We start from the raw sequence: 115343 nt of genomic DNA on the forward strand, positions 1-115343 counted from the left end.
CACCGCATTTTAACTTTCTAAGCAAAAAGGGAGCTGCTGCGCAGCTAACTATTTAGTTAGTTGTGCAACAGCCCCTTAATTTATATTTGCTTTCCATTTAGTGAAAAGGACAAGGCTTCTGTTATTTGAACATTTACTAGCTTTCCTATACTATTAAAATCTCCTGTAAAGTTAACTAATTTACTAGTTCTAGTTCTACCCATAAGTTTTGTGCTGTCATTTTTACTAGTTCCTTCAACTAATACCTCTACCACTTTACCAAGGTATTCCTTATTCTTCTTAGCACTGATTTCATTAACTACACTTACTAGCCTATTAAATCTATCATGCTTAATATCATCAGGAATTTGTTCCTCCATTTCATCTGCAGGAGTTCCCTTTCTCTTAGAATAAATAAAGGTAAAGGCTGAATCATATTCAACTTTTTTAACTAGATCTAATGTCTCCAGAAAATCCTCCTCTGTTTCACCTGGGAAACCAATAATTATATCAGTAGATAAAGCAACATTTGGTATTGCCTCTTTAATTCTTTTTACTAAGTTTAAGTATTGTGTTTTATCATACCGTCTATTCATTTTTTTAAGTATATTAGAGGAGCCAGATTGTACAGGAAGATGTATATGTTCGCAAATCTTTTTAGAGTTTGCAATTGCATCTATAACCTCCTCAGATAGATCCTTTGGATGTGAGGTCATAAATCTTATTCTCTCTAAACCTTCAATCTTATCCAGTCTCTCAAGAAGCTTTGCAAAGCTAATATCTTCTCCCTGACCCTTGCCATAAGAATTTACATTTTGACCAAGTAGGGTGATTTCCTTGAAACCTTTAGAAACCATGTCTTTAATTTCATTTTCAATGTCTGCTGCTTCTCTGCTTCTTTCTCTGCCCCTTACATAAGGTACAATACAATAGGTACAAAAATTGTTGCAGCCATACATTATTGTTACAAATCCTTTTATATTGCTTTCTCTATCTACAGGTATTCCTTCTACTATTTTTTCTTCCTTATTAACTATTTCTATTATGGATTTTCCTTCCTGCTTTACTCTATTTAAGTACTCTGGAAACTTATATGCATTATGAGTTCCAAAAATAATATCTACAAATGGATATTTTCTAATAACATTATCTGCAATTCCGTCTTGCTGCATCATGCATCCACATACTGCTATTATTAGACCAGGTTTTTGCTTTTTTAAATTTTTAAGCGCACCTAGATTCCCATATACCTTTAGCTCAGCATTTTCTCTAACACAGCAGGTATTAAATATTATAACGGAAGCTTCTTCCTTAATATCTGTTCTTACATAGCCTTGAGACTTCAGCATACCTGATAGCTTTTCTGAATCCTCTTCATTCATCTGACAGCCCCAAGTTTCGATAAAATATTTTAATTCATTAATTTCTTTCATCCTCTATCTCCTCAAAAATTTATGCCATTTACAATATATTTTGACAAATTTACTTATATCTATATTGATTATATCATTAATATTATATATAATCTGAATAACTTTTTAAAGTGTTTTTTATCCTTAAGGTTGTACTACAAATAATATATACCTGGTAAATATTGTGAAGGATTTGTTTCAAGAATTGTTGGAAAAATAATTAATTTTTTAACAATTGAAATTTTAAAAACATTCCAAATTATTATTGAAACTATAACTTCATATTTGATATAATGATTGTAAGGGGATTAACTAAATAAAATTTTATACATAATATATTTTGGGGGGTACCAATATGAATATATGCTATGCAGAAAGAACTTCAAGTATTAAAGCTTCTGAAATTAGAGAACTATTAAAATTAACTGAAATGCCTGATATCATTTCATTTGCTGGTGGACTTCCAGCACCAGAATTGTTCCCTATAGAAAAACTAGAAAGCATTACAACTAGAGTTCTTAGAGAAGACGGTCGTGCAGCTCTGCAGTACAGTACTACTGAAGGTTATGCTCCTTTAAGAGAAATAATTGCAAAACAGAGAATGCCCAAGGCTAGAGTAAAAGCTACATTAGACAATATAATGATAACTAGCGGTTCACAACAGGGTTTGGAATTTTCCGCAAAGATCTTTATTAATGAAGGTGACGTTATTATTTGTGAAAGTCCAAGTTATTTAGGAGCTTTAAATGCATTTAAGGCTTATCAACCTAAATTTGTTGAAATTCCAATGGATGATGACGGCATGATTGTTACTGAGCTAGAAAAGGCTTTAGAGGAAAATCCAAAAGCTAAAATGATTTATACAATACCTGATTTTCAAAACCCTAGTGGCAAAACAATGTCTGTTGAGCGAAGAAAGCGTGTTGCTGAGCTTGCTAAGTTATATAATATTCCTGTTATCGAAGATTGTCCATATGGAGAACTTATCTTTGAAGGAGAACAGTATCCATCTATAAAGAGTTTTGATGAAGATGGATATGTAATATATTTAGGAACATTTTCTAAAACCTTCTGTCCTGGGCTTAGAATTGGCTGGGTTTGTGCGGATACTGAAATACTTCAAAAATATATAATAGTAAAGCAAGGAGCGGATCTTCAATGCAGCAGCATAGCCCAAAGAGAAACTGCACTTTATATGCAGACTTATGATTTAGATGAGCATATAGCAAATATTAGGTCTATCTATAAGGCAAGAAGAGATGTTATGCTTGAATCTATTGAAAAGTATTTTCCAAAGGATGTAATTTTCACTAGGCCTAAAGGCGGTTTATTTACATGGGTTGAGCTAAGGGAAGACTTAGACGCTGCACTAATATTAAAAGATGCCTTGGAAGAAAAAGTAGCTTATGTACCTGGCAGCTCATTCTTTGCAAATGGTGACAGAGCAAATCATTTTAGATTAAATTACTCCTGCATGAATGAGAATCTTACTCTTGAAGGTATAAAAAGATTAGGTGGTGTCTTGAAAAAACATTATTAAGCAGTTAATAAATATATAGACATATTTAATTAAAAATTTCATAAGCTGGCAGCTAATGCTGCAAAGAAAAAAGGCATACACGTTTATCAACTTAATATAGGACAACCAGATATAAAAACACCGAAACATTTTTTAAAGCAAATTGCTTTAGAGAAATATACAGCTCAGTATAACTAAGAATTATTTACTAAAAAGCCATCCTAGTAACAAAATTTAAATTACCAATTTGTTATTAGAATGGCTCCTTTATTTATTATATTCAAAGGTAAAAGTCTCTCCACTTACTTCAAATCCAAGTTTATTATACATTTTTATAGCTATTGAATTATCTGATGATACCTTTAAGTTAACTTCCTTATATCCGCTTTTTATTAATAAAGTCAATAAATACTGCATTAATGAGCTGCCTAGCCCTTTTAACCTAAATTCTTTTAATATTCCTACATTTACGATTGTAGGCACATTATCTATTAATATAATTTGTCCATAGCCTGCATATTCTTTATTATATTTAATAAATACTGCACCTTCTTCATAATAATAGCTCTGATATTCATCGTAAAGCATGTCATCAACCGATAGAGGCATCCTATCATCATTTCTAAATACATCATTTTGAATATTGCATCTTAATTCTTCTTGTTTTCCTTTTCGCAAAGCTTCAAATTCCACTTCTTTTTCAGGAAATGTGTAGTTTAAATTATTAAGAGACATTTTCATATTTAAGGTGCCCTTGCCTCTTTTAAACCCAATTTCAGTTAAAACTTCGAAGTTATTAAAGTTTTTTCTGCAATTATAAATAAATTTATTACCCTTAAAAGAATTAAGAAGCAATCTGTATTTTTTAATTATATCTTCATTCCCATTTATATACATAGAGTTTATAATGAAATTTCCATCTTCATTTTTAAATATCCATAAGTATCCCTGAATCCTATTATTTTCTCTAAGTAACTTCACTTTATTGTATATTAAAAGTCGTTTTAAAAAATTAAGTTCATTAAAGTAATTGACAAAGTCTTCATTTAATAAGTTAAATCTGAGTCTGTTGTCATTTATAAAAGTAAGATCTTTTAAGTATGTTTTATTAAAACCGATACATTCATACATATACAAATCCTCTTTAACTTCACAACTTCTTATTAATATTTAATTATATTATTTTATAATTTAGTTATGCTTAATTTTTAGTATATTAAAAATAATGTTGATTGACAGTTTATAAGAAAGTTTTCATATTAAACTGCACATCAACATTATTTTTCATAACTTTATTAAGGTTAGATTTTAAACCTCTTCAGCTTCTTTAATGCTTAAGCCTATTTTTCTTGTTTCTTTATCTACATCTACAATTTTTGCTTTAATTTGTTCTCCAATTTTTAATGCATCAGAAGGCTTATTAATTCTATTATGGCTAATTTGTGAGATATGTACAAGAGCATCAACTCCTGGTTCTAGTTCCACAAAAGCTCCAAAGTTAGCAAATCTAACTACTTTACCTAATACTATTGTACCTACTGGATATTTTTCTTCTACATTTTCCCATGGATTTTCAGTAAGCTTTTTAATACTTAGGGATAACTTCTTTTCTTCTTTATTAGCATCTACAACTAATACTTCTACCTTCTGACCAACTTTAAGAACACTAGATGGTTTATCTACCTTTCCCCAAGAAATTTCTGAAACATGAAGTAACCCATCTATTCCACTAACTTCAACAAATGCCCCAAATTGAGTTAGTCTTTTTACTTCACCAACTAGTTTATCACCTACATTAATTGTTTTCCAAGCTTCTTCTTCAATTATATTTCTTTCAGCCTTTAATATGTCACGTCTGGAACCAACTATTCTCGTATTTCTTCTTTCAGTTTTTAATTCTATTATCTTTATATCTATTTCTTTCCCTATAAAATGCTCTAAATTATCTACATGGAATAATTCTATATGTGAAGCAGGTATAAAGATTCTTACACCTTTATAACTTCCTATTAATCCACCTGTAACAGCAGATTTTACAACTACTTTTAGACTTGATCCATCTTCAAAAGCTTGTTTTACATCTTTAAAAGATTGTTCTCTTTCTATTTCAGTTTTAGATAAAATCACATATCCATCCGAATTGTTTCTATTAATTACCTTTACTTCAACTTCTTCTCCAGCTTTTAATATATCTAGTAGGCTTACATTACTTTCCTTAGTAACCTCTTCCTTTGGAAGTAACCCATCTGATTTGTATCCTAAGTTAACATAAGCTTCTTTTTCGTTTACAGAAATAATAGTCCCTTTTACAACCTTTCCTACATAAATATGATTTTCATTTTGCTGCATAAATGCTAATTGCTCATTTACCTCATTATTCATTTCACTCATTTTTTTAATTGCCTCCTTTATTATCCAATCAGGTGTTGAAGCTCCAGCTGTTACACCTATAGTATTGATATTTTTCCCAAGAAAATATTCCTTAGGTACTTCCTTCCAGTTTTCAACATGTATTGTATTACTGCAATTTTTCTTACATATTTCATATAGTTTTGTAGTATTAGAACTATTATAACCTCCAAGTACAACCATCATGTCTACTTTCTTAGATAATTCCTCTACACTTTTTTGTCTTTCTTCTGTAGCATTACAAATTGTGTTAAAGGCCATAATTTCTCTGCAGGTTTTAAGTATATACTCTATTACATTCTCCCAATTCTCCTGTTTTTCTGTAGTTTGTGATACTACGCAAACCTTTCTTGGAAGATTACCTAGCTCCTCTTTAGTTTTAGCAATAATAGCTGTATTATTACACCAACCATTTATACCTATAACCTCAGGATGTTTCTTATCTCCTACAATTACAATTGCATAGCCTTTATCATAATATTCCTTAACTTTAAGTTGAATATTTGATACATATGGACATGTAGCATTAATTATATTTAGTCCCATTACCTCAAGTTTTTTAAAGGTTTCAGCTGAAACACCATGGGAACGAATTATGATTACATCACCATTTTTTAACTCATTAATACTATTTTCATCTACTGAGAAAATATCATTTTCTTCCAAAAATTTCACAACATCATTGTTATGGATTAATGGACCTAAAGTATATATTCTTTTATTATATTCCTCCTTGGCCTTTATAGCCTCATCTACAGCCCTTTTAACGCCAAAGCAAAAGCCTGCCTTTTCTGCTAAAATAACTTTCATATTATCTACTAACTCTCCTCCTTTTTATTTCCTTCCAAAAATCTAGCAATATATTGTGACATTTTTTCAACTACTTCATCAATACACATAAAAGAAGAATCTATTTCTATAGCATCCTCTGCTTTTCTAAGGGGATCAGTTTCTCTATGTGAATCTATGTAATCTCTTTTAATTATATCATTCAATATTTCATTAAAATCTACAATTATATCTTTCTCCATGAGTTCGGAGTATCTTCTCTTAGCTCTTTCTTCAGCAGTAGCAGTTAAATAAAATTTAATGGGAGAATTTTTTAAAACCACTGTTCCAATGTCTCTTCCATCCATCACTACCGAGTATTTTTCTGCTATTTTTTGCTGAAGGGCTACAAGCTTGTGTCTAACTTCTGGAATAGCAGCATAGTTAGAAACGCTTTTGCTTATTAAAGGCAGATTTATTTCGCTGCTTATATTTTCTCCATTGAGTATTAAGTTTTCATTTTGAAAATGCATTTCTAAATTATCCATAAGCTCAATTATACGATATTTTTCCTTATAAGAAATGTTTTCTTCTAAGGCTTTAAAGGTAACTGCTCTATACATAGCTCCAGTATTTATATACATTAAGCCAAATTTATGAGCCACAATTTTAGCAATTGTGCTCTTTCCTGCGCCTGCTGGACCATCTATAGCCACTGAAAAATTCAATATTACGACCCCTTTTCAAAAATTAAATTATGCCACTTTACTATATTCTATAAAAGATATTAAAATCCTTTAAGATTTTTAATTTATCAAATCTTGTCTAAGGATTTTTGCATTGTTTAAGTAGATATATTTTATTTCCTTATTATTGTCAATGTTAACATTAAGCATCACCCTGATGCACTTTTTTAGACTATTATTAACTTCCATCTCATTAAAATGCATTATTGCAACTTTATCTAGTCCAAAGTGCTCTCTGATATATTTTCCTGGATAACAGCTTTTAATATCATTTGTACAAGAAAAAATAATAGAAACAAAATCTTCTTTTTTTATATTATTTTCTTTAATAATCTTATTAAATAATTCTATAGAAGCTTCTTTAACCTCATCTATATTATCCTCATTTATTGTAGTTGCGCCTCTTATAGCAATCATTAATCCTCACCTACCTTGCTGCCTGCTATATATCCAGTTGACAAGGCTATTTGTATATTATAGCCTCCTGTATATGCATCTACGTCTATTACCTCGCCAGCAAAATACATGTTATGAATTAATTTGGATTTCATGGTTGAAGGATCAATTTGCTTTGTATCAACTCCTCCTGCAGTAACAATTGCCTCCTCAATAGGTCTAAGCCCAAGTACTTGCATTGAGAAGTTTTGAAGTAAGTAAACAAGTCCTTTTCTTTCTTCCCTGGTAATTAGGTTTACCTTCTTTTCACCATCAATGCCGGATAACTTTACTACTACATTAATAAGCTTACTTGGTAGTAGGTCATTTAGAGCATTTTTAAAGGCCTTATTTGAATACTGCATAAAATCCTTTTGAACACGCTTATCAAGTTCTTCATCGCTTAATGCAGGCTTAAGATTAATAGAAGCACTTAAACTTAACTTATTATTAACTACACTGCTTGCGCTAAGTACAAGGGGTCCGGAAATTCCATAATGGGTAAATAGCATTTCACCAAATTCCTTAAAGATTACCTTTTTGTTTTTATTATTGATTATTTTAAGCTCCACGTTCTTTAAAGATAAACCCTGCAGCTCCTTTACCCATTCATTTTCAATTACTATAGGTACTAAGGAAGGTTTGGGCTCAATAATTTTATGCCCAAGCTTTTTTGCAAAAATAAGTCCATCTCCTGTGGAACCGGTTCTTGGATAAGATAAGCCACCTGTACAGAATATGAAGTAATTTCCTTCAATAATAGATCCGTCTTGAAGTTCTATATGCTTTATGGCATTATTGTCTGCATAAATACTTTTAACTGGAGAATTTAACTTCAAAGTAACTCCTACTTTTATTAATTCATCTCTTAAAGCATTTATTATGTCTGAAGATTTATCAGATTCCGGAAAAACCCTGTCTCCTCTTTCAGTTTTAAGTTTAACTCCAAGCTTACTAAAGAGATTCATGGTATCTTCATTTGTAAAAGTATATAATGCACTATATAAAAAACTTGGGTTTCCAGGAATGTAATCAAAAAATTCGTTTATATCTTTGGCATTTGTAATATTACATCTTCCTTTTCCTGTAATAAATAGCTTCTTACCGATTTTTTCATTTTTTTCAACTAATATGACCTCATGTTTTTTAGCAGCTGTAATAGCAGCCATTATTCCTGCTGGACCTCCACCAATAATAACAACTTTTGGCATTTTATCACCACCAATATACTTGTGAGCTTATATTTAGCAAATTTTTAATCTTAATCTTATTTAATTATTTATAAAGGAAATAGATATAAGCCCTATACTATAATGTAATATATTAAAGCAATTAATTCAATAATAAATGTTAAAAACCGATAAACTAAAAAGAGAACCCATTGGGTTCTCTTTAAAAAGTTAATTTTAGTAATTTCCTTGAGCATGCATAGCATCGGCAACTTTTACAAATCCTGCTATATTTGCACCAGCTACTAGATTATAGCCAAATCCATAATCTTCTGAAGCTTTCTTACAATTGTTGTAAATATTAACCATTATTTGATGTAACTTTTGATCTACTTCTTCAGATGTCCATGCCATTCTCATGCTGTTTTGTGCCATTTCTAATGCTGATGTAGCAACTCCGCCTGCATTAGCAGCTTTAGAAGGTCCAACAATAACACCATTAGCTTGGAAATATTCAACTGCCTCATTTGTACATGGCATATTAGCTGCTTCGCAAACAAATTTAACTCCATTTGCTACTATTTGTTTAGCTTGTTCTATTTTAATATCATTTTGAACTGCACATGGTATTATAATATCAGCTTTTACTCCAAATGGTTTTTCTCCTGGGAAGAACTCAACGCCATATTTATCGGCATAGTCTTTAACTCTTGCACCCTTATTAATATTTAGCATTTCTACCATATAGTCTATCTTTTCTCCAGTAACTCCGTTTGGATCATATATATATCCATCTGGACCTGATAAGGTAACAACTTTACCACCTAACTGTGCAACCTTTGAGCAAACGCCCCATGCAACATTACCAAAACCTGATACAACAACTGTTTTGCCTTCAAAGCTTTCATTTTCATGTTTTAGCATTTCATTGCAATAGTAGGAAACACCAAATCCAGTTGCTTCAGGTCTAATTAAGCTTCCGCCGTATGTTAATCCTTTACCAGTTAATACACCGTTTTCAAATGAAGCTTTTATTCTTCTATATTGTCCGAATAGGTAACCTATTTCTCTTCCACCTACACCGATGTCTCCAGCTGGAACGTCAACATCAGGACCGATATGTCTATATAATTCAGTCATAAAGCTTTGACAGAATCTCATTATTTCATTATCAGACTTTCCTCTTGGATCGAAGTCTGATCCTCCCTTACCTCCGCCTATTGGAAGACCAGTTAAGGAGTTCTTTAATATTTGTTCAAAACCTAAGAATTTAACTATACCTATATAAACTGATGGATGGAATCTTAAACCACCTTTGTAAGGTCCTATAGCTCCATTAAATTGAACTCTGAATCCACGATTAACATTAAGCTTTCCTGCATCATCTACCCATGGAACTCTAAACATAATTTGTCTTTCTGGTTCACAGAATCTTTCAAGAAGATTTTCTTGAATGTATTCTGGATGTTTGTCAAGTACAGGTGCAAGTGAACCTAAAACTTCCTCAACAGTTTGTAAAAATTCTGGTTCGTTAGAATTTCTCTTCTTAACGTTTTCAATAACCTGTGCAATGTAGTCTTTAGAGTTTAATTTTTCGTTTGACATTATAAAATACCTCCTAAATGAATGTAATACTGCATTAATAAATGATAAATGAATGTTAAATTGCTTTCTTTATATACTATTCTATACAAATTGCAATATTCCTTCTTTTTTTTGAAAATATATTAAAAAAGAATTTTATATACTATTACTTTCTTCTTTATCAACATAAGAATACACCTGATATTCTTCCCAAATATTTTCTAAGTCATTAAAGGTTTTTGATATTTTTTCTTTTTCCCTTAGTCCTACAGCGATTATTAAGGCATTAATAACGCTTAATGGAGCTACTAAAGAGTCTACAAAAGATGCCATATTGCTTTGTGCAATTAAAGTATAATCAGCTTTAGAAGCAAGCGGTGATAAAAGACTATCTGTAATTGCAACAACCTTTGTTCCTCTGTTGTGAGCAAAGTTTAAAGCTTCTATAGTCCTTGAGGCATATCTAGGGAAACCAATGCCTATTACTAAGTCATCTTCCGATACATTTAGTATTTGCTCAAATATATCACTTATACCATAACCCACAACCTTAACGTTATCTAATATTAAATTTAAATAGAAACCAAGAAATTCTGCAATTGCAGTAGAACTTCTAAGTCCGATAATATATATCTTCTTAGCTTTAAAAATATTGTTTACAACTTCTTCGAAGGTTCTATTATTTATTTTCTCCAAAGTAGCTCTAATATTTTCCATGTCTGATTTTAAAACACCCTTTAATGCACTTTCTTCACTAACATAGTCATTAGATAATTCGATTCTCTGAACAGTTGTTAAACGAGTTTTAATAAGCTCCTGAAGCGCTTTTTGAAGCTTTGGATATCCACTAAATCCAAGTTCATTTGCAAATCTAACCACTGTTGATTCACTTACACCAACACTTATGCCTAGTTTTGCTGCTGTCATAAAGGCAGCCTTATCGTAATGTTTCAAAATATATTCTGCAATTAATTTTTGGCCTTTACTTAACCTAGGAAATTTCATTTGTATGGTTCTCATAAGGTCCTGTTTATTTTCTTCCATTTTATACATTCCTTCCTTTAAAAATTACATAAAAGTGCATGATTTATTTCATTTTAACATCTATTGCAAAATATATCAATACAACTTTCAATTGCTTATTATTTTTCCAATAAATTTTCAATTTCAAGCTTCAGATTTTTCAGTAGGCTATATCAAATTTTATTTTTGATTTCTTTCAATTATCAATAACATAGGTGCTTTGTTATTTCTATTAATAAAAGTATGCAGCATTACTCCAAATTCATCTTTAGGAAGTTCATTAGAAAATTGCATAATTTTATCTCTTTCTTTTTCTCCTTCTGCATGTCCAGCATATATTGCTATGCTAATAATTCCACCAGGCTTTAAAATTTTAAGAGCTTTTTTTAAGCTCTCTACTGTTGATTCAGCCTTGGTTGTTATGTTTTTATTACCACCAGGCAAATACCCTAGGTTATATATAACACAATCAACTTTAGCATTTATATGCGTTAATATATTCTCATGTGAATCATTGATAATAATTACATTTTCTTTTTTACGTGGTCCATAACTTTCTGCAGCTTCTTTTTGAATTTCAAAGCAAAATACTTGATTAAAGATTCTGCTTAGAAAATCTGTATCATATCCATTTCCTAAAGTTGCGTCTATAGCTATTTCAAATTCAGAACAATAATTCTTAATAATATTATGTGCTAAATTACTTAAGTCTCCAACATAATTATACAATGCCTTACTCTCCTTAAATGTTAAGTTGAATTCATAATAAAAGGTCTACTGTTTACAAACTTTTTAAATACTCCACCTCTGAATTACTTAAGTATCTATAGCTTCCAAGCTTTAATTCACCAAGCTTAATTTTTCCTATTGATATTCTTTTAAGAGAAATAACAGGATGCTTAATGGCTTGGCACATTTTTCTCACTTGCCTGTTTTTACCCTCATGAATAATTATTTCAGCTATAGAACTAGCCTTATCCCTCTTTATAATTTTAAACTCTGCATCGGCTGTAATATAGCCTCCTATATCTACACCACTGCAGAACCTTTTTATTTCCTCATTAGTAGGAAGGCCTTGTATTTCTGCTATATAAACCTTCTTAACCTGCTGCCTTGGATGGATAACCTTATTATATACCTCACCGTCATTTGTCAGTAATATTAAACCTGAGGTATCATAATCTAATCTTCCAATTGGGTATATTCTTTCATTAACTTTAACAAGGTCTAATATAGTTTTTCTTCCTCTTTCATCTTGTACAGAAGAAATATACTTTATAGGCTTGTTTAATGCTATATACACCTTATTTTCTTCTTTTTTTACCAACTTATTATCTACATATATATTGTCTTTATCAGTATCTATCTTATAACCAAGTTCAGTTATTACCTTGTGATTTACTTTAACTCTTCCGGAAAGAATAATTTCCTCACTTTTTCTTCTAGACGCCACTCCACTTTCAGCCATAAACTTCTGAAGTCTTTCAAGCATAAAATCACCTACTTCACTTCATAATATTCCCTTCAATATTATAGTCTATAAAAACAATATATCCAATAAAAAAATTGACACCTTTCTTTGGAATTAATAAAAGGAGTTATCCTTTTAGGATCCATTAATCTAGTGTCAATTTCTTTAGCCTTAAATTTCTATAATTCTTTCCTTATAAGTATATAGGTTCATTCGAAGACCTCTTACAAATCCTATAACTGCAACTCCGGAAGCCTCTGCTATGTTTAATGCTAAATCAGTTGGTGCAGAGTGAGAAGCTACAATTGGTATTCCAGCTTTTACTGCTTTTACTATTATGTCAGAAGATATTCTCCCCGTAGTCAATAAAAATTTATTACTTATATCAATATTACTTACTAACCCTTTCCCTATAACCTTATCTAAGGCATTATGCCTCCCTATATCTTCCGTAAAAATAACAATTTCTTCATCATTGCAAAGAGCGCAGCTGTGTACCCCTCCTGTTTGTTTAAAAAGTTCTGAACTTTTATTGAATTCCTTCATTAACTTAATTATGCTCTTATAAGAAGCCTTATAATTGCTATTTATTATATTATTTAAGCCTAATTCTAGATATTCTACTTGGGTACTAGCATTGCCGCAGCCAGAGGACTTTGCCTTTACTATATCAAAATTAACTTTAATTTCTTCCTTTAAAACAACGCAAACCCTATCTTCAAATTTTTCTTCAATGCTTACAATATCATCAGTTGATGTAATTATACCTTCAGAAAAAAGATAGCCTATGGTAAGTTCCTTTAGTCCACTTGGTGTACACATTAAAACTGTATATAACTCATAATTAATATATATTTTTAGAGGCATTTCACTAACTATAAAGTCTAAAGTATCCTCATACAAATCATTACTTATCTTTCTAATTTTTATCCCTTTAATAATATCAAGTGCCATTTATCCCTCCATAAATGAACTTTCAAGAAACTCAAGATCTGATTTATAATTTAAATTAGTAAAAATGTTCATGTTCTTAGAATATTTTCTTGCCTTCTCTTCTTTAACATAATGCATATTGCATTTCTTAATGACCTGAAAAAGTTTAAAATTATTATTTTTAAGTTCTTTTTCAAAAACAGGAATTATTTCCTTTGAATAAAAGGCGTACAAGGGTTCAATAAGTCCTGAATTATAGGAAGCAACCCCATTAAAGCTTTGCTTTTTTAACAGGTCCATCATATATTTTATATAATCTAAATTAATAACAGGCATATCACAAGCTGTTACAAAAACATACTTACTTTCAGCATGATTTAAAGCTGTATAAATTCCCCCTAAGGGTCCTGAATTTGGTATTATATCTACTACTACCTCATTTCTAATATTTTTAAATTTATTTTTGTCATTTGATATTAAAATTACATTTTCAAAAACTTTACTTAATTGTTCTGAAATAATTTCTATTAATAATTTACCATTAACTTTTACTTCACATTTATCAAAGCCCATTCTGCTGCTTTTTCCGCCACATAAAATAGCTGCTGTTCCAAAGTCCTTCAAAGCTTTGCCTCCTTTATAATAGCTTGCATTCTCTAAAATTCAGGTGGTAATGTAAGCATTTCCTCATAATTAAAAACAGGTCCATCAATACACATATACTTGCTTCCTACTTTACAGTGCCCACATTTACCTATACCACAGCGCATGTGCGTCTCTAGTGAGGTATAAATATCAGTGCCTTTCATGCCTAAATTTATTAAATCCTTAGCCACGGCTTTTATTCTTCTAGGAGATGCACAGATTATGGATGAAGTATTACTCCAATTGAGTCCTAAATCAGGTAGCAAGTCATTAATATAGCCTACATGAGCCTCTACCTTGTTTGTAGCATTGCTTAAGGCATAAAGCACCTTAACCCCATCTATATTACTCCAGGAAACTAAGTCTTCTTTGTAAATAAGGTCTTCATAGGACATGGCACTCCCTATAATAACAACCTTTCCAAAATCCTTTCTGTTTTCGAGTATCCTTAATATCATGGTTCTTACAGGTGCAAGACCAACACCACTTCCGATTATAATTACATCTTTGCCTTTAAATAAGTCATAATCAAAACCTTTACCAAAGGGGCCTCTCAAACCTACCTTATCTCCGATTTTCATTTCATGAATGGCATTAGTTACTTTGCCGGTTTTTTTAATGCAAAAATCAAAATATTCTTTTGAACTTGGAGAAAATGGAATTGAAATTGCAATTTCACCCACTCCAAAAACAGTTATTTCAAAAAATTGTCCTGTAAATTTAAAATTCTCATGCAAAGATTTATCTTCATATTGCATAATAAATCTTTTTATATTCTTAGTTTCCTGAATAATATTTGTAATAACAGCAACTTGGGGAGTATAAACACTTTCGCAGTTATCATCATGTGGAAGCAGATGTTTATCGTCCTCAATTTTTTCTGAAGGTATTTCTATACTGCTTTTTTCAGCCAAAGTATTGATAATACCAACAATATTTATATTTGCGGGGCAAACATTAATGCACCTTCCACAGCCTGTACAACCCTTCATACTAAACTTTTCTTCAATATATTTCATTTTATCATATATTCTGTATCTTACCCTTGATACCTTATTTCTTGGATTATGCTCACCAGCGTTTCTAGTAAAAGAATCACTTTGACAGGAATCCCAGTATCTTACCCTGCACCCGCTGCAGCCATCTATATTTTCTTCAACTACATTAAAGCATGTACAAGTTGGACACATATTTGTACATCCAGTGCATCTTACGCAGTCCTTTGAAATTTCTTCCCACAAAGAATCATTAAAGTTTTCTTCTAATATTTTATGAATGTTCTTCTCTGTAAGTTTTAGCTTAAATTTTTTATTAACTTTATCAAGTAATTCTGCTTTTTTATCATCATAATTTTCATCAGCATTAAAAAATACTTCTGCTCCAAGTTTTATTAATTCTTCTCCCTTACTGCTGCCTATTTCTACAATATATATATCATTTATTTCTGTGAAAAGAATATCGTAACCAGAGCTTGCAAACGGCCCAATTCCCATTGATTTACAAAAGCAATTTTCTCCTACCTCAGTGCAGTTTACAGCAACGAAGTAAGCTGTTTCCCTATTTCTTTCGTAAACTTCATCCTTATAACCTTCTAGAAAGAATTTATCCATATAGGCAATTCCATAGGCATCACAGGCTCTAATTCCAAAAAATAATCTTTTTCTTATATTACTATTTGAAAAGTTATCCACCAGTATATCTTTACCATTAAGCTTCCAACTAAATAATTTCTCCTTTTGTTTAAAAATATATTCTTTTACTGGGAAAGGAAAATTTATATAATCTAAAGTTAACTTATCTCCATCAAAGGGTAGGAGCATAACTTGTCCTTCTTCATCTTGGGGTGCATATACTTCTAAGGATTTTGACCAAAGTTTTAATAATTTTTTTATATCTATTTTTTTTACAGCAAGCATTTATTTCACCTCTTCAATTCTCACAGCACAAACCTTAAATTCCGGAATTTGGACAGTAGGGTCTAAGTTTTTACCAACTAGCTTATTAACAGCTGACTCATAAAAATGAAAGGGAATAAAAACAACACCTTCCATAATATTTTCAGTAATTCGAACCTCGATAATTATTTCTCCAATTCTAGAAGTTACCCTTACCTTTTTCCTATTTCTCAGTCCAAGGTTTTCAGCATCTTTAGGATTTACTTCCATAAACCCTATTGGATATTCTCTATCTAAAGCCCATGCCCTCCTTGTCATTGTGCCAGTATGATAGTGATGAAGTAATCTACCCGTTGTTAAAATATAAGGATACTCCTCAGTAGGAAGCTCACTTGACTGAGCATAATCATTTATAGTAAATCTTCCAAGTCCTCTTGAAAACTTGCCTTTATGCAAAAACCTTGTTCCAGGATGATTTATATCAGGGCATGGCCATTGAAGACCTTCCTTTTCAAGTCTTTCATAGGTAATACCTCCATAACTAGGAACCAAGCTTCTTATTTCTTCCATTATATCTGAAGGTGAGGAATACTCAGCTTTCCCTCCTAAAGCTCTGATAATTTCACATAGTATTCTCCAGTCCTCTTTACTTTCTCCTATTGGGCTTATTGCTTTTCTAACCCTTTGAACTCTTCTTTCAGTGTTCGTAAAAGTGCCATCCTTCTCCATAAAGCTAGTACCTGGGAGTACAACATGAGCAAGTTTTGCTGTTTCGGTCATAAAAATATCTGAAACTACTAATAACTCTAAGCTTTCTAAAGCCTTTTTAACATGATTAATATCTGGATCTGAAAGCATAGGGTTTTCAGCCATAACAAAAAGTGATTTTAAACTTCCATCAATGGCTCCATCCATCATTTCCCCTATTGTTCTGCCTGTTTTTGAAGCAAAATCCTTTCCCCAAGCAACACTAAATTTATCATGTATTTTTTCATCAATTAATGATTGATAACCAGGCAAAACATCAGGAAGAGCTCCCATATCACATGCCCCTTGAACATTATTTTGTCCTCTAAGGGGATTTATTCCTGTAGCTTCTCTTCCTATCTGACCGGTTAGTAAAGAAAGATTAGCCAGAGCCCCTACACTTTTAGTACCAGTAATATGCTGTGTTATTCCCATAGCATAAACTATAGAAGCTTTTCCTGCCTTGGCATACAATCTTGCTATCTTTCTAATAGTTTCTTCAGGAACTCCAGAAATAGCGGCTACCTTCTCAGGTGTATAATCTTTAATAGAAGCCTTAAATTCATCAAAGCCTTCAGTTAAATTATTTATAAACTCTTCATTCATTAAATTTTCATTTACTATTACATTTAAAATTCCATTAATAAAAGCTAAATTGCTTCCTGGAATAATTGGTGCGTAGATATGGGCATATTCTGCTAGTGGTATTTTTCTAGGATCAGCAACTATTAACCTAGCTCCATTATTTTTAACTGCATTTATTATTCTCATGCCAATCAAAGGGTGCTGCTCAGTTGTATTAGACCCTATTACAAAAATTACTTCTGCATTTTCTAGCTCATCTATTGAATTTGTCATCGCTCCGCTTCCAAATGCTGCAGCTAAACTAGCTACTGTTGGACTGTGTCAGAGGCGGGCACAATGATCTATATTATTGCTTTTTATTACTGCACGAGCTAATTTTACCATTAAATAATTTTCTTCATTAGTACACCTTGCTGAAGATAACATTCCTATGGCATCAGGCCCTTTTTTTTCAATAATATTTTTATAGGAATTGCTTATAAAAGAAATAGCAGTATCCCAAGAAACCTCTTTAAAACTTCCATCTGTTTGTCTAATTAGCGGCATTGTTAATCTATCCTTATGCTTTACAAAGCTGTAGCCCTGCCATCCTTTAACGCAAAGTTTACCTTTGCTCACTGGATGATCATTCTTTGGTGTTACTCCAATTATCTCATTATCATCAACGTTTAAATAAAAATTACAACCGCAGCCGCAATAACCACATGTAGTAAGGACCTTCTTCATTTCACTTACCCCCAAATAAATCATTCAATTATTCAACAATAATTATTTCATCTCCAGATTTTATAAAGCCTTCTGATAAAACTCTTGTAAAAATTCCCTCTCTCGGCATTATGCAATCCCCAATAAGATTACGAATTTCACAGCCAAGGTGGCACTCCTTACCTATTTGTGTAACTTCCATAAACACCTCACCTATCTTTAGCTTACTGCCAACAGGAAGTTCATAAAGCACAATACCTTCAGTGGTAAGGTTTTCAGCAAATTTACCTGAGCATAGTCCCTTTGCCCCAAGTTTCTTCATCTTTTCTATACTTTCCATCCCTAAAAGACTTACCTGCCTGTGCCATTTACCTGCATGAGCATCACCTTCAAGTCCAAAATCCTCTATAAAATGACCTTTTTCTATAGGATGTTTAATAACACCTTTTTTTTCACTAATATTTACTGCTAATACTTTTGCCATGGAAACCCCTTCTTTCAAGTATTTATTATTTTACCTATATTCGAATAATCATACCCGCCTAATTTATCAAGCTCAAATTTAAATCCTTCACTTGTTAATATTCTTATAAATTCTTTAATACTATCTAAATTTAGAAACTCCTTTGGCACAGCAAAATCATATTCTTCATTTCCAAGTGGTATGAAATCCAAGCCCATAAGCTTTGCTGCAGAATATATTCCTAGCCCACAATCTGCGTCCTTAGCAGCTATAGCTGCTGCAATGCTTAAATGTGTATACTCTTCTCTTTCATAACCATTAATATCACTAGAATTTATATTTAATCTCTTTAAGTTATAATCAAGAAATAATCTTGTTCCAGAGCCTCTTTGCCTATTAATAAAACGTGCATTCTTTAATGCAATATCTTTAAGAGACTTTAATTCCAGCGGATTATCTTTTAATACAATTATTCCTTGTATTCTGTTTACACCTTTAATAAGTGCTACATTTTTGTCTCCTAAATACTTTTTAATATACGAAATATTATATTCTCCGCCTTCCATATCAAGCAGGTGAATTGGTGCTATGTGCGCTTCACCTGATTTAAGTGCCATTATTCCTCCCATGCTGCCAACGTGAGCAGAAGAAAGAAAATATTTACTGTTTTTGAGATGTAAAAGGTCCGCTGCAGTATCAATTATTGGGTCATGGCTTCCTATGCAGACTATGGTGTTTCTTATTTGCTCTTCTGATTTTAAAAGCTTTATATTAACCTTTGACCCAGCCTCAAAGCCTTCAATGTTTTGAGGAATTTCTAAGACTCCATCTGCATTTACTAGGGACATTGTAGCCCCTGCTCCTCTGCTTAGCGGGGTTGCAATAATCTTGTCTCCAACATATCCAAGCTTTACTCTTACAAATTCCAAGTATTTTAAAGAAGACATTACTCTTCGTGAAAGCGTAGCCACAATAGTTTTTGCTTCTTCAGCTTCTAACCCTAAAAACCCCTTAATAACTGTCTTACAGATGTTTTCCATAATGAAATAAGCTGAAACTGGAAAACCTGGTATACCTACTATGGGCTTTCCCTTAATACTTCCTAAGATTGCTGGCTTTCCTGGCTTTATTGCAATACCATGAACGTCTACGGTGCCAATCTCTTTAATAATCTCATAGGTAAAGTCTTCTCTACCAGCAGAAGATCCAGCATTTATTAATATCATGTCACATTCTTCATTAGCCTTTAGCACTGCACTCTTTATTAAATCATAATCATCCTTTACTATATTGTATCTTATCGGGACTCCACCCCACTCCTCTACCATGGATGAGAACACTCTTGAATTAAATTCAATAATATCTCCAACCTTTAGTTCTGTTTTAGGTTCTACTATTTCCGTTCCAGTAGGAATAATTCCAATAACAGGCTTTTTATATACTTCAATTTCATTTACACCGCCTGCCAGCATAGCGCCAATATCAACTGGCCTAATTGCGTGCTTTGAAGGAATAATAAGTTGACCTTCTACTATATCTTCGCCTAAAGGTCTGATATTTTGCCAGGGTGAGGCACTTTTATAAATTAGCACCCTGTTTTCAGCTACTTTTATAAGATCCTCCACCATAATTACACAGTCATATTCTTTAGGTATAGGATCACCAGTATCAACAACCAAATAATCTTTTCCTTCAATTAGTTCTATATGATTTCTATCTGATGCTACAAAAGTTTTGCTGCTTAAGGTTGCTATTCCATCCATGGCAGAACTATTATAAAATGGCGAAGAAAGCTTTGAGTAAACAGGTGAGCTTGATACCCTTGCCCTAGAATCTATAGTATTAATAATCTCTTTTTTACTTTTCAGGTTTCCAAGATTACTGATATATAGCTTTACAGCCTCATCCAGTTCTAAGTTTGTTAAAAAGACCTTCTGTGCCATGTTGCTCCTCCATATATACTTTTGACCTAAGTAAGATATTTTAAAGTTTATATACCATTACTTTATCTCCTTTATATAAGCCTTCCACATCTTTATCAATTCTAATATAGCCATAAGCTCTAGAAAAAGCCGTTATTATTCCCGATCTTCCAAATACAGGATATGCTATAATTTTATCATTTTCTTTTTCAAGTGAAACTGGCAGATATTCTTCCCTACCCATAGCTTTATGATAATTAATATTCATTTCAGCAGTAATTCCGTACTCTTCTTCCTTTAGCTTCATTAGTTTATTTATATAGCCTTTAACAAGTATTTTATACACTACTGAAGCTGCCAAAGGATGACCTGGAAGGCCAAACACTATTTTTTCATAAGCTTTCCCAACAATTGTTGGTTTTCCTGGCTTAATAGCCATACCATGTACCAATACTCCACCATTATCATAGGAATCAATAACCTTTAAAGTATGATCCTTTATTCCCACTGAACTTCCACCAGAAATTAAAACTACATCACATTCTTTTAAAGCTTTATCAACGTTACTCTTTAAAAGCAAAAATTCATCTTTTACAACCCCATAACTTATTGGGATTCCCCCGTCTTTAATTATTAAACTGCATAGCATATAGGTATTTATATCTCTAATTTCACCTAATTTAGGATCAGTTTCAATTGAAACGATTTCATCACCTGTAGAAATTATTGCAATTTTTGGCTTCTTATAAATATTTACCTTGTTTATCCCTTGAGCAGCTAATACTCCAATTTCATAAGGTCTAAGCCTTTGCCCATCTTTAATAACTATATCATTCATGGACATATCCTCACCTATTTGTACAACATTTTCTCCTGGTGCAGAGGGTTTGTTAATAAGAATTGTTTTATCATCTAATCTATCACAGTATTCCAGCATGACTACGCTATCAGAACCTTCGGGAAGCATACCGCCTGTAGGTATATAGGAACATTCACCTGCATTAACTAATACACTTTCAGGAGCTTTTCCCATTATTATTTCCTCTTTTAACTCCATAAAAGCTGGTATGGACTCGCTTGCTCCAAAAACATCTCTAGAATTTACTGCATAGCCATCTACTGTTGATCTTCTAAAGCTTGGAATGTTAAAGCTCGCTTTTATATCTTTTGAACAGATTCTATTTACGGAATCTAAAAGGGAGATGGTTTCAGACTCTAATTTATAGGTAAATTCCCTATTTATTAAAGCTTTTACTTCTTCTGTTTTCATAACGCTTAAAAGCTCCATAATTTAACCCCCTAAAGCATTAAAAAAGCTTCTATAAGATGCATAATATATTTTTATGATACCCCCTAGGTCAAATCATGTCAATAATTGACAAAATTTTAATTAATCAAACATACGAAATATTTCCCAGGTAATGGAAATATATATAAAATCAGTGCAGCTCCGCTTAATCTTATAAAAATAATATACAGAGCTGCACTGACTTATTCTTCCCATAGATCTTTAGTTAAAATCTCAATTTCCTTCTTCCTCTTTAAAGTTTCATTAATACCTATTTTTATACTATCCCCATCTACAATGAGTACATCTCCCTCATTGGCTTCTCTAGAAATTAAGAACTTTTTGATATTAATCATGGTGCCATCTTCTTTTTCACAAACGGCAAATCCCTCTTCAAATCTATCAATTACTGCTACCATTTTTATAATCCCCCAGCTTTGTATTAAAACTTATATTTTTACCATCAGACTGGCATATAATAGTACCGCTTTCATCCGTTCTATATAGTTTTACATTCTTCGCTTGAAGCCTTTGCATTACTTCTTTATGCGGATGACCATAATCATTTTTTACACCGCAGCTCAAAGCAGCATATTTAGGATGAACTTTATTTAAAAAATCCAAAGATGTTGAAGTATGACTTCCATGATGACCAAGTTTAAGGACATCAGCACTTAAATCCAAGCCTTTATTTACCATATCCTTTTCATTTGAAACTTGAGCATCTCCTGTAAATAAAAATTTATTATTTTCGAAAGTCACCTTCAATACTATTGAATAGGTGTTTAAATCGCCGCTTACTGTATTTATTGGACCCAATATATTACAATTTGCATCCCCAAGCTTGAAGTTAGTACCAACTACAGGTTCTTTAGCTTTTAAACTCTTTTTATTCATAGCTGTTACAACGTCTTTAAAAGTTTTAGTGTTAGTTGTAACCTTTGGCATATATATTGTTCCTATATTTAAGCTATTAATTACAGCATCTGCGCCGCCAATGTGATCCTCATGGGGATGAGAAAGTATAAGGTAATCCAGCTTTTTAATATTTTGAGATTTTAAATAATTTAATAAAGTTTCAGTAGAAGCGTTGGTGCCAGCATCAATTAGCATATTATGGCTTCCTTGCTGTACTAGTATACTATCACCTTGACCCACATTAATAAAATGAACCTTTAGTAGTCCATTTGCTGTTACCTTGGAAGCTGTATCTTTTACAGAATTATCATTGCTTTGATAATCAGGCTTTGAATTGGAGTTGCTAGAAATATCTCCTCCTATTACACTTTTTGAATTATCGATACTGCAGCCAGTTAGCATTATGATCATAAGTAATAGAAGCATTGCAATATGTCTTTTATAGATAAATTTACTTTTTTTCACTTATTTCCCCCAGCACTTTTAAATTATAAGTATATCTTACTACAATTTAAAGAAATTGTAACGATTCATTTAATAGAAAATATATTACTTAAAAATATATATAAAATGGCATCCAGGAGTTCTTACTCATTTGAATAAAAAAGTAAGAAATTTAGCTGGATGCCATTTTAGTAATTAAAAGCTCATTGCAGTTTTATTTGCTTCTTCTTTTGCTTTTTCTACAATTGCATTAACGTCTACTCCAATTATATCTAAGCCTTCAGCAGCTATAGTAGTAAAATCTGTAATTCCAAAGAATCCAAATATAGTTCTTAAATACCTGTCACCCATTTCAAATGCAGCTGCTGGTCCTTCAGCATAGCTGCCGCCTCTAGCTACTATATGCACGGCTTTTTTACCAGCACATAAGCCTACTGGGCCATTTGCAGTATATTTAAAAGTAATTCCTGCAACACAAACATAATCTATATAAGCCTTTAATATTGCTGGAATACTTAAATTCCAAAAAGGTGATGCAATTATATATTTATCTGCTTCTAAAAATTGATAAGCATATTTAAGTACAGGATTATCTTTTCCTTCCCCAGGTTTAGGAGCATGAAGTTCCATTAGCTTATCTTGAGGTAAAAAATCAATACCTTCCTTATAAAGGTCTAGAGTTATGATTTCATCCTGTGGATTATTTTTCTTATATTCTTCCAAAAAACTTTCTGAAATTTTATAAGTTCTTGAAGCCTCATCTGTTTTAGCATTAGCTTTAATGTAAATTACTTTACTCATTATAATTATCCCTCCATATTCTTTTGTGTTCTAAACTATCTTATTTTTTTCTAGAAAACATACTAATTATTAGTATGTTATTATCATAACAACATGATACTTTATTCACAAGAAGGCACTTTTTTTATACATAGTATACAAAAATATACCATGTATGTAGAATAGTTTTTGCAATTTCTCTGATAATATGATAATTTTCTAAAAATATATGTTATAATATGTTTTGTATATTTATTATTAGTTAGCAGCTAACCTTTTTTTAGTTATGTATTATTCTATTAAGCAGGTGAAAAGATTGATAAATAAAATGCTGTGCAAAGAGCCTCTACACGAGGAATGTTATATGAAGGATCAATGCCTTAAATATGAAATATGTCCTATGGTATTAGTGCAGGATTTGCTATCCGGCAAATGGAAAATATTAATATTATGGTACTTAAGTCGTAAAAACTTAAGATTTAGTGAAATAAAAAAAAGACTGCCTAATGCAACACAAAAAATGCTTACAATGCAGCTTAGAAGTCTAGAAGAGGACAGGCTTATATTTAGAAAAGTATACCCTGTCGTACCGCCTAAAGTAGAATACGGTTTGACAGAAGTAGGTAAAAGGATTTTACCTATACTTGAAATGATGCATTCCTTTGGCAGCGGGTATTTGAAGGATGGATTCTTAAAGGAAAATCTATTAAATAATGATATTTCTGTTTAAAAAATAAGTAAAGAGGATTTATTGCTAAAATTTAAATTAGCCCCCCACTTGAAACATCATTTTTTTACTCTTGCTTTCTTTATCCTTTTCAAGATGGTGCTCCTCCGGCTTTTCAAAGATTCATTCTTTAAGTTTAGTTATTAGTTTTAAATCATCACCTATATAATTTTTAATTTCAATTTCTTCTTCTGAATGAAGACAAGGCTTAATTATACTACATGAGAGATATTATATTCTTATGTTCTTTTTTAGTTACACCATTTTCAGGCATACAATAAATACATCTTAAGTTGCATCTATTTATTATAGATACCCTCATAAAGGTTAGTTTCTTCCATACATGTCTAGCATATAATCAATCCCTTACTGTTCTTATCATTATATATTTAGAATTGCTTTTATAAGATTATGCTTAGGATTATTAAATATATCTTCTTTTTTACCAATTTCAATTACTTTTCCACTGTCCATGAAAATAACCTCATCAGCAATTCTTTTTGCTTGATAAATATCATGAGTTACAACAACAACAGTCCTTTGTCCCTTAGCCATATTTTTTATAAGTTCTTCAGCTATAAGAGTGCTCTCTATATCCATGCTGGAGGTAGGTTCATCAAAAATTGTAAGATTGGTTTCAAGAATGGCAGTCCTTAAAAGGCACACCTTTTCCTGTTCACCACCTGAAAGCTTTTTACAATTTTTATTTAATAACTCTTCAATATTAAATACGCTTCGATATTTATCTAAGCGCTTTTTTATTTCCTCATCTTTATATTTTCTAAATTTTAGTCCACAAATAATATTTGATAAAACTGAGCCAGTAAAAAGGTAATTCGATTGAAGCATTATGGAAATATGGCTTCTAACATCTTCTAAATTTAAATTATTATACTTTAATGTACCAGAACTTAAGCTCCTAAGCCCTGCTATTGATTCCATTAAAGTTGTCTTGCCACTGCCATTAAGCCCAATTACAGCATATATTTTTCCATCCTCTAAATTTAAATTATCTATATTAAGCACTACATTATTGTTATATTTTTTTACCGCTTTATCTACAAATACCTTCATTAACCATCACTTCCCTGCAGTTTATGCAAAATAAAATTAATTCCAAAGGAAATTAAAAGTAGAATAACACCAATAATAATTGCATTACTAAAGTTCCCTTTTCCCGTTTCGAGTGCAATATATGTAGTCATTACCCTAGTATAGCCCTTAATATTGCCGCCTACCATCATAACTGCTCCTACTTCAGATATTGCCCTTCCAAAGCCAGCAGTAACAGCAGTTAAAATTTGAACTCTGCTTTCCTTAAATATAGTAATTAAAATATCCATATCAGATGCACCAAGGGACAAACAATTTCTTTTTATCTCACTACCAGTATTGGCTATTGAAGATAATACTAATCCAAATATTATTGGAAATATAAGCAATGTTTGAGCCACGATCATAGCAGTAGGTGTAAAAAGCAGTCTCAAATTACCCAAAGGGCCGCTTCTTGATAATAACATATAGGTAACTAAGCCCATTAATACTGGGGGCAAACTCATAAGAGTATTTGTGATTCTAATTAATATTTTTTTAAATCTAAATTCCATTATGGCTGAAGGAATCCCAATCAAAATTCCAAAAAAGGAAGCAATCAGAGTTGATGATATAGAAACAAGCAGGGACATAGTAATTATGCCCCTTAATTCTGTTAAGTTATTAAAAATATCCATTATTCCTTATCCTCTAATTTGCATCAGGTATAAACAAGGATTGATTAAATTTGTCTTTACCAAAGTCTGCTATAAGCTTTTGCGCCTTATCAGATATAATCCAGTTAATAAATTCCATTCCTTCTTTTTCTTTTATACTATGATTTTTAGGATTTGGTATCATAACTCCATATTGATTTAATAAATCTTTACTTTTTTCAGTTAAGATAACTAGATTTAGCTTGTCCTTCATTGAAAGATAAGTAGCTCTATCTGTTAGGGTATATGCCTGCTTTTCATTAGCCATTTGCAAAACTTCTCCCATGCCTTTTCCAGCAGATAAATACCAACTACCTTTAGGCTCTAAATTTGCTGCTTTCCATATGGCTAACTCTTTTGTATTTGTACCTGAATTGTCTCCCCTTGAAATAAATACAGCCTTTGCATCATAAATCTTTTTAAATGCCTTTGCTGCATCATTTGATGCATCCTTTTTAAGGCCTGCTGGATCATCTTTAGGTCCTACAATTATAAAGTCATTGTACATTACATCATGCCTATTTATTCCATAACCGTCCTTCACAAATTGAAGTTCCTGCGCCTTTGCATGAACTAATAGACAATCCGCATCTCCATTTTTACCCATAGCAAGTGCCTCACCTGTACCCTTTGCAACCACATTGACTTTAATACCAGTATCCTTCTCAAAATAAGGCAGCAGATAGTCAAGCAAACCTGAATCCTGTGTACTCGTTGTTGTTGATAAAATCATACTCCTAGATGGTTTTGAAGTATCATTGGTGCTGCTTGCGGTTTGGGTACTCTTTGTAGAACAAGCTGCAAAAGATAGGCAAATAATAGGGGCTAGTAGCATAGCTAAAAACCTTTTCATTAGTAAAACTCCCTTCATATATTTTTATATGAAAGAAGAATGTTAATACATTCTCCTTTTCAATAATGGAAGGCAAAAACGTTTCCATTTTCACCCTAACGGTCATTAACCCATAGAATTTCCTTAGGTTTAATGACTCGGAGAAATTTTTCTTTATTTAATATTCGATATTTATTAAATTATTCCTGCAAAAATTATTAAATTCAAAAATTTAGTATGTCAAAATATAAACATTTACATTTTTTTCTACGTATATGCTTAGATTAAAGTGTAAAAATAAACTTATAAGGAGGTGTTCTTTTTGAGTAATAGACCATTAGTTCCCGAAGCTAAAGAAAAGCTTGATAAAATTAAAAATGAATATGCTTCTGAAATTGGAATAAAATATAATGATGGCTACAAAGGTGATCGAAGTTCAAAATTAAATGGAGCTATAGGCGGGCCAGTTGGTGGTCTTATGACAAAAAAAATGGTAGAGGCTTTTGAAAGAAAGCTAATTGATAAGTAAAATAAGTATATAAAAGCCAGTAGCAATATATTATACTTGCCACTGGCTTAAATTATCTAGTAATTTTCTCCAGGTTTTGCTCCATCACATCCACCTATTAACAAAGAAATGTTTTAGCTCCCCACCCTTAACTGCATTTACTATGACTTCTGCATTAAATAAGGTTGCTTCATGTCCAAAGCTACTAATATTTCCTATAGCAAAACATTGAATTTCCATTTAAACCACTCCCAAGTTAAATAAATTTTACCAAAATACTTAGCTAATTTATATTTTATTATAAATGCATCACAATATTTTATAAATTCAATAATATTTGATGTTAATTAAAATTTCATTATACTAATCCACCTTTCCTTTTATTCGGTACACATCCTTAAACTACATAAATATAGATTTACATAAATACAAGAAAAAAATTGCGTTCTGCTTTTCAATTTCCATTTAAAATCTACTTTTTATAGTTAAAACATTGACAATTAAATCACTATATCATAATATATGAATATAATGATTTATAAATATGAGAAAGTGAGAAATAATATGGATAAGAATTTTGAAAAATATAATGAAATAGCAGAAATGCTAAAAGTATTGGCTCACCCTGTAAGGCTCTGTATTGTAAAGGGCTTATTAGAAAATGGTGAGTGTAACGTTTCCTATATGCAATCATGTTTGGATACTCCTCAATCTACCATATCTCAGCACCTTCAGAGATTAAGAGCCTCAGGAATTGTAGAAGGCAGAAGAAATGGACTTGAGATCTATTATAAAATCTCAAATCCTAAAATCGCAAACTTAATTAGTGAGCTTATTAAAGAAAATGATTAATTTAATAATTTTTTTGGAGGTAGAAAAATGAGTAAAAAAGTATTAATTATAGGTGGAGTTGCTGGTGGCGCAACTGCTGCAGCTAGACTTAGGAGATTAGACGAAAATGCAGAAATAATTATGTTTGAAAGAGATGAATATATTTCCTTTGCAAACTGTGGTCTGCCCTATTATATTGGTGAAACAATTAAAGAAAGAAGCAAGCTTTTAGTCCAGACTCCTGAGGCAATGAAAGCTAGATTTAACATAGACGTTAGAAATAACAGCGAAGTAACAAATATAAATGCTATAGATAAAAAGGTTACTGTTAACAGCAAAACTAAAGGAGTCTATGAGGAATCCTATGACTATTTAATATTATCTCCCGGAGCAAGGGCTTTAAGACCAAACATTCCAGGAATAAACAGCAGTAAGATTTTCACCTTGAGAAATATTCCTGACACAGATTCCATTAAAGCTTATGTGGATAAAAAAGGTATAAATACCGCTGTTGTAATTGGCGGAGGCTATGTAGGTGTTGAAATGGCTGAGAATCTTAGAGATAGAGGCCTATCTGTTACTCTTGTGGAAGCTGCTCCTCATATACTTGCACCCTTTGATTCAGATATGGTAGTTATGGCTGAAAAAGAATTATCTGATAATGGTGTAGGACTTTTATTAGGTGATGGTGTTAAAGCCTTTAATGAAATAGGAAATCAAGTTGAAGTTACCTTAAATAGTGATACTAAGCTTACTTCTGATATAGTAATTTTAGCTATAGGAGTAGCCCCTGACACAGCCTTTATTAAAGACAGCGGACTAGATTTTGGACCTAGAGGTCACATTTTAGTAAATGAAAATATGGAGACAAATATAGAAGGAATATATGCTGTAGGTGACGCTGTAGAAGTAGTGGATTTCATAACAAAGCAAAAATCTGCAGTGCCTCTGGCTGGTCCAGCTAATAAACAAGGCAGAATTGCCGCTGATAACATAGCAGGCTTAAATTCAACCTATAATGGAACTCAAGGTACTTCAATTATAAAGATTTTTGGATTAACAGCTGCAGGAACAGGAGCAAATGAAAGAACACTTCAAAAGGCAAATATTTCATACAAAATAATTTATGTACACCCAGTGTCTCATGCTTCTTACTATCCTGGTGCTATACCAATGTCCCTTAAGCTTATATTTAATGAAGGAGGAAAAATCTTAGGGGCTCAAGCTATAGGTTATGACGGTGTTGATAAGAGAATTGATGTAATAGCAACAGTAATAAGACTTAATGGAACAGTTAATGACTTAGCAGAATTAGAATTGTCCTATGCTCCCCCATTTTCTTCTGCTAAAGACCCTATTAACATGGCAGGTTTTGTAGCTCAGAATGTATTAGCTGGAAATACCCATGTTATAGCATGGAAAGACTTAGATCAGCTTAAAAATGAAGATTATATTTTAGTAGATGTTCGTACTGAAGAAGAATATAATAATGGACATATTAAAAATGCAATAAATATTCCAGTAGACAGCTTAAGAGAAAAGCTAGAAGAATTAGATAAAAATAAGACTATAGTGGAATACTGCCAAGTTGGCTTAAGAGGATATGTGGCAGATAGAATATTAAGTCAAAATGGCTTTAAAGTTTATAATGTAACAGGTGGTTATAAAACTATAGCTTCATTAAATTATACCCCAGATAAGCCTTCTTCAGAGGATGCTGACACAGACAATCATAGTTATGCAGCCTTTACTATAGATCCTGATACACAGGCTGTTAAAAAAAATGAGAACCAAAAGGGAAATTATGATAAAGCTATAGATGCCTGTGGACTTTGCTGCCCAGGACCACTGATGCAGGTTAAAGCATCAATGAATGATTTAATGGATGGTCAAATTCTTAAGGTTTCTGCCTCTGATCCAGGTTTTTACGAGGATATTAAGGCATGGTGTAAGAGAACTAACAACGAATTACTAGACCTTAATAAAAATGGTGGAAATATTGATGCTTTAATAAAAAAAAGCAATAAAAATGAAATAGTAAACCAAAATTTAGATACCTTCCCTTCTAAAGATAATAAAACTATGGTTGTATTTAGCGGTGACTTAGACAAGGCAATTGCATCCTTTATAATAGCTAATGGTGCTGTTTCTATGGGTAAAAAAGTTACAATGTTCTTTACCTTCTGGGGACTTAATATATTAAGAAAACCTGAAAAAATAAGTCTTGAAAAAGGGCTTATGGATAAAATGTTTGGAATGATGATGCCTAGAGGCAGCAAAAAGTTAAAGCTTTCAAATATGAACATGATGGGTATGGGAGGAAAAATGATAAGAAAGGTTATGAAGGATAAAAATATCTCCTCTTTAGAAGAATTAATTCAGTCAGCTATTGCTTCAGGAGTTGAAATAGTAGCATGCCAGATGTCAATGGATGTTATGGGACTTAAGAAGGAAGAACTCATTGATGGCATTAAAATTGGTGGAGTTGGCTATTACCTTGGCGAAGCAGAAGATGCTAATGTTAATTTATTTATCTAAACAATTTTAATAAGCAAAATAAGCCTACAGTTAAAATACATTCTACATTATATTTTAACTGTAGGCTTATTTTTCTTTAAATAATAAGTATTGAGTCATATGGATGCCATTATTTATACTATTGATCCAAGTAGTAAAATACCAATATTATCATTATATATTTCGTTAAATTGTGATATAGGCAGCGGATTTTTCCCTATTCCAACTTCTATTGTAAAACCTGGTCTTCTAAATTTATCTATAAACCAATCTTTATAACCTGCATAAGATACAATACCGTAAGTTTGTGCTGGGGTGTATCCGCTAACATCTGCGAAAAGTTTTACTATTCTCGGTGAGTCCTCAGGTATAATATTCAAGTAAGTCCAATATATAACTTTTCCTTGACTATGATAAGCAATAACAAGCCTAAAGTTATGGTTTCTAGTAAAGTCTGCTACTGCTTTACTTTCAGGTTCAGATTCTGGCATAGTTCCAGAATACCTTGTAGGTCCTGGTCCATAGACACCGTAGCTTGCTTCGGCAGCCTTTGAAAGCTCCCAAGAAGCATCATAATTATGATTAAGGTCAACCCCTCTATTATTAGCCTCCCAATCAGAAGAAAAATCTGTACTGCCCTTATTCCATTGAATTAACCTAGAATAGTATGGATTGTCTCTTTGAAGACCATTAATTACCAAATCAACACCATCTGGATTTACCATAGGTATTATATAGATTGTACTTTGTTTCCATATATCTCTAACATTGTATCCTCTTAAAATATCCCCTTCTACATAAGCCTCTGAGAAGTCTTCTATAAACTTCATCAGAAGAACAGAAGTAATCCACTCAAGTCCGTGATGAGCTCCATTATAAAACACCTCATTAGGTCCAGTTCCAAGCTTTATATAATATAAATTACTTCCGAGAACACTTTTCCCTGCTGTACCTACCTGTATAAAAGGATATCTTGCCTTTAAACCTTGTATATCTCTTTCCATAATATCATAAGTATAGTTAATATTTGTGTCAACAACTTGAATACCATATGGAATTACTAATTTTTGCCCAATGGTTAAATTATATGCATTTATTCCTGGGTTTGCTGAGAAAATTTTATTCATTGTGGTATAATACTTTCTTGCAATACTATAAATTGTATCACCTGGTCTTACAATGTAAGTATCATAGCCTAGTAAAAATCTTTGCAAAACACTAAAGGTTTCTGTTCCAATAACTCCATCTTCTGTTAATCCAAAATCCTTTTGAAATTGCTTTACTGCCTGCTCTGTTTTTCTCCCAAATACTCCATCTATTAATCCAGGATTGTAGCCAATCTTTAACAAAACCGATTGAATTTCCATAACATCTGAGCCCCTAGAGCCCATACTTAAAACTCTCATAAATACTCCTAATAAACTAATGTTATTATTAGAATATGATTTGTTCTAAAATATGTTGCTAAAATATCCTTATTTTCTAAACTTTAAATTTACCTGTACATAAGTTATTTAAATTGAACACCATTTACTTTAGGACTTAAGACTGAGAATCTAAAGCCTTGGTCCTTTAAGCCTTTTATAATAAAAGGAAGAGCCTGAGCAGTAGTTGTTTTTGGTTTGCTGTCATGCATGAGTATGATTGCCTGTTTTTTATTTTTAGATCCATTTAAAACTTCACTTACAATTTTATCTTTAGCTTGAGTAAAAACGGCTGCATCAGAAGAATCCACGTTCCAATCAAAATATTTAACACCAAGCTGTTTTTCATACTTTGTAAGCTTATCCATGAAATCCACACCACCATAATTATAACTTACATGGTTATTTGATCCACCGGGAAAGCGAAGTATCTGAGGTCTTATGCCGGTAATTGCAAATATAAAATCATCTAATTTTTGCTTATCCTTATTAAAACCCTCTATTGTCTTATATACTGCTTCGTAATCATGTGAATATGTGTGATTAGCAAGGGTATGTCCCTCATTTACTATTCTCTCATATATTAGCTTACTTTCTGGATGTCCATTAACAAAAAAAGTAGCCTTAATATTATTTTCTTTCAGTATATCTAGAATTTTAATGGTATTATCAGATGGGCCATCGTCAAATGTTAAATATGCAGTTTTGTCAGTACCGGGATTTGCAGCAGTTAGATTACTTACTGCTGCAGTTTCTAATTTCTTTTTTAAATCTGCATTTTCATTTTGCAGTTTATTATTATTTTCTATTAGCTTTTGGTTATTTAAGTTCAATTCTACTATTTTTGAATTTAGCTCCACATTTCTTTCTTTAAGATCATTTACCTCATCAAGCAGTTCTTTATTAGTTTTCATTAAATCAGCTATTCCAAAATTTAGCTTCTCATTATTATTAGAAAGCTCAACTATTTTATCACTTAATAAATGTAATTGTTCCCTACTTTTATAATCTGAAAAAGTAAATAATGAACATAATATAATTGCCATAGCTAAGATCTGCTTTTTATAAGCTATCATAACACCCCATCCTACAGAATTATTATTGGTATATGTAATCTTTTCTGAAGGTTTATAACTATGAGATGCTATTTTAAATATGCTGATAAATATTATGAGAAGAGAAGATTTCAATAATGTTTACCTAATTATAATTAAAAATGCACTAATACATATTATGTTGTCAGTACTAATTTGGTTTATATATGGATAAATAAAAAGCTATTAGTATGAGATATACCAATAACTATATAAGATCTTTATATTGAATTTTTAACACCACAGCCTTTTTTGTTTTATCTTCTTTACTTCATATTATCTACATATTACTATGTTATAATTTCAATACAAGTTATGTTAGGAGGTGTCATAATGTTTGGTACAGCTTTGACTCAATGTATACATATGTGCGGTTTTCACGGACAAGCTCTAGCAGAATGTATAAAAATGATGTTATCTATGTAGCAAGGTTTCATATTAATTTAATAAAAATAAACTTAACAGCTATAATGAATTTTTAACAATTTATTGTATTGTTTTGAATTAAGCAAGTTTTTACCCTCTATAATATTTTTAAAACTAGAAATTCATAGCAAAAGCTTGGTTTCTTTATGCCAAGCCTTTGTTATGAATTTTAGTTTTGAGATAAAAATAAAATTAACTTTTATTATAGCTTAAAACCTACATTGCATTTTAAAATCATTTTTTCTTAAATTCATTATTATCCAAAATAATAACCTCTGCTTTATCTTCCTTTGCTACCTTCTTTGTGTGATTTACAAGTTTTATAATATCTTTATAGGATTGTTTTGCCCCTTTTATAAGCAGGGGTACTCCTATAAAATCAATTTTTAGCCATCTAGAGAATAATCCGCCGAAGGTCATTGGTAATGGAACAGTTGGGGAGGTATTAGAAAATATAATTTGCTCATTTAATAGGTCTTCTTTATGAAGCATAGAAGCTAAATTATATAATCCAGGGATTAAAACCTTTGAACGCCCCCTTCCAACAACATATACTTTATTTCCATCTTCATCAGTTCCATAATGAAAGAGTTCGCCACGATTTCCATATTCTAATTTATTAAAGTTCGGTAACTTTAGTATTTCATCTTTAGTCGGTTCTCGAGTTTCATCCAGCATTTTTAAGTGATAAGCAATTGCTAATATAGATGAGTGGGTTCCACCATAGCAATTATATATGTATATCATTTAAATCACCTGATTTCATATTTTTTAACTTACTTTTAATAATTGTAGTATAATCATTAAACATTGAAATTAAACATATTTCCTCTGATATCTTAAATATTTCTATTATTATTACATAAATTAATTTCTTAATAGTTTCATTGATGTATGGGCACTTCCGTCAGCATTAAGAATATCATCATTTGTAAGACCTGCCATGGCGGCAATATTATAGGCTCTGCCAAAATCTCCAACATCCTTAGATTTATGCGCGTCACTTCCCAATGAAAATTTAACACCTATATTCTTTAATTGTTTTACTGTTTCAATATCCATATTTCTATGACTTCTGTTAATTTCTAAAGCAGTATTTCTTAGAGTTGCAACCCTTCCAATCTCCATAATATCTGGATTAACATGCTCTAAGGGATGATTTAATATAGTAATATTATATTTTTTAATTGCATTAATTGCAGCTTCTGTATAATTTTTAAGTAAAAATGGATTATGCAGTGCTCCAGGATGATAACCTACACAAATTATATCTAGGAAATCAATTATATTATCGTTAACATCTATCTCACCTTTTTTACTCACAATATTACATTCTGCACCAAGAAGAAGCTTGAATCCATTTTCCTTCAATAATGAATTATTATTAATGTCATCAATTAATTTTCGTAATTCTTTATATTGATTTACTTTCATTCCAAAGGTAATATGTTTATAACCATGGTCTGTAATTGCAATTTCTTTAAATCCTCTTTTTATTCCTGCTTTAACATTTGATTCAATACTTCCTTTTGCATGTTCTCCAAAAATAGTATTATAGAATGGAATATGTCCCTTTGCAATATTAGTGTGAGTATGATAGTCTGCAATAATCTTAATACTCATATTATACCCTCCCTAGATGTAAATTGTATTTTTTAAGGGAACTCAAAATGAGTCCCCTTAAAACTTTACATTGCTCTTCCAGGTATTATGGCATCAATAATGCCGATTACAATAGCTGCGAGTATAGCCCCAATAATTGATGTTGACATATTAGGTACAAAAAATTGTGCTATATAAATTATAATAACTGATATAACAAAGCCTTTAAATCCTTTTCCAAAAGGCGATGCATCAACTTTCATAAAAGTTTCAACTAAAACATCTAATACGGTTATTACTACAGCAGCTATTAAAAAAGACCATATTCCGCTAATAGAAAAACCAGGTGTTAGGTATGAAGTTATCACCAATACTAAAGCAACTAAAACAAATCTTCCAATCCAACCAAAAAAACTTCTTCCATTGGATTCTTCTCTTTTTTCATTATCTCCCATAAATTTTCCTCCTTTAAAATAAAGTAGTTTGCATTTACAGTATTCCCAAATATCAAAAAATAAATTATTACTTATTTATATATAAGTTTATTATTACTTTAGTTTCACGTATCAAACTTATAGAATTAAATAATAATACAATTTCATAACTTGGATTTCATTTTAAAATTTTTTAATTACTTTTTAAATAATTAGATATATAACTATAAGGAACATTTTGAATAAGATGTTCATGAGTTGTAAAAAATAAGATAAACTATAATTTTGTTAAATTTCATAAGTTTTCATGAGAGGTGGTATTTATACTTGAGTATTATAAATGGGATTGGCGTAAATATACCAAGGAAAGAAGCTTTTGATAAAGTAAATGGTACGGCTAAGTATACTGATGATACAATTTGTCCAGGGATTTTACATATAAAAATACTTACAAGCAGTTTCGCTCATGCAAATATTAAATCAATTGATGTATCTGAAGCAAAGATGTCGCAAGGAGTTCAGGCCGTAATTATAGGAAATGATTTTTCAAACCTCTGTGGATCAATTATAGAAGATAGGCCACCAATAGCCATAGACAAGGTTCGCTATTATGGTGAACCTATTGCAGTAGTTGTTGCAAACAGTGAGCAGGAAGCTATGAGAGCCATAAAACTAATTAGTGTTGAATATGAACCTTTACCTATAATCAACTCAATAGAGGATGCCTTAAAGCCAAATGCTGCTAAAATACATGGAAAATTAATGGAATATAAAAAAGTGGTTGAGGACGTTTATCCTGAGGAGAATAGCAATATCCTAAATAAAGTACAAATAAGAAAAGGTGATCTTAGTAAAGGGCTGGCTGAAAGTGATTTTATTGTAGAAGGGAGTTTTTCACTTCCTCAATCTGTTCATGTTGCTATGGAAACAAGAAATGTGAGAGCTCAGATTATGCAAGATGGAAGAATAATAATTTATGCTTCTTCCCAGGCTCCCTACTCGGTTAAGAAATATATAAGTAAAATTTTTAATGTTCCTGAAGGAAATGTAATTGTAAAAGTGCCTTTTGTCGGTGGGTCTTTTGGTGGTAAGACAACCTTGCAGCTTGAAATTATCGCATATATTGCTTCAAAAGCTGTAAACGGCAGGATGGTTAAAATAGCTAATACCCGGGAAGATGATTTTAAAACATCACCATGTAAAATTGGACTTGATGCAAACTTAAAAATGGGAGTAACAAGAGATGGAATTATAAGGGTACTAGAAGCTACTTATATGGTTGATAACGGGGCTTATGCAGATACTGGACCTCGTATGGCTAAGGCAATTGCGATTGATTGTACCGGTCCCTATAATATCGAAACTGTATGGTGTAACTCAATTAGTGTTTATACTAATCATACTTATGTTACTTCCTACCGCGGTTTTGGTCATGCGGAATATACTTTTTGCATAGAGCGGATGATTGATAAATTGGCTGCTAAGCTTTGTATGGACCCGCTTGAATTAAGGATTAAAAACTCACTAAAACCAGGACAATATACACCTACACAGGTAAAAGTAACTAGTAGTAATGTAGGAAATATAGAAGCTTGCCTAGCCAAATTAAAGGAATTAATAAAATGGAATGATGGGCAATTAATAAGAACAAAAGAAGGCCTAATAAAAGCTAAAGGAATCGGATGCTTTTGGAAAACTTCTGATTCTCCCACAAATGCTGTTTCAGGGGCTTTACTAACTTTTAATTCTGATGGCAGTATAAATCTTAATTGTGGTGCAGTTGAGATTGGCCCCGGAATGAAAACAACTTTAGCACAAATACTTGCAGAAAAATTAAAAATGGACGTATCTAGAATTTTTGTTCTAATGGGTGTAAATACTCAAGTTTCTCCTGAACATTGGAAAACAGTTGCAAGTACCACAACCTTCATGGTTGGAAGAGCAGTTATTAAAGCAGCTGATGATCTAATAAGCCAATTGAAGAGCTTAGCTGCTGTGGCAATGAAATCACCACCTGAAGATCTGGAAGTAGCAGAAGAAAAAGTATATTTAAAACAAGATCCTGAAATATATATATCCTTTAAAGACTTAGTTGATGGATATAAGTATCCAAATGGGTTATCAGTTGAAGGACCTATACTTGGCCGCGGAAGTTTTGTAATGAGCCATATTACTCAGTTAGACAAAGAAACAGGAAAAGGTAAACCAGGGCCCTCTTGGTCAGTAGGTGCTCAAGCAGTTGAAATTGAATATGATCCAAGCAATTTTACCTATAGACTTATAAAATCCATAACTGTTATAGATGCAGGTAAAGTAATTAATCCTAAAACCTCAAAGGGCTTGTTAATGGGTGGAATGAATATGGGATTTGGCTTAGCGGCCAGCGAAGAGTATATATATGACATTGCTGGAATTTTACAAACAACCTCACTCCGTACCTATAAACCTATGAGGTACGGAGAAAATCCAGAATACATAATCGATTTTGTTGAAACTCCACAGATCGATGGACCCTTTGGAGCTCGAGGTCTTGCAGAACATGGTATAATTGCGATTCCAGCAGCATTTGCCAATGCCATATCACTTGCTGCTGAAGATGAATTTGATTTTTTGCCAATTACACCAGAAAAAATATGGAAGACTAAAACTGGAGGTAACTATGATACCCTTTGATTTTGAATACTATAAGCCTGATAATGTTGAAGAAGCTGTTAATTTATATATGGAGTTACATGAAAGCGGTAAGATGCCTTTATATTATGGTGGCGGTACAGAAATTATTAGTATGGCACGAGCTTATAATGTTGAAACTGGCGCAGTAATTGATATAAAGGGGATTCCAGAATGTAATGTTAATGAAATAAGAGAAAATAGCCTGATTATTGGTTCTGCAGTGACACTAACACAAATCTCTGAGTTAAACTTATTTCCCCTATTAGGGCTAACAGTGCAGAGAATTGCAGATCATACCATACAAGATAAAATTACACTTGGCGGAAATATTGCAGGAACAATTATATATCACGAAGCTGTCCTTCCTCTTCTAATATCTGATGCCAAGGTTATAATTGCTAATTCAAATGGAAGAGAGCAGCTTTTATTAAAGGATATATTTGATAAAAAAATACATCTTAATAACAGTGAACTTATTGTAAGCATATCTTTAGATAGCAGGTTTCTTACGCTGCCATATTTACACGCAAAAAGAACTAAAAATGATAAGATAGATTACCCATTGATTACAATCACTGCTCTAAAAGATAACAATAGAATAAATATTGCCTTTAGCGGCCTTTTAAGATACCCATTTAGATCTACACTAATTGAAGACTATTTAAATGATAATAGCTTACCTAAAAATAAAAGGATCAATAATATAATCGATAATATTCCGTGCGATATCTTAAATGACTTAGGAGGAACCTCTGATTTTAGAAAATTTAAGCTTCAAAAAATGCTTATTGAAGTTTTAGAGACTCTGGAGGGATACAATAATGCTTAAGATCTCTGGTAAAACAATAATAAGTTTAAATATTAATGGGGAAGATAGAGAAGTTGTCGTAAAGCCATCAGATGTTTTATTATATACTCTTCGAGAGAATTTAGGCCTTACTGGGGCTAAGCAAGGCTGTGAAAATGGAGACTGCGGGGCTTGTACCATACTTATTGATGGATGGCCCATAAAATCATGCTTAATGCTTACTGTTGAAGCAATAGGCAAGAAAATAATCACTGTTGAAGGCTTAATAAATGAGCCAATACAAACTGCCTTTGTAGAGAATTGGAGCTTTCAATGTGGATACTGTACATCAGGGTTTCTTATGGTTTGCCATGCCTTATCAAATATACATCCAGATGCAAATGATCACGTAATAAAACAGTGGCTTCAGTCTAATCTCTGCAGATGTACTGGTTATGACGAGATAAAGGATGCTATTAAATCTGTATTAGCATCTAAAAATACTAAATAATATAAAAAGCATAGTAGAATTGACTTTTAATTTCAAGGATAACTATGCTTTTTAATTTTATATTTATATATAGAACACATTACTTTATAAATAATAAGATTTACTTTTGCAGTATAATCAACAACTTTATGGTATATCCCCTAAAATCTTATCTAAATTAATCATTTCATTAAAAAATAATTTTTTATGAAAGTTAACAATATCATCAATATTACTTTTACTTATACCAGTATTATTATCTTTGCTGTCATTAATATAATTGATTATTTTTATTTGCTCTAAGGTGAAAGAAAGTGTAGAGAATAAGTTTTCTAGCTTATTTTTTAGTGGTATATACTTTGAGTTATGCCTTAATTCTTTTATATATATCTTTAGCTGTTCTTTCATTGTATTTAGATGTGATTCTATTCTATCCAACTCTTTTTTGCCCTCATAAAAATCTTTCTTTTGAGCTATTAGTAACAGATTTTCTTGTATACCTTTTGACTCTTTTATAAATAGTTTTATCATGTCTGGGTTAAAAACATAATTGTTTACAATTGTTGTTATACCTATACCTATAAAAGTATCAAGAAGTCGATTAAAACTATAATCAATGGCCGAAAATCCTTTAGTACCCACAATAATGGAACAAAATACAAGACATGCAATTGATGTTGTACTATCCCACTTTAGATAATCACAAATATAAACAATTAAAATAACCCCTATTCCGACCAGAAATACAAGCATATCCTGAGAAGGAGCAATTACAAGTAGAACACCAATTAAAGCTCCAATGATGCTGCCAATAATTCTGTTAATTCCAAATTTAATAGTTTCTCCAAAGAAAGTTGATATTGGCATTACAGCAGGCAGCAAAACAAAAAAAGGAAACTTAAGTTTTAATAAAGCTGAAACTAGCATACATAATGAAGCTGAAAGCCCAACTCTAATTGCTTTTCTTTTTAATTCCATGACTTTATCACCTTCTTCAATATGCTAATTACTTCTTTGTAATAACCATATAATCTCCACAGTTAAGCTGAACTACTTCCGCTCTTAAAGCCCTTGAAATATCTAGAGTTATTTGTTTTTGTTCTTCTATATTGCTAGCAACCAAAATTAAAGGATTACCATTTTGTGCTCTATCTCTAGATAATGTTATGTAAGCTGCAATTTCATAACCTGTATCATATGAACTAGGTGCCATGGCACTCGATCCTTTCTTAACTTTAATGTGAATTCATTAATCTATAATTTTTCTTTATACTTTCTAAAATAGGTGTCTTTTTTATTGTTTCGATGAATGCCCCCTCATCATGAATAATAGGAACCATTACAACAGCGATTCTGCCAGTTTCATAATCACGTCTAGTATAGTGATATCTCTTAAGTCCTAGTATTCTGCAAATCTCGTATAATATAGCTTGTCTTTGGCCATTATGATCAAGTATTCTACTATAATATCTTTCTTTAGGATAAATAATAGCTGCAATACCACTACTTTCGACTAATTTTCTAGAAGCATCCGTTCCTAAATGATTTGTAACAAATATATCATCTACATATAACTCCGAATTTTTTACAGTTATAGTGGCTATTTTTATTTCAGCTATATCTCCTACAGATTTACCTTTTGAAAATATTCTAAGAATGTAAATAGAAATTGCTCCTGATAGTATTCCACATAGTATATTTATTATCATTAATTTATTAGTTATAATATGCATAGTTATACTTGATATTAATGCTGCAAGTAAGGAAAAATAATTTCTTACCTCGAAGGTTTTAGCTATTCCATCAATATATGCCTCTCCCCTAAAAACATGCTCAACATCTTCAAGATCTTGAAGACTTTCTTTTTCAATTCTTCTTACTTCCCTGAACTGTTCTGTAGCAATAAAAAGAAAGGTAATTGCACTGAAGTCTTTCGCAAGTAGTGCGGGAATTGCAATAGCCCCAATACCTGAAGAAATAAACCCCGTTACTAAATGAATGAGGTATCCATTTGGATAACTTGGATACTGCCTATAGTCAATCACAAGAGTAATATATCTTGCTAGGGTTCCACAAAGTATTGGTATTAAGATTAAATAAATATGATACTGTGATATCATTTCTTTTTCCATTGAATCCTCCGGTAGAAATTCTAGTCTCTTAATTTTTCTTTATCTGATTTCATATCTGCTTCTATGTCCTTATTTCCTATAGTTTCCTTTGGTATTGGTGTAATACTAAACCCATCTATACCATAAGCTGTCATACTATTTAATTGATTTTCTATTGCTTTATTTTGATTATTAATTATCTTGCTTTTATATTTCATATTTTTCACCTCAATTATTATAATTACCTTGGCGAAGTTTAATATTCATATATCTCATCTACTACATATAGTTCTTCTTCTTGTAATTTTTCTGCTTAATTCTTTAAAGGTTTTTGGGTATTTTTTAATTCTTACTTTAAAATTAATAGCTTTCTTTAGCATAATTCTAATATAATAGAATAAGGATAAAATTGGTTTTTTTATAACTATCTAAAAATATTGGAGGTAAATATGAATAAAAAATGTATAATATGCAAAAATAGAAAATCATGTTTAACTTATGATTTAGGCGGGTTGTATGATGGCGAATACTGCAGCAAATTCATAGAAGAACCTGAAATTACAGAAGAAGAACAAGAGCGGCAACAACAGGAAAAACTAAAAAATAAATCAGTATGTGAAAAATTAATAAAAAAAATAAAACATAGTTAATTTGAAAAGTTCTACGCTTTTAATAAATACCCAAAAAGAATGGAGTGAGAATTATGCCCATATTAGAATTCCAAAATACATTTTTTATAAATGATAATAAAACTATACTAAAAGATATAACTATTTCAATTAATGAAGGAGATTATATCTCCGTTGTGGGACCGTCAGGAAGTGGCAAAAGCACATTTCTTAAACTTTGCTGCCACCTGATAAGTCCAACAGAAGGGACAATACTATATAAGAACAAATCTATTATGGAATATAATCCTATGGAGTTAAGAAAAAATATTGCATATTGCTTTCAAACTCCGTACCTTTTCGCTGAAACTGTTATTGACAATGTTTCTTTCCCATACCACCTAAGAAATATTAAGATGGATTTTAAAAGAGTAGAAGAACTTTTTGTCCTATTTAACCTTGACAAAGAATACTTAAAAAAAGATGTAAAAAATCTGTCTGGAGGAGAAAAACAAAGAATTGCACTTATTAGGACATTGATGTTTAAGCCTGAAATACTACTTTTGGATGAAGTGACATCTGCACTTGATGTTGATAATACCTTAATTGTTGAAAATGTGATGAAATCATTGAACCAAAGCGGCACTGCTATCATCTGGGTAACTCATAATTCTCAGCAAAGCAGAAGAAATTCGCATAAATTGTTAACCATTGAAGCTGGTGAAATAAAGTCATTGGAGGTGTTAAAATGAGTGGCGGCAATAATATAATGAATGCTTCTTCGCTTTTAATTTCTTCAACCTTGGTACTAGTATCACTACTATTTTCATATTTCCAAAAATTAAAGCTAGAAAAGGAAATTGTTGTTAGTGTAATAAGAGCTATAGTGCAATTATTTATTGTAGGATATTTACTCAACTACATATTCGGTCTTAAGAGTCCAATTTTTACAACACTTCTGCTTTTGTTTATGTCATTTAATGCAGCATATAACGCCGCAAAAAGAGGTAAAGGTATTAAAAACGGATTGTCTATATCCTTTATTTCAATATCAGTAGGAACAGTAGCAACACTAGCTATTCTTGTATTTTCAGGTGCAATCAAATATGAGCCTTATCAGATTATCCCTGTCAGTGGTATGATTATTAGTAATGCTATGGTGGCTTTAGGACTTTGTTATAGGCAATTAAGCTCGGATTTTAAAAATAAAAGAGAAGAAGTTGAAACAAAGCTTTCACTTGGCGCGGATATTTTGACATCATCTATTGAGATAATCAAGAATTCTATAAAGACTGGTATGCTGCCAACAATTGATTCTGCAAAAACACTTGGAATTGTATCACTGCCAGGTATGATGACAGGCCTTATACTTGCAGGCACTTCACCAGTGGAAGCAATCAAATATCAGATTATGGTAACCTTTATGCTGCTTTCAACAACTTCAATTTCTTCTTTTATAGCATGCTATTTATCCTATAAAGGCTTCTACAATGAAAGAAAACAGTTAGTTTAATAATAGTAATTAGATGTATTTCATACAAAGTAAAATATATAATGCCTATATACAAGATTTCTTCCATATTATATGGGCATTATTTTTTATTAATCATTTCAAAATAAGCTATAAAATAGACTTAATATATTCTTTTGCTTATATCCTCTTTAAATTACCTTGACAAATTCGCTAAGTCTTCAAGAGACAACTTAGTGATCATTTCATACCCTTTGCCTTGTCCCAACGGCTTAGCAATTACTGTCCCCATATCAGGAATTTCGCCCAACCCAATTCCCTTTGGGAAACTGTGCGAAATAATTAGCTTGTTGCTTCCTTGCGGTGGGATGACTTCTAATTCAGAATGAAGATTGTCTAGTATTCTTTTCTGTTCTGCACTGGGCAAATTTCCACTTAACCTATAGATTTGAAAGAGAAATGGATCAATTTGAATATTCACACTGCCAAATGCTAATTGGCCCGTTTCTATAGTTCTACAAAAGGGGCTTGTCAGAATAGGATAACTAACAGGAATCCCCAGAATGCGAAATAGTTGTCCATAATAAATTGCCTGCCTTCTTCCTTCTTCGGAAAGATTTCTTTGAGTATTACAGTAATATAAATTTAAATTGGGCTGATCCTCTCCAATTGTTGCTTCCCCATGCTTAGCATATAATATATATCCTCCGCTTCTAAGTAGATTAAATAATGATTTATTCAAAGCAATTACTCCTTTTACGCATGCTTATTATATTACTACTAATATATGGTATTTGATTCAAATTGTTCAAGTTTATAAAGCCAATATTTAAATAGTTAAATTAGTACACTTCTCTGTTCACCAATATATGTTCAGAGGAATAGAATAAATTTAAGAACATTTATAACGATAATTAAGCCTTACTATGTAGATAGTAAGGTATGTTTTTTTACATAGTTCTGTTTTGTGATTGCCGAGTTCAAAGCGGCTAAGTTACTATATTCTGTAATAAAAATACCTCCAAAAATATATCTGGAGGTATTTTAAACATAAATAATTAATTTGAGCTTACATCAGCTTCTGATTTAGCACATCCGTCAGCTTCAATTTTTCAACTCTGCCCTTTATTTCCTCTATATCTATTGTATAAAGTCCTTGAGCTTTCATTCTTTCAAAGTATTCTGCTCCTGCAAAGGTATATCTGTTTCTTCTTCCTTCCTTTGTCATAAGCTTATAATTTGCATATGAGATTATATCTCCTATGGCTAGGGCTTTTGGTAGTATTAATGCTGGCATTCCCATAACATGTCTTACTGCATTATGGCCAGCTAGAGAACCAGTGCATATAGCCTCAGTATGGCCTACAAATAAGCCTGATTTTTCACCTGCACAAAAGAGATTATCAATGCCTTTAACCTTCATATCGTCTGTTCTTGGAGCTACTGAAAGATATCTGATTGAGTTTCCTTTGCCTCCTGCATAAGGATCTACATATTTAGCTTTCTCAAGTCCTGGTATTTTTCTTAGCTTTTCTAGAGGGTAATAGGTTGTCATTAGCTTTGCATGCCCAGTGTCTAACAGCACAACATTTTCTGCAAATTCTTTTAGGGCATATTGCTGGCAAACCTTGGTTTTCAGCTTATCTAAATTTACATCCTCAGGAGGAACCTTTAAAACCACTACACCTGTTTCATCTAACTTTTTAACAAGCTCATCTGATAGGCTTTCCTTAGCAAGCTTGCAGGAACCACTCATAGCTCCATAGGCTTCATCATCTCTTTCGCCTTGAAAATCTTCAATGCCAGCTCTAGAACTAATGCTTACTCTTGGTCCAAAGGCAGGGCATCTTAATACACACATAGAGCATCCATTACCATATCTTAAACAGTTGCCCATAGGCCCTGTAGAACCTGTAGTTTCAATAAATACATCTCCTTCTACGAAAGAGCCGTCAGCAAGATAAATCCCTTTAATTTTGCTGCCTTCTTTTTCAACATCTATAATTCTTGAAAGTAGGCTAATTTCTACGCCTATGTTGACTAAATAAGCTTTCACCTCTGGCTCTATTTTATTAACATCATATAGCCATGCATGTGCATGACCTGGAAACTTAATGTTTTTATGTCTTGATAAGGAATCTGTTATTTTAATAAGATCACCTGCTCCAAGTGCAATTAACTCCTCGCTTGCTGTAAACCTTCCATTATTTCTCATTATGCCACCTACATTTCCTAGGCCTAAAAGCATATCTGTTTTTTCAAATAGTTTTACTTGGGCTCCTGCTTTTTTTGCAGTAATAGCTGCAGCGCAGCCTGCCCATCCACCACCTATTATTATAACCTTCATTCTTATTCCCCCACCTTAATTAAATAAATCTTCTTCCTTCAAATATATATTTAGGTTCAATCTGTACCTTACATAGCTTTTTTACTCTTTGACCTTTATACCTTGTAGAACAAGCTCCGCATATTCCTTCTCCGCAGCACATTTTTGCATTATTACAGCAGGAAAAATCAACTTTACCATTTATAAAATCTAAAACTTTAAAGTTTAATATATCTGGTGAAGAACAGTGTATTAAGTTAATGTTTTCATTCTCCAGTAAGTTTGCTAGTATATTTTTAAGTTCCTCAGAAACAGCTCCTGCCTGAAGTGTACTGCAGTTAATAACTGTACAATTACACATTTCTAAATACTTGTTTATAAAAACATTTTTAAATCGTGCTTTATCCAAAATTACAATAATTTTGTTTCCGTTTGAATATAGCTTTTTTAGAACTGGAACAACTGGTGCCTGGCCTATGCCCCTTATTATAACCACTGCAGTACCTTCTTTGCTTTTAAATATGTTTCTTAGCCCAAGTTCTCCATTAAAAAATGGCCCTCTTATGAAAATATTATCCCCGTCTTTTAGTTCGTTTAGGCTTTTTGTTTTTATACCTTTAATTTCAATTGCAACCGTTATAATATTTTCATCTGTATTAGTGTCCATTATTGATATAGGAACATCATAGAACTGTGATGTTTTTGTACTTCTTAGAAAAATATAACTTCCAGGATGAACCAAGTTTTTAGTTAACTCGTGAGGTACAGAAATATTAAAGATAACAACATTTCTTTCCACTATCTCCTTATTAACAATTTTACAATTAAATATTTTCCTAAGGGGCTTTGCTTTACTGTTATTCCATATATATTCTTGGTATATGCAAACGCCTTTCCAGTTGATGCAGTCGCAAAACTTTTTACCAGAAAGCTGTGAACATAGTATACAATCTCCTGTTTCGGCTAAATGGCAGGGGCAAAATTCAGTTCCGGCATCTATGCAATCTCTTATTTCATAATTCACTTTAGAACCTCCTTTGGCATGCTAAACCTTATTAATAGCAATAGCCTATACTATTAAATTATTTAAAACCACAAAATTTGCTACTACTAAATAAAAATAAATAATTTAATTATAAGCTCTTCTTTTAAAACAAATTCTAAATTCTAATCTTAAAAAATGGTAATGTCATATTTAAAAAGGAAAGATATGATCTTGCATATTTAAAAAAATAGATAAACCCCATAGTTTTAAAAAATATGGGGTTTATCAAATCTTAACACTTATTAAAGTGCTCTCGGTAAAATTATATATATTTTATTTATTTAAAGAAAAACCACTTTTTTGCTTTAATATCATTACCTGCAATTAAATAATTATTATATATCTTTTTATCTCCTTCATAGATACTTATACTTCCAAGCTTTGTGCCTTTCATTATAGGAAGTTTTATGTTTTCAGTTGGCTTTGATATTTTTACTTCATAATTTTCGCTTTTATTCACCGGTAATATTATTTCCTCTTCAGTCGTAAGCTTAAGTATCTTACTTGAATGATTAATATTAAATTCATCTACTACCTCATCCTTTGAAAAAAACTGTTTATAATCGTAATTCTTATTAATATAATCATATATTTTCTTTGTTTCCTTCCATCTTTCAGATGAGTTTAGCACCACAATAACAATATCATTATTCTGTATTTCAACAGATGAAACTAAGCACTTTCCAGCTTTGCCTGTATAGCCTGTTTTAACACCGCTAGATTCAGGTAAAAGCCATAAAATTTTATTAATATTGTGATAGCTTCGTGTAAAATCGCTGTCTTTCTTATCTAAATCCTTTGTTGCAACTATTTCATTAAATAATTTATCTTCTCTTGCCTTTATAGTTATTAAAGCCAAATCATAGGCGTTGCAATAGTGATTTTCACTATCTAAACCATGAGGTGATTCAAAATTTGTGCTGCAGAGTCCAATTTGATTTGCATATTCATTCATTATTCTTACAAATCCTTCTACACTGCCTCCAATACCTTCTGCAATAGCAATGGCCGCATCATTTCCAGATCTTAACATTAAGCCGTATATAAGTTCCTTAAGAGAAATCATGTCGCCTTTTTTGTATCCAACAATTGAACCACGAATCGCTGATGCCTTGCTTGATATTTCAAACTTTTTATCTAAGTCTCCGTATTTAAGGGCCACTAGAGCTGTCATTATCTTTGTTGTACTTGCCATAGGTATAAGCATATGTGCATTTTTTTCATACAGCACTACTTTGGACTTACTGTCAATGGCAACTGCTGCTCTTGCATTAACATTAATATTCATAGCATATACTTCACTACTTACTAAATTAAATATAATTAGCGAAATTACTAAAAATAAGCTAATAAATTTACTTCTTTTACTTTTCATTCTAAATCACCTCTTAAAACATACTATATTTATTTTTTCTAATTTCAGATTAATTACTCATATTAATATTTTCCATGATATTAATAATGTGAATAATTTTTATAAGCAATATAATTTAAGTGATATTTATTAATAAACTTATATTTATAATTTTATTGGAAATAATATAAACACTGGAGGAAAAGTTATGTTTTACCTGTATTTTATATTATTGTTTATAATAATTTTATTATTGATTCCAATTCCTATAAAGCTCAGCATAAAATACCCTAGTTTTAATATAAATTTATATTTATTTAACTTTAAACTTAATTTAGGTAAATTAAGACATCTTTTTAAAAAAAGTAAGTTAAAAAAAGCTGTTAAGCCCTTACATAAGGAAAAGGCTGAATTTGATTTAACATATATACTTTTTCTTATAGACAGAATTGAGAACATAAAATTAAAGCCTACAATTAGATTTAAAATCTATTGTAACTTTGGTTTTAGTGATGCATCTAGTACAGCAATAGCATTTGGTTATATTAGTTCAATTTCTCCTTTTCTATATAAGTTTTTAAATATTCCCTTTAAAGTCAAAAGCTATGATTGTAATATTAGGCCAAATTTTCAAGGTGCATTTTTAGAATCAAATATAAATAGTATAATTTTTGTAAATATAATCAAAATAATCTATATGCTCCTTTTTATTAGAAAGAAAAGGAATCGCTCAAACCTTAATTTTAAAATAAAGAAGCAAGAGCAAGATAATTCTAAAACATAGCAATTATTAATTGTTGTGACATATATAAGAAAGACGAGGAGGAATACGATGGATAATCATCCAATTGACAATTTAATGAAAACCACTATGGAACATATCAAAGAAATGGTAGATGTAAATACCATAATTGGAGATGCTATAGAAGCTAAAGATGGTTCTATAATAATTCCAATTTCGAGAGTTTGTTTTGGTTTTGCAGCGGGTGGTAGTGAATTTAACTCAAAAGAAGAAAAAAAAGAAATGTCAAACTTTCCCTTTGGGGGAGGTACTGGAGCTGGGGTTACTGTTAAACCTGTGGCTTTTCTAGTTATACATAATGAATCAGTAAGAATTTTACCTGTTGAATATGATAATCCTTATGAGAAATTCCTAGATTCGATACCACAATTTATTGATATGATAAAGGGCCTAACCTGTAAAAATAAAGGTGATAGTAAAGCTAAGGAAGCTACTGTAGATACAAATGAAACCAAGGAATAGTCTATTCCTTGGTTTCATTTTCATTGTTATCATTTTCATCTACTAAAATTTCTAAATTTGCTAAATCATCTAAAGCTGGCAGCTGCTCTAAGTTTTCTAATCCAAAGTGCAAAAGAAACTTATCAGCAGTTGCAAAAAGAACGGGCCTTCCTGGTACTTCTAATCTACCAACTTCCTTAATAAGACCTTTTTCAGTTAAGGTTAAAACAGCTCTATCACTTTTTACGCCTCTTATTTCATCAATATTTATCCTTGTTATAGGTTGCTTATAGGCAATTATTGCCAAAGTTTCCAAGGCAGCTTGGGAAAGAGATTGTCTCGTATTTATCTTAAGAAGCTTTTGAACATAATTAGTATTTATGGCTTTCGTTACTAATTGATATTCATCATTAAGTGTTATAAGTATGATTCCCCTTTCTTCTCTTTCATAATTTTCCTTTAACATTTCTAATAAATTTCTTGTGGTTACAAGATCACATTCTATGATTGATGCTATCTCCTTGTCTTTTAAGGGATCTCCACTAGCAAATAGTAATGATTCAATAATTGAAAAATATACTTTTTTCTTTGAAATTTCATCAATCTCTAACTGATCCAGATAGGCTTTCTTCATTATTTTCTATCCTTTCTACATATATATCGGTAAAATTCTTTTCTTGAAGTACTCTTACAGTCTTTAGTTTTATTAACTCAAGTAGAGCTAAAAAAGTTACTACTTTTTCCATTTTGCTTTCACAGGTAGTAAGCATATCAGTAAAAATTACTATTTTACCTTGCTTTAGATTTTGCCTTAAGTATTCCATTTTATCTTCAATTTTATATGAATCAATAGGAATTTCTTTCTGTATAATATTTCCATTATTGGTTTTACTATAGAATTTATTCATTAGTTCATTAAATAGTCTATACAGCTCTAACATTGTTATATTATTTAGAATGTTTACTTTTTCATCTTTGCTGTTATCAATAATAATTTCAGGTTTCTTAGTGAATACTACACCAAACTCTTCTTCCTTTTTTCTTAAAATTTCAGCTATAGCTTTATACTTTTTGTATTCTATAAGCTTTGAAACTAATTCTTTACGTGGGTCAACCTCTTTATCTGCAGCTGTCTCATCTTCTGTATAATTAGGCAAGAGCATTCTAGATTTTATCTCAAGAAGATTTGCAGCAATCAAAATAAATTCTGAGGTTACCTCTAAATCCATTTCTTTCATTTGATTTATATATTGTAAATATTGATTTGTTATTTCATGAATTTGTATGTCATATATATCCATTTCACTTTTTTTTATTAAGTGAAGCAGCAAATCAAAAGGACCTTCAAAGTTTTCAATCTTTATATTTAATGTCATTGGTTCTCTCCTAAAACATTGTTTAATTCCTATAATAGTATTTTAGATGGTTTCATAACTTTTTACAAATAAAATTTAGAAAATAAAACAGCTTAAGTGCAAATTTGCCTTTAAGCTGCTTAAGTACGTTATATAGAATTCTCAAACATTCTCTTAATATTTAATTTTAGGTTCTCAAACACGCCACCCTTTTTAAAGTCTCTATCACAATATATTTCAACTTTATTTAATGGTATATTATTAACTAATAATTCACAGTAGCCTACTACTTCTCCTTTTTTGAATTCCTTTTTGCTACTATCAATATTTAAGGTGCATTTCTTTATAATTTTATTATCAATTCCTTTTTCAAGAACTACGCTGCAATCCTGCTTTGCTTTTGCAATAAAATATTTGTCACTTTGCTTATTAATGTATACTTTTTCTATATCATCGTCTTTAATTACTGCCTTTTTAACTTCAAATTTTGAAAATCCAAAATTAAGAAGCATGCTGGCATCTCTATTTCTTATTTTGTAGGAAGGAGCTCCCATTATAACTGTTAACATTCTTGCACCATCTCTAACAGCTGTAGCCGATATGCAGTATTTTGCTTCTTCTGTAAAACCAGTTTTTAATCCATCACAACCCTTGAAAAACCTAACTAATTTATTATGGTTAACTAGTCCTATAGGTGATTTCCTTCCTTCTGAAATAGTTTCCATATATGTTCCTGAATATTTTAATATGGTAGGGTGCTTCAACAGCTCTCTTGACATTATGGAAATATCATAGGCACTTGTTACATGTCCTGCTGCATTTAGTCCAGTACAGTTTTTAAAGGTAGTATCCTTCATGCCTAAGGTCTTTGCTCTATCATTCATAAGCTTAACAAAGGCTTCTTCACTACCAGCTAAATATTCCCCCATTGCAACTGCTGCATCATTACCAGATGCTATAGCAATACCTTTTAAAATTTCTTCCACTGTTCTAATCTCCCCAGTGTCTAAAAGCATTGTGCTTCCGCCCATTTTTTTTGCATTTTCGCTTGCAGTAATCCTATCACTTAATTTAATCTTACCACTATCTACAGCCTCCATTGCTAGAAGCATAGTCATAATCTTAGTTACAGAAGCTGGTGCAAGTTTTTCATGAGAATTTTTTTCAAATATTATCTTTCCTGTTATAGGTTCCATTAGTAATGCCGATCTTGCATCAACCTTTAAGCCGGTCTCCTCAGCCTTAACCTTAACAGAAAATATTTGAAAAATAAAAACAGCTGATAGTATAATGCTAAATAATTTTTGTTTTCTCATATTACTCCTCCTTTCCATGAAATTAGTATTACCTCTTTTTTTTAGATTATAACGAAAGAAATTTGTTAAATTTTACTTTAAAGTGTATAGATATATAGTAAAAAAGCTTATGAATAAATAATATTATGAAATTATCCTTTTCTAAAGATAAAAAAATAGCCTTACACTAGGTAAAGCTATTTCTAAATTCATCATTAAATTTTAATTGCAAACTTTGTTTATAGTATTATATCATGAATGTAATCTACTTTTTTAGCAGTCTTTCCAATTGTATACGCCTTTCTTATCATAGCCTCAGCATCGTCATATTGAGATAAATTAGTATGTAATACACATAAGGTATCTCCAATTTTAACTTTATCTCCAACTTTCTTTACAATTGTTATGCCAGCAGCAAAATCAATAGAATCTTCTTTAGTTTTTCTACCTGCACCCAAAAGCATTGCTGCTATTCCAATATTTTCAGCCTCTATAGCTGCTACAAAGCCTTCCTCTGTAGATTTTACTTCAAAATGTTTCTTAGCAACAGGTAAAAGCTCTATATTTTCAATAACTTCAGGATTTCCCCCTTGTATCTTAACAAGTTCCTTAAGTTTTTCAATTGCCCTGCCTGATTTTATTATTTCTGATAAGCTCTTAAATGCTTCGTCAAACTCCTTAAAGGCACCTCCTAATACAGCCATATGAGAGGCAATAGTAAGTGCTACTGTAGTTTCGTCTTCTGAGCCCTTTCCTTTTAGAACCTCAATTGCTTCTCTTACTTCATTTGCATTACCTACTTCGTGGCCTAAAGGCTGATTCATATCTGTAATAACTGCTACAGTCCTTCTATTAAGATGCTTACCTATTTCAACCATTGTTCTTGCTAATTTCCTTGCTTCCTCTACAGTTTTCATGAAAGCACCTGATCCAGCTTTAACATCAAGAACTATAGCATCTGAGCCTGAAGCTATTTTTTTGCTCATTATTGAGCTAGCTATTAAAGGAATACTATCAACTGTTGCAGTAACATCTCTTAAGGCATATATTTTCTTATCTGCAGGAGTTAGATTTCCAGACTGTCCGGTAATTGCCATCTTATATTTGTTTACATTATTAATAAATTCTTCACTGCTTAATTCAGTTCTAAAGCCTTCAATGGATTCAAGCTTATCAATAGTTCCGCCAGTGTGTCCTAAACCTCTGCCAGACATTTTAGCTATTGGAACACCTACAGAAGCTACCAGAGGAATTACAATTAAGCTTATTTTATCCCCTACTCCTCCAGTTGAGTGTTTATCAACTTTTATACCCTTTATAGCTGAAAGATCTACCTTATCACCAGAGTTGACAAAAGACATTGTCATATTAGAAGTCTCTTCCTTATTCATGCCCTTAAAATAAACAGACATAAGAAATGCAGACATCTGATAGTCAGGGATTTCACCTTTAGTATAGCCTTGTACAGCAAAATCAATTTCTTCTGCAGTAAGTACTTTTCCTTCCTTTTTCTTTTCTATTAAATCTACCATCCTCATTTTTAGTTCACCTCTATAATCTATTAAAGTATTTTTACAAATTCATTAATCAGATTAATAAACTTATCTTTAACTCTATTGGAAACTTCTATAACTTCTTCATGATTAAGAGCTTTGTCTAAAATACCAGCAGCCATATTTGTAATACATGATATACCTAACACTTTAATGCCACAGTGTCTTGCAACAATTACTTCCGGGACAGTTGACATCCCAACTGCATCACCGCCTAATATTCTAGTCATTCTAATTTCAGCTGGGGTTTCATAGGTAGGTCCAGTAAACATAAAGTAAGTGCCCTGCTTAAGTTCAATATTTAGATTATTTGCTGCACCTTTTGCTAAATTAATTAATTCCTTATTATAGGCAGAAGACATATCTGGAAATCTAACACCTAGTTTCTCTTCATTTTTCCCTATTAATGGGTTATTAAATGCCAAATTAACATGATCAGTAATAAGCATTAAATCTCCTGGCTTAAAGTCAAGATTTACCCCGCCTGCTGCGTTTGTAACTATTAATGTTTCAATTCCTAAATACTTCATTATATAAACTGGCAGTACTAAATCCTCCATTTTATTTCCTTCGTAATAATGGAACCTTCCCTGCATCATAACAACATCTTTGCCTTGAAGTTTTCCAAATACAAATTGACCTTTATGCCCTTTAACAGTTGATTCAGGTAAATTTGGCACCTCAGAATATTTTATTACAACCATATCTTCAAGGGTTTCGGCCATTTCTCCAAGTCCTGATCCAAGTATTATTCCTACCTTAGGAATAATATTAATTTTACCTTTAATGTAGCTTACGCTTTCTATTACCTTCTCTAAATTCATTTACTCAATCCTTTCTTTAGATTAATTATAATTTTAGTGATGAAAATAGGCATGTATCTAACCTTTTGTAAGCTAAACACATGCTAATATTATAAAAAAATATTATTAAATTTAAGAGTTTTAATTGTAAGCCTTAAAGTAATTTTAGAATTATGAAATATACAATTAAAAATTACTTATAATTTTTTTAATAATATATAAATAATTATATAGAATTTTCATATTTTTATCTACTAAAAAATTAACAAAAATACTATTATCATATATATTTGTTTTATAAAAATAGTATAACAACCCATCTATTACTTTTGGCAGCAACATACCAAATAAGATAAGAATGAAAAAGCATTTTAGTATGAGGTAAAGAAATTCTATAACATTTTCCTGTTTGAACATGTTTTCACTTCCTATAGTACAAGCTTAACTAAAGAAGGTGAGCCATAGGTTTCTAATGCAAAACCAAGAAACATTACTATTGTAATAACTGCAAAGTAAAAAGAATAAGTTGCTAACTTAACCCAAAGGCTTCCATTATACCTTTTATTCACCTTTTCTTTAAGAAGATTAACTGAGAATTCCATAGAAAGTACTGATGCAATTAGAATACAAGGAATATAGAATAGATTCTGAGGAACTATTCCTAATGCTGCCACTCCAATTCCCTTTACTCCAAAACCGCTAATCATAAAACTTAACGTAAAACCAACAGTAAAACCTTTAACTAAGTCAATTAATAATATTATAGGTATTCCAACCATTGTTAATCCAAGAAACCAAATTGCAATTATAAATGGAATATTATTTTTTATAACGTCTATTAAAATACTATTATATTCAAAATTACCTTGAGTAATATTCTGTGAAAAATTACTTAAATAGTTTATCAAATCACTTCTATCACCATTAGCCATATATTTTACAGAATAAATTCCTAGAACGATTCCAGTAAATATGCAAAGTAAACTAATTACATAAAGCCAAAAGTTCTCTTGAACGTGATTGCCTAAATTAATTGCATTTCTTCTATTGGACATATCTTTCTCCTCCTTGGGTTCCTCATTTTACACTAAGCAATTATTATTGCTGTTCCCTTTGTATATTATCTTTAAATATTTATGATAATAAATGGAGTTATATGACTAGTCCAAAAAACATAAAAAGTATAAAATAATAAAGCCTTGGTGATAGATTTTAACTTTACACTGAAATGGAAATATTATCAGCTTTAAATATTTTCTTTGATTTTATAACCCAGTAAATTCCTATAATACAAGATGTAAAAGCTACACCCTCAACAACCCAAATACTCAAAATACCCCTTTGAGCAAGTACTGCTGGGAAATCTACTAATGCATGAAGCAATATAGCAATAATATAATATATATACTTTCTATTTTTAACTGCATATAAAACCAAGATTGATAATCCGATCTGAATTGATATTGCAAAACATCTTTCTAAACCTGACACAAAAAATAGATACCAATCAGTATTTATAAGAGCATTCTTAACTTGTTCAGCTGTTGCTATCGGCAGCTTTGAACCAATCAATGCACTAAAATTTCCTTTGTTTATAGTTAGAGAATATATAAGATTATTACTTGCCGTAAGTCCTGCCAATAATATCGCCTCAATACCTCCATGGCCTATACCATAGGCAAAACCATCTTTCCATTGCCAGTGCTTCTTTGAAAAAAAATTAAAGGCTATCAGTCTTCCAGTTTCTTCAAATATACCTGCAGCAAGGCCTCCATAAATTGCATATATCCAAGTATTTCCCATTAAAGTCCTAGTTGTTCCATTTAACTTTAATACATAAAAATGAAACAACTGCTCCAATACCAAGGCAAAAACAAAGAATATCAATGCTCCCATAGCTATAGTAATGAAATAAGCAGAATACCTTTTTTTAGCATAAATTATCAACCCAATGGGTAGTAAAAATGAAACCAATAAAGTAAATATCATACCTGCCAAGGATAAATTACTGACCATAAAACGCCTCCTAATATTTTTATACAGTTATGTCGTCATTAAGAACAATTACAATTTAATATATTTATATTCTATGTTTTCCTTTAAATTCCTCCAAAAAAAGCTTCCCCCTTTTTATATCGATATAAAGTTATTTAAATATAATTGTTTTTGTTATATAACTTAAAATATCAAAAAATTGTATCTTTGAATGCATTGATAGAAGCTACTCCCAAAATCTTTTACAAAGTATCAAGAAATTAGGCATAATTTTTTTCAAAAAAAGACCTCCTTCATTATAAATAAATGAAGAAAGTCTAAGAAATTTTTATATATTTATACACAAATTTTTACATTCATTAATTTGAATAAAAAACGGATTAGCCGTAAACCATTATTTTACTTAATTAACCTACTTTATTTTTAAGTCTAAGCTTGTCTGCTACCATAGCAATAAATTCTGAATTAGTTGGCTTACCTTTATCATTATGTATAGTGTATCCAAAAAGCTTATTTATTGTATCAACCTGCCCTCTATTCCATGCAACTTCAATTGCATGTCTTATAGCTCTTTCTACTCGGCTTGCTGTTGTATTGAATTTTTTAGCTATTGATGGATATAGTTCTTTTGTAACAGCAGATAATAATTCAATATCGTTTACCACCATACTAATAGCTTCTCTTAAATACATGTACCCTTTAATGTGAGCAGGAACTCCGATTTCATGAATTATTCCGGTTATTTCAGTTTCTAAATCTATAGGTTCGTTTCTATTTATCTTTATTTCTGGTGTATCTTCCATAGGAATGGTTCTTTTAGTATCATCGCTTGAAATAGTATTGTTAAACATTTGTCTTATTCTCTTTGTAAATACATCCATATCAAAAGGTTTTACAACATAATAATCTGCACCTAAAGTTATGGCTCTTTGAGTGATTTTATCTTGTCCAACAGCTGATAAAACTATTATCCTAGGCATTGGATCAACATTGATACTATTTAATCTCTCTAGTACTCCAAGTCCATCCAAGTGCGGCATAATAATATCTAATACTACTAAATCAGGCTTTTTTTCCTGAATAAGTTTAAGTGCTTCTAAGCCATCTTTTGCGATTCCTGTTACTACTATGTCCCTCTGATTTAATAAGTAATCGTTTAATATATTGCAAAATTCTTTATTATCATCTGCAATAATAACACTTATTTTTGAATCTTCCATGTTTAAATACCCCTTTCAAATTAAATTCCATTTCTTAACAATTTATTAATTCGACAAAACTATAATAAATCCTTCTATAAAAATAATTTTTTTTATTAAAAATGACTAAAAATAAATAATAAGTGAATTTATAATTTTTTTATAATTCACTTATTATTATAATACTATTATAATTAGCTTAATTCGTCAATATATCTGCATCTTTAAGCATCCATTCTATATAAACACCATAACCTGTATCTGGCTTATTTATTAAAACATGAGTTACAGCTCCTATTATTTTATTGTTCTGTATAATTGGACTTCCACTCATACCTTGAACTATCCCACCTGTTTTTTCTAACAAAATTGGATCAGTTATTTTAATTATCATACTTTTAGGACTAGGAGTTTCTTGTTTTAAAAGTTTCTCAATTTCAATATTATAAAATTTGGGCTCTTCTCCATCTACTGTTGTTAATATTTGAGCTGGCCCTACTTTTATTTCATCTCTTAAAGCTATATCTAGAGGTTTACTGTTTTTGTTAATTAGACTTTTATTTGTGCTTCCAAATATTCCGCAATTAGTATTTTTTGTTATATCACCTAACGGGACTTCCTCGTCAATAAAAATGCCTTTTAATTCTCCTGGATTTCCCTTAGCACCTTTTCTAACAGAAACTATTGATGATGATATAATTTGCCCAGTATTAATATTTAAAATAGTACCCGTATCAGAATCTGTAATAGGATGCCCTAATGCAGCAAACTTATTTGTATTTTCGTCATAAAAGGTAAGTGTTCCAACACCTGCTGTAGAATCTCTTATCCAAAGCCCAATTTTATATTTTGCTTCATTAGTGTTTTTCATAGGTTTAACTTTTTTGATAAGTTCCTCTCCCTTTCTATCTATTGTTATATTTAATTCTTTACCTTCACAGCTATTCACTATATTAGATACCTGCTCTGAACTAGTAATATTTATGTTATTTATTTTTAAAATACTATCGCCAACTTGTATTCCTGCTGCTGCTCCTGGACTGCTGATCTTGCCATTTTCAGTTTCTATATCAGATAGTGCAACTACTAAGGCACCCTTAGTGCTTAACTTTACTCCTATTGGCTGACCACCTGGATATAAACTAATTTTATTCGATATAGCCTTAACAGAAACAGTTTTTAAGGGCAAAATACCTAATAAACTTACATGTGCTTTTCTAACATTACTGTTATTTGTTATTAAGTTATTTACTTTAATGTCCTTTTCTTCTACTAATTTTAAAAAGCTGTTACTTTTTAATTCCTGTCCTTCCCTTACAAAAATAGTAGTAGGAATCTGGCCTATATTAATGAAAGTAAATAAAGTTAGAAAAATGATAGGAGTTAATATCCAGCATAACAACCTTATTTTTTTCTTTTTCATGCTTTTTTCCTCCTGTCGTCTAATAATTTTCTAACCTTAAGTTGCCCTTTAAAATATGTTCTTATGCTATATTAAAGTTTCATATATAGTTAAACCATTGTTTTTTAAAGCAAAATATGATAGTTTTAATATTTTTTATTAAAAATTTTTTTGCGTTATAAAAAAATAGTTATAACATTTTAAAGTGTTATAACTCTATTCTTCCACAAAATTAAGTTTTTTATTTACTAAAATATAAATAATTTATTAAATTAATTCATTTTTTTTAATTTCTGCCATTAAAATAAGTTCTTTTGCATGTTCCATGGTTAATTTAGTTACTTCAGCTCCACCAACCATTCTGGCGATTTCTATCTGTTTTTGTTCCTTACTTAGCTTAGTAACTGAAGTAAAGGTTTTATCCTTTTTTACATCTTTAGAAATCAAGAAATGGGTATCAGACATACAAGCAATTTGAGATAAGTGTGTAACACAAAACACTTGATGTTTTGAAGCTATTAAATACATCTTTTCAGCCACACTTTGTGCTACTCTACCACTTATTCCAACATCAATTTCATCAAATATAACTGAAGGAATGCTATCCTTATCTACAAAAACAGTTTTAAAAGCAAGCATAATACGAGAAAGCTCTCCGCCTGATACTATCTTTTCTAGATCCTTCAATGGTTCTCCTGGATTAGTTGAAATTAAAAATTGGACTTTATCACTGCCATTTTCATTAAAGCCATCCTGCTTACTTATTTCTATTTTAAAAATACATTTTTCAAGACCAATATACTTTAATTCTTTTGTTACCTCTTTTTCCAGTAATGTGGATATTCTGCATCTTTTGTCATGAATTTGATTAGTTATTAGCGCAAGTTCTATAATAAGTTCTGCTTTTTCCTTTTTTAACTTTTCAATTATTTCATTACTATTTATAAGCTCCTCATATTGAGTTTGTATTTTATCCCTAAATTCTATAATTTCCTTAATTGAATTGCCATACTTTTTCTTTAATATACCAATTTGATATATTCTACTATTTATAAATTCCAATTTATTCTCATCATATTGGATGCTGTCTCTTAAATTTCTAACCTCAGCAATGTTTTGCTCTAAATTGTAATAGGATTCTTCTAAGCTGTCACCAATTGCTTTAACTTTTTCGATATGCTTTTGTATTCCCCGAATCTCTTTTATAGCAATACCTAATGCATCGTATACTGATGGAGAACTATCACTGCCTTGATCTAGTATTTCATAGCAAATATTAAGGCTATTATTTATCTTCTCAGCATTAGATAAAATAGAGAATTCGCTCTCAAGCTCAACATCTTCATTAATTCTTAATTTAGCTTTATTAATTTCATCTATTTGATATTTATAATAATCTATTAAAGTTTCTTTTTCTCCTTCTTTTCCCTGAATCTTATTTATTTCATTGTTTATATTTAGTAAATGTCTATATTTTATGCGGTAATTTTCAAGTAAAGTGCCTAATTTTTCTCCGCCAAAATCATCTACATAATAAATATGATTTGCAGAATCTAACATATTTTGATTTTCATGTTGTCCATGAATATCTAATAAAGTTGAGCTAACTGTTTTTACGTTATTCAGTAGCATAGCTTTTCCGTTAATTTTAGCAATAGACTTACCAGTGATAAAAGTCTCTCTGCTTATAATCACCATGTCTTCGGCTTCGATATCATAAAGTTTTAAGGCTTCAGCTGTTTTTTTATTTTCTATGGTAAATACAGCTTCAACATATGTCTTTTCTTCCCCAGTTCTTATTAAATCTTTACTGAACTTACCGCCTAAAACATAGCTAATTGCGTCAATTAATATAGATTTACCAGCTCCTGTCTCACCTGTTAAAACATTAAATCCCTTTTCAAAGTTTATTGTTAAATTTTCTATTAGAGCAAAGTTACTTATATTTAATTGAAGAAGCATTTTAACCTCCTAGTATTCCTTATACGCACACAACAATTATTAATTGTTGTGCTCCTGGAATTCCTTATGATTCCTGATCACTAATCATTTTTTTAATTTTTTGTACTAGTAAAATGCAAAGTTCTTTGCTTCTTGCAAGCACAAATATTGTATTATCCCCTGCTATTGTGCCTGCAACTCCTTCAAAACTCAAAGAATCAATGGCTTCTGCAGCAACTTGTGCTGAACCCGGTATTGTTTTAATAACTATAAAATTTTCAACATTTTCAACTGAAAGAACTGTTTGACTAAAAACATTTACAAGCTTTTCCGATAAGAACTTTTCAATAGGAGATATAGATGCATATTTATATTTTCCTTCACTAGACAAAACTTTTATGAGCTTTAATTCCTTAATATCCCTAGAAACTGTAGCCTGAGTTACATCCATTCCAATGTTTTTCAATTCTTCAGCAAGTTCTTCTTGTGTCTCAATGTCTTTAATATTGATGATCTCTAATATCTTTGCATGCCGTGCAACCTTCATTAATTACCACCCTCACACTCTTTTGTTCTTAGAGTAATTTTTCTTCTTAATATATCAAAGTAATCATAACCGTCTAGCTTAATCAAGCTGCATTTTAATGGAGACATAGTCACTTCTATTTTGTCATTATTTTTAAGCTCATAGGATTGCTGCCCATCTACAGTTAGAAAAACACTTTCAAATTTTCTCTTAATTGCTACATTTATTTTACTGCTGCCATCTACAACCAATGTTCTCACTCCAAGAGAATGTGGACAAATTGGTGTGATAGACATTAGCTTTAAGGTAGGATACATTATAGGTCCTCCAGCAGACAATGAATACGCTGTTGAGCCTGTTGGTGTTGAAATAATCACTCCATCTGCAGTAAATGATGCATAATACTTGTCATCTATATAAATTTCGTATTTAGCCATTCTAGCTAATGTTCCTTTAGCCACTACTATGTCGTTTAAACCTATATAGTTTTTAACATCATTCTCCTTTTCAATTTTGCAGTTTAATATAATCCTATCTTCAATTTTAAACTTTTTTTCTTTTATATTTATGATTGCCATAGCAAAATCTGTACTAACTACCTCAGTTAAAAAGCCCAAATTCCCTATGTTTACCCCTAGAATAGGAATATTGTACTTTGCAACTTCCCGGGCAGTGCCTAAAAGAGTCCCATCTCCGCCAACAGAAATAATAAAGTCAAGAAAGGTATCTTTAATACTATGTAAATCCTGACTGTCCTTAAATATAGTGATTTTGGAATCTGGAATTATATTTTCAATAGTATTTGTAATGAAACTTAATATATCTCCATTAATATCTTTTTCAGTATTAATATTTATACCAATATTTTTCATAATTCCTCCAGCGTAATAATTAAGTTAATTTACCGTGGGCCATTTCTACTATTTTGTCTATGTTCTTTAAATCAAAGGTACAGTTTAAGCTCATATCCTTGGAAAAAAATACTAAATATTCAATATTTCCTTCTGGTCCCCTTATAGGTGAAAAATCTAAATTCAAAATATTAAGCTTTTGTTCAATTATAAAATTAATTATTCCATATATTACTTCTTTATGAGTTAATGGATCTTTTACTACACCCTTCTTACCAACCTTATCCCTTCCAGCTTCAAACTGTGGTTTTATAAGTGCAACTACTTTTCCTTCATTTTTAAGCAAATTTACCACAGGTGGAATAACTTTTTTTAATGAAATAAAAGATACATCTATACTTGCAAAGTCACCATATTCACCTATTTGTTCGTAAGTTACATATCTCACATTTGTCCTTTCAAGGCAAAGAACTCTTGGATCTGTTCTTAGTTTCCAGGCAAACTGACCGTATCCAACATCTATAGCGATAACCTTTTGTGCTCCATTTTGGAGCATACAATCAGTGAATCCCCCAGTAGAAGCACCAATATCAAAACAAGTTAATGCATTTAGGTTAAGATCAAAGTTTTTTATAGCTTTTTCTAATTTAAGACCACCTCTACTGACATATGGCATAACCTCTCCTTTTATTTCTATTGAAGAAGAAGTGGGTACCTTTTCACCTGCTTTATCAACTCTTTGACCATCTATAAAAATTTGACCAGCCATTATGCTTGCCCTTGCTTTTTCTCTAGATGGAAACATTCCATTATTAACTAAAAGTATATCTAATCTTTCTTTTGTCTGCGACATAGTGACCTCTCTAAACTATAATAATTTAATAATGCTGTTTGTTATTCCTGATGGGTCTAATCCATATAATTTATAAAGTATATCTACATTGCCATGGGTAATAAATTCATCTTTAAAAGCAAGATTTATCACTTTAGTATTTTTATTTAAGGTTGATATATACTGAAGTACATAAGATCCAAGTCCACCATTAATAACATTGTCCTCTATTGTAACTATTGAGTAATCATCTTTTACTAAATCTGAAATTAAAGCTTTATCAATAGGCTTTATAAAACATGCGTTAATTATTTTTAAATCAATTGGATATTGCAACAATTTTTCTTTTGCTAGTAAAACCTGTTGAACCATTTTTCCTGCTGCTACAACTGCAATCTTTTTATATTGGTTATTTTTTTCTTTAATATCACTATTAAAGAGAATTTCCCATTTGCCTAATTTAATTTCTTTTAAGCTAACTAAATTTAATTCCCTATGGTCTCCACCTCTAGGATACCTTACTGCTACAGGAAAGTTCTGATTAACAGCCCACTTAAGCATAGTATTTAACTCAGCTGTACATTTAGGAGTAATTATTGTCATATTAGGCATTGTTGAAAGGTAAGATAAATCAAATACACCTTGATGGGTTTCTCCATCCTCACCAACAATTCCAGCTCTGTCTATTGCAAACACTACAGGTAACTTTTGTATACAAATATCATGCAGCAGCTGATCATAAGCTCTTTGCAGAAAGGTAGAATAAACTGCAAATACAGGTTTTAGTCCTTCACTTGCCATACCTGCAGCAAGGGTTACTGCATGCTGCTCTGCAATTCCTACATCAAAAAATCTATTTGGAAACTTTTCAGAAAAACTTGCAAGCCCAGTTCCATCCCTCATGGCAGCTGTTATTGCAACTACATTTTCCTTTTCCTTAGCAATTTCAATTAAAGTTCTTCCAAAAGAACCTGAATAGGTTTCACAGGAAGTTGAAGCAGTCTCACCACTATCACAATCAAATGGTCCTATGCCGTGAAACTTTCCAGGATTTTGCTCCGCATATTCATATCCTTTGCCCTTTTGCGTTACAACATGTATAATAACTGGCTCTTTAATGCTTTTAGCCATGTTCATTACCTTTGTTAGATCCTTTAAATTATGACCATCTATAGGTCCTAAGTATTTTAATCCCATATCTTCAAAAAGCATACTTGGAACTATTACCTGCTTAATACCATCCTTTATTTTCTCTATAGAATTAGCCATGCCTTTTCCTATGGATGGAATTTTTCTAAGAGTTGTATCTAAATCCTGTGCAAATTTATTATACTTAGGATCAGCTCTTAATTTGCTTAAATATGTTGAAAGACCTCCTACATTTTTACCTATGGACATTTCGTTATCATTTAAAATAATAATCATTTTACTTTTCTTATAGCCCACATCGTTTAATGCCTCAAATGCCATTCCTCCAGTAAGAGCTCCATCCCCAATAACTGCAACTACTTCATGATGCTTATTATTTAAATCACGTGCTCTAGCCATTCCTAAGGCTGCAGATAAGGAAGTACTGCTGTGACCTGTTTCAAACATATCATATTTACTTTCTTCTCTTTTAGGAAAACCGCTAATACCATTAAAATTTCTTAAGCTGTCAAATTTATCTTTTCTGCCCGTTAAAATTTTATGGATATATGCCTGATGTCCTACATCCCAAATTAATTTATCAGAATTAAAATCAAATGTATAATATAAACTAAGTGTTAATTCAACTACTCCAAGATTTGATGCAAGATGTCCTCCTGTTTTAGAGACCTTATCTATCAAAAAACTTCTTATTTCATCTGCAAAACCTTCTAATTCTGCAAAGGCCATTTTTTTAATATCTGCTATATTTTCATATTTATCTAAAATTTTATACATAACATTTTCCTTTTTTTAAATTATTTTATATTCCATTGTACATCTGTATTTAATACAAGATTTATTATTTGCAAAATAAATAAAAGCTACTAATGCTTTTATAGTAGCCTTATTATGGTATATTATATCACAATAAATTGATATTTTCAAAATATGCATAATTATAATTAAAATTCTCTTCTAAGAAGATAAATAGATAAATCTTTTAAATCTTTAGTATCATATGGAATATTGTCTAATAATTTCAAACATTCTTCTGTAAGGGAGCTGCACATCTTCTTACATTCATTTAGGCCAAAGGTTGTTATAAAATTTGTCTTATTATTTTCTTCATCACTATGTATGCTTTTGCCTAATAACCTTTCATCTCCTATTACATTAAGTATATCATCCTTAATTTGAAATGCTAATCCTAATTTTTCTCCAAACTTATTTAGAGATTCTAATTCAACTGCATTAGCATTTCCCAGTAATGCACCAGCTAATATTGAAGCCTTAATAAGAGCTCCAGTTTTTTTGCTGTGCATATATAGAAGTTCTTCATAAGAGATTTTTCTACCTTCACTTAAAATATCAACCACTTGACCGCCAATCATACCCTCTGCTCCAGCAGCCATTGAGATTAAACTGCAGGCTTTAAGTGCCTTATGGTCCTTTCCAAGGCAAAATTTAAACATTAAATTCATTGCTTCATTTAAAAGGGCGTCTCCAGAAAGTACTGCAATAGCCTCCCCGAAGATTTTGTGATTTGTAGGTTTACCTCTTCTTAAATCGTCATTATCCATACAAGGAAGATCGTCATGTATTAATGAGTAGGTATGTATCATCTCAATTGCAGCCGCTACAGGCATAATATCACTATAGTTACCTTTAAACATATTATATGTTAGTATAAAGAGCAGAGGCCTTATTCTTTTTCCTCCAATACTTACACTATAGTGCATTGCCTCATATATTTTTTTATTATAGTCCTCACTAGAAGCTAGGCATCCTTCAATATAAGTTTCTATTTCATTTTTCAAAGCATTAGTTTCCATAGTTACTCCTCATTTAGTGTAAAAATTTCTTCTTTGCCTTCTATAAGTATTTTAACCTTGCCTTCTGCTTCATTTAAGCTTTTATATAGTTTATTACATAGATTAATGCCTTCTTCATAATATTTCATGGACTGCTCTAAAGTAAGCTGTTCACTATCCATAGTATTAGAGACTTCTTCAAGTCTTTTCATCATTGTTTCAAAACTTTCATTTTTCTTAGGCATATTTCCCTCCACATTAAATATCCTTATCTGAAAAGCACTGAATTCGTGCTAAGGTGATTCCGTCTTTTAGACTTATTTTCACTTTTTCCTTTGTTTTTAATACCGATAATTCACTTACAATATTGCCATCTAAGTCTTCAATTAAAGAATAACCTTTGTCAAGGACTTTAAGCGGATTATGAGCATTTAATATAGCATTTATTTTACTTAATTGTTCTTTGTCAGTTTGAAGTATTGCTTTTATATTATGATTTAATTTATCTTTAAACCTATCTATTTGATTATATTGATTAATAATATAGTTCATAGGATTGGTTAATTCTAAAGTCTTGTTTAAGCCATCAACTTTATTACCTAAAAATGTAAGATAAGAATTAATTGAGGATGATACTTTATTTTTATAACTATTTAAAAGAATTTCTATCTCCTTTGCACTAGGTATAGCTAATTCTGCAGCAGCTGATGGTGTAGAAGCTCTTTTATCAGAAACAAAGTCGGCTATAGTAAAATCAGTTTCATGTCCTATTCCTGAAATAGTAGGCTTCTTAGAATTATAAATTGAATACGCTAAATTTTCATTGTTAAAAGCCCAAAGTTCTTCAATGGAACCTCCGCCTCTAGCTAAAATTATAAGATCTAAATCCTCTATACTGTTAAAATAGTCAATACCCCTTATGATGTCCTCACTGGCATTAATCCCTTGTACTAAAGCAGGATAAAGCAGCATATCAATGGAAGAATTTCTTCTTCTTGAAACATTAATTATGTCTCTAATTGCTGCCCCTGTAGGTGATGTAATTACTCCAACCCTCTTTGGATACTTAGGTATAGCTTTTTTATGCTTAGCATCAAATAAACCTAATACCTCAAGTTTATTTTTTAATTCTTCATATTTAATGTATAGTTCTCCTAAACCAACTTGAGACATTTCCTCACAATAAAGCTGATAAGTACCATCCTTTTCATAAACAGATACCCTTCCTTTAACAATAACAGCCTCACCATCTTTCGGCATAAATTTAAGCATACTGGCATGGCTTCTAAACATTATACAGTTTATTTTACTGCTTTCATCCTTTAAGGAAAAATATATATGTCCACTGGTATGGAGTTTAAAATTTGAAATTTCACCTTTGATATTTAAATTATGTAATATAAAATCAGAATCCATGGTCTTTTTTATATAATTATTAAGTGCAGATACAGATAAGGTTTTAATAAACATTTTTCTTAGAAGCCTCGCAAGCATTTTTTATTAAAATAGTAGTAGTTAGTGCCCCAACACCACCAGGAACAGGTGTTAAATATACATCTTTTTCAATTATACTGTTAAATTGTACATCTCCTGTTATCTTTCCTTCTACCATACTGGTGCCAACATCAATTACAACTGCTCCAGCTTTTATATATTCTTCAGAAACGAAACCTGGTTTCCCTAATGCACAAACTAGGATATCTGCATTTTTACATATATCCTTAATATTTCTCGTCTTTGAATGGCATATGGTTACAGTAGCGTTTTCCTTTAACAAAAGCTGTGCAACTGGTTTTCCAACAATATTACTTCTACCTATTACTACTGCATTCTTTCCTTCAATATTAAGTCCAGTACTTTTTATAAGATGAATTATACTTTGAGGCGTACATGGTACAAAACATTCATCACCCTTATAAAACTTACCCATATTAATATCAGTAAGTCCATCTATGTCTTTTTTAAAGCTTATTTTTGAAGTAACTACTTTTTCATTAATATGCTTTGGCAGTGGTAACTGCAAAATTAGCCCATCTACATCCTTAGAATTGTTCAATTCTTCTATAACTTTTATTAATTCAGCTTCAGTCGTACTTTCTTCAAGCTCTATAAGTTTATATAGAACTCCTAATTGGTCGCATAACTTACGCTGATTATTACAATAAAATATGGACCCTCCGTCTTTTCCAACAAGTATAGCAGTTAAGCAAGGCACCCTTTTATTTTCTTCCTTTTTCTTTAAAACAAAGCTTTTAATTTCCTCTTTAAGTTTTGCTGCCTCAGCTTTTCCATCAATTATTTTCCCCATGATATTTCCCCCTTGTATTCCTTAATTATTTGTTTCCTTATTTATATTATCGAGTACTCCATTGATAAATTGAAAAGACTTATCATCTGAGTATTTCTTTGCAAGTTCTATACCTTCGTTTACCGAAACCTTATTTGGAATATCAGCTTCATATATTATTTCATATGTACAAATTCTTAAAATTGCTAAATCAATCTTAGATAATCTGCTTATTTTCCAATTTACCAAGTATTTTTCAATTTTACTATCTATTGCTTCGCAATTTTCTTGTATACCTTTAAGGGTGTTTGTTATGTAAGCAAAATCAATTTCTTTTAGGTCTTCTTCAGTGTTTTCCTTATAGCTATCTAAAATGTCATTAAAGTCTCCTTTGTTTATTGACATTTCAAACTGCAGCGCCATTGCAATTTCCCTAGACCTTCTTCTGTTCATTTAATTTCCTCCTTCTGTCGGAACACTGAGTAGTTTAAGACTACTCGCTTCCGCTCGTAAAACTACTCGTTAAAGCCCATTTAGGGCTTTAACCTCCTATTGTCGGAACACTGAGTAATTTAAGATTACTCGCAAAAGCCCATATAGGGCCTTAACCTCTTAAAACTGCTATAATAATACCAATTAAATATATTATTCTATATTTGAATTATTATCAAGTTAAATATTATTATACAATTATATAAGTCAACCTTCAATTATAATAAAAAATATAATTAAAATGGCATCCATATTATTTATGACTTATTGATTCAATAAGTCATAAATAATATGGATGCCATTAGTAATTCATTATTCCTCTACTTCTTCTTGTTTTTCATCAGGTTTTGGAATTAAAACATTTTGAACATGTATATTTACAGCAGATACTACAAGTCCTGTTAAAGCTTCAACAGTTTTCTTCACATTTTCTTGTACTTGTTTACCTACTTCAGGTATTTTAAAACCATATTCAACAACAACATATAAATCTATAGCCGCGCTATTTTCTCCAACATTTACTTTAACACCCTTAGATAAATTCTTTTTACCGGTTAATATTTGAGTTATTCCTCCTACAAGGTTTGCACTCATGCCAGCAATTCCTTTTATCTCAGCAGCAGCTAATCCAGCTATAACTCCAACAACCTCATCGGATATTTTTACAATACCCATATTTATCTCGTCTTGAAAATTCTCTTCCATATCGGTACCCCCTTGCTTAAAAAGCAATAGTTTTATCTTAGGTACATTATATCAAAAGTATATTAATTTTACAAATACTATTGTTTTTGTTCAATCTCAACATCTTTTATTTTAGTTATTCCTAAAACTACATTTTTGATATCTTTTATTTGCTTATCAGTGAGCTTGTCTTTTGTTTTAACATAAACATTAACTTTACCATCTGATATTTGGCAAAAAGAATCATCATAACCTTTTCCTTTAAGTTGACCTTCAATTTTTACTTCATTTTCTGTATTAGTTGTTAATGTCTTTAATTGAGAGATCATTGCGTCCTTATATTCCTTTGCTGCATCTTTGTCGTCAATAATGGTTTGATATGTAGGCATCATTTTAGCATTGGTATTATCCCTACTAAGTCTTGCTTCTGTATAAAAGTCCCCTTTATCATTAACTGAAGCATTAGTAATTTCGGTAGAATCTACATATAAAGGGCTATTTACCTTAGTAGCAAGAACACCTGCACATACTATAAGTACTAATAAAGTGGCAATAATAAAAGCTTGTTTTTTATTCATTTTTATTCCTCCCATCAATCTTTCTAGTGAATTATATGATTCTCCATATTAATTTATTCTACTTTTTCATTGCGTAAACACTAACTTTGTCAGCGCTGATATTGAATAATCTCGTTACAGCCTGTGTAATTTCTAATTGTACAACCTTTTCATTAGCTCCGTCAGCAACTACAATTACACCTACTATCTTTGGCTTGTTTGTTTTTATAATAAGTGGCTGGCTCTTTGATCCATCATTTGTAATTACAACAGTACTTCCATTATTATCTTGAGTTGTATCTCTTGTGCCGCCGCTTGTATCTCTTTCCTTTGTGTTGCTTTTAGAATCAGTTACGTTAACAGCAGGAACTTGTTCTTCACTTCCATCTATGTTAAGCATAACTTTTACTCTTCCAACCCCATCTATATTTTCTAATAGGCCTTTTAACTCATTCTCAACTGTAACTTCGTAATCATGAGTAGTTGTACTTACAGCTGAAATATCTTGACTTTGCCTACCTTGATTACTACCTGCAGTTGGAGATGCACCTTTAAAAATATCTGTACCAAGAACAGCCAAAATACAAACTAAGACAACAGCTAAACATCCAATTAATAAATTAGGTAATTTATTTTTATTTTTTTTGGGCGCATTATTGTCAGGTGTATTAAATATTTTTTTAAGTTCATTATAAATATTTTCTAGAAACTTATGTATATCCATTGTTACCTCCTTGTATTCTTATTCTTCACGGGGTAATCTTATCCCGTCGATAACCATCGACTAGATTACCCGTAAAAGTCCATTTAGGACTTTTACTTAAATAATTATTATTTGATTAGCCCCTTTTTAATTCTCATAACTTGTAAATCTCTATGGCATCACTTTGTAGTTTTAATTCTTTGCTTAACAATTCCTTAACTAGTCTACTTCTTTCATCATTTAAAGTTTGCGAAGCCTCATTAATATTTCCTTTGGTACTTATAACAACCTTCTTAATTATATCTATGCTGCCATCCTTAATTCCAACCTTAAGGCTTTTTATATAGGCACTGTCATTATCATTTTCGTAATCTACTACAGCCTCAACCTTAAAGGAACTATTCGGAAAATTTTCTTTAAGCTTATTTTCCACAGCTTTTTCAACATTTAATTTAAAAGTGCTTAAAGTATTCGTCATTATATCCTGTTTATACTGATCCGAATTACCTTCATAACTTTTTTCATCCATATATGTAACTGCCTTCGTTACATATGAATTTATATCAAATTCCTTATTAAACACCTTTAAAATAGGATTTATCAATACAGTTATCAATATAAGACCTAAAACAAACTTTACATATTTTCTAAATCCGTTATTTGGAAGCAGCATCTCAACTGCGGTCATGAAAATAACAATAGTGCAAATGCTTATAATCCAAGTTTTTACTTCTCCTAACATTGTTACACCTACTTACTTTAAAAATTTGTAGCATCATCACCATCCTTATATAACTCATTTAGCACATATTTATTAATAATACTTAACCACCAATCATCATTTTACCTGCAGAAGCAATTATTGCTACCATTATAAAAAACATAGTTGAGACACTTATGACACAGGACATCACTAATAAAAGGGAATCTCCTACTGAAGAAATACAATCTGTAAGTTTGCTGTCACTAATTGGTTCTATAATTGCCGCAGTTAATTTATATAAAAGAGCCATTATTAAAAGCTTAATTATTGGAAAGATAACAATAACTACTATAATAACAAGCCCAAGTCCGCTTAATGCATTTTTAAGTAGTAAAGAATAGCCTGCAACAGTGCTGACTGCGTCAGAAAAGGCCTTACCAACTATAGGTACAAAATTATCAATTGCATATTTAGCTGTTTTCACTGTTACTTGGTCGATAGTTTTAGAAGTAATTCCTCTAATGGTTAAAATCCCTATGAACACAGTAACTAATATACCTTGTGCCCATAGCGCAATTTGATTTAATAGTTTGGTTAATTTTTCCAACTTAAATTCATTAGTTAAGCTATTTACAAACTGAAGCACAAAACTCATAAATATAAGAGGAATTATTATGTCTACATAAAGTCGAATACAGATATTTATGGAAGCTATTATTATTGGATCCATTACGGCTGCTTCTGTAAAGCCACCTACACTTGCAACTAGCATCATTAATACCGGTATTAATGCTGACATAAAGTCCGCTGTTTGATTCATAGCATTTTTTGCAACTTCAACAGCATCGTAGAAACCTTTTGAAACTAAAACTATAATTAATGCAAAACAAGCAAAATATGCTATACTTGATAATCCATTATCACTAAATGACTTATTTAAGTTATTTAATAGTGCGCATATAATTGCAATAATAATTAATATAGACATAGTTTTAAAGGTTGCTGTTACTTCCTTAAACAGATAAGAAATAATGGCCTTTATAACTTTACTAGTAGTGAACTTTCCATCTCCCGTTTTCATAAACTCATTAACAAATTCTTTTGCATTTAAATCCTTTAAAACTTCATTTTGAGTTTTCATGTTTACAATATAATTGTATAAACCCTCAACCTGAGCTCCCTCACTTACTTGACTTCCTGTATCACCAGCGGCAGCTTGTACATTAAAAGGCAGCATCAGGATAATAAGTAAAATAAAAATTAATTTTTTCATATATTTACCTCTACATTATCTTTAGAATAGATTGCAATACTGCCATTAAAATTGGAATTGAAAGACCTAATATTAAAATTTTTCCAGCAAACTCCACCTTTGCTGCCAAGGTTCCTTCTCCTGCGTCTTTGCAGATTTCACTAGCAAAGGATGCCAAGTATGCTATACCGAGAATCTTAAATATTATGTTTAAGTATACATAATCAATATTTGCCTTTAATGCTAATTGTTGAAGGAGTTGCAGTATAGCTGTGATCTTAGTCAGCATAAATAAGAATATTAGTATCCCAACTATTGTACTAATTTGCACTGCTAGTGCTCCATTCTCATGTTTAATGATAACGACAATGGATAAAGCTATAAATACAAAAGCTACAATCTTAACTATCTCCATAATAGCCTCCTAGAAGGTAAACATAGTTCTAACACTGCTGAATAATTGGGTTATCAGTGTTATCACCATTATTACCATTATTACAATTCCAGCCAAATATGTAACAGTTGCTATATCATCTTTACCAGCGGCCCTCAATATTTTATCTAAAATCATTACAAAAACAGCAAAGGCCCCAATTTTAAACAATAAACTTATATCTAACACATTTCCACCTCCTATAACAATACAATTACAATGATTGCACCAATACTAAAACCCAAATACCGATACAATTTTAAATTTTTATTCATAGTTTCTTCAGCAATATTTATCCTCTTTTTCAAATTAACTTTTAAAAGAGAAAAAATCTTTCGATGTCCTTCTATATCCGATTCTCCTAGGGATTTAGATAAATCTAAAATTACCTTCAAATCATCTGAATTTAAGTTAAGAGAATTAGCCTCATATTCTAAGCACTTTTTAAAAGCATTATATACGCTGTCAACTTCATTTTTGTATAGAAGCTTGGATATTTTCTCAAAGATTTCTTTTACTGGACTCTCGCTTTTCTCTGATACACTATAAAGAGCTTCAGGAAGAGGTGTATGTGTGTATTCAATTTCATTTTCTAATTGACCTAAGGATCTCTCAAATTCATTTAGCTGCTTTACTCTTTTTCTAAAACCCTCTGCATAAACAAAACCAGCTATTGTAGAGGTAGCTAATATAATAAAACAACTTAAAAATTTAATCATATTATCTTATCTCCTCCATTGTTTTCCCTGTTTTTCAAAATCATAAATGTACTCTATTGTGCCAACACCATTTTCAGCACTTAAAATAACTGCTTTATTGAATATATGGTTGTCCATTATTTCATTAAAAACCATTCTATTGTATAAATCCTCTATTCCATAACCGTGTATTGTTGTTATGATTTTAACTCCGGAGTTTATTGCCATTAGGATACTTTCCATATCCTTATTGGTTCCAATTTCATCACAAACAATAACTTCTGGAGCCATACTTCTGATTGCCATCATAATACCATCTGCTTTTGGACAATTATCTAAAACGTCAGTGCGAAGACCTAAATTCATTTGAGGAATACCATTATATGAGCTGCTAATTTCGCTTCTCTCATCAATTACACATACTTTTTTGCCTTTGAGTCCATGCCTTACCATGCCATCAGATAAATTTCTTGCAATATCCCGAAGCATAGTTGTTTTCCCGCACCTTGGAGGAGATATAATAACTGTATTTGAAACTTGATTTTTATTAACTATAAAAGGCATTACTTTGCTAGAACACCCCAATATTTCATGACAAACTCTAATGTTTAATGAGCCTAAGCTTTTTATTGTTTTAACTTTATTATTTTCAATTATGCAGCTTCCACACAAACCTACTCTATGCCCTCCCTTAATGGTTAAATACCCCTGTTTGATTTCTTCATCAAAGGCATAAATCGAGTAATTGCTTATGTGCTTAAGTACTTCCTTAATATCCTGTATTAAAACAATATAATCAGTAATAATTTCATCACTGCTTATTTGTAAAATTAAGGGTTTGTTAGCCTTCATTCGAATTTCTTGCAGTCCATCTTCATATTTAAAACCCTTAATAAGCTTTGCAATGCCTTCTGGAAGTACTTCTAAAACTTCTTTAGTATTGTTCATCTTTCATCCTCCTTTCATATATAATTCCTATTTAAATTTTCTTAAAATTATTCCATTTAATTAAAATAAAAATGAGCATAAAAAAAGCATAGGGCTAAAAACCCTATGCTTAAATTCTCTATTATTCCTCATTACTTTCATCTAGCGGAATTTCTTTATGACAATTTGGACAAGATATTTCTTCGTTACAATTACAGATATCGGTATCTATGTATACTGTCTCACCGCAGTGTGGACATTCAATATCTATGTAGTTTTCACAGTCGTCCTCATCATAGCAGTCATCTTCATCTTCATCATAATAAAATTCTTCTTCAAGATCGCTTAGATCTTCATCGATTGTATCCACATAATCTTCCATTTCATTTTGAGCTTCTTTTAAAAATTCAATTTCATCTGCCATGTCCTTTAAAATGCTAGTAATTTCTGTAATAATCTTTCCTTCATTTTTAGTCTTATCAATTGCCATACCCTCAATCATTCCACTTAGAAAGGAAACCCTTGATAATAATGTATCCATAAAAAACACATCCTTTTAAAAAATTTAATAAATATGCAGTATAAAATAAATTTATACTGCATCAATTTAAAGCTATTTAATATTATAGACTAAACTCTCTCCATATATTCACCGGTTCTAGTATCTATTCTTATAACTTCACCTTCATTTACAAAAAGAGGAACCATAACTGTAGCTCCAGTTTCAACTGTAGCTGGCTTTCCTGTGTTTGTTGCCGTATTTCCTTTTGCACCTGGTTCTGTATATGTTATTAGTAATTCTACAAAGTTAGGTGCTTCAACAGAGAAAGCCTCTCCCTTATAAAATTTAATAACAGCGAACATATTTTCTTTTAAGAACTTTATTGCTTCTTCTACTTTTTCAAGATTTAATGGAATTTGTTCAAAATTTTCAGGATCCATGAAATAGTAAAGTTCTCCATCACAATATAAATACTGCATTTCTTTTCTTTCGATAACTGCTTCTTGAAGCTTATCAGTTGGGTTGAAAGTTCTATCTGTTACTCCACCTTGAATAACATTTCTTAATTTAGTCCTTACAAAAGCTGCACCTTTACCTGGCTTTACATGTAAAAATTCAATTACAGTGAAAACTTGTCCATCTAATTCAAAAGTAGTTCCTTTTCTTATATCTCCTGCTGATATCATTAAATATCCCTCCAAAAACTATTAATCAGTTTATATTATAACCCTTTCAGGTAAATTAATACCGAAGTAAATTTTACGCTATGACCAATGATATTTTATCAAAAGTTATGGTTTTTTGCAAATATTATTATTAATTTTTTCATTATGTTTAAAAAATATTCTATCTATTCTTAATTAAAACTAAATCAAAGCTAATGGATTGATTGACTTTATTAGCATTTTCAATTTTTAAATTTTCTAAATTAACATAGTTTTCCTTTCCTTTAAAGTCATTAATAACTTTTATGAAGCTTGTAATATCACCTTTATAATCAAGTTCAACTTTAAGAAGCTTTTTGTTTTCTTCATTATTATTGAAGTTTTTAATATAAAGGTTTGGTACTTTTGATACCATATCTAAAATCTCACTATAGCCATATACTTTAATGGTTCTTGAATTTGGGTTCGTAACTTGTAAACTTTTACCTTTATTTAAGATACTTATTTTAATTAATCTTACATTTAATAAAACAAGCATGCTAATTATAATTAAGAATAAGGTGCATATTAGTTTGTAATGTTTAAGATTTTCTCTCATTTCTTTACCTCTAAAGTTATCTTAAAACCATATTTACTATTGTTTTCATCTATTGGTGATAGATATTTTATTTTGTATTTACTTGAATGTTCAAGGGTATTTACAATATCATTAAATATATTCTTCTGATCAGTAAGAACATCCAGTTTAATTTCACTACCATTTACTTCAATATCATTAAATACAAGATTATTATTTATTCCTGTATAAAATTCAATGAAGTTATTAATAGTATCAAATTCTTTTAGTAGATTTTCTTCTCTCGGACTGCTAGCCTTAACTTTTTTTAAATTTATGTTTTTTTCATATTGTTTATTTAAATTATTAAAATACATTAAAGCTAAAAAAAATAAGAGGCTTAGAAGCCAAAGCATACAAACAGTTATTTTATATTTTTGTATTTTGTTTCTTAACTCTACTTCTTGAAATTTTACTGAAACAAATTTTATGTTTTCCAATGTTTATCTCCTATTAGGTCTCTTACATTTACTTTTTCTTATATATTTAATTAATTCATCTTCATAAACAAGTCCTAAATTACTTATATAACATCCTTCTACATATTCATTGCAGTTTATTTCTGTTCCTATATTTGCAGTATAAATATTTTTTGTCACAATTCCATTATTAATTCTACAGCCTTCCATGAATTCAAATATAGTCTTATTTAATTTATTTTCATCATTCCATTGTACAACATCATTGTATATGAGTTTTTTATTTAGGCATAATAAAAGATACAGTTTATCTTTGTAAATAAAGACAAAAAAGAAATTTCTATGGGTAATAGCTTCATTAAAGTAACCTAAGAAACAAAATTGTATTAAGTAAACAGCTTCAATGGTACTATTTTTTAGTATATATTTTTCTATTTTTTTAAACCTACCTTCATTGGAAGAGAAAATAGCTAGGTCAAGATTAATTCCATTGTCCTTTAGAATAGAATAGTTAAAAAATATTTTATCCGAATTATTATAGGAATTTGATAATTCATCAATAATAAGTTTGTATAATTCGCAGCTTCTTAACTTTGGAAGTGTAATTTCCCTTATATTTATTTTTTCTCCCTCAATAACTATATAAACCTTTTTGCTGCTTAAGCAAAACTGAGATTCTTTTAATAAATTAAGGACATACTCATCATTTCTTAGGGACGAATTTAATAACCTGGGATAAAAGTCATGTTTAATCAAGTAATTTTCTCCTAATTCAATTAAACAATTTTGCTTTAACATTTTACTCAATTACCCCCTCAATATATTGTGAGCTTATGTATATAAGCTTTACTTTGCCTTGAATTATTTTATAATCATATAAATCCTTTCGAAAGTATTTATTTTCATAAATACTTTCATAAAATATCCTATTAGTTGAAATATCATATTTAATACAAGCTCTATTATCTGTTGTTCTAAAATACATTTTAGAATTAGTAAGGAAACTTTTTAGATTGTTTAAATTAAGTTCAGTTACGTTAGTATTAATGCTTTTATATAGCTTAGTAAACAAAATCTCTCTATTATCCTCATATTCCTTTCCTTTTAAAATATAATCTTTATAACTTAAGGCATCTTTACTTACCTTAATTTCTAATTGAAATATTAAGAGAACAATCAACATACATAAAAAACAAAGAAGCATGGTGTATACTAGGGCATATCCCTTTTTTACTGCTCTAAATTTATTCCAAAACATCTCTCATATCTTTCTCCACCATTAATTGTAATAGATACATATATCGTACTATTCTTTTGAAATACACTAAAGTTATTTACATTGGTTAATATATTATTTGTGGCTAAGTAAATATCATTTTTGTAATGAGCTATTGTTAAACCACCTGCGCTATTATATTTTATAGTCTTTCTTGTAATTCCATCAGGATACTTAACTTCAATTATGTTATTACTCGTACTTACACTTTTTGAGTTCCTAATTTCATTTTCAATAAACATAAGAGCTTCTGAGGTATAAAAGTAATTTCGATTATAATTAGAACTTTCATTATATAACAAATTATATTTTAAATAAAAGGAGGCAACTAAAGCCGATACAATACTTGCAATGGCAAGGGCTATTAATAGTTCCAACAATGTTAATCCCTTTTTCATAGATAATTTCCCTTATTAAATTCACAGGTTAATACTTCCTCTTTTTTAAGCTTTATGTGTATCTCCATATGTATTTTCAAAACCTCATCTTGCGCCATTTCTAATACCAAATATGAATTGCTATTATCACAATCCTCTGCAAATATTTGATATAAGTTGCTGCTTCTAATGCTGTTTATATTTAACTTATCCTTATTAACATATTTCTTGTTTGAATTATACAAATTATTAATATAATCGTATGAATAATTATTTAAAATTTCCTCTTTAAGCGCCTCTAGTACACTGCTATATTCTAGAATTTCTTTATTGTATTCTCTAAGTCTTAAATTGTTTAATTGAGTGGTAATTATACTAATTGACATAATAGAGAATATGCTCATTGCACATACCTGTTCAAGAAGTGAAAAACCCTTTTTCTTATTTGATCTCAACATAGCCTGCCCCTACATTTATAGTAATTAGGTATATCTTGTTGTTGATATCACTAATGCGTATAGTCCCTGCATCGCTTGTAATACCAAACTTATCAATGTTTATCCTATTTAAATTTGTATTTATGCCATCTATTTTAATTTCCCTTGGAAGCTTGAAACCATCTATTACTCTATTAGAGTTATAAAACCAAACTTCATTTTTCTCTAAATCAAATAATACAAAGCCGGGCTTTTCTTTTTCCCTGCAATACTGCTTACCGTAATTTATTACTCCTAATATAGAGCTTTCTGTCATATTTAAATCAACTTCATTTCTTATTTGATTATATTTTGATATGCCTAGAAGGCTAATACTAGTAGCAATTATAATTATGGTTATTATCACCAGTAATTCGATTAAAGAAAAGCCCTTCCTCATTTATTTCACCTGTTATTATTATTCTGTTGCTGTATCTGTGTCTTCTGCGGAACTAAAAATCTGGGAATTATCTTTATCCTTTATCATATAAGTATTATCCGTCTTGTTTATTGACAATGAATAACTTTTACCATCATTTATGAAAGTTATTTTAACTAAAGAATTATCTGAAGCATCAACGTCTAAACCAGTTTCTGATATATTTGTAGTATCCTTTACTGCGCTTTCTATCTTTGCATCTTCGAATTTATTACCTTGCGCTGAATAGGACCACATTGCAGCATTATAAATCTGCTTTCCTTTGCTTATTACATTTGCTTCCTTAGCCTTACTTATATATCCTGAAACCTTTGGAACTGCAAGTGCAGACAAAATAATAATGATTGTAACTGCTACGATTATCTCAATTAAGGTAAAGCCCTTTTTCTTTTTTCCACCGATTTTGTTACCTTTGATAAAATAAAACATTGTTGTGTCCTCCTGTTATTCATTGATTTTTGATTTTTATTATTACTGTATTCCTTTTTTGTAATTTAATAGTTCTTAGAATAAATCTCACATTTCATAAAATTCCACAGCATAAGCTTCAAATTATACCTTACGTAATAAAACCATTACTAACACCTAAATAGTGTTCATTAAGTTCATCATTGGCATGAGAACAGCTATAAGCAAGTAACCTATTACAATTGATAGACCAAGTATTAAAGCAGGTTCAAGTAACACTGTGAGTTTATCTATAGTAGTAAATAAGTCTTCTTCTATAATGTCTGATACTTTAATAAGCATTTCATCTAAGTTTCCTGTTTCCTCCCCAATTTTAGTCATAGACATAAAATTCCGAGGAAAGAACTTCATTTTTTCTAGACTTTCCGAAAGGCTTTTACCATCTTTAACTTCCTCTAGGCAATTCCCCACCTCCTTTATTACATATTTATTATCAATAACGCTTAGTGTAATAGTCAGTGCTTTACTTATCTGTATCCCACTTTCTAGTAATATACCAAGAGTTCTTGAAAACCTTACAGAAATCAATTTTATATATAAATTTTTTGTAAGCACATTACTAACCTTAAATTTATCTATTTTTATTGCAGTACTTTCAAGAGTTTTAAAATTCATAAATGCAGCCGCTAAGAAAACAAGTATTATTAGAATAAACAAATAGTTTTCTCTTAGAATTGAACTAATATTTAAGATAATTTTTGTGGATGTTGGAATTTTGGCAGAAATGCCATCAAGGGTTGATACTAACATTGGTATAATAGTTGTTATCATAATTATCATCATTAAAATACTAACAAATAGTACTATGCATGGGTATGTAAGTACCTTTATGAGTCTGTCTTTTATTTTCTTCTCATTTTCATAATACTTTCCAAGCATATTAAAGATTTTATCAAGTCTTCCGCTTTCTTCTCCTACCTTTACCATATTTACTAAAAGATTAGGATAAAGTTTGGAATCCTTATTTAGGCAATTAGATAGAGTTTCCCCCTCATAAATTAGCTGCTCTACTTCTTCTAAATTCCTAGTTAAGGACTTATTTTTAAAATCTTCTTTAAGTATTTGAACTATATCTAAAATATTTAGTCCAGCTGATAGTAATGAAGAAAAGTTATTACAGAATAAAACCAATTCTTTTATAGCCAAAGTTTGTTTATTAAAGCCTAATTTAAATGTTTTTATTTCTTTATAGTAGAAAATAAAGAAGCCTTTATTTCTAAAGGAAATAGATAAATCCTTTTTACTGGTACACCAGCATCTTCCCTTTAATTCCTCTCCATGTAAATTCTTAACCTTGTACTCGCAATATGGCATTTCTAGCACTCCAAAATTTTCAAAAATTATTACCTCTGAGCTTAATATATTCTTCATAAGTGGTTAGGCCTTTTACTGCCTTATCTCTGCAATTTTCACTTATACTTCTCATTCCTAAATTTTTAATTATTTCTCTAATTTCATCTACATTTTTACTTCCGGTAATAAGCACTCTAAGCTCTTCACTGCTTTTCATAATTTCATATACAATAATCCTATTTTTATAACCTGTATAATTGCAAAACACACAGCCCTTGCCTCTATAAAGTACTTCACCAGGTTTTAAATTTAAATTACTTTTTTCCTCAATGTTAGGCTCATAAGGCTCCTTACAAAAACTGCAGATTTCTCTAACAAGCCTTTGTGCGATACCCGCTACTAAGGAATCAGCAATTAAATAACTTGGAATTCCCATATCTTTTAATCTAATTACCGAAGAGGCTGCATCATTAGTATGTAAGGTGGATATTACTAAATGCCCAGTTATAGCAGCCCGAACTGCAATTTCGGCTGTAACCTCATCTCTAATTTCTCCTACCATGACAATGTCAGGATCTTGCCTCAAAATACTCCTTAATCCATTTGCAAAAGTTAGCCCTGCTTTATTATTTACATTTACTTGATTTATACCTTTTAAAGCCATTTCTACAGGGTCTTCAATAGTAACAATATTATTATTACCCTTGTTAACATGATTGAGCATTGAATATAAAGTGGTAGTCTTTCCGCTGCCAGTTGGACCTGTGACTAAAATAATTCCATGCGTACTTTTTAGTAAGTTATTCATTAGTACTTCATCTAAGTTATTAAAGCCTAATGATTTAAGGCTCAGTAATTTATTAGATTTATATAGAATTCTTATTACTATTTTTTCACCATATAGTACAGGCAGAGTAGATACTCTTAAATCCTTATATTCTTCTTCATACTTAAAAGTTATCTTTCCATCCTGGGGAAGCCTCTTTTCAGCAATATCCATGTTTGCCTGCAATTTTATTCTGCTGCAAATACTGCTATATATTTCCTTAGGCAAAGTAAAATCATCTAAGAGTGAACCATCTAGTCTGTATCTAACTCTAGCAGCCTCTTCAAATGGTTCAATGTGAATGTCACTGGCTTTATAGTTTATACCTTGCTCAATTATAGTGTTTGTAATCCTTATAACAGGTGAAGCCTCGGAATGAATAAAGGATGAATTATAAATTCTCTCTTCTTTAACTAAATTTTTGTATTGGAACTTAAGTTTTTCCAACATCGAATTCGTATCACCTATTTTATCCAGTTGGTTTATTAAATTTTCAATTTGAGCTTTTGAGGCATTAAAAACTATAAGATTTTTTTTAGTTAAAAAAACTAAATCCTTTAAGATTTGATTTTCCTCTATTTTATAAGCAGCAATATAAAGAGAGTTTTCTTTCATATATAATGGAATTAAGCAGTATTTAATCATGATCTCCTTTGGAATTAATTTCATTACCTCAAAGTCTGGTTTTATTCCATTTAAATCTATTATCCTGTCATTTTTTATTTCAAAAGAGTTCATATATGTAAACCACACTTTCTTAAGAATTGCGTTAACAATTTTAAGTATAACCACCTAAAAACTTTTTAAACCTATTATTTTTCGCAAAAAATAAAAAATATGCTAAAATTTTTAAGAAATTTGTAAATATCCTAAAAAATTTTAAGCATACATTTTTAATAAACGTTTTTAATATTTTATATTTTAAATTATATATTCACCAATAAAGCTTGTTACTGCGGGTCCAGTCATATATATACCATTTTCAGTAATCTCGATATAAAGAGTTCCTCCTGGGATTTCTACTGTTACCTTATTTTCTACAAGTCCTAATTTATTTGCAACTACAACTGATGCACTGCTGCCCGTTCCACAGGCCAAAGTAGCTCCAGCACCTCTTTCCCAGGTCATAACTCTTATTCTATTTTTATTTGTGACCTCACAAAAATTAACGTTGGTGCCTTTAGGAAATATTTTGTATTTTTCAATTGCTTTTCCTTCTCCAATTAAAAAGTCCTCCAATTTTCCAAAAATAATTGTATGTGGTACACCAAGTAAAACGGAATTAATTTCATAATTTTTATTTTCTATTTCAACCTTTTTCTTTAAAATTTCCTTATCACTAATAACTGGAATATCAGCAGGAGCAAATGTAGGCATACCCATATTAATTGTAACTTCAATAACTTCCCCTTTATCTATTATTAAGTAGGCAGTTTTTACTCCATCGTCAGTTTCAATACTTATGCTATCTTTTTTCTCTACAAGTTCATGCTCCCATACGTATTTAGCAAAACATCTAATACCGTTGCCGCACATGTTGGCTATGGAGCCATCAGAGTTTATTATTGTCATTTTAATATTAGCCAAGCTACTTTTTCTTACAATTAAAATTCCATCAGCACCAATAGAAAAATTTCTGTGGCAAAGTCTTTTTGCTAAGGATCTTTCATCTATTAATTTATTATCTAAATCCTCAATAACAATAAAGTCATTTCCATTCCCATGCATTTTAGTGAATTTCATAATTCTCCTCCATTAGATAATCAAAGTGGTTAGTTTAAGTTTAACTCGTTTCAATGGCAATACGGGGTGGTCTAACTTGCAAATTGCTCATCTGCAGACCACCCATAGAAGCCCATTTAGGGCTTCTACCTTTATTAAGTATAAAGTATCTGCTAAGATATATTACAAATTTCAATTAATAAAAGATTTCTTATTAATTATAATATATTCAGTAAAGCCATTTCAAGAAAGTAAATACATTAATATAGGGAACCTTTGATTTTAAAATATTATAATGATATACTAGCAAATATAAAGTTTACTAGAAAGAAGGAAAAGAATATGCCCTTAGATGGTATTTACTTATATAGCCTAAAAGATGAACTCTATAAAAAAATAATTGGAAGCAGAGTTGATAAAATTTCACAACCAGAAAAGGATGAAATTGTCCTTACTTTGAGAGCAGAAAGAATAAGCTATAAGCTTCTTGTTAGTGCTAGTTCTACTTATCCAAAAGTACATTTAACCAGTGTAAATAAAGTTAACCCTATTAAGGCCCCTATGTTTTGTATGGTACTTAGAAAATATCTAGGTAACGGAAAGATAATAGGTGTTTCTCAAGTGGATACAGATAGAATCTTAATTATAGATTTTGAAAGCGCAGATGAGTTAGGCTTTAATAGTGTATATTCAATGATAATTGAGATAATGGGAAGACACAGCAATATAACACTTATAAGGAAGCGGGATTCAGTAATAATAGACTCTATAAAGCATATAACTCCAGATATAAATAGCTATAGGAGCTTATACCCAGGAATAAAATTTATATATCCTCCTTCTTCAACTAAGATAAGCCCTTTTAATTTCAGTTATGAAGATTTAAGTAATTTTATTGAACTGAATTTTATAAAATTTGAACCAAATATGTTTTCAAAGATTTTTACTGGAATAAGTTCCCCTTTTTCAAAATCCATAGCTATAGAATTAGATAAAAATAATGTAGAATTGAACTTAACGAGCTTAAAGCAAATATTTATTTATATTTTTAATTTATTTGAAGGTTTAAGGACTAGTAATTTTGAGTTTATATCCTATAAATTTGGTGTCTCACTAAAGGATTTTTATTGTATTAAATTACATCAATATAGTGGTCTTTCAGAAAAAGTATTTTCCTCACCTTCAGAGTTAATTGAAAGTTTTTATTATGAAAAGGATAAAAGTGATAGATTAAATATAAAGAGCTCTGACCTGCAAAAAATAATTCACACTAATATAGATAGATGCAATAAAAAGTTAGAACTGCTAAAAGATACATTGATTGAGTGTCATAGCAGAGAAAGTTATAAAGTAAGTGGTGAATTATTAACTGCGAATATTTATAATATTAAAAAGGGCATGAAAGAAGTTCGTGTCTTAAATTATTATGCACCAAATGAAGAATATATAAATATACCTATTGATGAAAATAAAACCCCTTCTGAGAACATTCAAGGTTATTATAAAAAATACAACAAACTTAAAAAATCTGCAGAAATGGGAGGGCTTCAAATAAAGGCTGCTTCTGAGGAGTTAGACTACTTACAGTCTGTATTAACAAATATTAAGAATGCAGAAAGCTATGAAGAAATTGAAGAGATTAAAAGAGAGCTTATTGACACTGGATATATAAGATTTAAAAAGGAAGATAAGAAAAGATTTAAGCCTTCAAAACCTATGCATTTTATAGCAAGCAACGGTGAGCATATATACATTGGGAAAAATAACATTCAAAATGACTTTTTAACACTGAAATTTGCTGATAAAAAGGATATATGGCTTCACACTAAAAATATTCCCGGATCTCATGTAATTATAAAAGCTGCAAATGTGGTGTCAAAGGAAACCATTGAAGAAGCTGCTATTCTTGCAGCCTATTACAGCAAAGGAAAAGAATCCACTAAGGTACCTGTAGATTATACTGAAGTTAGAAATGTAAAAAAGCCCTCCGGAGCGAAACCAGGTATGGTAATCTATTATACAAATAAAACAATCTATGTAAATCCCGAAAAATTAGAGCTTCAAAAAATAGATTAAACAGGTTTTAACCTGTTTAATTATTTTTTGGCGGATTATTAATAAATTGATAATAGTAGCAAAGCAGTCTTCCATTATATAATTTTCTATTTTTGTCAGCCTTTTTTCCAAAAAGCTCTTGAAATTTAAGGTTTGAGGTTATTACGAAGAAAGACCAGGAATCAAGATTTCTATAGAGATCCCCCATTGACTTGTATAGTTCCTCTACTTCAATCATATCCCCTAATCTTTCGCCATAGGGTGGATTACTTATTATAAAACCATATTTCTTTTGTGAGCTAAACTCTCTCGCATCACGTTTTTGAAAGGCAATATATTCTGACACACCTGCTTTTAAAGCATTTTCCCTTGCTGTTTTAAGCAGTCTTCCATTAACATCAGAAGCTAGTATTAGAAAGCTTTCCTTATTAATTTTACTTTTAGCATAGCTTCTAATTTCTTCCCAAATAGCCTTATCCATGGTAGGCCAGGTTTCACATACAAAGCTTCTGTTTAAGCCAGGTGCAATGTTTTTTCCTATTAGTGCAGCTTCTATTGGTATGGTTCCTGATCCGCAGAAGGGATCTGCAAGCACTCTACTCGGTTCCCAAGAACTTAAGAGTACTAAAGCAGCTGCTAAGGTTTCTTTAAGCGGCGCCTCCCCAGCAAGCTCTCTATAGCCTCTTTTATGTAAGCCTGAACCTGTTGTATCAATGGTTAAGGTAGCTATATCCTTTAAAAGAGCAATTTCAATTTTATAAACTGGTCCATCTTCTTCAAAATAGTCAAGGCTATACTCCTTTTTCATAGCTTCCACAACAGCCTTTTTAACTATGGATTGGCAATCTGGAACACTATGAAGCACGGACTTTATAGATTTGCCAACCACATGCATTTTACCATTCTTAGGGATAAGTTCTCCCCAGGGCACTCTAAGTGTTCCTTGAAATAGCTCTTCGAAGCTCTCAGCCTTAAATTCAGTCATTTTTATTAAAACTCTATCTGCAGTTCTAAGCCAGGTATTGCAAATTGCTATATCATATTCATCGCCTTTAAAGCTAACCTTACCATTTTCACTTTTTAAATCTTCATAGCCTAATAATTTTAATTCTTTAGCTACAACTGCTTCTAAACCAAAGGTCGAAGTTGCAATTAAATCAAATTCCATAAAATTTACTCCTCGTATATTAAGTCTATAACCAGCAAAATCATTGATGTAGACTTATTTATTTTTATATCTTGTATAGATAATAAAGCACTTAAAATTTGCTAAAATAAATATACTATAATATGAAAAAAATAACAACCTTAACATTAAAATAGCCAAAAAACCAAGTGTTACTCAGTTTTTTAAGAAGTACACTTGGTTTTACAGCTATAATAATTTAATGACTATTTATTTTATTCCTTTATTCACTTAATTTTTAATGACATATTTTTCATATCTTAATCTTTGATATAGACAACTTTAAGTTTTTTATTTTAATCTTCACTTTTAATTATATATTTCTCATTCATAAGACCTAACTTATCTAAAATATAGAATAATATTGATAATAGAGTTCCTATTACTGCTGCTAATGCCATTCCTTTAAGTTCAACATCACTGCTTAATTTTACTGATGCTCCACTTACACCTACAACAAAGGTTACAGCTGCCAGTACCATATTATAACTCTTGCTAAAATCAACCTTTTGTTCTACAAACATTCTAAGACCTGAGGATGCAATTACCCCATAAAGCAATATTGTAATCCCACCCATAACCGGACTTGGTATTGTTTGAATAGCTGCAGCTATTTTCCCAATACAGGAGAATATTATAGCTAATATTGCAGCTCCTCTAATTACCCAAACGGAATATACTTTTGTTATAGCCATTACCCCTATATTTTCTCCATAGGTTGTATTTGGAGGAGAACCTGCGAAACCAGAGATAATATTACTTAAGCCATCTGCAAAGAGGGACATATGAAGTCCTGGATCTTTAATCAAATCTCTGTTTGTTATATTTCCAGTTACGATTAAATGACTAATATGTTCTGCTAGAACTACCAAACATGCAGGAGCTATTATAATCATTGCCTTTGTATTAAATATAGGTGCTGTGAAAGTAGGTAATTTAAACCAAGGAGCATCTATTATAGGCTTAAAATCTACCATTCCCATAAATAACGCCAGTACATATCCAGAAAGTACTCCAATTAATATTGGAATAATCTTAAAAAACTTTCTAAAAACCACAGAGCCTATTGTTCCTACAAGTAAGGTAAATAAGGAAACAGTTAAAACCTTTGGATCCGCTGTATAAGCTTGTACTACCTTACCAACCGCTGTAGGGGCAGCAGCTAAGCCTGCCATCTGAGCTGCTGTTGGAGCAAGCTCTAGTCCTATTACTGCAACTACTGCTCCCATTACAGGTGGTGGCATAATTACATCTATCCACTTTATTCCTACAAAGCGTATTACAATAGATATTATAACAAAGAACACTCCGAAGAATATGAATCCAACTTGAGCTTCTCCAAATCCCCCACCTCCTGCTAGTATTGCAAAAGTAGGTGCAAGAAAGGCAAAGCTTGAACCTAGATACGCCGGTATTTTTCCTTTTGTAATGAAGGAGTAGATTAAAGTGCCTATTCCGTTCATGAGAAGAGCTATGGCCGGATTAATACCAAATAAAATTGGCACCAATATTGTTGCACCAAACATAGCAAAAAGATGCTGAAAACTTAGAGGAATTGTTTGTAAGATAGGTAACCTTTCGTCAATATCAATGTAATTTTTCATAATTGCCTCCTTTTAGCCTCTCTGGGCTATATTAAAAGAATTCTTTAGTTTAGATTTCATATATTTTAACTGAGTCTGTACCATCTACTTCCATTAATTCAACAGATACTAGCTCTTCCTTTGAGGTAGGAATATTCTTGCCAACATAGTCAGCCCTAATAGGAAGTTCTCTATGACCTCTGTCAATTAATACTGCAAGCTGAATAACCTTTGGCCTTCCATGATGAATAACTGCATCTAAAGCAGCCCTAGCAGTTCTTCCAGTATATAGTACGTCGTCAACTAATATGACAGTTTTATCTTTAATATCTATGTCTAAGGTATCATTATTTAATACAGGTAAATCACTAATTTGAGATAAATCATCCCTATATAAAGTAATATCTAAACTTCCTACCTGAATAGATACTCCTTCAATGTTTTTAATAGCATCTGCAATTCTATTTGCTAATGGATAGCCTCTTCTTTTAATCCCTAGTAGAATTACATTTTCTACACCCTTATTCTTCTCAATTATTTCATGTGCTATTCTAGTTAAGGTTCTTCCAATAGCCTTATCATCTAAAATTTGAGTTTTAAATTTCAACTTTATTCCTCCTATTGTCGGAACACTGAGTAATTTAAGATTACTCACTCCGTTCGCAAATTACTCGTAAAAGCCCATTTAGGGCTTTTACCTCCTAAATTATAAGTAGCTCTTGTTAAAACAAATTAAAAAGCGCCTTGATGTAAGATCAAGACGTATAATAACATAATAAGCTATTACAATATGCGCCTTATGATCTCACAGGATCACTTAAAGGAATATTTATTCATTGGAAATATAATATCACATATTATTTCTTATTTCAATTCATTTTTTAAGATATTGATAACTTTTTTAAAGTCCTCCGGTGGTTCAGTGCAAAATTCTACATATTTCTCAGTTCTAGGATGAATAAAGCCTAAAAGCTTTGCATGTAGCAGCTGACCCTCTAAATTAAATCTTTGTTTTTTATAACCATAAACAGGATCACCTACAATTGGATGACCCTTATATGCCATATGTACACGAATTTGATGTGTCCTTCCTGTCTCTAATTTACATTCAATTAAGGTATTATTTTTGTACCTTTCAATAGCCCTATAATGAGTAACGGCTCTTCTGCCATCTTTAACTATAGCAATTTTAACCCTTTCTATAGAATGCCTACCTAGGGGTTCATCAATAGTTCCTTCCTCTTCCTTTATAATGCCTTCTACTAAAGCAAGATATACTCTATTCATACTGTGATCCTTAAGCTGCAGAGCCAATTTATTATGTGCATAGTCATTTTTTGCAACAACTAAAACACCTGAAGTATCCTTATCAATTCTGTGAACAATCCCAGGTCTAGATACTCCATTTATTCCAGAAAGGTCTCTGCAGTGGCCTAATAATGCATTAACAAGAGTATTTTCATAAACACCTGCTGCAGGGTGAACTACCATTCCTTTAGGTTTGTTCACAACTATTAAATCACTATCCTCGTATAAAATGTCAAGGGGAATGTTCTGAGGCTTAATAGATAGTTCTATAGGATCCGGTATATTAATTAAAATTGTATCTTCGCTGTTTATTTTATAGTTACTTTTCTTAAGTCTATTATTTACTAATACACTGTTTTCTTCTATTAAATTTTGAATATAAGACCTAGATTTTTCTTTAAGCATATTTGCTAAATATACATCTAGCCTCATACCGCTTGAAGTTTCATCCACAACAAATTGCTTTTCTTCCATTATACTTCATCCCTTATTATACTTAATGCTAGTAGACAGGTTCCAATAACCACAAACATGTCTGCCACATTAAAGGTAGGAAAATAATATACAGTTTTATAATGAACCAATATAAAGTCCACCACAAACTTATACACAAATCTATCAATTAAATTACCAATTGCTCCTGTAATAATCATTGCCATACTAATTCTTAAAAACCTAGACTTCGGCTTATATTTAACTAAATAAAAGATCATAGCTAAAACCACTATACTTGTAACAATTGATAGCAGCTGTACTTTATTTTGAAAGATACCAAAAGCAGCACCTCTATTTTCTAAATAGGAAAAGGCAAAAATATTTTTTATAATTACCACATCCCCATTTATGTATAGACTTTTTAAAGCCCAAAGCTTAGTTATTCTGTCTAATAATAGACCTAAAACAATAATTAAAATTTCCATCCCCATCTCAACCTTTCATAAATATTAATCTGGAAGTTGACTTTTGTATTGATCATTACTTACCTTTTCAATTGGTTCAACAAAATCCTGATCATCATTCATATACTCGTAATCTACGTTCTCTCTCCATTCGTTACTTTGAACGTCCTGATAGCTGTCCTCAGCATCATAACCAACCTGATTATATGTTTCATCAAAATCATTAAAACCATATCCAAAGGGTTTGCCTAAAACATCTTCTTCAATTGCCCTATTATTTTTTTCCCTAGGCTTTAGGTTTGCATTTTTCTCTTGGCAGGAAACACAAAATTCTGTGTAAGGTATAAATTCAAGCCTTTCTTCAGAAATTTCTCTTCCGCACATTTTACATATACCATAGGAACCATTTTCTACACTTCTAAGTGAATCCTCTATTTTACCTATTAAACTTATTTCATGTTCCTTGAGTGCCCTCCCTTTTTCTGCATCATAAAGCTCTGTTGCCACGTCTGAGGGATGATTATCATATATTGAGAGTTCAGATAATTCACTTGAGAACTCTTCACTTGAGTTAAAGGTCTCATTGCCTTCCATTTGTTTAATAAACTCTAAAACATCTTCTTTTTCCTTAAGCAGCCTATTTCTAAAAAACTTTAACCTATCTTTATTCATAATACCACCCACCTAACTATATTTTGTATCTTTATATATTTTCTCATAATCAGGTGATTTTATTACTTTTTAAGTTTGAACATTAAAAAATTCACTAAGGATACTTATAAAGTTTGGAAAAGAAATGTGTGTACATTCCCAATTATTTATTATGGTAGATCTATAGTTTTTACCGCCTAAGGCAGTAAATGCCATGGCAATCCTATGATCATTATAAGGATTAATATAAATATCTTTATTTAAATACCCGTTATTACCTGTAATCTCCATATAGTTATCATTGTAGTTTACCTCTATCCCGCATTCAAGTAAATTTTCTACAATGGACTTAATTCTATTACTTTCCTTATATTTTAGTTCCGATATTCCATTAAAGATTGTTCTTCCCTCAGCAAAACAGGATAAAACAGCTAGAATTGGTATTTCATCGATAATATTAGGTACCTCATCCTCTTCAATGACTGTCCCTTTCAAGCTGCTGCTTTTAGCAATTATATATCCAACTTCTTCATAATTTTCTGTTTTAATTACCTTATACTCAATATTAGCATTCATTTTTATAAGTATATCTAGGTATTTTTTTCTTCTCTCATTTAATAATACATTTTCAATTTTAATATTACAATCTTCATGCATAAGAGCACAGCCTATTACAAAGGCCGCAGAAGATATGTCACCGGGAATTACCATATTCTTAACTTTAAGATTCGAATTACTAATGCTTATTCTTAAATTGTTTACCTCAATATTACTGCCTAAAGCTTTAAACATACGCTCAGTATGGTCTCTAGAGCATTTCTTTTCTATAATTGTAGTTTTTCCTTCACTTAAGAAACCTGCAATTAATAAACAAGATTTTACTTGAGCTGATACAATAGGCATACTATATTCTATTCCTATTAATTTTTTACCCCTCATAAAACTTAAAGGTAATAGATTATTATTGGTATTTATTTCAGCTCCCATTTGCCTTAATGGCTCAATTATCCTATCCATTGGTCGTTTTCTTAAGGAATCATCACCATAAATAGTTCCATTTAAGTTAGAACCTGCAAGAAGTCCAGATAATAGTCTTGCTGTTGTCCCCGAGTTACCAGCATCTAATACTCCTGCATCTTTATTAAAGTTTTCAAAGCCAGGGGAATTAATTATAATATCACCCTTTTGGATTTTTATCTTAACACCAAGACTTTCCATGCATGTTAGTGTTGATAAGCAATCTAGGTTACTTGGAAAATTCTTAATTGTATATTCTCCTTTTCCCAAGGCCCCAATAATTAGTGATCTATGAGCTATGGATTTATCCCCAATAAGGTTAAAAACCTTATTTATTGACCTATCCTTTTTTTTAAGCTTTATCTTCATAAAATATACCTTCCAGCTTTTTAACTCCTGAAATAATGTTGCCTAGTGCTTCAATAGATATAGTCTGCCTAGAATCAGATAGAGAATTTTCTGGACTTATGTGACTTTCAATTATTAAACCATCAGCACCTGCAGCTATAGATGCTAAAGACATATTTGGTACAAGTTCTCTTAGTCCTGTTCCATGACTAGGGTCAACAATTACTGGCAATCTGCACTTTTTCTTTATAGCTGCTACACTATTTAAATCTAAAGTATTCCTAGTGTAGCTTTCAAATGTTCTTATTCCTCTTTCACACAAAACTACATTTTCATTTCCGCCAGAAACTATGTATTCAGCTGCTTTCAGCCATTCTGACAAGGTTGCACTCATTCCTCGTTTAAGTAGTATTGGCACATTAACTTTTCCAAGTTCCTTAAGAAGACTGTAATTATACATGTTTCTTGAGCCTACTTGAATCATATCGGTAAAATCCATGGACATTTCTACATCCCTAGGGTCCATTATTTCAGTTACTACAGGCATTTGAGTTTCTCTTGAAACTGCTTTCAAGATTTTTAAACCTTCGAATTGCAAGCCCTGAAAATCATAGGGTGAGGTTCTTGGTTTAAACGCTCCTCCCCTAAGCATTTGAACTCCAATCTTTTTAAGCTCAATTGCTATTTTCAGCATTAAATCATAATTTTCAACAGAGCAAGGACCTGATATAATTATTTTTTCTGTACCACCGAATTTTAAATCCCTAACCTTAACCTTAATATCATCCCCACTTTTTTTATCTACTAATAGATTTCTCATTTACTAATCACCTACATATTCTTAAGCATACTTTTTAAAATCGTTGTGGAATTTTCAACAGCAATATCTTTAAATTTTTCATAATCAATATGAGCTCCAGTATTTGCATTATCTGAAATAGATCTAATAACTACAAATGGAACATTGTTTAAATAGCATACCTGTGCAATACTTCCGCCTTCCATTTCACAGGCTAGAGCTCCAAACTCCTCCTTAAGCCATTTAATTTTATTTACATCCGCAATAAACTGGTCTCCTGTAACTATTCTTCCAATAAAGCTATTTATTTGAATAAGCTCCATTGAGCCTTTCTTTGCCTTACTTACAAGCTCTTCTGAACATTTAAAATCATAGGTATCAAGCCTCGGAACCTGCCCTATTTTATCTCCAAATGCTGTAGTATCAATGTCATGTTGAATTAAATTATCAGCAATAACCACATCCCCAGGCTTTATATCAAATCCAATCCCTCCTGCTATTCCTACATTTATTACACAGTCCACATTGAAATCATCAATTAAAACTTGCGCACATATAGCGGAATTGACCTTGCCAATACCACTTCTAACTACTACGACTTCTTGCTTCCAAAGGTTTCCGCAGTAGAATTCCATATTTGCCTTAATTTCTTTTCTTTTTAGATTTATTTCATTAATAAGCTTAGCAACTTCTTCATCCATTGCTCCGATTATACCTATACTCATCCTAATTCTCCTTACAAATACTGCTATCTAAAGCCCATTTTAATTCGTCTTCACTTACATTTATTTTTATTTCGCTTTGTCCAATATTCCTTAATAATACAAAATTTAAGTTGTTAAAATTTTTCTTATCATGTTTTATAGCATACAAAAAGCTGCTGTAATTGTCAACTTTATACCTATCACTTATCCCAAATTTACTATATAAATTTAGAACTCTAGTATATACTGTTTTAGGTAAACCTAATATCTTTTCTGAAAGTTTTATAGCCGGTAGCATTCCTAATGATACAGCAGTACCATGATTCACCTCATATTCTGAAGTGATTTCTAGACCGTGTCCAACAGTATGGCCAAAATTCAAAATGTTTCTTTTATTCTTATCTTCAAAATCTTCTTTTACTACCTTTGTTTTTATATTAAGACAGGTATATATAATATGCATCATAGTTCTATTATCTAGCTTCAAGACTCTATCAATATTGTTCTCAATATACTGGAACAATTCCACATCTTTTATTAGTCCATATTTAATTACTTCACCCATTCCATTTAGTATTTCTTCTTTATTTAAGGTAGTTAAGAAATCAGTTGCAATATATACAAAAGCTGGTTCGTAAAAGCATCCTATGGAATTTTTTAAATTTAAAAAATTATAACCAACCTTTCCGCCAACTGAACTATCCACTTGAGAAATTAGGGAAGTTGGAATATTTATAAACCTAATTCCTCTCATGAAGGTTGCAGCTGCAAAACCAGCTAAGTCTCCTACAACTCCACCTCCTAAAGCCATAATAAAGCTTTGTCTGTCAGCATTGCCCTCTATTAAAAATTCATATATATGGCTTATAGTATCGTAATTTTTATTTCCTTCTCCATTTTTTATTACTATCACTTGGCAGTTGTATCTACTCTTTAAATCCTTTAATAGTGTTACATATATAGCAGCAATCTTATCATCAGTTACAACAAAAATTTTATCTTTGGTACTTACGTATTCCTTCACAACTAAACCAAATTCTTCAAAACTATTTGACAAGCAAATATTATATGAATTTCCACTAACTAGCTGCATATTAGCCCTCCTTTAATCAAAATAGAAAATCTCACTCTTAGGAGTGAGATTCATGCTACTCTGATTTTACAAAAAAACTTTTAATTTCATTTAAATTATCATCTTTAAAGTCTTCATCTTCTATATCTTTCACTCTAAAATCATCGTTATCATTTTCTGAAGTAGTTTCAGTCTGAATTTCTTTTTCTATAATATAATCTTCAGAAACAGATCCAATACTATAATTTTTAACTACATCCTTTTCTAAACTCTCAAACATTTCTATTTGAGTATTCATAAAGTTTTTAAACTTTGTTCTGAACTTTATGAATTCCTGCTTTATTCCTTCATAATCATCATTTACTTTTAACACATCATTGTGTGCTTTATCTAAAATTCTTTGAGAAGTTTCATTTGCACTTCTAATAATAATATCTGCTTCCTTTTGAGCAGTTTGTTTTGACTGTTCTGCTGCGTTTTGTGCTAATAATAAAGTGTTTTGGATAGTAGTTTCCATTTTAGCATAGTGTTCAATTTTTTCATTTAAGCCAAGCATTTTTTCCTTTAAAGATGAATTTTCCTTGTATAGTGCCTCATAATCTTCTGCTATATTATCTAGAAATTCGTCAACTTCTTCAGAAGAGTATCCCCTTATTACTTTTTTAAATTCCTTATTTGATATATCCATAGGAGTAATTTTCACTTTATCCACCTCTTATATGTATTTTTTTATTGAAAGTTTTAATTTCCCCTTTTGTGTAGTACCTTGGATTTCAAGAATTTTATACTTACCATAGCCTCTAATAGTTAAAATATCTTGAGCTTCAACATTCTTATCTTTTTCTCTTAATTCAGCATAATTTAGTAGGACCTTACCTGAATCTATGATTAAAGCCGCTTTAGCTCTGGAAATGCCGCAAATGGAACTTACAACACAGTCGAGCCTTAAAGATGTAATTTTTATCAAAACATCTTTACTATTATGAGTTAAGCTTATATCATTAATATCCTTAATAATCTCTATTTCACAAGGGCACTTTCCAACATAAGACAAGTTTTGATTTATGTATTCACTAATATCCGCACAAGCAGCAGTAAAAATACAGTTTTCTGACAATATCATATCACCAAATTTTTCTCTTTTAATCCCTAGTGCCATAAGTGCACCCAAATAATCCTTATGTTCAAGTGTTCTAAATTTTGATTTATTAATAATTTTAATAAGTTCAACAGGATAATCGGCAGTTTCTATTGCTGCTTTGGAAAAGGCCATTAATTTTCTTTCTGAGTCTTCAAAAATCCCACATGTATCCATTTCCACATGAAAACTGCTCTTCATATTAAGGATTGCTTTCCATACACTTGGAGGTAAAAATTCATTGGAATAAATAATTTTATTGATTTTCTCTGCTAGGTTAATTTTATTATATAAATTTGACAGAAGATTTTTATCTTCAAAATTTATAGAATTAATAAATATCTTTTTGTCCATTACACAAAAATCCCAAATAGAGCATTTACTATATATCTGAGTACTGCTATCATAAAATAAGCTATTATGGGAGAAAAATCCAACATTGTTGAAGGTATCAGCCTGTCATGAATTTTTCTAGCAGGTGCCATAAAGGGTTCTGTAAAGATATGTAGTATATCAATTAAAGTGTTTCCTCTACCTCTATAAACCCAAGATAGGATTACATCTATGAATATTGCATATTCAAGTAAAGTAAACAGATAATTTAGTGCAGTCTGTATAGTATTAAGCATAATTTCCTCCAATATTATTTAGTCCAATTTAAGAGTCCCTTGCTAGTAAGTTCGCTTTTCAAATCATTTGAAACCTCTACGTTAGAAGGAGAAAGAATATATACTCCTTTTTCAACCTGCTGAAGTTCACCGCTAAGAGCGTAGCATGCACCGCCAATGAAGTCTAAAAGTCTCTGTGCAATTTTTGCTTCTAAAGCTGTTGTGTTAACAACAACAATTTTTCTATTTTTTAAATTATCACATATATTCGCTGCTTCATCATAATCATTTGGTTTAATTATTACAACTTTTGCAGAAGCAGCAGTATGGATATTTACAACTTTGCTGTTTCCTGCCTTTTTTGAAGTACTAAATATAGGTTCTACCTCACTAATAGTATTTTCTTCAAGTTCTTCTTCTCTTTCATCTCTTTCATCTAATTCAACATCTTCTTCTAATCCTAAAAATCCCATCATTTTATTTATCATTTTTGCACACATTTTAATTACCCCCAATTGTATAATTTCTCTCTCCAAAAATTCCAGTCCCAACTCTTACCATGTTAGAGCCTTCCTCAACTGCAATTTTATAGTCATGTGTCATTCCCATGGATAAATACTCCATAGAAATATTTCTAAAGTTTCTATTTCTTAATTGATCCCAAATGGTTTTCATTTCTCTAAAATAATCTCTGCATTTTTCCTCAGACCCAATTGGTATAACAGCCATAAGCCCCTTTACCTTAACATTATTACATAGCTCACACTTTTTTAAAAGTTCTTCCAAATCTTCTATTAATATTCCGGTTTTCGAATTCTCTCTTCCGATATTAATTTGAATTAAGGTATTAGCCAAGCAGTCCTTACTAGAATATAGTCTTTCTATTTCTTCTAACAACTTTATGCTATCTAAGGAGTGAATCAAATGCACTTTTCCGACAATATACTTAACTTTATTTCTTTGCAAGTGGCCTATAAGGTGCCATTTTATATCTTTAGGAAGTGTATCAATTTTCTGAGCAAGTTCCTGCACCTTATTTTCTCCAAAGTCTCTGCATCCACTTTTATATGCTTCTATTATAGCTTCAAAAGGCTTAGTCTTTGATACAGCTATTAATGTAGTATCTTTAGCTAAATCCTGCTTAATTATATTTATATTTTCCTCAATAGACAAAATATCGTCTCCCTTAGTAAGCACTTGTATATTTTAGATATTATTATATTATACTATTCTCCATAAAATACAAAAATCCTTCAAATATTTTGCATTTTAATTAAAATAAAAGTTCAAATACATATTTATTTTTCATAACATTAACAAATTATTTTAATAATTATTTTGATATAGCGCTGCTTAAAAAGTCCTTAGTAATATCAAAAGATGCAGCTTGAATTTTAACATCCATGGATTGTTCTATATTAACCGATATAGTTCTGCCCATCATATACTTTAAATAACTATTATCATCTGATAGCATGTAATTTTTTAAAACATCTTTGTCTCCAATAGCATTAATATAAAATGGTGTAGTTATTTTAACTCCATTAACTGCAATTAAAGTTCCATCACAATATACAGAAGTCCTATCAGTAACTCTTTGACCGTTAATAGATATAGCTTCAGCCCCAGCATTTCTTAAGTCATTAATAACATAATTCAAATCATAATTATGAATAATTTTATCTATTAATTGAGGGTCTTCGATATTATAATAGGATTCATTGCTTATATCCTTCAAGGTTATAATAATGCCTTCACCCTGAACATCCTCTTCACCTATTTCCATTTTGTTCTGATCTAATTCATTTTCTATGGATGAAATAACAGGTTCCTGATCCTTTCCCGCAGACTTGTATTTAGATAGTTTAGCATTTAGTGTTAGATATTGTTTATCTAAATCACTTACTTCACCAATTAACTTGTTTTTTGTTTCGTTTGCATCTTGATATTGTTTTGTACTTAAGAAAACTCTATTATTAGTCCTGTTAAAATTAATATTTAAGGATATTAGTATTCCAACAATAATGCAAGCTATGAAGATAAATAATGATGCCTCATTATTCTTCATTTAACCACCTCATTATGTGATTTCGCTTTTTCAAGCATTTGTCTTCTAATAATTGCAAAATTATCAAATATTCTTCCTCCAAATACAATAACCGCCGCTAAGTAAATGGGAACATTTAATTTATCACCTAAATAGGCAAGTCCTGCAGCTAAGACAGCATTTCCAAAAAATCCGGAAATAAACACATCAGCTCTAAAATTTTTTGAAAGTAAAGCTCGAAGTGCTCCAAATACTGAATCTAAACATGCTAGTATAGCTACCGACATATATGGAGAAAATTTATCCGGAATATTAATATTCCAAAATATTCCGATTAAAACACCTAATAATAAACCAATTACTGCTATCATTTAATTCACCTCATTACTGTTTAACAGGCTTTGCAAAATCAAATTTCATACTTTTAGTATATTTGTTTTTACTTATAATTATATTGTCTTGTTTTTCATATTTATAAGTTGCTACAGAATTAAATTCTGAGAGTACCCCAGGAAAAGCCAATGCACCTGCTAACAAATTCTTGTCTCCTATAGCCTTAATAGTAATTCTTTCCAACGGGGATATTCTTTCTTCATTTACTAATATATAATTACTTGCACTTCTAATTCCGCTTCTTGGTGTGAGCCTTATATCATTAATAGAAATAGCCTCTGCCCCAGCTGCTAGAAGTTCATTTACAACATAAACTAAATGTTTATCAGTAATTCTGTCTGCGGTTAAATCAGTTCCAAGACCAGTAGTATTCGGATTTAAATATAAAACAACTCCTTGCCCCTGTACATCAGTTACACCTGCAAGCATTCTAGAATTTTCTAGATCTTTAAGTAGCGTTTGAGAATCTTGAGTTCTATTTGCTGCAGTATCTTCGTATACCTTTATCTTAGCTTGCAAATCATTAATATTCTTCTGAAGCTCATCCTTTTGCTTATTTAATTGTTCTATTTGAACAGTCAAATCAGTGTTGCTTTGAGTTGTATTTTGAATGTTGCTCTGCTTATTTAATATTCTAAACTGATAAGCAAGCATAAAGCCCAAAATGCAGCATACTAATGCAACAGATATTTGTGCTGTATACTTTTTTTTCATAAACGTCCTCCTTTTCATTGGAACATGGATTGTCTTCTCTTACCCGTTCCACTGGTTAATTACCCGCTAAAGTCCATAAAGGACCCATCCTACTTCTCTATGTATACCACAGGACTACTATCAAAACTTACATCTACATATCCCTTGGCATGTATCAAATTATTATTTACAAGAATATTGAAGGCTAAATTTAATTTATCCTTAATATCTATATTTCCTAATTTAAGGAGCATATTACCACAGAGAACCTGGACGTTATGAACATCAGCAATATTCACAGAAGTAATATTGATTCCACTTTTATTAGTTTTGTTTAGGGATATTAAATCAGTCATAAGGCTTATTAAGTCTAATTTACGATTGTCTACTTTTGGAATTACCTTACCAATTGTAAAATTACTAACATCAAGTCCTACTAATTTAGTTAAATTCATATTATTAACATTATCCTTGCTTTCTAAAATTACACCGTTTTTATCAAGAATAATAAATTTGTTATTATCTTCAATATAAAAAGCTGCTTCTCTTTCCTCTACTGAAATTAGTATAGTACTTGGAAATTTTCTAATAACATCCGCCTTTAATATATACGGATTACTTAATACATTAGTTACGATTTTTTTAGTATTTAATGTAAAAATATTAATACCGAAATCAATCTTACTAGAAGAAATAATCTCCTCACTGTTTATTATTTTATTGTTAACCACGTTAATACTTTCAACATTAAAGTAGGGCAGCTTTAAGCATAAAATAACTAAAGTAGATATCAATAATAAAAATATTATCAAAGATCTTTTTATAGTTCTTTTTTTTCTTCTTTTTCTAATAAGTTCATTATCTACTGCTAAAGTATTTTTCACCAGCATCCACACCTTATAAAAATTTAATCTAAAGCTTCATATATTATATAATACCACTAAATTTACTTAAGTTCATCAATTATTATGTTTATATTACAACAAAGTTTATCAGTTTTATTAATTTTTTATATATTTTAGCTGCATATAAAAAGCATTGCAAATGCAATGCTTAAGTGGAACATTGTCTAGAAATATTCAGCAAAACACCCATGGCCATTAAATTAAATAATAAAGAAGATCCACCATAACTAATAAAGGGCAGCGGGACTCCAGTTACAGGCATGGAACCTGTTACTACGGCTATGTTAATTATTGCTTGAATTGCAATTACTGATGTTATTCCAACAGCTAATAAGGTACCATATGTATCTTTTGCCCTCATGGCAGTTCTAATACCTCTCCAAATAAGTACTAAAAATAAGATTATTACTACTGTACATCCTATTAATCCAAGCTCTTCACCTATGATTGCAAAAATAAAATCATTATGCGGTTCTGGTATGTAGTAACACTTTTGTCTTGACTTTCCAAGTGTAACTCCAGTAATTCCTCCTGAACCCAAGGCTAATAGTGATTGTATTAGCTGATACCCTTTACCCTTTGGGTCCTTCCATGGATCAAGAAAATTTAATACTCTTGCAACTCTAAAGGGCTCTAGCAAGATTCCCCCTATACCAAGAGCTACAACCATTCCTATAAGTTCGGTGAAATGAAGCCATCTTGCTCCACCCACAAAAAGCATTATTAATGTTACAAGCATAATTACTGTTGCTATACTTAAGTTAGGTTCAAATAGAATAATTGCAGCATATAATCCTGATACTAAAAGATATGGAAGTATTCCATATATAAAACTCTTTATTTTTTCACCCTTGAGTTCAATACTTTTAGCCATATAAATGACTATAACATACTTAGCTATTTCAGAGGGCTGCAGGCTAAAAACCGGAATAGGAATCCATCTTTGAGCACCGTTAACTGGGTCAAATGCATATACTGCTCCTAAAAGAATTAGGGTAACAAGCATAATATACTTTGTAAATTTTTTTATTTTATGATAATCAATTTTTATCATAAAAAACATTGCCACAGCCCCTATTATTGCAGATATACCTTGTTTTTTTAGAAAATACATACTATCCCTATAAACAGGATTAAAAAAGGCACTATAGGAACTTGCACTAAATACCATTACTACACCTACTGCAACCAGTATCATAATGGTAGAAAAAAGTATAAAATCTATGGATCCCATTTTTACTTTGGATTTTTTCATACTAAGCGTATCCTCCTAGATAATTGCTGGTAAGGATAAAAATGCAATAAGACATAATATTACAGTAATAATGGAGAATATGGAAACAATTTTCGTTTCATGCCAGCCGCTAAGTTCAAAATGATGATGAATAGGCGCCATTTTGAAAATTCTTTTTTTTGTAAGCTTAAAGGAAGAAACTTGAAGAATTACGGATAATGCTTCCAATAAATATACTCCACCTACTATTATAACCAATAATGGCATCTTTAGTATTAACGCTACAGTTGCCACAGCTCCACCAAGAGCAAGGGAACCAGTATCACCCATAAAAACTTGAGCAGGAAAGGCATTATACCTTAAAAACCCTAGTAAGGAGCCAGCTACTACACCACAAAAAATAGCTAGTGTATAATGACCTTGACCAAAGCTTACCAAGGCAAAGAAGGTCATAACAAGCAGGGTTATAGAAGTTGCAAGACCATCTAATCCATCAGTTAAATTAACGGCATTGGTTGTAGCAACATAGTAAAAAACGATAAAAGGTACATACCACTTACCAAGATTCCATGTCTTTTGAAGAAAGGGAACTATAATAGTTGTTCCAATATTTATCTCAGTATTTGTAGCAGCATAGAATGCCAATATTCCTGATACTACTAATAGTAAAATCATTTTTTGTAGAGCCCTAAGACCCAAGTTATTTTTATGAAGTATTTTTAAGCCATCATCAAGAGCACCAATAAAGCCAAATGCTATAAAGGCATATAGGGCAATCATTGCTTCATCACTTGGTCTTCTAATTAGAATAACCATAGTAATAAGGGAGGAAATCATAAAAATAAGTCCTCCTAATGTTGGAGTGCCTGCTTTCTTTAAATGGCTTTCAGGTCCTTCCTCTCTAATATTTTGTCCAAATTTCAACCTATGTAAAATAGGTATTAATATTGGGCCTAAAATTAAAGCTATTACAAATGCTAATAAAACAGCATACACAATTCTATACATTTCTTATCTCCTCTTTAGCAATTAATGATCTTTAGTTTATAAACTATATTTTCGAATTTCATGGATCTAGATGCTTTTACCAAAACACAATCTCCTTGCAAAATATTACTTTCTAAGTATTTACAAACTTCTTCATTACCTGAAAAATTAATTATTTTACTATCTGACATAAAACCTTTTTTATAGGCCTCTTCAAATTCTCCGGTACAGAGAAGTAAATTAATATTTTTTAATTTTGCATATTCTCCAACTTCCTTATGGAGATTGAAAGCCTCATTGCCTAATTCCTTCATGGTACCAAGAACAGCAATCTTTCTTTTGCCTTCTAAGCTTTCAAGGACATCTATGGCTGCTTTCATAGAGTCAGGACTTGCATTATAGCTATCATCTATTAAGGTGAATTTTTTTCCTTTTATTATATCTAATCTCATAGAAGTAAACTCTATCTTCCTAAAGCCTTCTTGTAAATCATCATAGCTTAACCCTAACTTTCTGCCGCAAGCTATTGCTAATAGTGCATTTGATATATTATGCCTGCCAATTATATTAATATTAAATTCATAAGCCTTATTTTCATTATTTTCATTTACCACAAAGTTAACCATATCTTCATGAAGCTTGTAATGCTCAACATAAAAATCATCGGTGTTTTCTTCCATTCCAGTCTTAACTATATTAAAGCTTTCAGATGTTATGGTTTTTAATAAGTCGTTATCATTATTTATTATTAAAATATTATGGTCATCAAAGTAGTCTGTAATTTCAAGCTTTGCTTTTAAAATATTCTCCCTTGTTTTTAAATATTCCAAATGAGATACTCCAATATTTGTTATTATTGCTATATCTGGTCTTGCAACATCAGTTAAATTATGTATTTCTCCAAAGTCACTCATACCCATTTCTAGAACTGCAATATCGTATTCGTTAGTAATATTAAAGATCATTAACGGCAGTCCTATTTCATTATTAAAGTTGCCCTTAGTTTTAAAGACATTATATTTTGAACTTAAGGCACCCGCAACTAGATCCTTTGTAGAAGTCTTACCTGTAGATCCTGTTATACCTATAACCTTTATTTTTAGTTTTCTTCTATAATATTTAGCGAGATCTAAAAGAGCCTGTTTTCCATCCTCTACTTTAATAACAAAGGTATTATTATTGACACTAATAAGTTCATCGCAAAGTTCATCTATTATACAAACTCTAGCCCCTTTATTGCTAGCCTCCCTTAAAAAGGTATTTCCATTAAAATTTGCACCCTTTAAAGCTATAAAAATACTGTTCTCTCCTATAGTCCTAGTATCAATACTTACTGCTTCATAAGGAACTTCTTTTCCTTCCTTAATAACTTCACCTTTAGTTGCATTTAATATTTCTATTAAAGTTATTTTGTCCATTTAAAACAGCTCCTTTATTACTTCAGCAATAACTTCTCTCTCATCAAAATGTATTTTTTTATCTTTAAGTTCTTGATAATCTTCATGTCCTTTTCCAGCCACAACAACTACGTCACCTTTTCTAGCAATTTCAATTGCTCTTTTTATAGCATCTTTTCTATTTTCAATTGTTTCATAGTTATCTTTTTTAATACCAGTAAGTATTTCCTTAATAATGCTTAAGGGTTCTTCGGATCTAGGATTGTCAGATGTAACTATTGCGATATCGCTAAGCTCACTTGCAATATTACCCATGATTGCTCTCTTTGTCTTATCTCTATCACCACCGCAGCCAAATACTGCAATCAACCTGTTATCGGTGAATTCTCTTGCTGTTTCCAGAATATTCTCCAAACCGTCCGGAGAATGTGCATAATCAATAATTATCTCAAAATCTAAATTATAGTTTTTAGACACTATTTCACATCTTCCAGGTACAAACACCCTGTCTAAACCTTTTTTTACATCGAGCAGCGACACTCCAGAGTATAGACAAGCAGCTGCGCTTCCCAAAGCATTATATATATTATATCTCCCCGGTATATTTAAGCTTACATTTATATCCTTATCCTTATATTTCATAAGAAAATCAGTTCCATTAGAACGCATATTAATATTACCTGCAGTTACTGTACAGGAATTATTCAGTCCATATGTAATTTTAGGTGATGAAATATCTTTAATTATTCTTAACCCATAATCATCATCATAATTAATGATAGAAACTCTACTGTTCTTGAAAAGAATTAGCTTTGAATTGTAGTAATTATCAAAGGTTTTATGAAAATCTAAGTGATCTTGTGTTAGATTTGTAAAAATACCTACAGAAAATTCTATTCCATAAACTCTGCTTAAGGCAAGTGAATGTGAGGAAACCTCCATTACGCAATAAGTAACATCATTTTCAACCATTTCCTTTAAAAATTTATGTAATTCTAAGGATTCAGGAGTTGTTCTATGTGAAGCTAACTTTGTATCTCCAATATAATTTGCAACAGTACCGATTAATCCTACCTTGTAACCAGCTTCCTCTAAAATAGCCTTCATCATAAAGGTAGATGTAGTCTTCCCATTAGTACCAGTAATCCCAATCATCCTTAACTTTTTTGAGGGTTCACCATAAAAATTAGATGAAGCAACAGCTAAAGCCTCTCTACTATCTTCAACTTTAACTACTGTATATCCTGAAAGTCCTTCTATCATAATCTCTCTTTCACATACTATTACAGCAGCCCCATTTTTAACTGCGCCTAAAGCAAAATCATGACCATCTACCTTAAACCCAGTAATACAAAAAAATACATCTCCTTCATTAACCTTTCTGCTGTCATATTCTACTTTGTTAATATTTATGTCAGAATTGCCCTTAATTATGCTATATTTTATACCGCGAAGTAAATCTTTAAGTTGCATCATAACACTCTCCTAACTTGTTTGTTTACACAATATTGGCATGCATTTACTACTTTTTTGTCGTAATATATGCATGCCCCTATTTTTAATCATCTAAAATCTCTAATTCTATGAGAAGTTTTGTACCTTTATTAACTTGTTCCCCTGCTGTAATACTTTGGCTAGAAACTAAACCTTCTCCAGTAAATTCTGCTTCTAATCCTAAACCTTTCAGAATAGAAGTGGCTTTTTCTTTGGAAAGTCCAATAAGGTTCGGCATTACTACTACTTTATTATAGTTATCTAAACTACCAGTGTAAAGTACAATTTTATCTCCTTCTTTAATGTTAAAACCTGGTTTCGGGCTCATTTCTACTATGTATTCACCCTTCGTATCTATATCATAAATTATTTTTTGAGCTTTAAGTAATTTAATAGCATCTTCTTTTTTCATACCCCTTATTTCAGGAATAATTACGTCCTTTTGCATACTTCTTGCAATTTCTTCTTTAGATGCGTCTGCAGTTGTTCCTAAATAGTTAAATATATCATTAAATATCTGTTTAGCCACTGGTGCTGCAATTTGACCTGCATAGTAATTTGATGGATCAGGCTCATCTATAGAAACAAATAATGTTATAGTTGGTTTATCTGCTGGAGCCATTCCAGCATAGGAAGATATATATTTACCAGGTTCATAACTTTTTGTAACACTGCTTACCTTTTGAGCTGTACCAGTTTTACCTGCAATATGATAGCCTGGTATAAAAGAATTTTTTGCGCCGCCTTCTGATACAACCTTTTCAAGATATCCCCTTAAAGTATTGGCAACATCTTCCTTTAATATACTTCTTTCATTATATTTATTATAGGTTTCATCAACTATTTTTTTATCTCCATTTTGAAAATGGACAACTTCCTGCATTACGTGTGGCGTGATTAATTTTCCACCGTTTGCTATAGCATTAAAAGCCTGTATATACTGAATTGATGAAACGGTATTACTTTGGCCAAAGGATTCAGTAGCCACATCAACTTCAGTCATTTTTTCTGTTTTTCTTATTATACCCTTAGCTTCGCCCGAGAGATCAATACCGGTTTTTTGTCCAAATCCAAATTTAGTTATGTATTTATTTAAATTAACCTTACCAAGTCTTCTTCCAAGCTCCATAAAGCCAACATTACAGGAATTTTTTAATATATCCACAAAAGTTTCATCACCGTGACCAGTCCTCTTCCAGCAATGAATTATTCTGTTTGCCACTTTAGTGCTGCCGCCGCATAAAAAATGATCTGTTTCTTTAACTAAGCCTTCTTCCATAGCACCATAAGCAGTAATAACCTTAAATATAGAACCTGGCTCAAAGGTATCATTTACCGCTCTGTCTCTCCACATTTGCTGAAGCTCATCTTGTGTTTTTCCTTCTACCCAAGGATTATTAGGATCATAATCAGGCTTATTTACAAGTCCTAAAATTTCTCCATTATTAGGGTTCATGGCAATTATAGTGACTGCCTTTGCCTTGTTATCATTCAAAGCTTGAGAAGCAGCCTTTTCAAGAAAGCTTTGAATCATATTATCTATTGTTAACACTACATCCTTACCATCAACTGGTTTAGTAAACTCTGAAATAACATTGGGCTGTCCCTTACTCTTATTATCATTTTCAGATATTATTCTACCAGGAGTGCCAGAAAGTTGTTTATCATAACTTAATTCCACACCTGTTAGACCAACACCGTCTTTTCTTACAAAGCCCAAAACATGAGATAAAAAATTTCCATCTGGATAATATCTTTTAGTATCTGAGGAAACTAGAACTCCCCTAATATTTAAATCCTTAACCTTATCAGCTTCTGTCTTCTCAATTCTTCTAGCCAAACTTGCAGAGGCCATAGGCAAGCCATTAGGCAGAGTTTTATTTAATATTGCAAGCACATCTTCATTTTTCATATTAAGAGCACTAGCTAATTTAGGAGCTATGACTTCATTAGTTATATTATTTTCTTGTAAATATTGTCTTATAGTATTCATGTCTAAATCAACTCTATAAACATTTGCACTTATAGCAAGCTCATGACCATATCTATCTAAAATTCTTCCTCTTCTTGCGTCAATTTTAACTTCGCTTGTCCACTGTTCTTTAGCAATCTTTGTCAATTGTTCGGATTGAACTATCATTATATAAGATAGTCTAATTACAAGCAAAAAAAATAAAATAAAAAGTATGCCAAATGTAATCAGCATCCTTTTTTTAATTTTAACCTTGTCCCGAAAATTCAATAGATTTACCTCCACTAAAACAACAGATTCTTTACCTTTGCAATTAAATTATCCTTTGTGTTTTTAGTGCCTTTTGCTTCATTATTTGCAAAATAATCTTTAGTAACTGAAGAATAAATTATACTATTCTTATCGGGGGTTATCATTTTCAATTTTGTTACTGCTAAATCTTCTACTTGCTGCATATTACTTGACTTTAGAAGTTGAACCTTTAAATTTTCATTCTCCATGTTTAGGCTGCTCGAATCAGTAGTTACAACTAAAAGCTGCTTTTGAAGATTGTATACGGCTGAATAACGTAATACTAAAACTACACCAATAGCAAATGCTGCTATTATGTAAGCAATTATTTTAGCTTTTGTTTTGAGCCTCTTTTGTGCTAAAGCTTTTTTCTTTTTCTCTTTTTCTCTTCTAAGCTTTTCGAACTCCTCATCTATGCTAGGATTATAAGGTTTGTATTTCGGCGCTAGTGCATTACTGCCGCTTACTAAATTTTTATTATCCATTACTATCACTTTATTCACCCCATCCATAAATTAGAACTATATTTTCTCTGCAATCCTCAGTTTAGCACTTCTGCTTCTAGGATTTTCTTCTATTTCTTCTTTTGAAGGTTCTATGGGTTTTTTGCTTATTATTTTAATTGTTGGTACCTTACCACAAATACATACCGGAAATTCCTTTGGGCATTTACATGGATCTGCCAAATCCTTAAATTTATTTTTTACTATTCTATCTTCAAGTGAGTGGAAGGTTATTATAGCCAGCCTTCCTCCTTTTTTAAGTTTATTAATACTTCCTTCTATGGCTTTATCCAATATTTCCAGTTCTCTATTTACTTCTATTCTTATTGCTTGAAAAGTCCTTTTAGCAGGATGTGGTCCTTCTCTCCTTGCCTTAGCAGGAATAGCAGCCTTTATTATATCTACAAGCTCATAAGTTGAGGTTATAGGACTGTTTTTCCGTCTGTCCACAATAAATCTAGCAATTCTACTTGCAAACTTTTCTTCACCGTAATCTCTGATTAATTTATAAAGTCTTTCTTCTGAATAGCCATTTACAACCTCATAAGCTGTTAATTCTGCTTCCCTGTCCATTCTCATATCAAGGGGGGCATCCTTCATGTAGCTAAAACCTCTTTCGCCATTATCAAGCTGATATGAAGAAACTCCAAGATCCATCAAAATACCGTCTATATTATCTATTTCAAGTTCATCTAATATGTTTTCGATATTAGTAAAATTATTATGTACATAAATAACATTTTCGTAGGAAATAAGTTTTTCTTTAGCAGCACTTAAAGCTTCTAAATCCTGATCTATTCCAATTAATTTTCCTTTTGAATTAAGTTTTTTTATAATCTCACTTGAGTGACCTGCTCCACCTAAAGTGCAGTCCACATAAGTTCCATTTTCATTTATATTAAGTCCTTCAATAACTTCATTTAATAACACAGATATATGCTTAAACTCCATATAATTCTCCTTAATGACTTTAGATACCTAGTTCGCTCATTTTCTCAGCAATGGCATCATAGTCAATATTTTGATTATTATATTCTTCCCATTTTTCCTTGCTCCAAATCTCAATTCTTGTAGAAACTCCTATACTTACTATATCCTTATTTATTGAAGCATATTCTGAAAGATTTTGCGGTATTAGTGCTCTTCCCTGTTTATCTACATCAATTTCATTTGCACCTGAGAAGAAAAATCTTACAAAGGCTCTTGCATCTTTACTTGTAAGAGGAAGTTTTTTTAGCTTTTCTTCTAATAACTTCCATTCATCCATAGTGTAAGCATAAAGGCATCCATCCAGACCTTTTGTTAATACAAAGGTTCCACCAATTTCATCTCTAAATTTTGATGGAATAATCATTCTGTTCTTATTGTCTATAGCATGTTGATATTCTCCTATAAACATATTACACCTCTACACTTCTACTCCACTTTAATCCACTTTACACCACTATTATACATATTCTATATTATTTTTAAAATTCCTTCAACTTTTTATAGAAATATAAAATTTTTATTCATAAATTTTCCTATCACAACAGCTGTCTTAGATAATTAATTATCATATGTTTACAATGTAATCATGAATAACCTAATATCCTTGAAATGCACCTTGCTGTAAGGTATAATTTATTAAGAATTAAAACATTACAAATGAAAGGAATGTCATAAATGAAATTAGGAATTGTAGGTTTACCTAACGTAGGTAAAAGTACGTTATTTAACGCCATTACCAAGGCTGGAGCAGAGGCTGCTAATTACCCATTTTGTACTATAGAACCTAATATCGGCGTCGTTAATGTACCAGATAAAAGATTAGATGTACTTGAGAAAATGTATTCTTCTAGAAAAAAAGTAAATGCAAATATAGAATTTTATGATATAGCCGGACTAGTTAAAGGCGCAAGTAAAGGAGAAGGGCTTGGAAATAAATTTCTATCACACATTCGTGAGGTAGCTGCTATTGTGCACGTAGTAAGATCTTTTAATGATCCTAATGTAGTGCATGTAGACGGCTCAGTAGATCCTATAAGAGATATAGAAACAATTAATTTAGAACTTATTTTCTCAGATATTGAAGTTCTAGATAGGAGAATGGAAAAGTCTGTTAAACTCGCACGCTCTGGCGATAAAAAGGCTAAAGAAGAGGTTGCCTTTATGGAAAGAGCCAAAGAGCACCTAGAAGGCGGAAACCCTATTAGAACATTAGAAATGAGTGATGAGGAACAGAATTTAGTTAAAACATTTTTCTTACTTACTTCGAAACCGGTTTTATATGCTGCAAATATTTCAGAAGAAGATTTAGTATCTGGTAACACTGAAAATGAATATGTTAAAACTGTAAGGGAATTTGCTAAGAAGGAAGCTTCAGAAGTAGTAGTTATTTGCGCAAAACTTGAAGAAGAGGTTTCTGATTTAGAAGAAGATGAAAAGTTAGAATTACTTCAGGAATATGGACTTAAGGAAACTGGCCTAGACAAATTAATTGAGTCAAGCTACAAACTCCTAGGCCTTATGAGCTTTTTAACAGCCGGGGTACAAGAGGTTAGAGCATGGACAATCGCTAGAGGTACAAAGGCTCCTGAAGCTGCTGGTAAGATTCATTCAGATATTGAAAGAGGCTTTATAAGAGCAGAAATAATTTCCTATGATAAGCTTATAGAATGTGGCTCAGAAGCTGCAGCAAAGGAAAAGGGTTTTTATAGACTTGAAGGCAAGGATTATATTATGTCAGACGGAGATGTGGTTAATTTCAGATTTAATGTATAAAAAATGGCATCCATATGGATGCCATTTTTTTATCATTTATTGTTTTTTTGTATAGTATTTTTGAATTTCTCTATTAACAGAATTTAAAACTGTATCTGCCTTAATATTGTCCTCGTCAAAAAGTATCATCATTGCATCTTCAACTGTTGACATTGTGTAAATATGAAAATTCCCCTTTGCTATTTCTTCCTCAACCTTGTTATTTAAAACCAAATCATTTTTATTGCTATTGGGAATGAGAACCCCCTTATCTTTTACTGAATCTATTGCCATGCATACATTGAAAAAACCTTCTATTTTTTCATTAACCCCTCCAATTGGCTGAACCTCTCCTAACTGATTTATTGAGCCTGTTACTGCAATATTTTGTTTTATAGGCAGTTTTCCCAGTGCAGATATTATGCTTATAATCTCTGCTACTGATGCACTGTCTCCATCAATTTTTCCGTAAAGCTGTTCGAAGCTTAAATGAAAATCTACAGGAAGCCTTGAGTAAGAATTTAAAAACTTACTTAAGTATCCTTTTAAAATTCCAATTGACTTACTATGAATGTTACCGCTTAAATTGCTTTCTTTCTGAACATCAACAATGTTTCCATCGCCTTTGTAACAGCTGCAGGTTATCCTAATAGGCTTACCAAAACTTACGTATCCCATATCTAAAACCGATAGCCCATTAACTTGACCAATTAGGCTGCCTATAACGTTTATTAGAATTCTTTTTTCTGTATAGTTTTCTAAAATTTCCTTTTGAATTAAGTCCTCAGAATATGCTATATCTCTAATATCTGATGAAGAAATAAAATTTCTTCCATCACTTACAACTTTATTATTTGAAAGCAGTAACAACTTATTTAATTCTCCATCATTAAAATATATTTTATACCTGGATTCTGCCTTTCTGGATAAATGCTTAGCTACCTCAATAATGGAGCTTTCCGTCAAGGGTTTTAATTTATAGGTTTCACACATCTTATTTATATTACTTTGGAGAGCTCTTCCAGTTAATTCGTTTATTTCTACAATAGGCTCATATTCAACCCTAATTTTAAATATTTTCTTGAAATCTTCATCATAATTAAATAGATAATCATAGGTTTCAAAATCTCCTATAAGAATAACCTTCTCCTTAATTTCTATTGGTTCAGGGTTTAAACTGCTTAAGGATAAAAGTTCTAAATATCCTCTATTAAAGTCAAGGCTAACTTTCTCTGAAATTAGAGTTTTCTTTAAATAATAGTAGGCCTGTGGATTAGTAAAAAGATCATTAGCTCTTAATATTAAGCAACCTTCATTTGCCTTTAGCATTGAACCAGCTTTTATTAATGTTACATCAGTTGTGTAAACATTGTTATGATTTTCATATTCAATGTTACCCAAAAGATTATTTACACTTGGATCTTCCTCATAAATAACTTGAGGCTTTAAAATATTACTATTATCAACAATAATATTCATATCATATTTATATATAACTTCATTTATTTTTTCCTCATCATCCTCATAATTTAAAGAATATATATCTATTAGATTTTCTTCAATGTCATCACACATTTCCTCTAAAAAGCTAATTACTTCGCTATTATCCGAAAATGTATATCTAAATTTATCTTTTATTTCGTTTAATCCATGATTGTAGTAATCTGACATTAGTTTCTTAATTTTTTCAAGTTCATCTGTTTCAACATTCTTAAGTTCATCTAATATTAATTCTGCATTCTCCCTTAAAACGCTGACTTTATCTAATATATCATCCTTTTTCTCCTGTACAAGCTCTTCAAAGTCTTTTTCAGTCATTGCTTCCCCCTCTTTTTGAGGTATGAAAACAAAGCCGCCTTGTGTTATCTTAATTTCAAAATTATATTCCTTTGCTAAATCTTCTAGCTTACCAACAAGTACATTTCTTTTTTTCTGCATATTATCAATAATAATTTCTTTTTCTTTATTTCCACTATGGTTATAAAAATTAAAAGTGTTCTCTGCGTAACTTATTTTTATCTCTTTCAGCATTTCCTTTAATATAATGCCTTTACCGTTGGGTAGAAATAGTACCTTAGGATTCTTAGGATCATTTTTTATTATATAGCATATATCTTGAGGTTTTTCTTTATTATTTAAGATTTTTTCTACATAGGCTTTTATATTATTTAATTTATCCTTTGAAAAGTCATCTATTAAATAAACATTATACCCATTATTATCTATTTCCAAAGCACTCTTTATCTTTTTATAAGCCTCTTTGTACTCTGGAATATAATCAAATTCTTTTTCTTCTATTTTATTAGTAGAGACAAAATCAAATTTATATATTATATCCTGTGGTAATAGCTCATGATTCATATTTTCTTCCCCCCTTTTATAAGCAAAATTTGCGTTTTGTACCTTTATCACGCCATTTACTATATAAATATTCTAAAAATTAATATTTAGGAACAAAATTTTAAAATAATATGATGCTATTGGAAAAATAAAAAAATATATAAAATATGCTTATTCCACACATTTTATATATTTTCGTTACTTTATATTTTTTATTTTATGTTTAATGGTATTAGTAATTAGAACTTCCTTCTCCGCCTTCACATATTGCTATGGAAGCGGATGCGCCTATTCTTGAAGCTCCTGCCTTAATCATTGCTAGGGCATCTGCGCTGCTTCTAACTCCACCTGAAGCCTTAACTCCCATTTCAGTTCCT

The 115343-nt window shown here is 31.0% G+C and carries 122 protein-coding genes and 1 riboswitch (1 of these 123 running past the window's edge); of the genes, 15 read left to right on the forward strand and 107 right to left on the reverse strand.

What is annotated here, in order from left to right:
• Window positions 1-80 precede the first annotated feature (80 nt).
• Window positions 81-1412: a tRNA (N6-isopentenyl adenosine(37)-C2)-methylthiotransferase MiaB gene (gene miaB / locus ACJDUG_RS06600; RefSeq protein ID WP_406769104.1), complete on the reverse strand. Its 1332-nt coding sequence runs from the start codon at window positions 1410-1412 to the stop codon at window positions 81-83.
• A gap of 334 nt (window positions 1413-1746) precedes the next feature.
• Between miaB and ACJDUG_RS06605 the strand changes: the two genes are divergently transcribed.
• Window positions 1747-2931 (forward strand): aminotransferase-like domain-containing protein, encoded by a 1185-nt coding sequence (locus ACJDUG_RS06605; protein ID WP_406769105.1) that lies wholly within the window; start codon window positions 1747-1749, stop codon window positions 2929-2931.
• A 246-nt stretch (window positions 2932-3177) separates the two neighbouring features.
• Here ACJDUG_RS06605 and ACJDUG_RS06610 read toward each other — a convergent pair whose 3' ends face one another.
• From ACJDUG_RS06610 to ACJDUG_RS06700, 19 genes are all read right to left on the reverse strand, one after another.
• Window positions 3178-4041, reverse strand: a complete 864-nt coding sequence (locus ACJDUG_RS06610) for a GNAT family N-acetyltransferase (RefSeq protein WP_406769106.1) — start codon at window positions 4039-4041, stop codon at window positions 3178-3180.
• 177 nt (window positions 4042-4218) lie between these two features.
• Window positions 4219-6129: a bifunctional 4-hydroxy-3-methylbut-2-enyl diphosphate reductase/30S ribosomal protein S1 gene (locus ACJDUG_RS06615; protein WP_406769107.1), complete on the reverse strand. Its 1911-nt coding sequence runs from the start codon at window positions 6127-6129 to the stop codon at window positions 4219-4221.
• A gap of 8 nt (window positions 6130-6137) precedes the next feature.
• The gene (cmk, locus tag ACJDUG_RS06620) at window positions 6138-6815 is read right to left on the reverse strand and encodes a (d)CMP kinase (protein ID WP_406769108.1); all 678 of its coding nucleotides are present in this window, start codon (window positions 6813-6815) and stop codon (window positions 6138-6140) included.
• Between the two features lie 78 nt (window positions 6816-6893).
• A complete protein-coding gene (gene aroH / locus ACJDUG_RS06625; RefSeq protein WP_406769109.1) occupies window positions 6894-7250 on the reverse strand; it encodes a chorismate mutase in 357 nt (118 codons plus the stop codon).
• On the reverse strand, window positions 7250-8479 hold the full coding sequence (locus ACJDUG_RS06630) for a BaiN/RdsA family NAD(P)/FAD-dependent oxidoreductase (RefSeq protein WP_406769110.1): 1230 nt from the start codon (window positions 8477-8479) through the stop codon (window positions 7250-7252). The genes aroH and ACJDUG_RS06630 overlap by 1 nt, the downstream gene beginning before the upstream one ends.
• 195 nt (window positions 8480-8674) lie before the next feature.
• Window positions 8675-10042, reverse strand: coding sequence for an NADP-specific glutamate dehydrogenase (gene gdhA, locus ACJDUG_RS06635; protein ID WP_406769111.1), 1368 nt, complete (start codon window positions 10040-10042; stop codon window positions 8675-8677).
• Window positions 10043-10177: 135 nt separating this feature from the next.
• Window positions 10178-11065 carry a MurR/RpiR family transcriptional regulator gene (locus ACJDUG_RS06640; RefSeq protein ID WP_406769112.1) on the reverse strand — a complete coding sequence of 296 codons (888 nt, stop codon included), beginning with the start codon at window positions 11063-11065 and terminating at the stop codon, window positions 10178-10180.
• 159 nt (window positions 11066-11224) lie between these two features.
• A complete protein-coding gene (gene mnmM, locus ACJDUG_RS06645; protein WP_406769113.1) occupies window positions 11225-11773 on the reverse strand; it encodes a tRNA 5-(aminomethyl)-2-thiouridylate-methyltransferase MnmM in 549 nt (182 codons plus the stop codon).
• Between the two features lie 52 nt (window positions 11774-11825).
• On the reverse strand, window positions 11826-12536 hold the full coding sequence (locus ACJDUG_RS06650; protein ID WP_406769114.1) for a pseudouridine synthase: 711 nt from the start codon (window positions 12534-12536) through the stop codon (window positions 11826-11828).
• Between the two features lie 150 nt (window positions 12537-12686).
• Window positions 12687-13469: a formate dehydrogenase accessory sulfurtransferase FdhD gene (gene fdhD / locus ACJDUG_RS06655; protein WP_406769115.1), complete on the reverse strand. Its 783-nt coding sequence runs from the start codon at window positions 13467-13469 to the stop codon at window positions 12687-12689.
• Entirely contained in the window at window positions 13470-14072 is a 603-nt protein-coding gene (locus tag ACJDUG_RS06660) for a molybdenum cofactor guanylyltransferase (RefSeq protein ID WP_406769116.1), read from the reverse strand.
• A 32-nt stretch (window positions 14073-14104) separates the two neighbouring features.
• The gene (locus ACJDUG_RS06665) at window positions 14105-16009 is read right to left on the reverse strand and encodes a 4Fe-4S dicluster domain-containing protein (RefSeq protein ID WP_406769117.1); all 1905 of its coding nucleotides are present in this window, start codon (window positions 16007-16009) and stop codon (window positions 14105-14107) included.
• On the reverse strand, window positions 16010-18070 hold the full coding sequence (fdhF, locus tag ACJDUG_RS06670; protein WP_406769118.1) for a formate dehydrogenase subunit alpha: 2061 nt from the start codon (window positions 18068-18070) through the stop codon (window positions 16010-16012).
• A 4-nt stretch (window positions 18071-18074) separates the two neighbouring features.
• Window positions 18075-18509 carry an MOSC domain-containing protein gene (locus ACJDUG_RS06675; protein WP_406769119.1) on the reverse strand — a complete coding sequence of 145 codons (435 nt, stop codon included), beginning with the start codon at window positions 18507-18509 and terminating at the stop codon, window positions 18075-18077.
• Window positions 18510-18523: 14 nt separating this feature from the next.
• Window positions 18524-20431: a molybdopterin biosynthesis protein gene (locus ACJDUG_RS06680; protein ID WP_406769120.1), complete on the reverse strand. Its 1908-nt coding sequence runs from the start codon at window positions 20429-20431 to the stop codon at window positions 18524-18526.
• 40 nt (window positions 20432-20471) lie between these two features.
• Window positions 20472-21698, reverse strand: coding sequence for a molybdopterin molybdotransferase MoeA (locus tag ACJDUG_RS06685; protein ID WP_406769121.1), 1227 nt, complete (start codon window positions 21696-21698; stop codon window positions 20472-20474).
• A 203-nt stretch (window positions 21699-21901) separates the two neighbouring features.
• Window positions 21902-22117, reverse strand: coding sequence for a DUF3006 domain-containing protein (locus ACJDUG_RS06690; protein WP_406769122.1), 216 nt, complete (start codon window positions 22115-22117; stop codon window positions 21902-21904).
• Window positions 22101-23081 (reverse strand): ComEC/Rec2 family competence protein, encoded by a 981-nt coding sequence (locus tag ACJDUG_RS06695; RefSeq protein WP_406769123.1) that lies wholly within the window; start codon window positions 23079-23081, stop codon window positions 22101-22103. The genes ACJDUG_RS06690 and ACJDUG_RS06695 overlap by 17 nt, the downstream gene beginning before the upstream one ends.
• Window positions 23082-23255: 174 nt before the next feature.
• Window positions 23256-23861, reverse strand: a complete 606-nt coding sequence (locus ACJDUG_RS06700) for an FMN-dependent NADH-azoreductase (protein ID WP_406769124.1) — start codon at window positions 23859-23861, stop codon at window positions 23256-23258.
• Window positions 23862-24204: 343 nt separating this feature from the next.
• Between ACJDUG_RS06700 and ACJDUG_RS06705 the strand changes: the two genes are divergently transcribed.
• Window positions 24205-24570, forward strand: a complete 366-nt coding sequence (locus ACJDUG_RS06705) for a winged helix-turn-helix transcriptional regulator (RefSeq protein ID WP_406769125.1) — start codon at window positions 24205-24207, stop codon at window positions 24568-24570.
• A 378-nt stretch (window positions 24571-24948) separates the two neighbouring features.
• Here the strand turns inward: ACJDUG_RS06705 and ACJDUG_RS06710 are convergent, their stop codons facing one another.
• From ACJDUG_RS06710 to ACJDUG_RS06720, 3 genes are read right to left on the reverse strand one after another with little or no spacing between them, the layout of a single operon-like run.
• Complete coding sequence (locus ACJDUG_RS06710; RefSeq protein WP_406769126.1) at window positions 24949-25641, reverse strand: ATP-binding cassette domain-containing protein; 693 nt, start codon at window positions 25639-25641, stop codon at window positions 24949-24951.
• Window positions 25641-26297, reverse strand: a complete 657-nt coding sequence (locus ACJDUG_RS06715; protein ID WP_406769127.1) for an ABC transporter permease — start codon at window positions 26295-26297, stop codon at window positions 25641-25643. The genes ACJDUG_RS06710 and ACJDUG_RS06715 overlap by 1 nt, the downstream gene beginning before the upstream one ends.
• Window positions 26298-26310: 13 nt before the next feature.
• Window positions 26311-27168 (reverse strand): ABC transporter substrate-binding protein, encoded by an 858-nt coding sequence (locus ACJDUG_RS06720; protein WP_406769128.1) that lies wholly within the window; start codon window positions 27166-27168, stop codon window positions 26311-26313.
• Between the two features lie 36 nt (window positions 27169-27204).
• Window positions 27205-27323, reverse strand: a riboswitch (molybdenum cofactor riboswitch).
• A 146-nt stretch (window positions 27324-27469) separates the two neighbouring features.
• Between ACJDUG_RS06720 and ACJDUG_RS06725 the strand changes: the two genes are divergently transcribed.
• Entirely contained in the window at window positions 27470-27676 is a 207-nt protein-coding gene (locus tag ACJDUG_RS06725; RefSeq protein WP_406769129.1) for an alpha/beta-type small acid-soluble spore protein, read from the forward strand.
• An 84-nt stretch (window positions 27677-27760) separates the two neighbouring features.
• On the opposite strand, the gene ACJDUG_RS06730 is transcribed toward ACJDUG_RS06725, so the two are convergent.
• Window positions 27761-27895, reverse strand: a complete 135-nt coding sequence (locus ACJDUG_RS06730; RefSeq protein WP_406769385.1) for a hypothetical protein — start codon at window positions 27893-27895, stop codon at window positions 27761-27763.
• A gap of 324 nt (window positions 27896-28219) precedes the next feature.
• Here ACJDUG_RS06730 and ACJDUG_RS06735 point away from each other — a divergent pair, with 324 nt between their 5' ends.
• Window positions 28220-28507 carry an ArsR/SmtB family transcription factor gene (locus tag ACJDUG_RS06735; RefSeq protein ID WP_406769130.1) on the forward strand — a complete coding sequence of 96 codons (288 nt, stop codon included), beginning with the start codon at window positions 28220-28222 and terminating at the stop codon, window positions 28505-28507.
• A 27-nt stretch (window positions 28508-28534) separates the two neighbouring features.
• A complete protein-coding gene (locus tag ACJDUG_RS06740; RefSeq protein ID WP_406769131.1) occupies window positions 28535-31024 on the forward strand; it encodes a CoA-disulfide reductase in 2490 nt (829 codons plus the stop codon).
• Window positions 31025-31137: 113 nt separating this feature from the next.
• Here ACJDUG_RS06740 and ACJDUG_RS06745 read toward each other — a convergent pair whose 3' ends face one another.
• The 5 genes from ACJDUG_RS06745 to ACJDUG_RS06765 all read right to left on the reverse strand — a co-directional run bounded on the left by ACJDUG_RS06745 (window position 31138) and on the right by ACJDUG_RS06765 (window position 36004).
• Complete coding sequence (locus tag ACJDUG_RS06745) at window positions 31138-32409, reverse strand: M14 family metallopeptidase (protein WP_406769132.1); 1272 nt, start codon at window positions 32407-32409, stop codon at window positions 31138-31140.
• Between the two features lie 104 nt (window positions 32410-32513).
• The gene (locus ACJDUG_RS06750) at window positions 32514-33503 is read right to left on the reverse strand and encodes a polysaccharide deacetylase family protein (RefSeq protein ID WP_406769133.1); all 990 of its coding nucleotides are present in this window, start codon (window positions 33501-33503) and stop codon (window positions 32514-32516) included.
• 678 nt (window positions 33504-34181) lie between these two features.
• A complete protein-coding gene (locus tag ACJDUG_RS06755) occupies window positions 34182-34694 on the reverse strand; it encodes a DUF3189 family protein (protein WP_406769134.1) in 513 nt (170 codons plus the stop codon).
• Window positions 34695-34814: 120 nt separating this feature from the next.
• The gene (locus ACJDUG_RS06760; protein WP_406769135.1) at window positions 34815-35570 is read right to left on the reverse strand and encodes a PHP domain-containing protein; all 756 of its coding nucleotides are present in this window, start codon (window positions 35568-35570) and stop codon (window positions 34815-34817) included.
• A gap of 65 nt (window positions 35571-35635) precedes the next feature.
• The gene (locus ACJDUG_RS06765) at window positions 35636-36004 is read right to left on the reverse strand and encodes a phage holin family protein (RefSeq protein ID WP_406769136.1); all 369 of its coding nucleotides are present in this window, start codon (window positions 36002-36004) and stop codon (window positions 35636-35638) included.
• Window positions 36005-36316: 312 nt separating this feature from the next.
• Between ACJDUG_RS06765 and ACJDUG_RS06770 the strand changes: the two genes are divergently transcribed.
• From ACJDUG_RS06770 to ACJDUG_RS06780, 3 genes are read left to right on the forward strand one after another with little or no spacing between them, the layout of a single operon-like run.
• A complete protein-coding gene (locus tag ACJDUG_RS06770) occupies window positions 36317-38656 on the forward strand; it encodes a xanthine dehydrogenase family protein molybdopterin-binding subunit (RefSeq protein WP_406769377.1) in 2340 nt (779 codons plus the stop codon).
• The gene (locus tag ACJDUG_RS06775; protein ID WP_406769137.1) at window positions 38643-39485 is read left to right on the forward strand and encodes an FAD binding domain-containing protein; all 843 of its coding nucleotides are present in this window, start codon (window positions 38643-38645) and stop codon (window positions 39483-39485) included. Before ACJDUG_RS06770 ends, ACJDUG_RS06775 begins: the two co-directional genes overlap by 14 nt.
• The gene (locus ACJDUG_RS06780; protein ID WP_406769138.1) at window positions 39478-39954 is read left to right on the forward strand and encodes a (2Fe-2S)-binding protein; all 477 of its coding nucleotides are present in this window, start codon (window positions 39478-39480) and stop codon (window positions 39952-39954) included. The genes ACJDUG_RS06775 and ACJDUG_RS06780 overlap by 8 nt, the downstream gene beginning before the upstream one ends.
• A 126-nt stretch (window positions 39955-40080) precedes the next feature.
• Here ACJDUG_RS06780 and ACJDUG_RS06785 read toward each other — a convergent pair whose 3' ends face one another.
• From ACJDUG_RS06785 to ACJDUG_RS06800, 4 genes are read right to left on the reverse strand one after another with little or no spacing between them, the layout of a single operon-like run.
• Window positions 40081-40911 carry an FUSC family protein gene (locus ACJDUG_RS06785; RefSeq protein WP_406769139.1) on the reverse strand — a complete coding sequence of 277 codons (831 nt, stop codon included), beginning with the start codon at window positions 40909-40911 and terminating at the stop codon, window positions 40081-40083.
• Window positions 40912-40939: 28 nt separating this feature from the next.
• Window positions 40940-41146 (reverse strand): capping complex subunit for YIEGIA, encoded by a 207-nt coding sequence (locus tag ACJDUG_RS06790; RefSeq protein ID WP_406769140.1) that lies wholly within the window; start codon window positions 41144-41146, stop codon window positions 40940-40942.
• A gap of 22 nt (window positions 41147-41168) precedes the next feature.
• On the reverse strand, window positions 41169-42065 hold the full coding sequence (locus ACJDUG_RS06795; RefSeq protein WP_406769141.1) for a YIEGIA domain-containing protein: 897 nt from the start codon (window positions 42063-42065) through the stop codon (window positions 41169-41171).
• 20 nt (window positions 42066-42085) lie between these two features.
• The gene (locus ACJDUG_RS06800) at window positions 42086-42262 is read right to left on the reverse strand and encodes a hypothetical protein (RefSeq protein ID WP_406769142.1); all 177 of its coding nucleotides are present in this window, start codon (window positions 42260-42262) and stop codon (window positions 42086-42088) included.
• Window positions 42263-42493: 231 nt separating this feature from the next.
• On the opposite strand from ACJDUG_RS06800, the gene ACJDUG_RS06805 reads away from it, so the two are divergent.
• From ACJDUG_RS06805 to ACJDUG_RS06815, 3 genes are read left to right on the forward strand one after another with little or no spacing between them, the layout of a single operon-like run.
• The gene (locus ACJDUG_RS06805; protein ID WP_406769143.1) at window positions 42494-42694 is read left to right on the forward strand and encodes a hypothetical protein; all 201 of its coding nucleotides are present in this window, start codon (window positions 42494-42496) and stop codon (window positions 42692-42694) included.
• Between the two features lie 53 nt (window positions 42695-42747).
• Window positions 42748-43404 carry an ABC transporter ATP-binding protein gene (locus ACJDUG_RS06810; protein ID WP_406769144.1) on the forward strand — a complete coding sequence of 219 codons (657 nt, stop codon included), beginning with the start codon at window positions 42748-42750 and terminating at the stop codon, window positions 43402-43404.
• Window positions 43401-44165 carry an ABC transporter permease gene (locus ACJDUG_RS06815; protein ID WP_406769145.1) on the forward strand — a complete coding sequence of 255 codons (765 nt, stop codon included), beginning with the start codon at window positions 43401-43403 and terminating at the stop codon, window positions 44163-44165. Before ACJDUG_RS06810 ends, ACJDUG_RS06815 begins: the two co-directional genes overlap by 4 nt.
• Window positions 44166-44319: 154 nt before the next feature.
• On the opposite strand, the gene ACJDUG_RS06820 is transcribed toward ACJDUG_RS06815, so the two are convergent.
• The 4 genes from ACJDUG_RS06820 to ACJDUG_RS06835 form a co-directional block, all read right to left on the reverse strand.
• On the reverse strand, window positions 44320-44865 hold the full coding sequence (locus ACJDUG_RS06820) for a histidine phosphatase family protein (protein ID WP_406769146.1): 546 nt from the start codon (window positions 44863-44865) through the stop codon (window positions 44320-44322).
• Between the two features lie 327 nt (window positions 44866-45192).
• Window positions 45193-46470, reverse strand: a complete 1278-nt coding sequence (locus ACJDUG_RS06825) for an FAD-dependent oxidoreductase (protein WP_406769147.1) — start codon at window positions 46468-46470, stop codon at window positions 45193-45195.
• 19 nt (window positions 46471-46489) lie between these two features.
• A complete protein-coding gene (locus tag ACJDUG_RS06830) occupies window positions 46490-47473 on the reverse strand; it encodes a sulfide/dihydroorotate dehydrogenase-like FAD/NAD-binding protein (protein ID WP_406769148.1) in 984 nt (327 codons plus the stop codon).
• Between the two features lie 298 nt (window positions 47474-47771).
• Entirely contained in the window at window positions 47772-48869 is a 1098-nt protein-coding gene (locus ACJDUG_RS06835; protein ID WP_406769149.1) for a D-alanyl-D-alanine carboxypeptidase family protein, read from the reverse strand.
• A 187-nt stretch (window positions 48870-49056) separates the two neighbouring features.
• On the opposite strand from ACJDUG_RS06835, the gene ACJDUG_RS06840 reads away from it, so the two are divergent.
• Entirely contained in the window at window positions 49057-49632 is a 576-nt protein-coding gene (locus ACJDUG_RS06840; protein WP_406769150.1) for a DUF2953 domain-containing protein, read from the forward strand.
• A 48-nt stretch (window positions 49633-49680) separates the two neighbouring features.
• A complete protein-coding gene (ytfJ, locus tag ACJDUG_RS06845) occupies window positions 49681-50112 on the forward strand; it encodes a GerW family sporulation protein (RefSeq protein WP_406769151.1) in 432 nt (143 codons plus the stop codon).
• A gap of 1 nt (window position 50113) precedes the next feature.
• Here the strand turns inward: ytfJ and scpB are convergent, their stop codons facing one another.
• The 41 genes from scpB to dapF form a co-directional block, all read right to left on the reverse strand.
• Window positions 50114-50725: an SMC-Scp complex subunit ScpB gene (gene scpB, locus ACJDUG_RS06850; protein ID WP_406769152.1), complete on the reverse strand. Its 612-nt coding sequence runs from the start codon at window positions 50723-50725 to the stop codon at window positions 50114-50116.
• Window positions 50691-51467 carry a segregation/condensation protein A gene (locus tag ACJDUG_RS06855; protein ID WP_406769153.1) on the reverse strand — a complete coding sequence of 259 codons (777 nt, stop codon included), beginning with the start codon at window positions 51465-51467 and terminating at the stop codon, window positions 50691-50693. The genes scpB and ACJDUG_RS06855 overlap by 35 nt, the downstream gene beginning before the upstream one ends.
• Window positions 51468-51595: 128 nt before the next feature.
• Window positions 51596-52762, reverse strand: a complete 1167-nt coding sequence (locus tag ACJDUG_RS06860; protein WP_406769154.1) for a D-alanyl-D-alanine carboxypeptidase family protein — start codon at window positions 52760-52762, stop codon at window positions 51596-51598.
• Window positions 52763-52980: 218 nt separating this feature from the next.
• Complete coding sequence (locus ACJDUG_RS06865; RefSeq protein ID WP_406769155.1) at window positions 52981-54279, reverse strand: pyrimidine-nucleoside phosphorylase; 1299 nt, start codon at window positions 54277-54279, stop codon at window positions 52981-52983.
• Window positions 54280-54302: 23 nt separating this feature from the next.
• A complete protein-coding gene (locus ACJDUG_RS06870; RefSeq protein ID WP_406769156.1) occupies window positions 54303-55118 on the reverse strand; it encodes a purine-nucleoside phosphorylase in 816 nt (271 codons plus the stop codon).
• Between the two features lie 407 nt (window positions 55119-55525).
• Entirely contained in the window at window positions 55526-56152 is a 627-nt protein-coding gene (spoIIM, locus tag ACJDUG_RS06875) for a stage II sporulation protein M (protein WP_406769157.1), read from the reverse strand.
• A gap of 163 nt (window positions 56153-56315) precedes the next feature.
• Entirely contained in the window at window positions 56316-57113 is a 798-nt protein-coding gene (locus ACJDUG_RS06880; RefSeq protein ID WP_406769158.1) for a YhfC family intramembrane metalloprotease, read from the reverse strand.
• A 386-nt stretch (window positions 57114-57499) separates the two neighbouring features.
• The gene (spo0A, locus tag ACJDUG_RS06885; protein WP_406769159.1) at window positions 57500-58312 is read right to left on the reverse strand and encodes a sporulation transcription factor Spo0A; all 813 of its coding nucleotides are present in this window, start codon (window positions 58310-58312) and stop codon (window positions 57500-57502) included.
• Window positions 58313-58490: 178 nt separating this feature from the next.
• Window positions 58491-59714: a SpoIVB peptidase gene (gene spoIVB, locus ACJDUG_RS06890; RefSeq protein ID WP_406769160.1), complete on the reverse strand. Its 1224-nt coding sequence runs from the start codon at window positions 59712-59714 to the stop codon at window positions 58491-58493.
• Window positions 59715-59960: 246 nt separating this feature from the next.
• Window positions 59961-61655: a DNA repair protein RecN gene (gene recN / locus ACJDUG_RS06895; RefSeq protein ID WP_406769161.1), complete on the reverse strand. Its 1695-nt coding sequence runs from the start codon at window positions 61653-61655 to the stop codon at window positions 59961-59963.
• A 64-nt stretch (window positions 61656-61719) separates the two neighbouring features.
• Window positions 61720-62181: an arginine repressor gene (locus ACJDUG_RS06900; RefSeq protein ID WP_406769162.1), complete on the reverse strand. Its 462-nt coding sequence runs from the start codon at window positions 62179-62181 to the stop codon at window positions 61720-61722.
• Window positions 62181-63032, reverse strand: a complete 852-nt coding sequence (locus tag ACJDUG_RS06905; protein ID WP_406769163.1) for an NAD(+)/NADH kinase — start codon at window positions 63030-63032, stop codon at window positions 62181-62183. The genes ACJDUG_RS06900 and ACJDUG_RS06905 overlap by 1 nt, the downstream gene beginning before the upstream one ends.
• Before the next feature lie 19 nt (window positions 63033-63051).
• Window positions 63052-63864: a TlyA family RNA methyltransferase gene (locus ACJDUG_RS06910; RefSeq protein WP_406769164.1), complete on the reverse strand. Its 813-nt coding sequence runs from the start codon at window positions 63862-63864 to the stop codon at window positions 63052-63054.
• Between the two features lie 15 nt (window positions 63865-63879).
• Complete coding sequence (gene dxs, locus ACJDUG_RS06915) at window positions 63880-65769, reverse strand: 1-deoxy-D-xylulose-5-phosphate synthase (protein WP_406769165.1); 1890 nt, start codon at window positions 65767-65769, stop codon at window positions 63880-63882.
• Between the two features lie 167 nt (window positions 65770-65936).
• Entirely contained in the window at window positions 65937-66806 is an 870-nt protein-coding gene (locus ACJDUG_RS06920) for a polyprenyl synthetase family protein (RefSeq protein ID WP_406769166.1), read from the reverse strand.
• 2 nt (window positions 66807-66808) lie between these two features.
• On the reverse strand, window positions 66809-67030 hold the full coding sequence (locus tag ACJDUG_RS06925; RefSeq protein ID WP_406769167.1) for an exodeoxyribonuclease VII small subunit: 222 nt from the start codon (window positions 67028-67030) through the stop codon (window positions 66809-66811).
• Window positions 67031-67043: 13 nt separating this feature from the next.
• Entirely contained in the window at window positions 67044-68255 is a 1212-nt protein-coding gene (gene xseA / locus ACJDUG_RS06930; RefSeq protein ID WP_406769168.1) for an exodeoxyribonuclease VII large subunit, read from the reverse strand.
• Complete coding sequence (locus ACJDUG_RS06935) at window positions 68245-69093, reverse strand: bifunctional 5,10-methylenetetrahydrofolate dehydrogenase/5,10-methenyltetrahydrofolate cyclohydrolase (protein ID WP_406769169.1); 849 nt, start codon at window positions 69091-69093, stop codon at window positions 68245-68247. The genes xseA and ACJDUG_RS06935 overlap by 11 nt, the downstream gene beginning before the upstream one ends.
• 21 nt (window positions 69094-69114) lie before the next feature.
• Window positions 69115-69525 (reverse strand): transcription antitermination factor NusB, encoded by a 411-nt coding sequence (gene nusB, locus ACJDUG_RS06940; RefSeq protein WP_406769170.1) that lies wholly within the window; start codon window positions 69523-69525, stop codon window positions 69115-69117.
• A gap of 351 nt (window positions 69526-69876) precedes the next feature.
• Window positions 69877-70269 carry an Asp23/Gls24 family envelope stress response protein gene (locus ACJDUG_RS06945; protein WP_406769171.1) on the reverse strand — a complete coding sequence of 131 codons (393 nt, stop codon included), beginning with the start codon at window positions 70267-70269 and terminating at the stop codon, window positions 69877-69879.
• A 77-nt stretch (window positions 70270-70346) separates the two neighbouring features.
• Window positions 70347-70826, reverse strand: a complete 480-nt coding sequence (locus ACJDUG_RS06950) for a SpoIIIAH-like family protein (RefSeq protein ID WP_406769172.1) — start codon at window positions 70824-70826, stop codon at window positions 70347-70349.
• 58 nt (window positions 70827-70884) lie between these two features.
• Window positions 70885-71529 (reverse strand): stage III sporulation protein AG, encoded by a 645-nt coding sequence (gene spoIIIAG, locus ACJDUG_RS06955; protein ID WP_406769173.1) that lies wholly within the window; start codon window positions 71527-71529, stop codon window positions 70885-70887.
• Between the two features lie 133 nt (window positions 71530-71662).
• The gene (spoIIIAF, locus tag ACJDUG_RS06960; RefSeq protein ID WP_406769174.1) at window positions 71663-72250 is read right to left on the reverse strand and encodes a stage III sporulation protein AF; all 588 of its coding nucleotides are present in this window, start codon (window positions 72248-72250) and stop codon (window positions 71663-71665) included.
• A gap of 82 nt (window positions 72251-72332) precedes the next feature.
• Window positions 72333-73484 (reverse strand): stage III sporulation protein AE, encoded by a 1152-nt coding sequence (spoIIIAE, locus tag ACJDUG_RS06965; protein ID WP_406769175.1) that lies wholly within the window; start codon window positions 73482-73484, stop codon window positions 72333-72335.
• Between the two features lie 10 nt (window positions 73485-73494).
• Window positions 73495-73878, reverse strand: a complete 384-nt coding sequence (gene spoIIIAD / locus ACJDUG_RS06970) for a stage III sporulation protein AD (protein ID WP_406764970.1) — start codon at window positions 73876-73878, stop codon at window positions 73495-73497.
• Window positions 73879-73887: 9 nt separating this feature from the next.
• Window positions 73888-74085 (reverse strand): stage III sporulation protein AC, encoded by a 198-nt coding sequence (gene spoIIIAC, locus ACJDUG_RS06975; protein ID WP_406764971.1) that lies wholly within the window; start codon window positions 74083-74085, stop codon window positions 73888-73890.
• Between the two features lie 11 nt (window positions 74086-74096).
• Window positions 74097-74615 (reverse strand): stage III sporulation protein SpoIIIAB, encoded by a 519-nt coding sequence (spoIIIAB, locus tag ACJDUG_RS06980; RefSeq protein WP_406769176.1) that lies wholly within the window; start codon window positions 74613-74615, stop codon window positions 74097-74099.
• Window positions 74616-74621: 6 nt separating this feature from the next.
• Complete coding sequence (gene spoIIIAA, locus ACJDUG_RS06985) at window positions 74622-75542, reverse strand: stage III sporulation protein AA (RefSeq protein WP_406769177.1); 921 nt, start codon at window positions 75540-75542, stop codon at window positions 74622-74624.
• 121 nt (window positions 75543-75663) lie between these two features.
• Window positions 75664-76062, reverse strand: coding sequence for a CD1247 N-terminal domain-containing protein (locus ACJDUG_RS06990; protein WP_406769178.1), 399 nt, complete (start codon window positions 76060-76062; stop codon window positions 75664-75666).
• Window positions 76063-76151: 89 nt separating this feature from the next.
• Window positions 76152-76709 carry an elongation factor P gene (efp, locus tag ACJDUG_RS06995; RefSeq protein WP_406764975.1) on the reverse strand — a complete coding sequence of 186 codons (558 nt, stop codon included), beginning with the start codon at window positions 76707-76709 and terminating at the stop codon, window positions 76152-76154.
• Between the two features lie 160 nt (window positions 76710-76869).
• Entirely contained in the window at window positions 76870-77286 is a 417-nt protein-coding gene (locus ACJDUG_RS07000) for a hypothetical protein (RefSeq protein WP_406769179.1), read from the reverse strand.
• On the reverse strand, window positions 77283-77744 hold the full coding sequence (locus tag ACJDUG_RS07005; protein WP_406769180.1) for a hypothetical protein: 462 nt from the start codon (window positions 77742-77744) through the stop codon (window positions 77283-77285). Before ACJDUG_RS07005 ends, ACJDUG_RS07000 begins: the two co-directional genes overlap by 4 nt.
• Before the next feature lie 3 nt (window positions 77745-77747).
• Window positions 77748-78521, reverse strand: a complete 774-nt coding sequence (locus ACJDUG_RS07010) for a hypothetical protein (protein ID WP_406769181.1) — start codon at window positions 78519-78521, stop codon at window positions 77748-77750.
• A gap of 1 nt (window position 78522) precedes the next feature.
• Entirely contained in the window at window positions 78523-78906 is a 384-nt protein-coding gene (locus ACJDUG_RS07015) for a hypothetical protein (RefSeq protein WP_406769182.1), read from the reverse strand.
• A 47-nt stretch (window positions 78907-78953) separates the two neighbouring features.
• Complete coding sequence (locus ACJDUG_RS07020) at window positions 78954-79397, reverse strand: prepilin-type N-terminal cleavage/methylation domain-containing protein (RefSeq protein WP_406769183.1); 444 nt, start codon at window positions 79395-79397, stop codon at window positions 78954-78956.
• Entirely contained in the window at window positions 79394-79834 is a 441-nt protein-coding gene (locus ACJDUG_RS07025; protein WP_406769184.1) for a hypothetical protein, read from the reverse strand. The genes ACJDUG_RS07020 and ACJDUG_RS07025 overlap by 4 nt, the downstream gene beginning before the upstream one ends.
• Entirely contained in the window at window positions 79818-80252 is a 435-nt protein-coding gene (locus tag ACJDUG_RS07030) for a hypothetical protein (RefSeq protein WP_406769185.1), read from the reverse strand. The genes ACJDUG_RS07025 and ACJDUG_RS07030 overlap by 17 nt, the downstream gene beginning before the upstream one ends.
• Before the next feature lie 18 nt (window positions 80253-80270).
• Window positions 80271-80720 carry a prepilin-type N-terminal cleavage/methylation domain-containing protein gene (locus tag ACJDUG_RS07035; RefSeq protein ID WP_406769186.1) on the reverse strand — a complete coding sequence of 150 codons (450 nt, stop codon included), beginning with the start codon at window positions 80718-80720 and terminating at the stop codon, window positions 80271-80273.
• A gap of 156 nt (window positions 80721-80876) precedes the next feature.
• On the reverse strand, window positions 80877-82130 hold the full coding sequence (locus tag ACJDUG_RS07040) for a type II secretion system F family protein (RefSeq protein WP_406769187.1): 1254 nt from the start codon (window positions 82128-82130) through the stop codon (window positions 80877-80879).
• Complete coding sequence (locus ACJDUG_RS07045; protein WP_406769188.1) at window positions 82093-83616, reverse strand: GspE/PulE family protein; 1524 nt, start codon at window positions 83614-83616, stop codon at window positions 82093-82095. The genes ACJDUG_RS07040 and ACJDUG_RS07045 overlap by 38 nt, the downstream gene beginning before the upstream one ends.
• Window positions 83617-83799: 183 nt before the next feature.
• Window positions 83800-84621, reverse strand: a complete 822-nt coding sequence (dapF, locus tag ACJDUG_RS07050) for a diaminopimelate epimerase (RefSeq protein ID WP_406769189.1) — start codon at window positions 84619-84621, stop codon at window positions 83800-83802.
• Between the two features lie 321 nt (window positions 84622-84942).
• Between dapF and ACJDUG_RS07055 the strand changes: the two genes are divergently transcribed.
• Window positions 84943-86676, forward strand: a complete 1734-nt coding sequence (locus ACJDUG_RS07055) for an Rqc2 family fibronectin-binding protein (protein ID WP_406769378.1) — start codon at window positions 84943-84945, stop codon at window positions 86674-86676.
• Between the two features lie 16 nt (window positions 86677-86692).
• Here the strand turns inward: ACJDUG_RS07055 and ACJDUG_RS07060 are convergent, their stop codons facing one another.
• The 27 genes from ACJDUG_RS07060 to mraZ form a co-directional block, all read right to left on the reverse strand.
• Entirely contained in the window at window positions 86693-87823 is a 1131-nt protein-coding gene (locus ACJDUG_RS07060; protein WP_406769190.1) for a THUMP domain-containing class I SAM-dependent RNA methyltransferase, read from the reverse strand.
• Between the two features lie 314 nt (window positions 87824-88137).
• Window positions 88138-89448, reverse strand: coding sequence for a uracil permease (uraA, locus tag ACJDUG_RS07065; protein ID WP_406769379.1), 1311 nt, complete (start codon window positions 89446-89448; stop codon window positions 88138-88140).
• Window positions 89449-89494: 46 nt separating this feature from the next.
• Entirely contained in the window at window positions 89495-90031 is a 537-nt protein-coding gene (gene pyrR / locus ACJDUG_RS07070; protein WP_406769191.1) for a bifunctional pyr operon transcriptional regulator/uracil phosphoribosyltransferase PyrR, read from the reverse strand.
• Between the two features lie 257 nt (window positions 90032-90288).
• The gene (locus ACJDUG_RS07075; protein ID WP_406769192.1) at window positions 90289-91206 is read right to left on the reverse strand and encodes an RluA family pseudouridine synthase; all 918 of its coding nucleotides are present in this window, start codon (window positions 91204-91206) and stop codon (window positions 90289-90291) included.
• Window positions 91206-91652 (reverse strand): signal peptidase II, encoded by a 447-nt coding sequence (lspA, locus tag ACJDUG_RS07080; RefSeq protein WP_406769193.1) that lies wholly within the window; start codon window positions 91650-91652, stop codon window positions 91206-91208. Before lspA ends, ACJDUG_RS07075 begins: the two co-directional genes overlap by 1 nt.
• A 24-nt stretch (window positions 91653-91676) precedes the next feature.
• On the reverse strand, window positions 91677-92303 hold the full coding sequence (locus tag ACJDUG_RS07085) for a TraR/DksA C4-type zinc finger protein (protein WP_406769194.1): 627 nt from the start codon (window positions 92301-92303) through the stop codon (window positions 91677-91679).
• A gap of 69 nt (window positions 92304-92372) precedes the next feature.
• Window positions 92373-93668, reverse strand: coding sequence for a 3-phosphoshikimate 1-carboxyvinyltransferase (gene aroA, locus ACJDUG_RS07090; protein WP_406769195.1), 1296 nt, complete (start codon window positions 93666-93668; stop codon window positions 92373-92375).
• Window positions 93652-94467, reverse strand: a complete 816-nt coding sequence (gene aroF, locus ACJDUG_RS07095) for a 3-deoxy-7-phosphoheptulonate synthase (protein WP_406769196.1) — start codon at window positions 94465-94467, stop codon at window positions 93652-93654. The genes aroA and aroF overlap by 17 nt, the downstream gene beginning before the upstream one ends.
• A gap of 11 nt (window positions 94468-94478) precedes the next feature.
• The gene (locus tag ACJDUG_RS07100) at window positions 94479-95171 is read right to left on the reverse strand and encodes a 5'-methylthioadenosine/adenosylhomocysteine nucleosidase (protein WP_406769197.1); all 693 of its coding nucleotides are present in this window, start codon (window positions 95169-95171) and stop codon (window positions 94479-94481) included.
• Between the two features lies 1 nt (window position 95172).
• Complete coding sequence (gene aroB, locus ACJDUG_RS07105; RefSeq protein WP_406769198.1) at window positions 95173-96243, reverse strand: 3-dehydroquinate synthase; 1071 nt, start codon at window positions 96241-96243, stop codon at window positions 95173-95175.
• Window positions 96244-96298: 55 nt separating this feature from the next.
• Window positions 96299-96925, reverse strand: a complete 627-nt coding sequence (locus ACJDUG_RS07110; protein WP_406769199.1) for a DivIVA domain-containing protein — start codon at window positions 96923-96925, stop codon at window positions 96299-96301.
• 12 nt (window positions 96926-96937) lie between these two features.
• Window positions 96938-97714: a YlmH family RNA-binding protein gene (locus tag ACJDUG_RS07115; RefSeq protein ID WP_406769200.1), complete on the reverse strand. Its 777-nt coding sequence runs from the start codon at window positions 97712-97714 to the stop codon at window positions 96938-96940.
• Complete coding sequence (locus ACJDUG_RS07120) at window positions 97714-97989, reverse strand: YggT family protein (RefSeq protein ID WP_406769201.1); 276 nt, start codon at window positions 97987-97989, stop codon at window positions 97714-97716. Before ACJDUG_RS07120 ends, ACJDUG_RS07115 begins: the two co-directional genes overlap by 1 nt.
• 14 nt (window positions 97990-98003) lie before the next feature.
• The gene (locus ACJDUG_RS07125) at window positions 98004-98468 is read right to left on the reverse strand and encodes a cell division protein SepF (protein WP_406769202.1); all 465 of its coding nucleotides are present in this window, start codon (window positions 98466-98468) and stop codon (window positions 98004-98006) included.
• A 1-nt stretch (window position 98469) separates the two neighbouring features.
• A complete protein-coding gene (locus tag ACJDUG_RS07130) occupies window positions 98470-99141 on the reverse strand; it encodes a YggS family pyridoxal phosphate-dependent enzyme (RefSeq protein ID WP_406769203.1) in 672 nt (223 codons plus the stop codon).
• Window positions 99142-99301: 160 nt separating this feature from the next.
• A complete protein-coding gene (locus tag ACJDUG_RS07135) occupies window positions 99302-100036 on the reverse strand; it encodes a DUF881 domain-containing protein (protein WP_406769204.1) in 735 nt (244 codons plus the stop codon).
• Window positions 100033-100386 (reverse strand): small basic family protein, encoded by a 354-nt coding sequence (locus tag ACJDUG_RS07140; RefSeq protein ID WP_406766234.1) that lies wholly within the window; start codon window positions 100384-100386, stop codon window positions 100033-100035. The genes ACJDUG_RS07135 and ACJDUG_RS07140 overlap by 4 nt, the downstream gene beginning before the upstream one ends.
• A 13-nt stretch (window positions 100387-100399) precedes the next feature.
• The gene (locus tag ACJDUG_RS07145) at window positions 100400-101122 is read right to left on the reverse strand and encodes a DUF881 domain-containing protein (protein ID WP_406769205.1); all 723 of its coding nucleotides are present in this window, start codon (window positions 101120-101122) and stop codon (window positions 100400-100402) included.
• 89 nt (window positions 101123-101211) lie between these two features.
• Complete coding sequence (locus tag ACJDUG_RS07150) at window positions 101212-101985, reverse strand: cell division protein FtsQ/DivIB (RefSeq protein WP_406769206.1); 774 nt, start codon at window positions 101983-101985, stop codon at window positions 101212-101214.
• A 169-nt stretch (window positions 101986-102154) separates the two neighbouring features.
• Entirely contained in the window at window positions 102155-103261 is a 1107-nt protein-coding gene (gene spoVE / locus ACJDUG_RS07155) for a stage V sporulation protein E (RefSeq protein WP_406769207.1), read from the reverse strand.
• A 15-nt stretch (window positions 103262-103276) separates the two neighbouring features.
• The gene (gene mraY, locus ACJDUG_RS07160) at window positions 103277-104248 is read right to left on the reverse strand and encodes a phospho-N-acetylmuramoyl-pentapeptide-transferase (protein WP_406769208.1); all 972 of its coding nucleotides are present in this window, start codon (window positions 104246-104248) and stop codon (window positions 103277-103279) included.
• A gap of 14 nt (window positions 104249-104262) precedes the next feature.
• Window positions 104263-105645 carry a UDP-N-acetylmuramoyl-tripeptide--D-alanyl-D-alanine ligase gene (locus tag ACJDUG_RS07165; protein ID WP_406769209.1) on the reverse strand — a complete coding sequence of 461 codons (1383 nt, stop codon included), beginning with the start codon at window positions 105643-105645 and terminating at the stop codon, window positions 104263-104265.
• A complete protein-coding gene (locus ACJDUG_RS07170) occupies window positions 105646-107097 on the reverse strand; it encodes a UDP-N-acetylmuramoyl-L-alanyl-D-glutamate--2,6-diaminopimelate ligase (RefSeq protein WP_406769380.1) in 1452 nt (483 codons plus the stop codon).
• An 85-nt stretch (window positions 107098-107182) separates the two neighbouring features.
• On the reverse strand, window positions 107183-109324 hold the full coding sequence (locus ACJDUG_RS07175) for a stage V sporulation protein D (RefSeq protein WP_406769381.1): 2142 nt from the start codon (window positions 109322-109324) through the stop codon (window positions 107183-107185).
• 50 nt (window positions 109325-109374) lie between these two features.
• A complete protein-coding gene (locus tag ACJDUG_RS07180) occupies window positions 109375-109875 on the reverse strand; it encodes a hypothetical protein (protein WP_406769210.1) in 501 nt (166 codons plus the stop codon).
• Window positions 109876-109902: 27 nt separating this feature from the next.
• Window positions 109903-110835, reverse strand: a complete 933-nt coding sequence (rsmH, locus tag ACJDUG_RS07185; protein ID WP_406769211.1) for a 16S rRNA (cytosine(1402)-N(4))-methyltransferase RsmH — start codon at window positions 110833-110835, stop codon at window positions 109903-109905.
• A gap of 19 nt (window positions 110836-110854) precedes the next feature.
• Entirely contained in the window at window positions 110855-111283 is a 429-nt protein-coding gene (gene mraZ / locus ACJDUG_RS07190) for a division/cell wall cluster transcriptional repressor MraZ (RefSeq protein WP_406769212.1), read from the reverse strand.
• A gap of 266 nt (window positions 111284-111549) precedes the next feature.
• Between mraZ and ychF the strand changes: the two genes are divergently transcribed.
• On the forward strand, window positions 111550-112647 hold the full coding sequence (gene ychF, locus ACJDUG_RS07195; protein WP_406769213.1) for a redox-regulated ATPase YchF: 1098 nt from the start codon (window positions 111550-111552) through the stop codon (window positions 112645-112647).
• A gap of 36 nt (window positions 112648-112683) precedes the next feature.
• Here the strand turns inward: ychF and ACJDUG_RS07200 are convergent, their stop codons facing one another.
• Window positions 112684-114987, reverse strand: a complete 2304-nt coding sequence (locus ACJDUG_RS07200) for an AAA family ATPase (RefSeq protein WP_406769214.1) — start codon at window positions 114985-114987, stop codon at window positions 112684-112686.
• A 211-nt stretch (window positions 114988-115198) separates the two neighbouring features.
• Window positions 115199-115343 carry the final stretch of a deoxyribose-phosphate aldolase gene (deoC, locus tag ACJDUG_RS07205; RefSeq protein ID WP_406769215.1) on the reverse strand. 530 nt of this gene lie beyond the right edge of the window, so only the last 145 of its 675 coding nucleotides appear in the window; its start codon lies off the right edge, out of view; its stop codon occupies window positions 115199-115201.

Source organism: Candidatus Clostridium stratigraminis (assembly GCF_045310675.1).
GTDB lineage: Bacteria > Bacillota > Clostridia > Clostridiales > Clostridiaceae > Clostridium_AT > Clostridium_AT stratigraminis.

Coding starts and splice junctions, on each gene's coding strand:
- ACJDUG_RS06685 (WP_406769121.1), bottom strand. CDS start 21,698: ATGGAGCTTTTAAGCGTTATGAAAACAGAAGAAGTAAAAGCTTTAATA.
- ACJDUG_RS07115 (WP_406769200.1), bottom strand. CDS start 97,714: ATGGACAAAAAGATATTTATTAATTCTATAAATTTTGAAGATAAAAAT.
- ACJDUG_RS06825 (WP_406769147.1), bottom strand. CDS start 46,470: ATGAAGGTTATAATAATAGGTGGTGGATGGGCAGGCTGCGCTGCAGCT.
- aroH (WP_406769109.1), bottom strand. CDS start 7,250: ATGATTGCTATAAGAGGCGCAACTACAATAAATGAGGATAATATAGAT.
- ACJDUG_RS07030 (WP_406769185.1), bottom strand. CDS start 80,252: ATGAGGAAGGGCTTTTCTTTAATCGAATTACTGGTGATAATAACCATA.
- spoIIIAG (WP_406769173.1), bottom strand. CDS start 71,529: ATGGATATACATAAGTTTCTAGAAAATATTTATAATGAACTTAAAAAA.
- ACJDUG_RS06750 (WP_406769133.1), bottom strand. CDS start 33,503: ATGATAGCTTATAAAAAGCAGATCTTAGCTATGGCAATTATATTATGT.
- ACJDUG_RS06700 (WP_406769124.1), bottom strand. CDS start 23,861: ATGAGTAAAGTAATTTACATTAAAGCTAATGCTAAAACAGATGAGGCT.
- ACJDUG_RS06780 (WP_406769138.1), top strand. CDS start 39,478: ATGCTTAAGATCTCTGGTAAAACAATAATAAGTTTAAATATTAATGGG.
- ACJDUG_RS07120 (WP_406769201.1), bottom strand. CDS start 97,989: ATGCTTAATACTATACAGACTGCACTAAATTATCTGTTTACTTTACTT.
- mraZ (WP_406769212.1), bottom strand. CDS start 111,283: ATGTTTATAGGAGAATATCAACATGCTATAGACAATAAGAACAGAATG.
- ACJDUG_RS07045 (WP_406769188.1), bottom strand. CDS start 83,616: ATGAACTCTTTTGAAATAAAAAATGACAGGATAATAGATTTAAATGGA.
- ACJDUG_RS06805 (WP_406769143.1), top strand. CDS start 42,494: ATGAATAAAAAATGTATAATATGCAAAAATAGAAAATCATGTTTAACT.
- ACJDUG_RS06800 (WP_406769142.1), bottom strand. CDS start 42,262: ATGAAATATAAAAGCAAGATAATTAATAATCAAAATAAAGCAATAGAA.
- miaB (WP_406769104.1), bottom strand. CDS start 1,412: ATGAAAGAAATTAATGAATTAAAATATTTTATCGAAACTTGGGGCTGT.
- mraY (WP_406769208.1), bottom strand. CDS start 104,248: ATGTATAGAATTGTGTATGCTGTTTTATTAGCATTTGTAATAGCTTTA.
- fdhD (WP_406769115.1), bottom strand. CDS start 13,469: ATGGCACTTGATATTATTAAAGGGATAAAAATTAGAAAGATAAGTAAT.
- ACJDUG_RS06900 (WP_406769162.1), bottom strand. CDS start 62,181: ATGAAGGTTGCACGGCATGCAAAGATATTAGAGATCATCAATATTAAA.
- ACJDUG_RS07015 (WP_406769182.1), bottom strand. CDS start 78,906: ATGTTGATTGTTCTCTTAATATTTCAATTAGAAATTAAGGTAAGTAAA.
- ACJDUG_RS06715 (WP_406769127.1), bottom strand. CDS start 26,297: ATGGATATTTTTAATAACTTAACAGAATTAAGGGGCATAATTACTATG.
- xseA (WP_406769168.1), bottom strand. CDS start 68,255: ATGTTTATTAAAACCTTATCTGTATCTGCACTTAATAATTATATAAAA.
- ACJDUG_RS06690 (WP_406769122.1), bottom strand. CDS start 22,117: ATGGTAGCAGTAATTGATAGATTTGAAGAGGGATTTGCCGTTTGTGAA.
- ACJDUG_RS07020 (WP_406769183.1), bottom strand. CDS start 79,397: ATGAAAAAGGGATTAACATTGTTGGAACTATTAATAGCCCTTGCCATT.
- rsmH (WP_406769211.1), bottom strand. CDS start 110,835: ATGGAGTTTAAGCATATATCTGTGTTATTAAATGAAGTTATTGAAGGA.
- ACJDUG_RS07135 (WP_406769204.1), bottom strand. CDS start 100,036: ATGAAGAATAATGAGGCATCATTATTTATCTTCATAGCTTGCATTATT.
- ACJDUG_RS06840 (WP_406769150.1), top strand. CDS start 49,057: ATGTTTTACCTGTATTTTATATTATTGTTTATAATAATTTTATTATTG.
- ACJDUG_RS07060 (WP_406769190.1), bottom strand. CDS start 87,823: ATGGAATTTGATTTAATTGCAACTTCGACCTTTGGTTTAGAAGCAGTT.
- ACJDUG_RS06775 (WP_406769137.1), top strand. CDS start 38,643: ATGATACCCTTTGATTTTGAATACTATAAGCCTGATAATGTTGAAGAA.
- ACJDUG_RS07200 (WP_406769214.1), bottom strand. CDS start 114,987: ATGAATCATGAGCTATTACCACAGGATATAATATATAAATTTGATTTT.
- ACJDUG_RS06675 (WP_406769119.1), bottom strand. CDS start 18,509: ATGGCAAAAGTATTAGCAGTAAATATTAGTGAAAAAAAAGGTGTTATT.
- ACJDUG_RS06795 (WP_406769141.1), bottom strand. CDS start 42,065: ATGGAAAAAGAAATGATATCACAGTATCATATTTATTTAATCTTAATA.
- ACJDUG_RS06720 (WP_406769128.1), bottom strand. CDS start 27,168: ATGAAAAGGTTTTTAGCTATGCTACTAGCCCCTATTATTTGCCTATCT.
- ACJDUG_RS06880 (WP_406769158.1), bottom strand. CDS start 57,113: ATGGTCAGTAATTTATCCTTGGCAGGTATGATATTTACTTTATTGGTT.
- spoIIIAF (WP_406769174.1), bottom strand. CDS start 72,250: ATGTTAGGAGAAGTAAAAACTTGGATTATAAGCATTTGCACTATTGTT.
- ACJDUG_RS06935 (WP_406769169.1), bottom strand. CDS start 69,093: ATGGGGAAAATAATTGATGGAAAAGCTGAGGCAGCAAAACTTAAAGAG.
- ACJDUG_RS07100 (WP_406769197.1), bottom strand. CDS start 95,171: ATGAGTATAGGTATAATCGGAGCAATGGATGAAGAAGTTGCTAAGCTT.
- ACJDUG_RS06785 (WP_406769139.1), bottom strand. CDS start 40,911: ATGGAATTAAAAAGAAAAGCAATTAGAGTTGGGCTTTCAGCTTCATTA.
- ACJDUG_RS07025 (WP_406769184.1), bottom strand. CDS start 79,834: ATGTTGAGATCAAATAAGAAAAAGGGTTTTTCACTTCTTGAACAGGTA.
- ACJDUG_RS06705 (WP_406769125.1), top strand. CDS start 24,205: ATGAAGGATCAATGCCTTAAATATGAAATATGTCCTATGGTATTAGTG.
- ACJDUG_RS06680 (WP_406769120.1), bottom strand. CDS start 20,431: ATGGCACAGAAGGTCTTTTTAACAAACTTAGAACTGGATGAGGCTGTA.
- ACJDUG_RS07010 (WP_406769181.1), bottom strand. CDS start 78,521: ATGTTAAAGCAAAATTGTTTAATTGAATTAGGAGAAAATTACTTGATT.
- ACJDUG_RS06650 (WP_406769114.1), bottom strand. CDS start 12,536: ATGCTTGAAAGACTTCAGAAGTTTATGGCTGAAAGTGGAGTGGCGTCT.
- ACJDUG_RS07085 (WP_406769194.1), bottom strand. CDS start 92,303: ATGAATAAAGATAGGTTAAAGTTTTTTAGAAATAGGCTGCTTAAGGAA.
- ACJDUG_RS06765 (WP_406769136.1), bottom strand. CDS start 36,004: ATGGGAGATAATGAAAAAAGAGAAGAATCCAATGGAAGAAGTTTTTTT.
- ACJDUG_RS07125 (WP_406769202.1), bottom strand. CDS start 98,468: ATGTGTGCAAAAATGATAAATAAAATGATGGGATTTTTAGGATTAGAA.
- ACJDUG_RS06790 (WP_406769140.1), bottom strand. CDS start 41,146: ATGGCACCTAGTTCATATGATACAGGTTATGAAATTGCAGCTTACATA.
- ACJDUG_RS07040 (WP_406769187.1), bottom strand. CDS start 82,130: ATGAAGAATATATTAAGCTCAGAGGTAATAATTTTTGAAAATTTTGGA.
- ACJDUG_RS07055 (WP_406769378.1), top strand. CDS start 84,943: ATGCCCTTAGATGGTATTTACTTATATAGCCTAAAAGATGAACTCTAT.
- ACJDUG_RS07075 (WP_406769192.1), bottom strand. CDS start 91,206: ATGGAAGAAAAGCAATTTGTTGTGGATGAAACTTCAAGCGGTATGAGG.
- dapF (WP_406769189.1), bottom strand. CDS start 84,621: ATGAAATTCACTAAAATGCATGGGAATGGAAATGACTTTATTGTTATT.
- ACJDUG_RS07170 (WP_406769380.1), bottom strand. CDS start 107,097: ATGCAACTTAAAGATTTACTTCGCGGTATAAAATATAGCATAATTAAG.
- spoIIIAE (WP_406769175.1), bottom strand. CDS start 73,484: ATGAAAAAATTAATTTTTATTTTACTTATTATCCTGATGCTGCCTTTT.
- ACJDUG_RS07145 (WP_406769205.1), bottom strand. CDS start 101,122: ATGAAAAAAAAGTATACAGCACAAATATCTGTTGCATTAGTATGCTGC.
- ACJDUG_RS06640 (WP_406769112.1), bottom strand. CDS start 11,065: ATGGAAGAAAATAAACAGGACCTTATGAGAACCATACAAATGAAATTT.
- ACJDUG_RS06810 (WP_406769144.1), top strand. CDS start 42,748: ATGCCCATATTAGAATTCCAAAATACATTTTTTATAAATGATAATAAA.
- ACJDUG_RS06920 (WP_406769166.1), bottom strand. CDS start 66,806: ATGGAAACTAATGCTTTGAAAAATGAAATAGAAACTTATATTGAAGGA.
- ACJDUG_RS06610 (WP_406769106.1), bottom strand. CDS start 4,041: ATGTATGAATGTATCGGTTTTAATAAAACATACTTAAAAGATCTTACT.
- ACJDUG_RS07175 (WP_406769381.1), bottom strand. CDS start 109,324: ATGCTGATTACATTTGGCATACTTTTTATTTTATTTTTTTTGCTTGTA.
- ACJDUG_RS06730 (WP_406769385.1), bottom strand. CDS start 27,895: ATGGAAATTCAATGTTTTGCTATAGGAAATATTAGTAGCTTTGGACAT.
- scpB (WP_406769152.1), bottom strand. CDS start 50,725: ATGAAGAAAGCCTATCTGGATCAGTTAGAGATTGATGAAATTTCAAAG.
- spoIIIAA (WP_406769177.1), bottom strand. CDS start 75,542: ATGAACAATACTAAAGAAGTTTTAGAAGTACTTCCAGAAGGCATTGCA.
- efp (WP_406764975.1), bottom strand. CDS start 76,709: ATGATATCAGCAGGAGATATAAGAAAAGGAACTACTTTTGAATTAGAT.
- ACJDUG_RS06905 (WP_406769163.1), bottom strand. CDS start 63,032: ATGAAAAATATTGGTATAAATATTAATACTGAAAAAGATATTAATGGA.
- ACJDUG_RS06870 (WP_406769156.1), bottom strand. CDS start 55,118: ATGAATTTAGAGAAGGTAATAGAAAGCGTAAGCTACATTAAAGGTAAA.
- aroB (WP_406769198.1), bottom strand. CDS start 96,243: ATGCAGCTAGTTAGTGGAAATTCATATAATATTTGCTTGTCAAATAGT.
- ACJDUG_RS06760 (WP_406769135.1), bottom strand. CDS start 35,570: ATGAGTATTAAGATTATTGCAGACTATCATACTCACACTAATATTGCA.
- recN (WP_406769161.1), bottom strand. CDS start 61,655: ATGCTTCTTCAATTAAATATAAGTAACTTTGCTCTAATAGAAAATTTA.
- gdhA (WP_406769111.1), bottom strand. CDS start 10,042: ATGTCAAACGAAAAATTAAACTCTAAAGACTACATTGCACAGGTTATT.
- ACJDUG_RS06950 (WP_406769172.1), bottom strand. CDS start 70,826: ATGAATAAAAAACAAGCTTTTATTATTGCCACTTTATTAGTACTTATA.
- ychF (WP_406769213.1), top strand. CDS start 111,550: ATGAAATTAGGAATTGTAGGTTTACCTAACGTAGGTAAAAGTACGTTA.
- ACJDUG_RS06630 (WP_406769110.1), bottom strand. CDS start 8,479: ATGCCAAAAGTTGTTATTATTGGTGGAGGTCCAGCAGGAATAATGGCT.
- ACJDUG_RS06605 (WP_406769105.1), top strand. CDS start 1,747: ATGAATATATGCTATGCAGAAAGAACTTCAAGTATTAAAGCTTCTGAA.
- spoIIIAD (WP_406764970.1), bottom strand. CDS start 73,878: ATGGAGATAGTTAAGATTGTAGCTTTTGTATTTATAGCTTTATCCATT.
- ACJDUG_RS06925 (WP_406769167.1), bottom strand. CDS start 67,030: ATGCCTAAGAAAAATGAAAGTTTTGAAACAATGATGAAAAGACTTGAA.
- ACJDUG_RS07165 (WP_406769209.1), bottom strand. CDS start 105,645: ATGGACAAAATAACTTTAATAGAAATATTAAATGCAACTAAAGGTGAA.
- ACJDUG_RS07035 (WP_406769186.1), bottom strand. CDS start 80,720: ATGTTTTATTTTATCAAAGGTAACAAAATCGGTGGAAAAAAGAAAAAG.
- ACJDUG_RS06865 (WP_406769155.1), bottom strand. CDS start 54,279: ATGAGGATGGTAGATTTAATAGAAAAGAAAAAGGAAGGAAAAGTACTT.
- ACJDUG_RS06665 (WP_406769117.1), bottom strand. CDS start 16,009: ATGCTTGCTGTAAAAAAAATAGATATAAAAAAATTATTAAAACTTTGG.
- aroA (WP_406769195.1), bottom strand. CDS start 93,668: ATGAAGATAAAGCTTAAAAAAAAGGATAGGTCAATAAATAAGGTTTTT.
- ACJDUG_RS06860 (WP_406769154.1), bottom strand. CDS start 52,762: ATGAGAAAACAAAAATTATTTAGCATTATACTATCAGCTGTTTTTATT.
- ACJDUG_RS06615 (WP_406769107.1), bottom strand. CDS start 6,129: ATGAAAGTTATTTTAGCAGAAAAGGCAGGCTTTTGCTTTGGCGTTAAA.
- ACJDUG_RS07140 (WP_406766234.1), bottom strand. CDS start 100,386: ATGATAGCAGTAATTGGTTTATTATTAGGTGTTTTAATCGGAATATTT.
- lspA (WP_406769193.1), bottom strand. CDS start 91,652: ATGGAAATTTTAATTATTGTTTTAGGTCTATTATTAGACAGAATAACT.
- ACJDUG_RS06710 (WP_406769126.1), bottom strand. CDS start 25,641: ATGAAGGTATTTGTAGATAAAGCGGTAAAAAAATATAACAATAATGTA.
- ACJDUG_RS06835 (WP_406769149.1), bottom strand. CDS start 48,869: ATGAAAAGTAAAAGAAGTAAATTTATTAGCTTATTTTTAGTAATTTCG.
- ACJDUG_RS06755 (WP_406769134.1), bottom strand. CDS start 34,694: ATGATATACATATATAATTGCTATGGTGGAACCCACTCATCTATATTA.
- spo0A (WP_406769159.1), bottom strand. CDS start 58,312: ATGGAAGATTCAAAAATAAGTGTTATTATTGCAGATGATAATAAAGAA.
- nusB (WP_406769170.1), bottom strand. CDS start 69,525: ATGAACAGAAGAAGGTCTAGGGAAATTGCAATGGCGCTGCAGTTTGAA.
- spoVE (WP_406769207.1), bottom strand. CDS start 103,261: ATGAAAAAATCCAAAGTAAAAATGGGATCCATAGATTTTATACTTTTT.
- ACJDUG_RS06990 (WP_406769178.1), bottom strand. CDS start 76,062: ATGGATACATTATTATCAAGGGTTTCCTTTCTAAGTGGAATGATTGAG.
- spoIIIAB (WP_406769176.1), bottom strand. CDS start 74,615: ATGATTAAATTTTTAAGTTGTTTTATTATATTAGCTACCTCTACAATA.
- ACJDUG_RS06945 (WP_406769171.1), bottom strand. CDS start 70,269: ATGGAAGAGAATTTTCAAGACGAGATAAATATGGGTATTGTAAAAATA.
- ACJDUG_RS06855 (WP_406769153.1), bottom strand. CDS start 51,467: ATGACATTAAATATAAAGATTGAAAACTTTGAAGGTCCTTTTGATTTG.
- spoIVB (WP_406769160.1), bottom strand. CDS start 59,714: ATGAAAAAGAAAAAAATAAGGTTGTTATGCTGGATATTAACTCCTATC.
- ACJDUG_RS07000 (WP_406769179.1), bottom strand. CDS start 77,286: ATGAGAGAAAATCTTAAACATTACAAACTAATATGCACCTTATTCTTA.
- ytfJ (WP_406769151.1), top strand. CDS start 49,681: ATGGATAATCATCCAATTGACAATTTAATGAAAACCACTATGGAACAT.
- ACJDUG_RS06815 (WP_406769145.1), top strand. CDS start 43,401: ATGAGTGGCGGCAATAATATAATGAATGCTTCTTCGCTTTTAATTTCT.
- spoIIM (WP_406769157.1), bottom strand. CDS start 56,152: ATGTCCAATAGAAGAAATGCAATTAATTTAGGCAATCACGTTCAAGAG.
- aroF (WP_406769196.1), bottom strand. CDS start 94,467: ATGAGAAATCTATTAGTAGATAAAAAAAGTGGGGATGATATTAAGGTT.
- ACJDUG_RS06735 (WP_406769130.1), top strand. CDS start 28,220: ATGGATAAGAATTTTGAAAAATATAATGAAATAGCAGAAATGCTAAAA.
- ACJDUG_RS06740 (WP_406769131.1), top strand. CDS start 28,535: ATGAGTAAAAAAGTATTAATTATAGGTGGAGTTGCTGGTGGCGCAACT.
- dxs (WP_406769165.1), bottom strand. CDS start 65,769: ATGTATAAAATTTTAGATAAATATGAAAATATAGCAGATATTAAAAAA.
- ACJDUG_RS06745 (WP_406769132.1), bottom strand. CDS start 32,409: ATGAGAGTTTTAAGTATGGGCTCTAGGGGCTCAGATGTTATGGAAATT.
- ACJDUG_RS06910 (WP_406769164.1), bottom strand. CDS start 63,864: ATGTCGCAGACAAAAGAAAGATTAGATATACTTTTAGTTAATAATGGA.